A 115,343-nucleotide genomic window follows, 5' to 3' on the forward strand; every position below is an offset into this window, starting at 1 on the left:
AGCATTGCGAGCTGATGGCCAAGCGCTGGAACATCTCGCGCGAGGCGCAGGACGTGCTCGCGTACGAGAGCCATCGCAAGCTCGCCGATGCGTACGCGCGCGGCTTCGTCAACGATCTGATGACGCCGTACAAAGGCCTCGCGCGCGACAACAACCTGCGCGCCGACCTGTCGCTCGAAAGGCTTGCGAACCTGAAGCCCGTGTTCGACCGCGACGCGGGCACGCTGACCGCCGGCAACTCGACGCCGCTGACCGACGGCGCATCCGCGGTACTGCTCGCGAGCGAAGCGTGGGCGGCCGAGCGTGGCTTGCCCGTGCTCGCGTATCTGAGCTGGTCGGAAACCGCGGCGGTCGACTTTTTCGACCAGCAGGAAGGCCTTCTGATGGCGCCCGCCTACGCGGTGCCGCGCATGCTCGCGCGCGCCGGCCTCACGCTGCAGGACTTCGATTTCTACGAAATCCACGAAGCGTTCGCGGCCCAGGTGTTGTGCACGCTCGCGGCATGGCAGGATGACGAATATTGCCGCACGCAGCTTGGCCTCGCCGGCGCGCTCGGTGCGATCGACCGCACCAGGCTCAACGTGAACGGCGGTTCGCTCGCGACCGGCCATCCGTTTGCGGCGACGGGCGGACGTATCGTCGCCGCGCTCGCGAAGATGCTGGCGCAACTCGACAAACCGGGCGGCAGCGCACGCGGGCTGATCTCGATCTGCGCGGCTGGCGGCCAGGGGGTCGTCGCGATTCTGGAACGCTAGTGCTGCAGCGCATACCAACATTGTCAGGAGGCAACCGATGACCGAGCCCACCCAAGCCCCGCTTCACGTGCCGGACGCAGGCGGCACGCCTCGTCAAAACCCGGTGCCTCACCCCGCTCCGAACACCGACGGCATCTGGTACGCGTCCTATCCGGACGACGTGCCGCGCGACATCGACGTCACGCAATACGAGTCGATCGACCAGTTCTTCGACGAATGCATCGCACAGTTCCGCGAGCGCGTCGCGTACGTGAGCGTCGGCGCGAACCTGACGTACGGTGAACTGGGCCGCAAGGCGAGCGCGTTCGCGGCGTACCTGCAAAGCATCGGCGTGGAGCCGGGCGAGCGCGTCGCGATCATGCTGCCGAACACGTTCCAGTATCCGGTCGCGCTGTTCGGCACGATCAAGGCGGGCGCGGTGGTCGTCAACGTGAATCCGCTCTACACGGTGCGCGAACTCGCGCACCAGCTAAAGGACAGCGGCGCGCAGACGATCGTCGTGTTCGAGAACTTCGCGAAGACGCTCGAAGATGCATTGCCCGGCACCAAGGTGCGCAACGTGATCGTGACCGGGCTCGGCGATCTGCTCGCCGACGGCGCGAACCTGAAGGGACACCTGCTCAATTTCATGCTGCGTCACGTGAAAAAGATGGTGCCCCCTTACAAGCTGCCGCAGGCGGTGCCGCTCCTGAAAGCGCTTTCGGCCGCTTATGCGCGGCCGCACACACCGGTGCGCGCGACCCACGAAGACATCGCGTTCCTGCAATACACGGGCGGCACGACCGGCGTCGCGAAAGGCGCGATGCTCACGCACCGGAACATCATCGCCAATCTGTTGCAGGCGAAGGCGTGGGCCGCGGGGCAGCTGTCCGGCGAGGGCGAAACGGTGCTCACGCCGCTGCCGCTTTATCACATCTACTCGCTGACCGTGAATGCGCTGATCTTCATGGGGCTCGGCGGGCGCAACATCCTGATCGCGAATCCGCGCGACATGAAGCGCGTGATGATGATCATCCGTCACGAAAAATTCACCGGCATGACCGCGGTCAACACGCTCTATAACGCGTTCCTCGACAACGAGGAATTCTGTCGGCGCGACTTCTCGGACCTGAAGCTCGCGATGGCGGGCGGCATGGCGACGCAGAAAGCCGTCGCCGAGCGCTTCAAGGCGGTGACGGGCAAGCCGATCATCGAGGGCTACGGACTCACCGAGTGCTCGCCGATCGTCTCGATGAATCCGGTCGATCTGACCAATCTGCGCGACTTCGAGGGCTCGATCGGCTTGCCCGCGCCGTCCACCCAGGTGCGCTTCAGGAAAGACGACGGCAGCTGGGCCAATATCGGCGAGGCGGGCGAGCTGTGCGTGAAGGGCCCGCAGGTCATGAAGGGCTACTGGAACCGCCCCGACGAAACCGCGAAGGTGATCGACGACGACGGCTGGCTCGCGACCGGCGACATCGGCGTGATGGACTCGCGCGGCTTTATCCGTCTGATCGATCGCAAGAAGGACATGATCCTCGTGTCGGGCTTCAACGTGTATCCGAACGAAATCGAGGACGTGATCGCCGCGCATCCGGACGTGCGCGAAGTCGCCGCGATCGGCGTGTCCGACCCCGCGCAGGGCGAGCGCGTGAAGGTGTTCATCGTGCGGCGCACGCCGACACTGACCGCCGAGCAGGTGATTGCGTACTGCCGCAAGAATCTGACTGGCTACAAGGTGCCGAAGCTCGTCGAGTTCCGCGACGAGCTGCCGCAAACCAACGTCGGCAAAATTCTGCGCCGTGCGTTGCGCGACGAGGAACTCGCGAAACAGAAGTCTACCTGACGGGAATAAGCGTTGCTTCAAAGCGTTATTGTTTTGTTGCTTCGCGTGATTGCCTTGCAGGTTGCATGAGCGGCCGCGTCACTTTCTGGAGAAATTCATGAAGCACCGCATGTCCGCCCGTTCGCATCGCCGGCGACAGCGCTTGCTGGGTGCGCTGCTCGTCGCGCTCGGCCTGCTGTCGGTGCCGACGGCCTTCGCGCAGAACGACGATCGCCCGCCCCCGCTCAACACCGCGAGCGCCGTCAAGCCGCCCACCACGCCGGCCGCGCAGGTCGGCATGCTGACGCTCGACCAGCAGGTCAAATGGCTGCGCGCCGCGCAGCAAAGCGGCACGCTCGAACAGCTCGACGACGCGCAACTGGTCGCGCTGTTCCAGTCGCTCGATCCGCTCGCGCTACCGCGCTATATCAAGGAATGGCCGAACGACTACCCGTCGTACGAGTTCACGATGTCGCGCTTCGAACGCATTCGCGGCATATGGCCCGACAAGCCCGATCACATGCTGGTGCGCGTCGCGCACGACCCGCTGCGCATCTATGCGAAGTGGCTGCCCGACGGCGCGCACGCGGGCCAGGAAATCATCTACGACGAATCGAAACGTAGCGACGAAACCTACGGCCACCTCGGCGGCATCATGAACGTGATGCCGTTGTGGACGTCGCTGACCGGCGCGCTCGCACGCTCGCAATCGAATCACAGCGTGCGCGATCTCGGCACCGAGTACGTTGCCGATCAATACCTGAGTGAAGGAAAAAAATACACCGAGGCCGGCTTGCCGCGTTCGGTGCAGATCGCAGTGAAGACCATCGACGGTGTGCGCGTCGTCGCGTTCACGTTCGAAACACCGGTCGGCCAGCCACAGTTCTACGCGAAAAAGGAAACGCTCGGGCTCGATCTGCGTCATCCGTTCTTTCGCAGCGTCCAGTCTTACGACAACGACGGCAAGATTTTCGAGCAGATCGTATTCGAGAGCATCACGCCGAGGACATTCGACGATTCGACCTTCGATCCGAAGAACAAGGACTACAAGTTCTAGCGCGCGCTGCGCGGCGTCAGCGCGAAGGCCACGTGGGCGGGTTGCGCATCCAGACCCTCGCGCGCTTCGTGACGATGCTCGACGAAGCGTCCCGTGCGAAGCGCGAGGTGTTGCAGGACGAAGTAATCGGACGCGCGCGTGAAGCCGATCAGCGCGGGCATCGCGTGCGGGGTCCGCCCAACGTCGAGCAGTGGCGCAAGTGTCGTGAACCAGAGCGCGCCCGCATCGTCGCCGGTTTCGAAGGTCGGCAAGCGAAGATGCGCGGCATAGCGTGCAAACGACGCGCCGCATTCGAGCGTCGAGTCGACGATCGCGAACGCGCGCGCATCGTCAGCGCACGCGGCGGCTTGCGCGAGCCACGGCCATGCGCCGCCCGCGGCCGTCGCGAGGCATGCACCGGTGAGCATGAAAGTGCGTCGATCCATTGGCGTGTACGTTCCGTTCTGTTTGCGCTTCGGTCTGCCGTGCGTGTCCGCACGCGTCGTTCACGTGTACCCCCGCCGGTCGCGCCACGCCGCCGGCCAGATGCCCTGCTTGCCCGGCGCGAGAATGCCGTTCGGGTCGAGCGCATCCTTCAGCGTTTCGGCGAAGCGCAGCGACGCACCGTCGTTGAAGCTGTATTGCGCGGCCGCGAAATCCATGTACGCGAGATGCGCGCGATATTCGCCGTAGCCGGCCGCGCGCGCGTCGCTCATCAGCGAGCGCAGCAGCGCGCCGGCCTGCTCCACCTGGTTCGCGTCGTCGCGATCGAAAATCGCCGCGAAAATATGATGCAGATGCCGCGCGCCCGCGGTAAAGCCACCGTAGTAGTCGAAGCCGTATTCGGCGGCGCGCGCTTTCACCATCGTGTACTGGCGCATCGCGTCGCGCCCGGTCGCCGGACAGATCGGCGCGAAGTCGACGTGCGCGCCCGCGCCGCCGCGCCAGTCGAGCATGCGAAACGCGGTCATCGCGGGAATGCCGGCCATGTTGCGATCGCCGCCGCCAGTCGGCTGAGCATCGCCCGCATAGCGCGCCGCCGTGAGCCGCGCCTCCGGCACCCGCGCGAACGCGCGCTCGATCAGCGCGTAGCGCGCATCGATCAACTCGGGCGTGCCGTACAGCGCGAAATGCAGGTTCCAGCGCCCGACGCCGAGTTTGTCGAGCATCGCCTGCACCGCGCTCCCGGGCATCGCGCCCGCGCCGTCGTACCACTGCCGGCGTGGCGACAGGCTCGCTGCGCGCCGCAATCCGCCCTCGATCACCGCGTGATTGCGGATCGTGCCGTCGAGCCGCAACGGCCGCAGAATCTCGACGATCTCCTCCAGATCGGCCTCGCGACGAAACTGGATTTCGCCGAGCAGATACGCGGGCGGCGCGGGCATCAGCCACACGCCGAGCTTCGTCACGATGCCGTAGTTCGACTGCATGAACATCGCATCGAACGACGGCCCGTAGCCCGGCTGATACAGCTGCCACGCAGTGCCGATCTCGACGCCGCCCATGCCGGTGCGCAGCACGTCGCCGTTGGCGAGCACGACCTCCATCCCGCATTGGGCCGCCGCGTGATCGCCGTAGTCGGTATAGCCGAAGCCGCGCTCCAGCGTGTTGCCGACCACGCTGCCCCAGCCGGCAGCCGGTGGATCGACCCACAGCTTGTAGCCCTTGTCGCGCAGATGCGCGTACAGATCGAAATAGCTGACGCCCGGTTCGACCAGCGCATAGGCGAGCATTTCGTTGACTTCGAGGATGCGGTTCATGCGCTGCAAGTCGAGCACGACCGAGCCGCTGAGACGCGGCGCCGCGCCGCCGTACGCGAAGTTGCGCCCGGTCGAGACGGTCCACAGAGGAATCCGGTACTGATTGGCGATGCGCAGCACCGCGCGGATTTCATCGACCGACGCGGGCAGCAGCGCGGCGCTCGCGACAAACGCCCCCGGCTCGCCAGGAGCGAACGGATCGCCATAGGCGGCGAGGCCGGCGTCGGAACGCAGCACGTGCGCTTCACCGACGATCGCGCGCCAGCCGGCGAGCGCCCGGTCGAACTGCGCGGCGGACAGGTTGGGCGGCAGCGTCTGGGGCAAGGCGTCTCCTTGTCGGTCGGGTAACCCGCGGGTGCAGTCGCGCGGGCAAGCTATGCGTGCGTCGCCGCTGACGGCCTTGACGACACGCTACCGCCCGCTACTGCTGCCACGTCTCGGGCTTACCACCGAGCTCGCTGCACACGTCGATCGCGATCTCGCGCAGCTTGCCTTCCGCGATCGCGCCAGACAGCGCGTAGCCCATGCCGTCGCTGATCCAGTAGAAGGTGCGGCGGTTGCCGTCGCGGAACAGGCGGAACGCGGTTTCGTCGCGTGTGACGCCGGTCACGTACAGCGTCAGGCGCGCGCCGGCCTGGTTCTCGTACATGAACTGCGCAGCCGGCCCGGCCTCGCCGGGCAACAGGCGGCCGCCCACCAGCGAATAACCATACTCCTGCAGCGACGGCACCGACAGCGGACGATTCAGCCGCTTCGACAGCCAGGTGATCAGATGCTCCTCTTCGCTCGCGGCGACTTCGACCGGATGACGCCGCTCCGGCGAGTACACCGCGTACGCGACATCCGCGCGCTGCGCAAAACCGGCCGGCTGTCCGCCGAAGCCGCTCCACGCGCCGCCGGTCAGCCGCGGGGCGAGCGGACCGAGGGCCAGCGCGAGCCCGGCGCCGGCCGCGAGCCAGCAGGCGGCGAGACCCGCGCGCTGCCACCACGGCCGCGTCCGACGCACGACGATAAAAGCCGGCTCCTCCGCCTCCGTGGGCTGGCTGCCTGCATAGCTTCGCTCGCCGGCTTCAGCGGCTTGCTGCCGATCGTCGGCCCGCTGCCCTGCTTGCGCTTGCCGCGCATCGCTGTCCGGCGCGCCGCACAGCGCCCGCAGCGCCGTCTTCTGCGCGCGCCACGCGGCCACGCGCGCGGTGGCCTGCGGATGCTGGCGAAGCTGCGTTTCGATCGCGGCGCGCTGCTCTTCCGGCAATTCGCCATCGACATAGGCCGACAGCGCGCGCAGATCGAGCTCGTCATGCAAGCCGGAATCGGAGTCATCGTGGTTCATTATCGGTTTCTCACCACTTTCAGCGGCGCGACTTCATGCGCCGCCCGCGGCGCACGGGGCTGCGGTCCGTGCATCGGCCCTGGCGGCTCCTCGCACAGCAACGCGCGCATATGCTCGCGCGCGCGCGACAGCCGCGACATCACCGTACCGATCGGCACCCCCAGCGCGCTCGATGCCTCCTGGTACGACAGCTCCTCGACGCACACCAGCAGCAGCACCTCACGCTGCTCGAGTGGCAGGCAGTACAGCGCGCGCTGCACGTCGCGCAGCACCAGACCGTCGACCTCGCCGTGCGGCGCCTCGAGATTGCGCCACGGCGCGCTTTCGTCGTCGACGGCGATCTCGCGGCGCCCGCGCAGCTGGTCGATGTACAGATGCCGCAGGATCGTCAGCAGCCACGCGCGCAGGTTGCTGTTCGGCCGGAATGCCGACCAGCGCGCAAGCGCACGCTCCGCCGTATCCTGCACGAGATCGTCGGCCCAGGCGCGGTCGCCCGTCAGTGCGCGCGCATAGCGGCGCAGCTGGGGCAGCCACGCGATCACTTCCGCTTCGAATGTCACCCGGCGTGCCAGGCCCGGTCGCGGCGGTTAGTAGCCGCCGCCGCTGCTGTTGCTGTTGCTGCTCGAACCCGACGCGGCGTTGTCGGGATCGGCCGCGTGCGCGAGGGAGCCGCACGCGAGCGCGAGCAGGACGAAGAGCGCTGACAGAATACGGGATGCTTTCATGGTGAGCCTCCTGGCAGATGCCCGGCACGCGATCGACCGACCGGCGCGGCGGGCGGCAGGCCGCGGGATGCGGTGCTGCCATACTGGACTTAACGCCGCGATCGCGTGGTTTATTCCATCGCCGTCGTGGCGCTGTTTCGCTGCGCTGTTTCTCCGGGCTTTTTCGCGGCGCTTCGACGCCGCCGCCGTGATGGCGCAACATGCCCCTATGTTCTTCTTTTTCCGCCAACCATGCCGGCAATGCCTGGAGAGACCGGAAGTAGACGACATTGCCCAGCAGATTCGTAACTCAACGTTACAGTCCCGCGTTATCGGATGCTTATGTGCTCACAAGTCGTTATAGTGGACAAAGTTCGCCCCCGTCGACGCGTTCTGCCCCCGCATAGGGTAGAAAGGGTAAAATCGCGGCGAACCACCGTCTATCTAACCTGAATTGTCCATGGCTTCCGCAGAATCGCATCCGCAAAACGACTTCATGAACGCTGCGCGCAAGGAACGAAAGCGCGTCGAAATCTATCTGGTCAACGGCATCCGCCTGACCGGATGCATCGAGTCGTTCGATCAGTACCTGGTGATGCTGCGCACGCCGGTTGGCCTGCAAGGCATCTACAAGCGCGCGATCTCCACGATCCAGCTCGACACCGGCACGCGGCCGGCGCCGCGCACCGGCCGAACGTCGCATGGCGAACATGGCGCGCGCGGTCCCCATGGTTCGCGCGAACATCGCGAGCCGCGCGAAGGGCGTGAATCGTACGGCACGCCGTCGGCGGAACGCGCGCCGAGCGAGCGCAGCGGCAACTCCGAAGGTCCGGTGGTCGTCACGCGGCGGCGGCGTCTGTTCGGCACCGGCGGCGAAAGCGGCAATCATGGCGGCAACCACGGCGGCGGCAGCTCCGGCGGCAATCAGGAATAAATACGAAGAAGCTGTAGCGGCCGCGCCTCGCTACTCCGCGGACGAACCGAGGCGCCGCAGAATTTTCTCCAGTTGGGTCAGCTGACGCTCGGTCAGCTCGAATCTCCCCTTGACCGCCAGCACGCGGCGGCGCCAGTAGCCGGCGTCGAACAGGTGCAGCGCCGGTTGCCGCGTCGCCCAATCCAGGTGTTCCAGTTCGGCTTCCACGACGTGGGCTGCGAGCACTCGTCGCGAGCCCGCCGGCTTTTTCCCGTTCATCTGGTTCGCTGTGTGATGGATCGATGGAGGTGTCGTTCGCGGCTCGAGCGCGGCCGGGACACCACTCGGAGAACGAATCGATGCCGGCCGGCTTTAAACGACGCGCCTGCGCCATCTGGCGGTCGTTCGCCGATAGCCGCGATGCGCTATGCTGAATGATTGACTCTCTACCGATGGAGCGCGCCATGACCAGCAAAAACCAGCATGCCTCCCGACCGGCGCGCACGCGCCGGACGCCCCCGACGTCCGCCGATACGCGCCTCGACGAAGCGCTGATGGAGAGCTTTCCCGCCAGCGATCCGATCGCCGTCGACGTGACGCAGCCGCCTCGCGAACGGATGCGCAAAACGCAAGCGGATACGCGCAAGCGGCATTGAAGTCGCGCCGTCTTGCGTCGTACGACGGCGCACAACGACGCGGCAACGAGCCGTCAGGGCTCGCGAAAAATGCCGAGTGCAAATGCCGAAAAGCCCGGCGGTAAAAGTACGATGCGCGGGCTGGCGGGGTGCGGAAAGCACCGATCAAACATAACGACGGTAACGCCCGCGGACGAGCCGGACGGCGCACCGATTTCCGCGCCGTCCCGCCAACTCCACCCAGGCTCACACCGTCGTGCTCAATGCACCGGCAAGCCGTTATTGAGCTGACGCTGCAGGTCGCGCACCTGGCGCTGCGCGACGCGCAACTGATCCTGCGCGGCGGCCTTCTGCTGCGCCAGTTCGGTCGCCTCGGCGCGCTTCTGCTCCTGCTGGCTCGCGACGATGCTTTGCTGCTGACGCGCGACGTCGAGGTCGGCCTGCAGCCGGCTTGCGCGTTCCTGCGACAGCGCGACCATGCGCTGCGTGAACGCCTTCTGCGCTTCGAGTTGCGTACGGCGGATCTCGATGTCCGACAGTTGCATCGTCTGCCGCGCGAAATCCTTGTAGATCAGCTCGGCGCGCGCGGCGTCCTGCGACTTGATCACGCGCCAGAAGTTTTTCTGCTGGAACAGCGCGACGTAGTAGGTCATCTCCTTGCCGTAGAACAGCAGGCTCGCGCCATAGCTGCCGTTATACGTGGTGCGCAATTCGCTCAGATCCGGGCCGTGGATCATCTGCTGCAATTCAGCCACGTTCCCGGTGGCGGATTGCCGGTTTTCATCCGGCGTCAGTGCAGTGGTCTCCGCCTGGCCGGCCTGCGAGGTGTCGGGCAACGCACTCGTCGTACCCGGCTGGGACACGACCGTACCGCTCGCACCACTGTTCTGCAGAGCCTGTGCATTCGCGCCCTGAAGGGCCCCCAATACGATGCATGCGGCCAGAGCAATCTCTCGTAGCTTCGACTTTCGGTCCATGTGATACCTGTTGAACAGATTTTGTTTTAGTAGAAAACGGGGAATTATTACTCACTTTGGCGGATTTCGGGATCTTCGTCGGAAATATGGTACTTGCGCGTTTGCTTCTATAACAGGCACAAGCGTAGTCCCGCCTCACCGGCGCAGCGGTAGACGACGATCCGTTCGATTCCCTGCCGCTGATCGAGGCGCCCCACCGCGGTCCGAACCTGACCGCGCAGGTCGACGGCGGGAAGTTGATTTCGTTCGACGAAGTCGCGCAACGCTTCACACACCGCTCGTCGGCGAGGACATGCCATGAGCCGGGCGATGCGTCGGGCGATTCCGGCTGGGGCGCGACGGTCGAGGCCAACCGGCCGGTCACGCTCGGCTTCACATATGCGCACTGCGACAGCCTCGATGTGTCCGTCGGAAAAGCGGTCGGTGATGCGCCGGTGGAGAGCGCATCGCACAGTCCGCGCATCAACGCGAGGTTCTGCTACCAGCTGAATTGACACGCTTCAGAAGTGCCGCGAGCGGATTAGAAGCTCCACTATCAAACGACGCATGCACTTTCGCGTATTCTGCGCCGACGATGCAAACGGCACACCGCTGGCACCGTTGCGCATCGCGAGGGCTAGTACCGAACATCCGACCACGATGCCCATAACGCCGCGCGACCATGATCGCGCTGTCTCATATCAAGGAGGAAGGCAATGACGCAATTGACTCGACGTGCCGGCGCGCTTGCGCTGCGCACCGCCCGTCACGCCGCGCTCGCCGGCGCCCTGCTCGCCAGCGCCGTGACCGCGATGGCGCAGACCAATACACCGATCGGCACGTGGCAAACCATCGACGATCACACGGGCCAGCCGAAGGCGCTCGTGCAGATCACTCAAGACGGCAATGGCGAACTGAACGGCAAGGTTATCAAGGGTCTCGGCGCGAACGACCAGCCGGATCGCCGTTGCACCGAATGCACCGACGCGCGCAAGGATCAACCGGTCCTCGGCATGACCATCATCAACAGCATGAAGAAGGATGGCGACGCATGGGATCACGGCCAGATTCTCGATCCTGAAAACGGCAAGGTCTACAAATGCAAGATGCATCTCGAGGACGGCGGCAACAAGCTCGTGGTGCGTGGCTACATTGGGGTCGCGCTGCTTGGCCGCTCGCAAACGTGGATACGGCAGCAATGAGGGTCGACGTGCGGCGCATGCGTGGCGCCTGGCACGTCGCCTGAATGTGCGCATGATGCTGCAACGATGCGCCCTCTGCGCCAGGAGGTGCAACATAAAAAACGGCCGGCGATCAAGAATCGCGCGGCCGTTTTCATTGGGGCAAGCTGTTTGCGATGCTCATGCTGCCTGCTTGAGCGGTGCAGCGTAAGCGATCGGCGACGCCGGCACCGACGTGGCCGGTACCGGATTGTATCCGGCGGCCGGAACACGAAACGCCGCGGGCACGCGCTTGGACGCGGCGCGCTTGTGCTGCACGCTCGCGTGCGTGCGCATACGCGCTTCCATCAATCTGCAGAAATCTTCGCTCGCGGTGTCGAGCAGTTGCTCCGTGACGTGCTTGAGCACGCCCGATTCGTACCACGACTTGAAGCGGCGATGACAGGTCTGATATGACGGGTAGCGGCGCGGCATTTTGGACCAGGCGGCGCCGCTATACATGACCCAAAGCACGCCGTTGAGCACCGAGCGGGTATCGGCAAGTGGACGGCCACGCATTTCGGTACGCGGCCGGAGTTCGGGCAGCAGTGGCGCAACGCGCTGCCATTCTTCATCGGTGATTTCGCGATACGGGTTCATGCTTCCTCCTTTGTCAGAACAACGACAAAAGATAGCCAGTCATCCGTGCGCGGAATATCAGACCACTCCGAAACCTGAAAATGTGTCGTGCGCGGTAGCTCAGGTTAGGGACGTGTCGACGATCCGGCGCGGCGTGTCGAGATACTCCTTCGACTGCATCTCGACGATGCGCGACACCGTACGCGTGAATTCATTAGCCATCGGACCGTCGACGTACAACTGCTCCGGCGGCACCGCAGCCGACATCAACAGCTTGACCTTGTGGTCGTAGAACACGTCGATGAGCCACGTGAAGCGGCGCGCTTCCGACGCCATGCGCACCGACATCTGCGGCACGTCCGACAGGATCACCGCGTGAAAGCGGGTCGCGAGTTCGAGGTAGTCGTTCTGCGAGCGCGGGCCACCGCACAGCGTCGCGAAGTCGAACCAGACCACGCCGTCCGCGCGGCGCAGCGCCTTCAGCTCGCGCTTCTCGATATGCAGCAGCGGGCTTTCGTCGGGCACCGCGGCGAGGCGCGCGAAGGCGTCGCGCAGCGCCTTGCCGGCGGCGGCGTCCAGTGGCGTGTGATAGACCTCCACCTGCGCGAGCGTGCGCTGGCGATAATCGATCCCCGCGTCGACGTTGATCACGTCGAGCTTCTGCTTGATCAGTTCGATCGCGGGCAGCATGCGGTCGCGATGCAGGCCGTCGGGGTACAGCGTGTCGGGCGCGTAGTTTGACGTCATCACGAACTGCACGCCGTTCTCGAACAGCTTGTCGAGCAGGCGATACAGGATCATCGCGTCGGCGATATCCGACACGTGGAATTCGTCGAAACAGATCAGCCGATAGCGCTTCGCAATGCGCCGCGCGAGTTCGTCGAGCGGATCGGCCCGGCCTTTGAGTTCTTCGAGTTCGCGATGCACTTCGCGCATGAACTCGTGGAAGTGCAGACGGGTTTTGCGATGCAACGGCGCGATCATGTAGAAGCTGTCCATCAGGAAGCTCTTGCCGCGGCCCACGCCGCCCCACATGTACACGCCACGCGGCAGATCGGGGTGAATGATCAGCTTCCTGAACGCGTTCGAGCGGCGCGACTTGTATGCGACCCACTCTTCATAGCACCGCTGCAGGCGGTCGACCGCCGCGCGCTGCGCCGGATCGGATTGATAACCGCGCGTCTGCAGTTCTTTTTCGTAGTATTCGGTGACGTTCATCGTGTTGCTGCAAAAAGAAAGGCGGGAGGGATTGAACCCCGCCCGCCTTTGGTGATGCCAAGGTTGCGTTTCGGTCAGGCGTGCGTGCTTACATGTTCAGCGCGCGCTTGTCGACGGCGAGTGCCGCTTCGCGCATGACTTCCGACAGCGACGGGTGCGGATGGCAAATACGGCCGATGTCTTCCGACGCCGCCTTGAACTCCATCGCCACCACTGCTTCCGCGATCAGGTCCGATGCGTTCGCCGAGATGATGTGCACGCCGAGCAGTTCGTCGGTCTTCGCGTCGGCGATCATCTTGACGAATCCGTCCGCCTTGTTGATGCCGAGCGCGCGGCCGTTAGCCATGAACGGGAACTGGCCGGTCTTGATCTCGCGGCCTTCCGCCTTCAGTTGCTGCTCCGTCTTGCCGACCCATGCGATTTCCGGTTCGGTGTAGATCACCCACGGAATGCAGTTGTAGTCGATGTGCGGCTTCTGACCGTCGATCACTTCGGCAACCAGCACGCCTTCGTCCTCAGCCTTGTGCGCGAGCATCGGGCCACGCACCACGTCGCCGATCGCGTACACGTTCGGCACGGCCGTCGCGCAGTGGTCGTCCACGTCGATGAAGCCGCGCTCGTTGGCCTTCAGGCCGATCGCTTCGAGGCCGAGGTTGTCGGTGTTCGGCACGCGGCCGACCGACACGACCAGGCGGTCGGCTTCGAGCGTCTGCGCGTTGCCGTCCTTGTCCGTGTAGGCGATCGTCACGCCGTTCGCGCTCGTCTTCACTTCGCCGACCTTCACGCCGACGTGGATGTCGAGACCTTGCTTCTTGAACTGCTTGGCCGCTTCCTTCGACAGCGCCTGGTCAGCCACGCCGAGGAATTCCGGCAGCGCTTCGAGCACGGTCACGTCCGCGCCGAGGCGGCGCCACACCGAGCCGAGTTCCAGACCGATCACGCCTGCGCCGATCACGGCGAGCTTCTTCGGTGCCGTGTCGAACGAGAGTGCGCCTTCGTTGTCGGCGATCAGCTTGTTGTCGACCGGAATGCCCGGCAGATGACGCGCCTTCGAACCCGTTGCGATGATCACGTTCTTCGCCGTGACGACTTCGCTGCTTGCACCATCTTCGCCTTCGCCGCTCACTTCGATCTGCACGCCGGCGTCCGTCTTGCCGGTGAACTTGCCATGGCCCTTGAGCCACGTGATCTTGTTCTTGCGGAACAGGAATTCGATGCCCTTGGTCATCTTCTCGACGATGCCGTCCTTGCGGCCCATCATCTTCGAGATATCGACCGAAACGTTTTCCACCGAGATGCCGTGGTCGGCAAGGTGATGCGACGCGTTCTCGAACTCTTCCGACGAAGCGAGCAGCGCCTTCGACGGAATGCAGCCGACGTTCAGGCAGGTGCCGCCGAGCTTCAGCGTGCCGGCCGGGTTCTTCCACTTTTCGATACATGCGACGGTCTTGCCGAGCTGCGCTGCGCGAATGGCGGCGATATAACCGCCTGGGCCCGCGCCGATCACGACGACGTCAAATTCTTTGGACATGACAATCCCTTTGATGGCGGAACGGCGCCGGGCCACTCGAGGTGGCGCGCGCCGTTCCTGTACTGCGGAATGCTAAAGACGTGCTACGGATGACGCCGGCCCGCGCAAACCACGGGCCGGCGTCGGTGGAACGTGCGCTTAGAGGTCGAGCAGCAGGCGAGCCGGATCTTCCAGCGCATCCTTCATCGCGACCAGCGACAGCACTGCTTCGCGGCCGTCGATGATACGGTGGTCGTACGACAGCGCGAGGTAGTTCATCGGGCGGATCACGATCTGGCCGTTTTCGACCACTGCGCGTTCCTTGGTGGCGTGCACGCCGAGAATCGCGGACTGCGGCGGATTGATGATCGGGGTGGACAGCATCGAGCCGAACACGCCGCCGTTCGAGATCGAGAACGTACCGCCGGTCATTTCTTCGATGGACAGCTTGCCGTCCTTCGCCTTCTGGCCAAATTCGGCGATCTTCTTCTCGATGTCGGCGAGGCTCAGCTGATCTGCATTGCGCAGGATCGGCACCACCAGACCGCGCGGCGAACCGACAGCGATACCGATGTCGAAGTAGCCGTGATAGACGATGTCGTTACCGTCGATCGACGCGTTCACGAGCGGGAACTTCTTCAGCGCGTGAACAGCCGCCTTCACGAAGAACGACATGAAGCCGAGCTTCACGCCGTGTTCCTTCTCGAACTTGTCCTTGTACTTGTTGCGCAGTTCCATGACCGGCGCCATGTTCACTTCGTTGAACGTCGTGAGGATGGCGTTGGTTTGCTGCGACTCGAGCAGACGCTCGGCGATACGAGCACGCAGACGCGACATCGGCACGCGCTGTTCCGGACGGTCCTTCAGCCATTGATCGGCCGATGCCGGGGCCTTGACGTCCGGCAGCGACGGCTTCGCAGCCTTCGGTGCGGCAGCCGGAGCCGGTGCGGCCTTGGCAGCCGGAGCAGCCTGGCCGGCGACGAGCACGTCGCCCTTCGTGATACGGCCGTCGCGGCCGGTGCCGGCGACGTCGCCCGCAGCCAGACCCTTCTCTGCCATCAGCTTGCCGGCAGCCGGCGAAGCAGCGGTGTTCGACCCCGTCGCGACAGCGGCCTGAGCCGCCGGTGCGGGAGCCGCGGCAGCGACCGGAGCCGGCTTCACTTCGGCTTCGACAGCGGCGGCGCCTGCGGTGCCTTCCGTGTCGATCTTCGCGATCACCTGCTCAGCCGTGACCGTGTCGCCGTCGTTCGAAATGACTTGCGCGAGCACGCCTGCTGCCGGTGCCGGCACTTCGAGCACGACCTTGTCGGTCTCGATTTCGATGAGGATTTCGTCCTGAGCGACAGCCTCGCCCGGCTTCTTCTTCCACTGCAGCATGGTCGCTTCCGAGACCGACTCGGAGAGCTGGGGAACCTTGACTTCAACAATAGCCATTATGAGTATCCTGAATACGTATCGGGTGACGGCGCTTCTTCACGACCGCCTGCGAACCGTGAACGCCGCGCCTGAACCTCATGGGAAACGTTCGGCGCGGCGCGGGAAAGCGCACTGCGCTTTCCCGGCTCGTCTGTTTCTTTATTTAGCGATCGACGCGCTCTTGAGACGGCCGAAAGCGCCTTCGATCAGCGCCTTCTGCTGCTCGTAGTGCTTCGCGTAGTAGCCGACTGCCGGCGAAGCCGAAGCCGGACGGCCGCTGTACGCCAGCTTCTGCCCTTCCTTCATGCCTTCCTTCAGATGGTGCTCGATGTAGAACCACGGGCCCTGATTCTGCGGCTCGTCCTGCACCCACACCACTTCGGTTGCGTTGTCGTACTTCTTCATTTCCGCTTCGAACTGCTTGTGCGCGAACGGATAGAGCTGTTCGATACGGATGATAGCGACGTCGTTCACCTTCGCTTCGCGGCGATGCGCGACCAGGTCGTAGTACACGCGGCCCGAGCAGGCCAGCACGCGCTTGACCTTCTTCGCGTCGATGGTTTCGTCCACTTCGCCGATGACCGGCTGGAACGAACCCTTCGCGAGTTCCGACAGATCCGACACGGCTTCCTTGTGACGCAGCAACGACTTCGGCGTCGCGACGATCAGCGGCTTGCGGAACAGGCGGATCATCTGGCGACGCAGCAGGTGGAAGACCTGCGCCGGCGTGGTCGGCTGAACGACCTGCATGTTGTGGTCTGCGCACAGTTGCAGGAAACGCTCGATACGCGCCGACGAGTGCTCCGGACCCTGGCCTTCGTAGCCGTGCGGCAGCAGCATGGTCAGGCCCGATACGCGGCCCCACTTCACTTCGCCCGACGAGATGAACTGGTCGATCACGACTTGCGCGCCATTCACGAAGTCGCCGAACTGCGCTTCCCACGCGACGAACGTGTTCGGTTCAGCGGTCGAGTAACCGTATTCGAAGCCGAGCACCGCTTCTTCCGACAGCACCGAGTCGATCACCGTGAACTTCGCCTGACCTTCGGCGATGTTCTGCAGCGGCACGTAGGTGCCGTCGTTCCAGCGCTCGCGGTTCTGGTCGTGCAGCACTGCGTGACGGTGCGTGAACGTGCCGCGGCCCGAATCCTGACCGGTCAGGCGCACGGCATAACCGGATGCGACCAGCGATGCGAACGCGAGGTGCTCGCCCATGCCCCAGTCGAGCTTCGCTTCGCCGCGGCCCATGGCGCGACGGTCGTTGATCACGCGCTCGACGAGCGGGTGAACCTTGAAGTTTTCCGGAATCGTGGTGATGCGTTCGGCGAGGCGCTTCAGTTCCGCGAGCGGCACGGCCGTGTCGGCCGCGTCGGTCCACTTGCGGTTCAGGAACGGCACCCAGTCCACCGCGTACTTGCTCTTGTAGTTCGAGAGCACCGGATCGACCGTGTGGTGGCCCTCGTCCATCGCCCTGCGATAAGCCTTGACGAATTCCTCGCCATCCTCGGCCTTGATGACGCCCTGCTGAACGAGCTTTTCAGCGTACAACGCACGCGTGCCGGGGTGCTTCGAAATCGTCTTGTACATCAGCGGCTGCGTGACCGCCGGGGTGTCCTGCTCGTTGTGGCCCAGCTTGCGGAAGCAGACGATGTCGACGACGACGTCCTTGTGGAACTGCATGCGGAAGTCGATCGCCATCTGGGTGGCCAGCACGACCGCTTCGGGATCGTCACCGTTCACGTGCAGCACCGGCGCTTCGATCATCTTGACGACGTCCGAGCAGTACAACGTGGAGCGCGAGTCGCGCGGGTCCGACGTCGTGAAGCCGATCTGGTTGTTGATGACGATGTGCAGCGTGCCGTGCGTGCCGTAACCGCGCGTTTGCGCGAGGTTCAGCGTTTCCATCACGACGCCCTGGCCGGCGAAAGCCGCGTCGCCGTGGATCTGCACCGGCAGCACCTGAACGCCGTTTTCGTCGCCGCGACGGTCCATACGCGCCTTCGCCGAGCCCTCGACCACCGGGTTGACGATTTCGAGGTGCGACGGGTTGAACGCGAGTGACAGGTGAACCGGGCCGCCTTCCGTCGCGACGTCCGACGAGAAGCCCTTGTGGTACTTCACGTCGCCAGCCGGCAGATCATCGACGTGCTTGCCTTCGAATTCGGCGAACAGGTCTGCCGGCATCTTGCCGAGCGTATTGACCAGCACGTTCAAACGGCCACGGTGTGCCATCGCGATGACGATTTCCTGAACGCCGCGCAGACCGCCGTGACGCACGACTTCGTCCATCGCCGCGATGAAGCTCTCGCCGCCTTCGAGCGAGAAGCGCTTCTGGCCGACGTACTTGGTGTGCAGGAAACGCTCGAGGCCTTCGGCGGCCGTCAGGCGATTCAGGATGTGCTTCTTCTTGTCGTTGTTGAAGCTCGGCGTCGAACGGATCGATTCGAGGCGTTCCTTCCACCAGCGCTTCTGCTCCGGATCGCTGATGTACATGTACTCGGCGCCGATCGTGCCGCAGTACGTGTCGCGCAGGGCTTTGACGATCTCGCGCAGCGTCGCGCGCTCGAACCCGAAGTACAGATTCGTTGCGCTGAACTCCTGGTCCATGTCGGCTTCGGTGAAGTCGTAGAACGCGGGTTCAAGTTCGGGGATCGCGGGACGCTCGCGGCGCTTCAGAGGATCGAGATTGGCCCATTGCGAGCCGAGGAAGCGATATGCGCCGATGAGGGACTGGACGTAAACCTGTTTGCGGGCGGTTGCGAGATCTTCGCCGCCGGTCGTTGCGCGCGGCAGGAAGGCATTGGCCTTGGCGCGCTGGGCAAACGATTCGACGATCGGGCCGTGGGCCACGTCGTTGGCGTTGCTGCCGTCCGATGCGGGCACGTTCTGCAACGCATCGAAATAGCTGCGCCAGGTCTCGGGCACTGACGCCGGATTATCGAGATACGCTTCGTACATTTCTTCAACGTACGGAGCATTGCCGCCGAACAGATAAGAGTTCGACTGGAATTGCTTCATCATTTTTACGCTCACCTTTCTTCGAGTTTCTCGAGAAATAGCGGGTTACCGAACCTTCCGCGACACGGCCTGACCGTTTAGCGGATTGCGCGAATCAAGTCTTGCTTGGAAGGACCTAAAACTTTGCACCCGGGAGCATAGCACAGAACGAATAGCCCAGATAGCGAACGGCACAGGCGCAAAGCCTGTGATGGCGGGCGTTTCGCGGGCGACGGGGTGCCTTTTCCAGCGCGCAACAGTGTTCTGTGAGAAATGAAGGCGAACGGCGCAATGGGTGTCTACATGTGTGCCGCCCCGGAAAGTGGCAGGCATGATGCAGCGCCAAACGTTTTGATGCGCCAAAAACAAGGAAGCCACCCGAAGGTGGCTTCCGCTTCCTGCTATCCAGACGGATATTCGAGTCCGGCTTATTCGCCGGCAACCTTGTTGCGGCTCGCGCTGCGGCGCTCGTGTTCCTTCAGGTAGCGCTTGCGCAGACGGATCGACTTTGGCGTGACTTCGACCAGCTCGTCGTCGTCGATGAACTCGACCGCGTATTCGAGCGACAGCTGAACCGGCGGCACGAGACGCACGGCTTCGTCGGTGCCAGACGCGCGCACGTTGGTAAGCTGCTTGCCCTTGATCGGGTTCACGACGAGATCGTTGTCGCGGCTGTGGATGCCGATGATCATGCCTTCATACAGCGCTTCTCCCGGCGCCACGAACATGCGGCCGCGGTCCTGCAGCTTCCACAATGCGTATGCGACTGCCGCGCCGTCGTCCTGCGAGATCAGCACGCCGTTGCGACGTTCGCCGACCGCGCCTTCCTTGACCGGCTGGTAAGAATCGAACGTGTGGCTCATCAGACCCGTACCGCGCGTGAGTGTGAGGAATTCCGACTGGAAGCCGATCAGACCACGCGCCGAAATACGGTACTCGAGACGCGTGCGGCCACGGCCGTCCGATGCCATGTCGAGCATTTCGCCCTTGCGGCGGCCAAGTTCTTCCATCACCCCGCCCTGGTGGGGGTCTTCCATGTCGACGGTCAGATTTTCGTACGGCTCGTGCTTCTCGCCGTCGATTTCCTGCATCACGACGCGCGGACGCGACACGGCCAGCTCGTAGCCTTCGCGGCGCATGTTTTCGACCAGAATGGTCAGGTGCAGCTCACCGCGGCCGGCCACTTCGAACGTCGTTTCGTCGCCGGTATCGCGCACGCGCAGCGCGACGTTGTGATTCAGTTCCTTCATCAGGCGGTCGCGAATCTGGCGGCTCGTGACGAACTTGCCTTCACGGCCCGCGAGCGGCGAGGAGTTGACGAGGAAGTTCATCGTCAGCGTGGGTTCGTCGACGGTGATCATCGGCAGCGCTTCCGGCTGTTCCGGCGAGCAGATCGTCACGCCGATGCCCACTTCCTCGATACCGTTGATCAGCACGATGTCGCCCGCCTCGGCCGAGTCGACCTGCACGCGATCGAGACCCTTGAACGACAGCACCTGGTTGATCTTGCGATTGAGGATTTCGCCTTCCGGGCCCGACCGCACCGCGACGGCCATGCCCGGCTTGATGCGGCCGCGCGTGATACGGCCAATGCCGATACGACCAACGTACGACGAGTAGTCGAGCGACGTGATTTGCAGTTGCAGCGGACCTTCCGGGTCGGCCGGGCGCACCGGCACGTGCTGCAGGATTGCCTCGAACAAAGGACGCATGTCGCCGTCGCGTACATCAGGCGTGAGACCCGCGTAGCCGTTCAGGCCCGATGCGTAGACGATCGGAAAGTCGAGCTGCTCTTCGCTGGCGCCGAGCTTGTCGAACAGGTCGAAGGTCTGGTTGATCACCCAGTCGATCCGCGCGCCCGGACGGTCGACCTTGTTGACCACGACGATCGGCTTCAAACCCAGTGCGAGCGCCTTCTTCGTGACGAAGCGGGTTTGCGGCATCGGGCCTTCCACCGCGTCGACGAGCAGCAGCACCGAGTCGACCATCGACAGCACGCGCTCCACTTCGCCGCCGAAGTCGGCGTGCCCCGGCGTGTCGACGATATTGATGTGCGTGCCCTCGTACTCCACCGCGCAGTTCTTCGACAGGATCGTGATGCCGCGCTCTTTTTCGATGTCGTTCGAGTCCATGACGCGCTCGGCGATCTGCTGGTTCTCGCGGAACGTGGCGGTCTGACGGAGGAGCTGGTCGACGAGCGTGGTCTTGCCGTGGTCGACGTGAGCAATGATGGCGATGTTGCGTAGGGCGCGGGTCATAGGAAACCTGAAGACGGTTGAGTGCGCCGCTTGCTTATGCTGCTGGTTGAGGAGCCAAACCACGACAACAAGCCCAAAGCGCACTTTTGGGAACCCGAAATTATAGCACGCACGGATGATCCTTTTCTGGTATTCCCCGATAGACCGTCCGCTCCCCGCGCCTGCGCGAGTTGCGCGAATCGCACCTTGCCCCGCCCTACGTCATTCCGTACGGTTTGTTGCTTGAGCGCGAAATAATCCTTGCCTAAGCTGTATTAACGCTTGTCGCGTCAATCAACAGCCAGCTATACTAATGCCTAGTCAACCATTGCATTCGCACGAGAATCATGACGGAGCCGTCCAACGAATCCACGCCGGATCTCAGCGAGTACCAGCTCGGCGAAAGTGTCGGCTATCTCATCTCGCGGGTGAAATCGACCCTATCAAACCTGATCACGCAGCGCAGCATGGCCGAACTCGGCATCACCAGCCAGCAAGGCAGCATCCTGTTCATGGTGGCGAGCGGCAAATGCCTGCTCGCGGCTGAGTTGGCGCGTGAATACGGTATCGACGCAAGCGCCGTCACGCGCCTGATCGATCGGCTCGAGAAGCGCGGCCTGCTCACGCGGGTGCGCAGTAACGAAGACCGGCGCGTCGTGCGCCTCGCGTTGACGCCGGAAGGCCATGCGATCGCGGCTCGCATGCCGGCCATTTTCAATGGCGTGCTCGATAACCTGCTGAACGGGTTCACCCCGGAAGAAGTGGGCTTCCTGAAGAGCATGCTGCGTCGCGTGCTCGTTAATTCCGGCGAACACACGGGACTTTCCCGCGACGCCGCAAGCCATCCCGATAGCAAATCGTAATAGCTTGCTTGCTGCGTCCATCAATACATTCCACTCAAAGAAGAGTCGAGCGATGAAATCCCTTTCCCTGTCCGCGCCCGCGCTGTCGAGCCGCGCCGCAGTCGCCGCCGCGGTGACGGCGCTCGCCCTCACGGGGTGCGCGAACTACTTCGGCGTCAAAAGCGACAAGCAGATCGCGTCGCCGACGCAGTACGAGTCGACGCAGAGTCTGCCCAACGAGGGCGGGCAGTGGCCATCGTTCGACTGGGCCAACCAGTTCGGCGACCCGCAACTGCCGAAGCTGATCGCGGAAGCGCTCGAGGGCAGCCCGTCGATCGCCCAGGCGCAAGCGCGGCTCGCAAAGGCTTCGTCGTATATCGAAAGCTCGCGCGCAGCGCTGTTCCCGAAGGTCAGCGCGAGCTATTCGTGGACCCGCGAGCTGTACTCGGCAAACTCCCTTTACCCGCCTCCGTTCGGCGGCACCTGGTATAGCGAGAACAACGTGCTCGCGAGCGCGTCGTGGGATCTCGACCTGTGGGGCAAGAACCGTCAGCGGCTCGGCCAGGCCGTGTCGCAGCAGAAAGCCGCCGAGGCCGATATGCAGCAGGCGCGCGTGACGCTCGCCGCGTCGGTCGCGAGCACCTACAACCAGCTCTCGCAGCTGTATGCGTTCCGCGACATCGCCGCGCGTGAAATCGCGAACCGCCAGGACGTCGGCCGTATCACGAATGACCGCGTGACGGCCGGCCTCGACACCAACGTCGAGAAGCAGACCGCCGCCGGCAACGTCGCGACGAGCCAGTCGAACCTGACCGACCTCGACGGCCAGATCACCGTCGTGCGCTACCAGTTGGGCGCGCTGCTCGGCAAAGGCCCGGACCGTGGCCTGCAGATCGACAAGCCGGTGCTCACCGGCGGCGACATGGTCGCTCTGCCGGACAACATCCCGGCCGACCTCGTGGCGCGTCGCGCGGACATCGTCGCCGCGCGCTGGCAGGTCGAAGCCGCGATGCATGACGTGAAGGAAGCGAAAGCCGAGTTCTACCCGGACGTGAATCTCGCGGCCGGCTTCGGCTTCGACGCGTTCGGCTGGGGCCGTTTCCTGACCGCGTCGAGCCGTCAGATCCAGTTCGGCCCGGCGATCCATCTGCCGATCTTCGACGCCGGCGCGTTGCGCGCGCAGTTGAAGGGCCGCTACGCCGACTTCGAGGGCGACGTCGCGAACTACAACCAGACGCTGATCAACGCGCTGCAGGACGTCTCGACGCAGGTGTCGTCGATCCGCTCGATCGACCGCCAGGAGGGTGACGCCCAGCGCGCGCTCGACGCGTCGAGCAAGGCGTACCAGCTCGCCGTGATCCGCTACAAGGCCGGCCTGTCGCCGCAGCTGCAGGTGCTCACCGCCGACGAAAACCGCCTTGCCGCCGAGCAGACGGTCACGGGCCTGCAGATGCGCCGCCGTAGTCTGCAGATCGGTCTGATCAAGGCGCTGGGCGGCGGCTTCGACGCAACCCAGACCGGTCTCGTCGTGCCGACCGATGCTCCCGCATCGGCCAACGCCACGAACCACGCCGCGAGCCACGCCACGAGCACCGCCGCGAACTGAGCGAGCCCGCCCGCGCCGACGCACACGCATACACACGAACACCCGAATAAACGACGACGTTCAAAAGAACCCGGAGCACATCAATGAGCACCCCCCAGCAGCCCGCCACTCCACCGCAAGCGGCGAACAACGGCAAACGCAAGCGCATGATGACGCTGCTCGTCATCGTGATCCTGATTGCCGCGGTCGCGTACGGCCTGTACTACTTCCTCGTCGCGCGCTTCCATGAAGACACCGACGATGCCTACGTGAGCGGCAACGTCGTGCAGATCACCCCGCAGGTCACGGGCACCGTGATCGCGGTCAACGCGGACGACACCCAGGTCGTCAAGGCCGGCGACCCGCTCGTCGTGCTCGACCCGGCCGACGCGCGCGTCGCACTCGAACAGGCCGAGGCCAATCTTGCGCAGGTGGTACGCCAGGTGCGCGGTCTGTTCGCCGACGACAGCCAGTACGAAGCGCGGGTCGCGGCGAGCCAGGCCGATCTGTCGCGCGCCCAGGACGACTTGAAGCGCCGTATGACGGTCGCGCAGACCGGCGCGGTATCGCAGGAAGAAATTTCGCACGCACGCGACTCCGTGAAGAGCGCGCAAGCCGCGCTCGACGCCGCCAAACAGCAACTCGCGGCAAACCGCGCGCTGACCGCGAACACCACGATCGCCGATCACCCGAACGTGCAGGCCGCCGCCGCGAAGCTGCGCGACGCATACCTGAACCACGCTCGCAATACTCTGCCGGCGCCGGTCACAGGCTATGTCGCAAAACGCTCCGTGCAGGTCGGCCAGCGCGTATCGCCCGGCTCGCCGCTGATGGCGATCGTGCCGCTGCATGACGTGTGGGTCGAGGCGAACTTCAAGGAAGTGCAACTGAAGCACATGCGCATCGGCCAGCCGGTCGAACTGACGGCCGACGTCTACGGCTCGTCGGTGCCGTATCACGGCAAGGTGGTCGGCTTCTCGGCCGGCACGGGTTCGGCGTTCTCGCTGCTGCCCGCGCAGAACGCGACCGGCAACTGGATCAAGGTCGTGCAGCGCCTGCCGGTGCGTATTTCGCTCGATCCGCAGGAACTGGAGAAGCATCCGCTGCGTATCGGTCTGTCGATGCAAGCTGACGTGAACATCAAGGACGACACCGGCGGCCAGCTCGGTCAGGCGCCGTCCACGACTTACCAGACCAACGTCTTCGACAAGTACGGCGCGGAAGCCGATGCGGAAATCGCGCGCATCATCTCGGAAAACGCCGGCACGAACTCGAACGGCGGCGCGCAGAAGTCGACCGCGGCCAGCGCCGCGGCCGCCGCGAAACCGGCGGCCCATAAGAGCTGATGGTCCGCCCGATGATTCATGGAAGGCTCTTTTAATGGCTCAGGCTCAGGCGCAAGTCCCTCACCCGCCGCTCGAGGGCGCGCAACTGGTGATCGGCACCATCGCGGTATCACTCGCCGTGTTCATGAACGTGCTCGACACGTCGATCGCGAACGTGTCGATCCCGTCGATTTCCGGCGACCTCGGCGTATCGTCCGACCAGGGCACATGGGTGATTACGTCGTTCGCGGTGGCCAACGCGATCTCGGTGCCGCTGACCGGCTGGCTCACCGACCGCATCGGCCAGGTGCGGCTGTTCATGGCGTCGATCGTGCTGTTCGTGCTGTCGTCATGGATGTGCGGGCTGTCGCCGAACCTGCCGTTCCTGCTTGCGTCGCGCGTGCTGCAAGGCGCGGTGGCCGGCCCGATGATCCCGCTGTCGCAGACGCTGCTGCTCGCGAGCTATCCGCGCGCGAAGGCGCCGATGGCGCTATCGATGTGGGCGATGACCACGCTGATCGCACCGGTTGCCGGTCCGATCCTCGGCGGCTGGATTTCCGACAACATCTCGTGGCCGTGGATCTTCTACGTCAACATTCCCGTCGGCGCGGTCGCGGCCGCCGCGACGTGGATGATCTTCCGTAACCGCGATTCGCTCATCAGGAAGGCGCCAATCGACGGCGTCGGCCTCGGTCTTCTGATCGTCTGGGTCGGCTCGCTCCAGGTGATGCTCGACAAGGGCAAGAACCTCGACTGGTTCTCGTCGACGACGGTCGTCGTGCTCGCGCTCCTCGCGGTGATCGCGCTCGCGTTTTTTATCGTGTGGGAGTTGACGGCCGAGCATCCGGTGGTTGATCTGTCGCTGTTCAGCCGGCGCAATTTCACCGGCGGCACGATCGCGCTGTCGATCGGCTATGGGCTTTACTTCGGCAATCTCGTGCTGTTGCCGCTGTGGCTCCAGACCGATATCGGCTACACGGCGACCGAAGCCGGACTCGTGATGGCACCCGTCGGTGTGTTCGCGATCCTGTTGTCGCCGCTGACCGGCAAGGTGCTGCCGCGTACCGATCCGCGCTATATCGCGACGCTGTCGTTCCTGATTTTCGCGCTGTGTTTCTGGATGCGCTCGCGTTATACGACGGGCGTCGATACGTACTCGCTGATGCTGCCCACGCTGATTCAAGGTATCGGTATGGCCGGCTTCTTTATTCCGCTCGTGTCGATCACGCTGTCGGGCTTGCCGGGCCATCGGATTCCGGCGGCCTCGGGACTGTCGAACTTCGTGCGGATCATGTGCGGCGGTATCGGCACGTCGATCTTCCAGACCGCCTGGGATCACCGCACGATCATGCATCACGCGCAACTGACCGAACAGGCGAATGCTTACAACCCGGCGTTCGGTCAATCGATTCATCAGATGGGCGCGGCGGGCCTGGATCAGCAGCAGACCTATGGTCTCTTCAACACCATGGTCACGCAGCAGGCCGCGCAGCTCGGCGTAAACGATCTGTTCTTCATTTCGGCCGGTATTTTTGTCGCGCTGATCGCGCTGATCTGGATCACGCGGCCGGAACGGGCAGGCGGCGATGCGGGAGCGGCGGCGGCCGCGGCGCATTGAGGGGGGTGTTCGTGGTGTTGCTTTAGTTCGACACCGCTCCACCGGAGGGCATGATCAAAACGGGATCGCTCGATGGCGATCCCGTTTTTTTATTGTCCGCGCCGGGCTGGCAAAACGGCGACCTCTAGCTCTCCGTCGTCACGATCAGACGGTCGGGTGCGAGCACGCCTTCGCCCGGCTTCGCGACCCCCAGAAGCCGCCCCTGCGCCGAGTACACCCTCACGCGCGGGGCATTCGCCGCGTCGGCGGCGATCGTCAGCGACGACAGCTTCAGGCGCTGGCCGTGAAGGAAGCGGCGCGTGTCATCGTCGTTCAGACAGACCTGCGGGAACGTGGACAGCAGCGCGTCGACCGGCTGCAGCCATGCGTCGCGTTCGAGTTCGGTCGCGTAGGACAACGCGTCGAGCGTGACCGAATGCTCGAGCGTCAGCGCGCCGACGCCCGTGCGCCGCAGCGCGACCAGATGCGCGCCGCAGCCGAGCGCTTCGCCGATATCCTCGGCAAGCGTGCGCACATAGGTGCCCTTGCTGCACGTCACACGAAACGTCACATCCGGCAACGCGCACGCAATCAGCTCGAGCGCGCGAATCGTCACCTGCCGCCCTTCCCGTTCGACCGTCTGGCCGGCGCGCGCGTACTCGTACAGCGGCTTGCCATCGCGCTTGAGCGCCGAGTACATCGGCGGAATCTGAACGATCTCGCCGATGAATTTCGGCAAAGCCGCCCGCACCGCCGCTTCGTCGCAGTCGACGGCGCGGATGTCGAACGCCTCGCCTTCGGCGTCGCCGGTGGTCGTGCGGATACCGAGGCGCATCGTCGCCTCGTAGCTCTTGTCGGCTTCGAGCAAGTCTTGCGAAAACTTGGTGGCCTCGCCGAAACACAGCGGCAGCAGGCCGGTTGCCAGCGGATCGAGCGTGCCGGTGTGGCCCGCCTTTTTCGCCAAATAAAGACGTTTCGCGCGAACCAGCGCGTCGTTGCTCGACAGGCCGAGCGGCTTGTCGAGCAGCAGCACGCCATCGAGCGCGCGACGCGGCACGCGGGGGCGTTGAGGTGCGGTCATGTCGAGGGAGGCAGAACGTTCGGGAAATGCGAAAAACGGCGCCGCGCGCTACATGGAACGCCACGGCATGGCAGACGCTCAGTCGTCTTTCGCACGCGTGGAATTTGCCTCGTCGATCAGACGCGACATCTCCACGGCGCGCTCGATCGTCTTGTCGTAGTGGAAATGCAGCGTCGGCACCGTGTGGATATGCAGGCGCTTGAACAGCAGATTGCGCAGATGGCCGGCAGCGTGCGTCAGCGCTTCGAGCGTTTGCTGCGGGTCGCCCGTCAGCGTCGTGAAGTAGACCTTTGCGTGCGCGTAGTCGGGCGTTAGCTCGACGCTCTGAAATGTGACGATGCCGATGCGCGGATCCTTGACCTCGCGCAGAAGCTCAGCCAGGTCGCGCTGGATCTGATCGGCGATCTGCACGTTGCGATTGGGAGTAGTACGTTTCTTAGGCATGGTGTTGTGTGCTCCGCTAACACGGATGCAAAAAATTGGTTCGCGCGAGCCGTGTTCGATATTCGTTCGATACGACGGCGTCGCGGTCGCCGCGGCGGGGTGAGAGTCCATTTGCGACGAACGCGGCAACCAAGCCAGCAACAAACTCGACAATGCGAGCTCAAAAACAACGGGCGGAGCGGGCGTCAAGCCCGTTCCGCCCGTTGTGCCGTGCCGCGCGAATTACAGCGTACGCGCGACTTCGGTGACCTCGAAGACTTCGAACTGATCGCCTTCGACGATATCGTTGAAGTTCTTGATCGACATACCGCACTCGAAGCCCTGACGGACTTCTTTCACATCGTCCTTGAACCGCTTGAGCGAATCGAGTTCGCCCGTGAAGATGACGACGTTGTTGCGCAGCACGCGCACCGACGACGAGCGCTTGACGAAACCGTCCGTGACCATACAGCCGGCCACCGTGCCGACCTTCGGCACCTTGAATACCTGGCGTACTTCCACCGTGCCCGTCACGACTTCGCGCTTCTCCGGCGCCAGCATGCCCGACATTGCCGCCTTCACGTCATCCACGGCGTCGTAGATGATGTTGTAGTAGCGGATGTCGACGCCATTAGCTTCCGCGAGCTTGCGAGCCTGCGCATCCGCGCGGGTGTTGAAGCCGATGATGACCGCCTTCGACGCCGTCGCGAGATTGACGTCCGACTCGCTGATGCCGCCGACCGCTCCGTGCACGATCTGCACGCGTACTTCGTCGGTGGAGAGCTTCTGCAGCGACTGCACCAGCGCTTCCTGCGAACCCTGCACGTCGGCCTTGACGATGAGCGGCAGGTACTGCACTTCGCCCTCGCCCATCTGCTCGAGCATGTTCTCGAGCTTCGCGGCCTGCTGCTTTGCGAGCTTGACGTCGCGGAACTTGCCCTGACGGAACAGCGCAACTTCACGCGCCTTGCGCTCGTCCGGCATCACGATTACTTCTTCGCCAGCCTGCGGCACTTCCGACAGACCCTGGATTTCGACCGGGATCGACGGACCCGCGGACTTGGTCGGCTTGCCGGTTTCGTCGAGCATGGCACGCACGCGACCGTAGGCGCTGCCTGCCAGCACGACGTCGCCGCGGTTCAGCGTACCTGACTGGACGAGGATCGTTGCGACCGGACCCTTACCCTTGTCAAGCTTCGCTTCGATGACGAGACCCTTGGCCGGCGATTCGACCGGTGCCTTCAGCTCCAGCACCTCGGCCTGCAGCAGCACGTTTTCGAGCAGATCGTCGATGCCCGCGCCGGTCTTCGCCGACACCGGCACGAACGGCGAGTCGCCGCCGTACTCTTCCGGCACGACGCCTTCCGTGACGAGCTCCTGCTTCACGCGCTCCGGATTCGCTTCCGGCTTGTCAATCTTGTTGATCGCGACGACGAGCGGCACGCCGCCAGCCTTCGCGTGGGAGATCGCTTCCTTCGTCTGCGGCATCACGCCGTCGTCGGCGGCCACCACCAGGATCACGATGTCGGTCGCCTTCGCACCGCGGGCACGCATTGCCGTAAAGGCTTCGTGACCCGGCGTGTCGAGGAACGTGATCACGCCGCGCGGGGTTTCGACGTGGTAGGCGCCGATGTGCTGCGTAATACCGCCCGCTTCGCCTGCCGCAACCTTCGCGCGGCGGATGTAGTCGAGCAGCGAGGTCTTGCCGTGGTCGACGTGGCCCATCACCGTGACGACCGGCGGACGTGGCAGCGCTTCGGCGTCGCTCGCTTCGCCTTCGACCAGCATGGCTTCCGGATCGTCCAGCTTCGCCGCGAGCGCATGGTGGCCCAGTTCCTCGACGATGATCATCGCCGTTTCCTGGTCCAGCATCTGGTTGATCGTGACCATCTGGCCGAGCTTCATCATCACCTTGATGACTTCCGAAGCCTTCACCGCCATCTTGTGCGCGAGATCCGCGACCGTGACGGTTTCCGGCACATGCACTTCACGCACGATCGGTTCGGTCGGCGCCTGGAACGTGGTGCTCTGCTCCTGATGCTTGCCACGCCCCTTCGGACCGCCGCGCCAGCCACGATCGACGCCGCCGCTCGAATCGCCGCGCGTCTTGATGCCGCGGCGCTTCGCTGCGTCGTCCTGCCAGCCGCTCTTACCTCCGCCCGGCTTCTTCTTGTCGCCCGCCGACGGTGCGCTCGCGGGCGCCGGAGTCGCGGCGGTTGCCGGCTTTCTCGCTGCCGGGCGCGCCGGTGCTTCACCAGCCGGACGCGCCGGCTTATGCAGCGTGCCCTTGGCTTCGGCCGCCTTGGCCGGCTCGGCGGGCTTCGGTGCCGGTTCCGGCGCCTTCACCTGCGCCTTGCGCGGCGTGTTCATCATTTCGCGAATCGCGCGCGCTTCGGCTTCGGCCGCCGCGCGGCGCTTGGCGATTTCTTCCTGTTCGGCGCGCGCCTTTTCGGCGGCCACGCGCGCGGCGTCTTCCGCTTTCTTCGCGGCTTCGCGTTGCGCGGCGCGTTCCGCTGCCGCGCGTTCGTCGTCCTGCTCGTTTGCCTTCTCGGCAACCGGTGCAGCGGCTTTCGCCGCCGCCTGCTGGGCCTTCTCGCGAGCCGCCGCCTCGGCCGTAGCCGCTGCGCGCTTCTTTGCATCTTCTTCCGCGCGCTGACGCTCGGCTTCCGCGGCCTGCTCGCGCGCCTGACGGTCGGCTTCTTCGCGCTCGAGCTGTTCCTGGCGCGCCTTCAGCTCCTGCGCCTGCTTTTCGAGCAGCTCAGCTTCGTGACGTGCTTCTTCCTCACGACGCTGCAGTTCGAGATCTTCTGCGTCCGCATTCTCGGCCACATGATTCGATGCATCCCCGCCTTCCGCGACAGTCTCGTCGCGGCGGACGAACGTGCGCTTCTTGCGCACCTCGACCTGAATGGTGCGAGCTTTGCCCGTCGCATCGGACTGCTTGATCTCCGACGTATGCCGTTTCGTCAGCGTGATCTTGCGCTTGTCTGCATCAGTCGAGCCGTGAGACTTGCGCAAGTGGTCGAGCAGACGCGCCTTGTCCGTTTCGGACAAGGAGTCGGCTTCGCTCGCTTTTGTGACGCCAGCTGCCTGCAGCTGCTCAAGCAGCACGCCTGCAGGCATTTTCAGTTCCGCGGCAAATTGGGCTACGTTGTTACTCGCCATTCATTCCTCTTAATGCAAGGACCGATTCCTTGCGGTTAGCATCGGGTCATGCGGCCTGACGGCCGCGTTCAATTCAGTGCGCCATGGTCATTTCTCACTGGAACCAGTGTTCACGTGCTTTCATGATCAACGCCTTAGCGGCATCCTCTCCCATCCCAGTCATCTCGACCAGTTCATCCACGGCCAGCTCGGCGAGTTCGTCGCGCGTCTGGATCTGATGTTCGGCCAGTTTCGCGAGCAGGTCGGCGTCCATGCCGTCCAGGCTCTTCAGGTCGAGCGCTACATTCTCGACCTTTTCTTCGTTCGCGATCGCCATCGTCAACAGCGCGTCGCGCGAGCGGTTGCGCAGTTCGTGAACGGTGTCTTCGTCGAATGCCTCGATTTCGAGCATTTCGTTGAGCGGCACGTAGGCGATCTCTTCGAGGCTCGTGAAGCCTTCGTCGATCAGGATGTCGGCGACTTCCTCGTCGACATCGAGACGCGCCATGAACAGGTCGCGCAGGACGCCGCGCTCCTGATTCTGCTTCTGCGCAGATTCGTCCGGCGTCATGATGTTGATCTGCCAGCCGGTGAGCTCGCTGGCAAGCCTCACGTTCTGACCACTGCGGCCGATCGCGACCGCGAGTTCGTTCTCGTCGACGACGACGTCCATCGAATGCTTTTCTTCATCGACGACGATCGACTGCACGGCTGCCGGCGCGAGCGCGCCGATCACAAACTGGGCGGGGTCTTCCGACCATAGCACGATGTCGACGTTTTCGCCACCGAGCTCGTTGCGTACGGCCTGCACGCGCGAGCCGCGAATACCGACGCAGGTGCCGATCGGATCGATGCGCTTGTCATAAGCCACCACGCCGATCTTCGCGCGCACGCCCGGATCGCGAGCCGCCGCCTTGATCTCGAGCAGGCCCTGCTCGATTTCCGGCACTTCCATCTCGAACAGCTTCATCAGGAATTCCGGCGCCGTACGCGACAGCTCGATCTGCGGACCACGCGCGGTGCGGTCGACCTTTGCGATATACGCGCGCACGCGGTCGCCCACCCGAAGGTTTTCCTTCGGGATCAGCTGGTCGCGGCGCAGCAACGCTTCGACGCGGCCCGATTCGACGATGAAGTTGCCCTTGTCGAGGCGCTTCACCGAGCCGGTCATGATGTGTTCGCCGCGCTCGAGGAAGTCGTTCAGGATCTGCTCGCGCTCGGCGTCGCGCACCTTCTGCAGGATCACCTGCTTGGCGGCCTGCGCGCCGATACGGCCGAATTCGATCGACGGCACCGGCTCCTCGATGAACTCGTCGAGCTGAATATCGGGCTGCTGCTCGCGCGCCTCGAACAGCAGAATTTCCTGATCCGGTTCCTGCAGACCTGCTTCGTCCGGCACCACCTTCCAGCGGCGAAACGTTTCGTGCTCGCCGCTTTCACGGTCGATGTGGACGCGGATATCCGCATCTTCTTCGAAGAGTTTCTTGGAGGCCGAAGCGAGAGCCGCTTCGAGCGCGGCAAATACCACGTCCTTATCGACATTCTTCTCGCGTGCCAGCGCATCCACCAGCATCAACACTTCGCGACTCATTGTTTGCGGCTCCTAAAGTCAACTTTCGGAACAAGGCGCGCCTTGTCCATGTCCGCGAGCGTGAAATCGAGCATCGCGGCCCCTTCTTTTCCTTCAAATTCCAGACCGATCGTCTCGCCTTGCGGAGCATGCAAAATGCCCCGGTACGATTTCCGACCGTCCAATGGCTTTTTCAGTGTGATAACCGCTTCGCTGCCCGCGAAACGTTCAAAATCCGCCAGTTTCTTCAGCGGGCGATCGAGACCGGGTGACGATACTTCGAGCCGCTCGTAATCGATATTTTCGACCGTCAGAACGTGCTGGAGCTGACGCGTGACTTTCTCGCAGTCTTCGATTGCGATGCCGGCTGGCTGGTCGATATAGATACACAACATGCCGCGCCCGGTGCGCTCGAGATCGACGAGCTCGTAGCCGAGTCCCACGACCGTGGTTTCAATCAGTTCCGTCAGTTGCACAGTGCCCTCTTAGATGTTCGCGCAGCGAGCCTCGCCTCTTCTGCAAACAACCAATGCGGGCCGCGCGCCAAGCCGGCGCACGTTCGTGCGAACCCGAGATGCCGAACCACGATGAACTGAACGGCAAAAAAAAATGGGCTCAACGCCCATCATCTTATTGCCGGTGGTCGCACCTGAGCCGCACATGAAACCGTACGCCCAGCGACTTCGCGATTGTAGCCATTTTCCGGCCCAAACGCAATCCGCGGAACGCCGGGCGATGCGCATTTCCGTTTGATTTGATAGGAATCTTTCGACAATGTGGCGGCAAATCCGGGCTTTTGCAAGGTCGCCCGAGCCGTCGGGAAGGGGAGCCGGACGGGCTACGCCAACTCTTTGCGGCGATGCGTCCTGTCGGTCTTCAGCGCAGGTTCGCACAGCGTTTGACGCATCGGAACGCCGTTCGAACGCGGCAAACAAGAGGCGGCATGAAATCGCCAAAAACGATTAACGGCTCGGCCGGGAAGCACTCGACATTGCTAGTCAGTATGCAGTATGACTCCCGTGAGGCAATGGCTGGCCCGCCGTAAGGAATCAAGCGCGGGTTAGCATTGCAGCCAGAGCAGCACAGTGCGGACACGGCCGCTCCCGGCGATTTCCGACACGGGAGGCCAGCATGGAAGACGATAGCTCGCTGTGCGTCGGTCTCGATGTACACAAGGACTCGATCAAAGTCGCGTATGCGCCGGGCTCGGGCGAAGTCGAACTGCTGGGCAAGATCGGTATGACGCAGGCTGATATCGACCACCTGTGCAGGCGCCTGCAGTCGAAAGTGCGGCACATCTGCGTTGTCTGCGAGGCCGGTCCATGCGGCTACGGACTTTACCGGCAGTTCGTGCAGAAGGGATTCGGGTGCATCGTGTGCGCCCGATCGCTGATTCCGAAAAAACCGGGTGAACGGGTCAAGACTGAGCGGCGTGATGCGATCAAGCTTGTGCGGTCTTTGCGCGCCGGTGACCTCTCCGCAGTGTACGTGCCGAGCGACGACGACGAAGCGTTCCGCGATCCGGCACGGACGTGGGTGGCGCCAAAGACGACCTGAAGCGCGCACGGCAACGCGTGAAGGCCGTTCTACTCTCGCCTGGGACGAGTAACCCGCGACCAGGCTACGCAACGGACTACTGCATCCGACTTGCGGTTCCAGATAGCGGCAGGCTCATTGGGCGGACATCTGTAGTGCGGTACCCAACCCGCGGATATCAGCTTGATCCACCGCCGAAATGTACTGCTACGCCGCCCTGAGGAAATTCCGGCAACATGAATTCGAGAAACTAAAAACCCGATCCCGATTGACACCGGGAGTCATATCAGCCTGGCAGGTCATGCGAACTGCACCAAAGGGTATGGCCGTTCAACGGCCACTTCTCAAACGCGGTACAGCGCACCGCTCAACGGCCGCGCGAGCGACCGCGCGCCGTGCCGCCGCCACGATTCGCGCCGCCCGAACCCGCGTTGCCGCCGGCACGGTTGGCGTTGCCGCCACGATTGCCGCCCGGCCCGCGATTGCCGCCGCTGTCGCCGGACGCGCCGGCACGCTTGCCGCCAGTGCGCGCACGGTTCGCGTTGGGCGACGACGCGCGATTGCCGTCGACGTCGCGGCCGCGCTGCCCCCCGGTGCCGCGATTGCCCACACCGACACCAGAACCAGTGCCGCCCCCCATGCCCGCGCCGAAGCCACCGCCCGCCGCGCCACGGCGACCCTGTCCGCGCGGCTGCTGCTCGAAGCGGCTGTGCGACATCAACACCGGCTCGCGGTTGATAAAGCCCATCGACGTCTGCATCGGATCCGGCTGACGACGCTCCGGCGCCGCATTGCGGCTACCGCGCTCCTCAGTCGGCGCCTTCAGGCCGACCGATGCCATCAGTGCGCGCACCTGATTGTCCTCGAGTTCTTCCCAGCGGCCGCGCTTCAGACCACGCGGCAGGGAGATCGGGCCGTGGCGCGTACGGATCAGCCGGCTGACCATCAGGCCGGCCGCTTCGAACATGCGGCGTACTTCGCGATTCCGCCCTTCGGCGAGCGCGACGTGGTACCAGTGATTCGTGCCTTCGCCGCCGCCGTCGCGAATGCGCAAGAAGTTCGCCGGGCCGTCCTCGAGTTCGACGCCGTTTAGCAGCTTCTGACGCATACCCTCGGCGAGTTCGCCGACGACACGCACCGCGTATTCGCGCTCGACGCTATAACGCGGATGCATGAACCGGTTCGCGAGATCGCCCGAGGTGGTCAGCATCAGAAGACCTTCGGTGTTGAAGTCGAGACGCCCGACCGCGACCCACTTGGCGGTTTTCATCGGTGGCAGCTTGTCGAACACCGATGGACGGCCTTCCGGGTCCGCGTGGCTGACGATTTCGCCGGTCGGTTTGTGGTACAGCAGCACGCGCGGCGGCTTGCTGGCGAGCCTGCGCTTGACCGGCTTGCCGTTGATGCGGACCTGGTCGGTCGGCATGATGCGCTGGCCGATGTGCGCCGGTTCGCCGTTCACCGACACGCGGCCGGCGATGATCAGCTCTTCCATATCGCGGCGCGAGCCCATGCCCGCCTCGGCGAGCACCTTGTGCAGCTTCGGCGCGTCGTCATCGGGCGACAGCACGCGCTTCGGGCCCGCTGCCTTGCCACCGCGCAGCATCGGCGCGCGTACGCCGCCAGTCGTGGTGTTGTCGGCATCGAATGCGGGCGACGTCACGTATGAGAACAGATCGTCCTGAGCTGACTCCGCAGCCGCATCGGCGCCGCGGCGATTCTGGCGCTGGCCCTCACGTTGACCTTCGCGCGGCTGACGTTCGCGCTGGTCTTCGCGTGATGCGCCCTCGCGCTTCGCACCGCCAGCGTTACGACGCCCGCCATGTTTCGCGCCCGCGTCCTTGCGCGGCGTGCGCACCTGGGCGACGACCTCGCCGTCCGGCGGCGTTTCGGCGACGACCGGCGCGCCTTGCGCGGGCGCGCCCTCGGCTGCCTTCGTCTTCGCGCCGGCGCGGCGTCGCGCGATCAGGCTGCGCGGCCCGCGACGCAGACCGCGGCGGGGGCGCTCTTCGCCCTCTGCTTCCGCGCCATGAGCCGGGCGCTCGCTCTCGCCTGTCGCCGCTTGCGTAGTGCGTTCGTCGGTCCGCGCCGACGGCACGGGGCGCTCGGATTCGGACGAATCGGTGTCGTGGGTATGTGTCAAAACAACCTCAAAATGTCAGGTCGCGCGCGCCCGTTGCGGGCGCGGCAAAAAAGTACGGTTACGTCAGGCGCTGCGCGACTCGGTTTCGTCGTCGGTCAGAAAACCTGCGTCCTGCGCGGCATCACGGCGATCCTCGGGATCGTCGTGCGCCGCCTCGATCGGGTTCGGCTCGGCAGCGTGCTCCGTATTGCGAGCTACGCCCGAGCCGTGCGCGGGTGTTGCCGGATCGGTCTGGGCGACCGGATCGTAATGCTGTGCCGAGCCGGCGACGCTGGTCTGCGCTGCCGCGGGTGCCGGTTCGGGCTGTTGTTGCGTGTCGTGCAGCGCGCTCGACGCGCCTGACGCACTCGTCGTGCCGGCCTGCCCGGTCGCTTCCGCACGGGGCTGCGGTTCGAGCGTCGACTCGGCTACCGTCTCGGGCGGCGCTGCTTCAAATCCCGACGCGGCATGCTGCACCGCTTCCGGCGGAGCCGGCTCGCCAGCCTCACCCGCGATGTCGTGCCCGGCATCCTGCACCGGCTGCTGCATGCTTTGCGCGTCGCCCTCGGCAAACTCGATCGCGTGCTGACCCAGCAGATCCGCGTTCAGTTGTGCGGACGGATCGGCAAGCGGAGGCAACTCGTCAAGCGCCGTTAGACCAAGGTCATCGAGGAACTGGCGCGTGGTCGCATACAGCGCCGGACGCCCCGGCACGTCGCGATGACCGATCACCTCGATCCAGCCGCGATCCTCGAGCTGCTTGACGACCTGCGTATTCACCGTCACACCGCGAATTTCTTCGATATCGCCCCGTGTCACCGGTTGCCGGTAGGCAATGATCGCGAGCGTTTCGAGCACCGCGCGCGAATATTTCGGCGGTTTTTCCGGATGCAGCCGATCCAGGTACGAACGCATCGCGGGCTTGCTTTGAAACCGCCAGCCCGACGCCAGCCCGACCAGCTCCACACCGCGCCCAGACCAGTCCCGCTTCAGGTCTTCGAGCAAGGTCCGAACAGTGTCCGCCGACACGCCGTCGGCAAAGAGCTTGCGCAATTCGCCGAGCTTTAACGGCTCCTGCGCGCAGATCAAGGCAGTCTCGAGGACGATCTTCGCCTCTTGGGTATTCATGCAGCTAGGTCAGACCCTGTGGTCAAAGAACCGGATCAAACAGACGATGTGGAACTGAAGACGCGCTCGCCCGATTCTGATCGGTCATATTGATGGGAGCACGCACCGGGGGGTGGCGAACAGACTTATCGAGCCAGACCCAGCCGGACGGAGCGGCGATATTCCTGAAAGGAATCGCGTGACTGAGCGCCATATTACGCAAAAACGACCGGGGCGTAAAGCCGCGATCTGCCGTGCATCTTCTGCTGCGGCGCCAACCGGGGTAGCCGCGCCCGCCCGGGTCGAGTCGACAGCAAGAAGATTCTCACGATTCGCGGCTTTTCGCCGCTCGCGGTGCGTCAACACGAAGCGCGGGGGGCGTACGAGCCCGCATGATCAGGCCCCGGCGTGGCGCGCCAGAAACCGCGTCAAGCGCTCGACGCCGGCATCGAGCCGCACCGTATCGCACGCATAGCACCAGCGCACGAACCCCTCGCCCTGCGGCCCGAACGCGCTGCCCGGTGCCACGCCGAGCCCGACCTCCCGCACCATCGCCTTGCACAAATCGAGACTGCGCGTCGAGCCCGGCATCGAGAAGAACAGATACATCGCGCCCAGCGGGGCCTTCACGTCGACGCCGGGAACCGCCGACAGCGCGCGCACCAGATGATCGCGCGACGTCCTCAGGTCGCGCACCAGTTGCTGCGTAAAACGCTCGCCCTGCTCGAGCGCCGCGATGCCCGCCTGCTGCACGAACGACGGCGCGCACGACGTGTTGTACTCGACCAGCTTCGCCAGGTCGTCCATCAACGCGGTCGGCGCGACGATCCAGCCGAGCCGCCACCCCGTCATCAGCCAGGCTTTCGAGAACGAATTCACACAGATCACGCGTTCGTCGCGTGTCGCGAGGTCGAGAAACGATGGCGCGGTGCGCACACCGGCCGCCTGGGTGGCGTCATCGCCGGGATAGTAGAGCCGCTCATAGACCTCGTCCGCGACGATCCAGATGCCGTGCCGCCGGCAGTGTTCGAGCACGCTGCGCTGGTCGTCGCGATTCATCACCCAGCCGGTCGGGTTGTTCGGCGAGTTGATCATCAGCATCTTCGTGTCAGGCGTCAGCGCGGTCAGCAATCGCCCGACGTCGAGCGCCCACCCGCGTTCGCCGTAGCCGAGCGCGACGGTTTCGACATGCGCGCCGAGAATCTTCGGGATTTCGACCAGATTCGGCCATAGCGGCGTCACCGCGACGACGCGGTCGCCGCCGCCGACCACCAGCTGCGCGGCGAGCATCAGCGCGTTGACGCCCGCGCTCGTGACCGCGACGTGCTCGGGCGACGTCGCCCCGTGCAACTCGCTGACGTAGCCCGCAAGTGCCGCGCGCAATGGCGCGATGCCGAGATTGTGCGTGTAAAACGTCGCGCCGGCGGCGAGCGCGGCGCTCGCGGCGTCGCGAATGAATGCGGGTGTGACGCGATCGGACTCGCCGAACCAGAACGGCAGCACGTCGTCGACGCCGAAACCGGCGTTCGCGACTTCACGGATTTGCGATGGACGCAGCGCGCGTACGGCGTCGCGCGCATTCGGGATGGAGGGCACGGGCAGGTCCAATTCGCTCATCGAGGCTTCCGGGTGGGTGAAGGATAAGAGGCGCGAAGCGCAACCGCGAAGGCGTGCGCGATGAAGATGGCAGTTTAGCGCGCCGGGTAACCGGACAGCGGCGCAGCGCGTAGAGGTAGGCGGCGAGTGGGCGGCGGGCCGCGCCCGGCGCCAATCCACCAGTCGAACGGATCGCACGCGATCCCGCCCGTTAATTCAACTCCTCGGCCCGGCCCGGCAACTGGCGGATCAGATTCCACACCGCCTCGGCCGCGGGCGACAGCGACCGGTCGCGCCGCCGCACCAGTTCGACGAGGCGTTCCGCGCGCGGCACCAGCGGACGCGCGACCAGCGACGCCCCCGCCGGCAGCGGCAGCGCGAGCCACGGCAGCACGCTGATCCCGACGCCCGCCTCGACGAGCCCGAACACGGTCGCCGAATGGCCGAGTTCCTGCACCACGGTGGCGTTCACGCTCTGCGCCTGCATCACGGCATCAATGATGGGGCGGCTGCCGGACGCATAATCGAGCATCACGAGTTGCTCGCCGTCGAGGTCCTTCCACGTAACCTGCTCGCGAGCGGCGAGCCGGTGATCGTCACGCGACACGATGCAGAACGAGTCCGTCATCAGCGTCTCGCTGAGCAGATCGTCGTCGGAGAACGGGCCGATGATCACGCCGAAGTCCACTTCACCCGACTTCACCTTGCGCACTACGTCGCTTTGCACGTCGTCGCGCAGCCCAAGCGTCACATAAGGAAACTGCTGTCCGCACGACGCGACTACGCGCGGCATCAGCCGGCACGCGACGGTCGGGCTCGCCGCGACCACCACGCGTCCGCGGCGCTGCTCGCCGATTTCGCGGATCTCGCGCAACGCGTCGTCGAGATCCCCCAGCAGTCGCGACACACTCGCCACGAGGTTGCCGCCTACGTCGGTTAGTTGCACTTCGCGCGTCGTGCGATCGATGAGCTTCATGCCGATCTCGCTTTCGAGTTCGCGCACGCAGCGACTGACCGCCGACTGCGTGAGGCCGATTTCGGCGCCGGCCCGACTGAAGCTTTGCAAGCGCGCCACCTCGATGAAAACCCTGAGCTGTCGCAGCGTCACATTCATTTGTTCACCTCATTAATAGCGCAGATTGATGCGCATTGTACGACCAAATACGTGCGGCAAAGCACCGTCCACGTGGCCGCTGCAATGCAGCAAAAAAGCGCGAACGCACGCCAGCCGGGCTTTTCTGCCCCAGATTGGTGATTGTCCCGATTTGCGAGATGGGTTTTTTGGATTCTTATACGGCCCTGGCTGGCGCCCGCGTTGGCCCGCCGCCACGGGGCTTTCAGGCAATCGGCAGCAGATTGGCACACTTCGTGCGTTGTGAAACGCACAGGGAGGGCGCCATGATTTCCGATGGCAATCCGTGGCAAGCCCGTCCCCTTTGGCACTCGCCTATCGAGTGCGTGAAGAGTGCGCGGCGCGGGGCAGCGCACCGGAGTTAGCTTCGCTGAGGTGAAACATGATGCTGTTCGACGATTTGAGAGATAACGAATGGGCGCTGGTCGAGGCTTTGTTCTGCGCCGAGCCGGCGCGCAGCGAACGGCGCGGTCGACCGCGCGTGGAAGCTCGGGCGGTGGTCAACGCCGTGCTTTGGGTGTTGTCGACAGGCGAAGGCTGGTCCAAGTTGCCGGGCCGCTACCCGTCCCCCCCGACTTGCCGCCGGCGCTTCGACGAGTGGCAAGCCGATGGCACGCTCGCTGAAATTGTGAAACGGCTTGGCACGAGCGGCCGCGAAATCTCGCTGCGCGGCCGGATCGGCGCAACGGCCGCGAAACCGCCGGCACCGCCGAGCCGCGACCGCCTACGCGGCGCGTTCTGGACCAATCCGGAATCGTGGCGCGCGCCGGTCAAGATGGCCTGATGCGAAACTACGCGGTCACCGGGCGCCTGTAGGCGCCCGGTTTTTTATCCAGCCGACTTTTCCACGATTGCGTGCGCGCCCACGACCCGCCAGCATTTGACGGTCGCCGCGAGACGCTGTCTTCTCCGCTTTGCGCGCCCCTTTCGTCGCGCCTCCCGCACGACCGCCACAGCGCTCCTTGCGCGCTGCCTCAGACCGCCAAACTACCCGATAGCTCCGGGTGAAACATCCATTTACTATTAATTACAGCGTGCTTTCGTCCCCCGGCATACGTTAATACTTATGCAAACAGGCCTTGAGTCGAGGCGCTCGAGGTTGAGGGGGATTTCGGAATGAAACCAATGTCACTGGTGTTGTGCGGCATTGTGATTTCATCGATGGCCGCGCCCGCAATTGCGCAACAACGCCCGCAAGGGTGGAACTGGCGCCCGGACCGCCAAGCCACGCTGGAAGCGTGGCAGCAGAGCGAGGCCCATAATCGCGACTTCACGCCGCCGACGCCGCGTGGCGATCTGCGCGGCGATATCGCCAGCAATGTGCGGGCACGGCCCAATGCGCCGCGTGAGGATCAGCGGCGGCGTTGATTTGCCAAGTCGCCGCTCGGACGGCGCGTCGCGCGGCGCGGTGCCCAGTATCTTGCATTGCGCACTTACGATCGGGGAACCACCGGACGCGGCACCAGTCTGACTCAACGCCATTAGCACAGCGTGGCAGTAGTAATTCCGGTATGCCCGTATCTTCGCGATACGGGCTTTTTTTCGCCGTCGAGGCGTTGATGGCATGGAAGGCGCGCAACGGCATCGACCTGCGCGGATCGCGTCGCCGCCTTGTCGATGGGAAGCCGAGATTCGCCCCCGGACGTGCACGGCGACGGGTCGACCTCAGCGACGGCCCGCCGAGGGGGCGACAGGCCCGGGCGGACAGTGACTCAGTTCAGGTAAGCGATGAACCTTGAGCTAAGATCTGACTTCGGCTGTCGCGGCGGACTGCGGTTCGGCCGCGCCGAGAACATAATCGTGCATGCGTTGCGCTGTCCATGTGAGCAGACGCTCGTCGTGCTCGAGCCGCGCAAACTCCGCTTTGCCGCGTTCGGTGAGCACCGCGATGTCGACGGGAGCATGAAAGCCTGGCGCCGGTGCGACGGTTCGCTGACGAACGGTGTCCATCAGCCCCAGCGCGCGAAGATATTGGAAGACACCCGGCCTTCTGGCCCAGGGAACCTGACGATATTGCGCTCGCCGCAGCGCTTCAAGTACCGCTTCGTTGGAATACGTGGTCATCTCACTTCTTTCTTAAAGTGCAGCTATGACACATTCATGCCCACGCGTCACTGCGCCACCGGCGACGCGCGTAGCACCCGCTCCTGGTCGGAAGCTCGCCGCCTGTCTGACGGCGGATTTCCGCCAGGTGCTGCCTGGTCTCGTTTTCGGAACCCCCGTCAGAACGGCATGTTAGCGTTCTCTCCATGAACCGACGATGCAACCGCCGCGGCGCGATGGCAGGCCCGTGGATTTGTCCCGAAAGACATACGTTACCCCATTTAAATTGATTCTATTCACTTTATTAGCGCTTTTTTTTGCAGCAATCGTGCTATGGAAACGTGCGCGCCGGCCGCTCATCGTCTGCATGATGGCGCTGTTCTGGCTGCTCGCGGCCGGCTGGCTAACCGCGCCACTGCTCGATCTGGCGCAGCCCCAACGACAGAGCGCCACGGCCGCCACCTTCGCGCCACGCACCGCGATCATCCTGCTCGGCGGCGGCACGGTCTACGACCACGACCACGTGCTGGTGCCACCGCGCGACGTACTCTCGCGCATCGAGGTCAGCGCGCAGAACTACGCGGCCTGCAAGCGCACGACGAGCACGTGCCGGGTGATCGTCAGCGGCGGCAATCCGCAGCGGCATAGCGCGACCGAAGCCGACACCTACCTGCCCTATCTGCTGCGTCAGCAGGTGGCGCGCTCGGACATCGTGCTCGAGCAAAGCAGCCGCACGACCTATGAGAACGCGCGCAACGTCTCGGCTATTGTCGGTCAATCACATTACGACACGTTGATACTCGTCACCTCCGCGTATCAGATGCCGCGTGCGCTGCTCGATTTTCAGCGCTTCGGCGTCGAGCCGCAGCCGCAGATTTCGAGCGCGCGGCGCGCGCGGATCGGCGTGCTGCCGCGCTTCGCCAATCTCGTGGCCGCGGAGATAGCGTTGCATGAACTGATCGGCCTCGCGCAATTTCACCTGTATCGCGCGATCGGCTGGTTCTGACGAACGATGTAGGCCGCTGCGCTCTCGCACTCGAGGACGTCGCGGTTTATTCAACCAGCGTCCAGCTATTACAAAACGTAACAAGTGTTGAGCGCGGTTACAAAGCCATCGGCTGGAGAAGAGTTTGCTCGATAGAATGCATTGTCTTTCCCACTGGACAGGCAATACTCGGGTCCACCACCATTCTACGGAGGTAACGATGAAGAAAGTGTCCTTGGCGATCCTGGTTTCCTTGTGTGCCGCAGCCAGCGCGGCTCACGCGCAGGACAACGGCATCACGACGAGCACCGATCCGGCGAAGGCCGCCGACGTCGAGCAGCGTGCGCAAGATTTGCAAAACCGCGAGCAGTCGATGGGAAGCGCACCGGCCGCGCCGGCCAAGCATCACAAGATGGCTCCGCATCATCCGAAGAAGGGTGCCGACGCGTCGGGCACCTGAGCGACTTCGCGGATCTCGCCTCGCGGCCTCGTCGTGAAGGTGAAAAAGCCGAAGCTGGCAGCGCCGGTTTCGGCTTTTTTTATTTGTGCGACCCGCTCGCTGCTGGCAAGGTACTCCGGGCGCGCACCGGCCTGGCAAGCAGCCGGCGCTCTGCTCTTCGTATGCTAAAGTCGCGCACCGACCGGCGAGCCGCCGGCATCCCCTAACCCGTGCGCACCCTGGTGCGGAGGACAGCATGAGCAACATCCAGCTTGATATCGAATGGACCGAAGCAGCATCTCGCAAGATCGAAAAACTGATGCCGCGTGGCGGTCAGGAAGCGTACCTCGCGCTGCCGCCCGTCGAATGCCTGCCGATGGAAGGCGACGTGCTGTTTCTCGGCCCGGCTGGCAAGCAGCAGCCGTTCATTGTCGCGGAGCGCCAGTATCACCATGACGGCGACGCCGACTGGACCATCATCCTGATTCTCGATGTCCCGCAAGCAACCCACTGATCGCTGACGGCGCGCCGGCGGCCTCAGGGCCGCCCCACCCCTGTCCAGCGTGTCCGCGCGCCGCTGACGCCCGCGCCCGAATTCAGGCGATCTTCGACACCACGCGAATCTCCGCGTGCTCGATCCGATCCGCGGCCGCCTTCTTATAAGCCTGGATATGTGCGGATTTCGCATGCGCCGCGAGCGCATCCTGGCTTTCCCACCGCTCGATGAACACGAACCGGCGCGGCTCCTGCACGTCGCGCGAGAATCCGCCCGGCAGAGCAGTGCCAAGCCCGCCGCCTGAAAGGCCGCATCAGCGCCTACAGCGGCACCAGCATGTGAGCACCGTCGGCCTGGAGTTTGGCGGGCGACCACTGGGCGCCCTGCTACCCTCGGCGTGGTACGGTAACTCATTGCGATTGAGAATCGGTGTCGCGCGTGGCAAGCGCGCGGGACGCTCCGGCGCATTACCGCAACGGATTGTCGCGCGGCCGTAGTCAGCCGTTTTGCAGACAATTTTCGCGCCCATGCGTTTGTGATAACCCGCACATTGTCGCGCGCTGCAAACTGCTAGACTCATTTTGACCAATTCGCCGGAGTCCAGCGTGGCTGGCACCGCCCTCCGTGTTCGCGGGACGCATTCGTTTCGTTCCGGCGGCGCTTCGGGTGTGCGAGCGCTACGCGCCGAATGGGTTTGCGTGCCCCTTCATTCCCTTGCCGCAACGATCCCATGTCAGCTTTCATGCCCGCTTCTATGCCATCCGTCAGCGAATTGACCGTGAGCGGCCTGCTCCCGCACCTGGTCCGCGGCGAGTCGGGCTGGACCGTGACCTGGCGCGCGTTGACATTGCACAGCGTGTTCCAGCCGGTGCTGTCGGTCACGCATCAGTGCGTGGTCGGCTACGAGGGGCTGTTGCGCGCGTTCGATCCGGTCGGTCTGCCCGTCTCGCCCGAAGTATTGTTCTCCGGCACGCGCTCGGCCGCCGAAGCGCGCGAACTCGATCGCATCGCGCGCTGCCTGCATGTGGCGAACTTCATGGAGCAAGGCATCAGCACCGGGTGGCTGTTTCTGAACACGCGCCCGCAGGTGTTCGAAACCGGCTGGCCGCAGCGCGCTTTCATCGACGAGTTGTCCGCGCATTTCGGGCTGCCGCAGGAGCGCATCGTGATCGAAGTGCTCGAGCAACCCGCCGACGATGAATCCGCCGTCGCCAGCATGCTCGCCGCCTCGCAGCCGCGCGATTTTCTGATCGCGATCGACGACTTCGGCACCGGCTTCTCGAACTTCGATCGCGTGTGGCGCTTCCGCCCCGACATCGTCAAACTCGACCGCTCGCTCGTCGCGCGCGCGGGCAAGCGCGAGGGCGACGAATCGATGATCAGCCATTTGATCGCGATGCTCCATCAGTCGGGCACGCTCGTGCTCGCCGAAGGCGTCGAAACCGATGAAGAGCTGATGATCCTGATGCAGGCCGACGTCGATTTCGTGCAGGGGTTCTGGTTCGGTCAGCCAAAGAGCAGCGTGCTGGCCGCCTGCACGAAGGTGCCCGAGCTCGTCGCGTCGATCTGGAGCAAGTTCGCCGAATACGAGCGTGCGCACGCCGGCCACCAGCGGCTCGGGTTCGAGGGCTTCGCGGAAGCGGTGCTGGCCGCCGCCGACGCCTACAAGGCGACCGGTGACCTCGAACAGGCCGCGCAAAAGGTCTGGCATCTGCCCGAAGCGCGCCGCGTGTTCCTCACCGACGGCCTGGGCGAGCAGACCCAGCCTTCGGTGACGGCGGCGTCGGTCCCGCCGCCTCCGAAGCGGCTCGCGCCGCTGTATACGGAGACGCGCAGCAACTGGTCGCGTCGCGCGTATTTCCGGCACGCGCTCGCGGCGCCGGGCCGCGTCGCGATGATGGGGCCACATTATTCGCTCGCCGATGGTCAGGACTGCTACACCGCGGCGATCGCGTTCGAGCGCGACGGCACGCACGTGCTGTGCGTCGACTTCGTGGCGGAGGCGTCGCCGCCGGATGGGCGCACCAGCAGACGCGGCGCGAGACGTTAGCGACCCACGCCGCTACTCGTGCACGCGGCCGCGCCCCGACTTGACCTCGCTACGCTTGGCCTTGCTGTCGAGCCGCCGCAGGTTCGACGCGCGGGTCGGCCGCGTCGCGACCCGATGCTTGCGGGTCACGCTGACGCTTTCGATCAGTTCATCGAGCCGCGCGAGCGCCGCCGCGCGGTTCATCTCCTGGGTCCGATGCTCCTGCGCCTTGATGATCACGACGCCGTCGCGCGTGAGCCGGTGGTCGGACAGCGCGAGCAGACGCATCTTCAGCACTTCCGGCAGCGACGAGGCACGCACGTCGAAACGCAGATGGATCGCGCTCGACACCTTGTTGACGTTCTGACCACCCGCCCCCTGCGCGCGCACGGCGGTCAATTCGATTTCGTTGGGCGGGACCGGATAGCGGGATGTCATGGGTGGTCGGCAAGGAAGATGCGTCAGTGTACAAGCGCTCGACGCGAAATGCCCGAACTCGCGGGAAGGCGGCGCAGCGCCCGGTGCGGCGCCCGGCGGCACCGGCTCGCGAACGCTACGAAAAAAACCATTTGCGTCGGCCCGACCGGTTCATCGATACTGGTTCTTTCGCTTACGGCGTAAATTCATATGAAAATCCGTCCCGGTTTCGTGCTCGAACTGGCCGTCAACTTTCTGCTGCCGTGGCTTGCTTACCGGCTCGCGTTGCCGAGGGTCGGCGAGACCGGCGCGCTGATCGCGTCCGCCGTGCCGCCGCTCGTGTGGAGCGCGATCGAGCTCGCGCGCTTCAGGCGCGTCGATGCGCTCAGCGTGATGGTGGTGGCGGGCATCGTGCTGTCGGTCGCGGCCATGGCGCTCGGGGGCAGTCCGCGCATGCTGCTGTTGCGCGAGTCGCTGGTGTCCGGCGCGGTCGGCGTCGTGTTCCTGCTGTCGCTGCCGATGCGTCGTCCTCTGATCTTCTACCTCGCGCGCGCGACGGTCGCGCGCGAAATGGAAGGCGGCGCCGCGCATTTCGAGGCGCTATGGCGCGAGCGCCCCGGTCTCGCCACCGCGATGCGAACCATGACGCTCGTGTGGGGCATCGGGCTGACCGCCGAAACCGCGCTACGCGCGTGGATGGCGCTGACGTGGCCGATCGAACGCTTCCTCGTCGTGTCGCCCTTGATCGGCTACGGCATCTACGCGGGACTCGCGCTGTGGACACTGTGGTATCGCAGGACGATGCGCAGCCGCGTCGAGGCCATCGAGCGGGCGAGCGGGGTTGCCGGTTGAGCGCCGCTCGCACCACAAGTCCGCCACTTCGCTTTTTCTGCCTGCTGCCGCGCGATCAACGCGATGCTTCGGCAATCCGCGCGGCCAGCCCCGAATCACGCTGCGTCGGCGTCGCGATCGCCTGCGCGAGCACGGCCCGCGCGCCGATCACCTCGACGCGTTCGCGCGCGCGAGTAATCGCCGTATACACGAGCTCACGCGACAACACACGGCTGAACGCCGACGGCAGCACCAGCACCGCTTGCTCGAACTCCGAACCTTGCGACTTGTGGACCGTCAGCGCGAACGCGGTGTCGTGCGGCGGCAGCGCGGCCGGCGACACCGCGCGCACACCGCCGTCGCCGGTGCGGAAGTACACGCGCAGCGCGCCACCCGCGCCCGGCAGCGCAATGCCGATGTCGCCATTGAACAGACCCAGCGCGTAATCGTTGCGCGTCACCATCACCGGACGTCCGGCAAACCACTGCGCGCCGACCGCGAGCGTGACGCCCGCGGCGCGGCGCACCTCAGCCGCCATCGCCGCGTTGACCCGATCGACGCCGCGAGGTCCGAGCCGCGTCGCACAGAGGATGCGGAAGCGGTTGAGCGCGTCGAAGAGCGGCACTGGATCGGGCGTATCGACGGCGAGCGCCCTGGCAAGCGCGTCGGCGTACGGCGCGAAGCCACCGGCAAGTCTTGCGGTGGTGCGCTCGGCCAGCGTCGTGTGAGCGTCCTCGTGCAGCGCCGCGGCGCAGACCTCGGTCGGGTCGATCTGCAATACGTCGAGCGCCGCGCTCGGTGAGCCGTTGCGAATCGCGACGGACAAACGGCCGATCGGCGACTCGAGACCGAACCGGTAGTTGCGCTCGAGCCAGACGACGCAGTCCGCGAGCGGGTTGCGGTCGATCGCCGATCGCTTATCGCGATCCGCCTGCTCGCCAGTCGCCGATGTCACGCCGTCACCGAACAGATCGCCCGACGCGGGTGGCTCGAAGGTTTGCGGCGTCTCGGGCGGCGCAAATAAATCGTCCAACGGTGCTTCATCGACTTCACGCAACGCGCGCGGCAAAGCCCGCGCGAGCCGCCCCTCGTCGATGTCGAGCGCCTGCGCGACCCATTGCAATCCGCGCGCGCTCAACGCCGGCCGCGCGCTGAGTTCGGCGAACACTGCGCCGGCTTCGACCGCGGCGAGCTGGTCCTTGTCACCGAGCATCACGAGCCGCGTTTGCGGCCCGATCGCGTCGAGCAGATGCGTGGCCATCGCCACGTCGATCATCGACGCCTCGTCGATCACGACCACGTCATACGGCAACGGATTATCGCGATGATGCCGGAAGCGCCCGCCCGGCCCCGACCCCAGCAAGCGATGCAGCGTGTACGACGCCTGCGGCAAACGCGCGGCGAGTTCGGGCGGCAGCTCGCCCGCGCGCGCGAGCAACGCTTCCTGCATCCGTTGCGCCGCCTTGCCGGTCGGCGCCGCCAGCGCGATGCGCAAATCGGCCCGCGCATCGAGCAGACACGCAAGCACGCCGACCACGGTCGTGGTCTTGCCGGTTCCCGGGCCGCCGCTGACGATCGTCAGCCGCCCCGACAGCGCCATCACGGCCGCGACGCGTTGCCAGTCGACGTCGTCGTCTCGCGGCGGACCGAAGTAGCGCAGCAGGCGTTCGCGCAAAGCGGCGGGGGCGGTGTCCGCGTCGGCCTTCGCGGTGCTCGCCTCGCCCGTCGCATGCGCGACCAGGGCGTGGGCCAGGCGCCGCTCGTAGTCGTAGTAGCGCGCGAGATAGAGACGCCCCTGCGCGTCGATCACGAGCGGGCGCAACGCCGCTGCGTCCGCTGCGCCATCGCTTGCCATGCCGCTCGCGAGCAGCGCCGCGCGCACTTCGGCGCTCGACGCGTCGAAGCGGCGCGCGAGCGTCGCGAGCGGCACGCACACGTGCCCTTCGGCGGTCGCGCGGCTCGCGGCGAACGCGCCGCGCGCGGCCCACTTCACCACCTCGGTCGATGCGCCACCGCGCCGCGCGAGCATGCCGATACGGCGCGCGAACCCTTCGGCCAGCGCGATGCTGAAATCGGCCGGCGCGGGCAGGTTGACGCCGATGTCTTCGAGCCCGAGCGGCGCGGCCGCGCGCTCGTCAAGCGTGCCGGGCGTACTCATGCGCCACCTCCGATCATCGCCGCGTCGAGCAGCGCCACCAGTTCGAACGGCGCACGCCGCCCGTGCACACCGGCGGCGCCGTCGACATCGCGCCAGTCGGGCCGCACGCCGCGCACGAACAGATACAGGTAGCCGCCGATATGCGTGTCGTATGCATAGTCGCGCACGCGCGTCTTCAGATAGCGATGCAGCGCGACCGTATAAAGCAACGCCTGCAGGTGGTACGCGTGACTCGCCATCGCCGCTTCGAGCGGCGCGGCCGCGTAGTCGGCGGCGGTGTCGCCGAGATGGTTCGACTTCCAGTCGACGATCCAGAAGCGGCCGTCGTGCTCGACGATCATGTCGATAAATCCTTTGACGAACCCGCGCAGCACGCCGGGCTCCAGCGCGACGTCGGGATAGCCGTATTCGATCAGCAGCTCGCGCAGCGCCGGAAAATCCAGCGACGGGGCCGCGAACAGAAACTCGAGTTCGTTCAGGCGCCGACGCGGATCGAGCCGCGCGAGCGTCATGCCCGGCACGAGTTCGGTCGAGACGACGTCGGCGATCAGCCGATGCATCATCGCGGGCAAGCGCGCGGCGAGCTCGGGCGCGGCCGGCGCCGGACGCTCGCGCAGCGCGCCGCGAATCGCGTCGGGCCAGGTGCGCGCCTCGGTAAAATCGGCGAGTTCGAACATCCGATGCAGGCAATCGCCGGCCGCCGCGCCGCGCGGGAACCCGAGGATGTCGTCGTCGGCATGCGCCGGGGCGCTCGCCGCGGCGAGCGGCGTGAGCAGCGGCGCGGCGGGTAGCGCATCGGCGATTTCATCGTGGTCGGGCCGCACGTCTTCCTGCGGCGCGTGCGTGTGGGCATCCGCGCTCCTGCCGCCGGCCGCGATCAGGCCGCTGAAGCTTGCCATGCGCCACTGATCTCGCAACGGCCGCCGATTCGCGCGCGCGTGCAGATGCGCGCCCTGATCCCGCAGACTTTCGAGCGGCACGCGGCGCGTCACTTCGGGCAGCGCCCGCAACGTGACCGGTCCGCCCGCGAGCGCCTGCCAGCTCGCCGCGAGCGCGGCTTCGTCGGGCGGCTCGGCGAGCCAGGCGTCGAACGTGTGGCCGCTGCCGCCGACGAGCCAGTTCAGTACGCTGCGCCGCGACTCCTTCGTCGAGCGCGACGACAGATACGTGCCCGCCACCAGGTAGCAGCGATACACCGCGCGCGTGAGCGCCACATAGACGAGCCGCGCGCGTTCCGCCGCCTGCTCGCGCACCGCGTAACGCGAAGCGCGCTCGGCTTCCTCTTCGTCGCAACCGTAGTGCAGCACCGCGTCGCCGCTGTCGTCGTGATACTCGCGCGCATCGGGCAAGCCCGACGAGGGCGGCTCGCGCAAGCCGCCATCGTTCAGAAACGGACAGAACACGACCGCGTATTCGAGTCCCTTCGATTTATGGACCGTGACAATCTGCACGAGATTGCGATCCGACTCGAGCCGCAGTTGGGCCTCGTCACCGCCGCCCTGCTCGCGCTGCGCGGCGAGCCAGCGCAAGGTAGGCGCGATGCCGGGCTGGGTGGCCGCGCGCGCCTGTATGAGCTCGGCGAGATGGTTCACGTTGGTCAGCCGACGCTCGCCGTCGACACCCGCGACGAGCCGCTGCGCGACGCGCAGCTCGCGCACCAGCGTGCGCCACATCACCGCGAAGCCGCGTTCGTGCCACAGCATCCGGTAGCGCGAAAAACGCTCGACCCAGCCCATCGCGTCGGCGGCGTCGAGCGCTGGCGCGGGGTCGTCAACGGCCGCGGCCGCGGGCGCATCGGCGACCTGCGTGAGACGCCACAGCGCGGCGGCATCGAGCCCGAGCCAGTCGGTGGCGAGCGCGGCGCGCAGGCGACGCAGATCGCCGGGCGTGTCGATGGCGGCCAGCACGCGCTCGATCTGCTCGGCGTCGAGCGTCGCGAACACCGACGCCTGCGCAAGCTCCACGCTGCCGACGCCCCACGCCGCGAGCACGCGTTTGACGAGGCTGCCCTGCTTGTGCGTCTGCACGAGCACGGCGATATCGCCCGGTGCGAGCGGCTTGTCGCCGATCGTCACGACACCTTCGCGCGCCCCTCGCAAAAGCCGCACGATCTCGGCCGCGCACGCTTCGCTCGCGGCGCGCTGCGCGCTGCGTTTGTCCAGCGGGGTTTCACCGCGCCGCAACGTCCAGATGCGGAAATCGCCGCCGCTCGCGTCGGGATCGGTAAACGGCGCGCGGCGCCGCTCGCCCGCACGCACTGGCTGATAGTCGAGCCCGTCGAGCACGAACGCCTGGCGGTTCGCTTCGAAGATGCGGTTGCACGCCTCGACGATCGGTGCGGTCGAACGCTGGTTGACCGCGAGCGTGTAGCACGCGGACGCCGACTCGCGCGCCGCGAGATACGTATGCAGATCCGCCGCGCGAAAACTGTAGATCGCCTGCTTCGGATCGCCGACGAGGAACAGCGGTCCCGCCGGCGCGAAGATGCGGCTGAAGATCGCGAATTGCAGCGGATCGGTGTCCTGGAACTCGTCGATCAGCGCGGCCGGATAGCGGCTACGCAATGCATCGGCGAGCCAGGCATGCGCGGCCAGTGCGCGATACAGATTCGCGAGCAGATCGTCGAACGATACAACGCGACGCGTGCGCTTGCGCGCCACCAACTCGGCCGGCGCGTAGTCGAGCCATGTCTGCACCAGCGCGAGCCAGCGCGCGCGCTGCGCGGCCTCGGCGGCGACCACGGCCGCGGCCAGCGCATCGGCATGCTCGAAGAACGGATGTGCGGGCGGCTCGAACTTGACCTTGGTTGCCTTCTTCAACGCCGACGCCGTCAGCTTCAGCGCGGCGCGCGGCGGCGGCGCATGGCAATCGCCCTGCGCGAAGTAGTCGGTCCACGCGGCGATCGCGGCGCTCACGTGATCGGGCTTGTGCGTAGTCTTGCTCAGGCGCTCCTGTGCCTCGGCCAGTAGCGCGACGATCGCGTCGCGTTCGGCCCGCCAGATCGCGCACGCGACATCGAAGCCGGCCTGCGGATCGGCGCTTGCGCCGGCCGCGTCGACGCTGCCCCAGCGCAATTGCGCGAGCGGCTTTTTCAGGCGTCGGGCCAGCTGCTCGTCGAGCGACGCGGGACCGGCGCGCTTGGCCACCAGCCACGCGGCGAACGCCGGATGCGCATGCGCGACCGGCTCGACCTGCTCGCGCCAGAAATCGGCGGCGAGTTCGAAACGCAGCGCCGCGTCGTCGGCTTCCATCTCGAACGCGAATGGCATCGCGGCCGCGAACGGCGCTTCCTGCAAGGCGCGCTGACAGAACGCGTGGATCGTGTGGATCGCGGCCTGATCGAACGTGCGCAGCGCGCGGCGCACGACCTTCAACGCGGCCTCGCGCTCGATACCGCGCTCCGGCGCGAGCGTCGTTTCGAACAGCCGGCGGATGAACGGATCGTCGCCGTCGTCGTCCATCTCGATCGCGCGGTGCAGTTCCGCGAGACGGCCGCGTATGCGCTCGTGCAGCTCCGCGGTCGCGGCCTTCGTGAACGTGACGACGAGAATCTGATCCGCGTTCAGGTTCTTTTCGAGCAGCAGCCGCACGTACAGCGCGCAGATGTTCCACGTCTTGCCGGTGCCCGCCGACGCTTCGATCTGGTTCACGCCGTCGAGTGGACATGCGAACACGTCGAGTTCGTCGGCGGCGATGGTTTGATGGCGCAGCGCGTCGCTCATGAGGCGCTCCGCAAATGCTGGATCAGTGGCTTGAAGACGATCGCGGCGAGGCTGCCGAACGGTTCGTCGAGCGTGAGCGGTGTGCCGCGCAGCGCGATGCGCAACGCGGGGTCGTCGGATTCGCCGCGCACGCGGTCGTTGACCCATACGCCTTGCGCCGCCGATTCGCTTTCGCTGACCCGCGCCCATGCGCTTTTCGGGAAAAAGCGCAGCGGCAGCCGGCGGCCGGCATTGAAGAGCGCAGCCAACGGCGCGAGTTCGTCGAGCGGAGCCGCGACGGGCGCCAGCTCGAAGCTCTCGCCGCTGCCGTGCCATACGGTACGGCGCGGGCCGTCCGGCTGCGCCGCGCAATAGACCAGATGCGCGAGCCACGCGGACAGATAGTCGCGCGCGCTGGCTTTGGCATAACGAAAGATCACTTGTCCCGTTCCGGTCAGCAGGTTCAACGTGCCGCGCAAATGCAGCGGCGTTTCGGCGGATTCGCGCAGCAGCGCGTCGTAGTCGCCAAACAGGGACACGGCGCTGTCGGTGCCAGCGCCGCCTTGCGGCCAGCGCGGCGAGACGTCGAGCACGAACGGCAAACGCTCGACGCCCGCGGCCACTTCGCGCCGCACGCTTTGCGCCAACTGCCGCAGCGCGGACAGCTCGCGCGCGCGCCAGACCGCGCCGGTCGCGCCGCCGGGCAACTCGGGGCTCGCCTCGGCGACGCGCTGCACGCGGCTATAGATCACCTCGTCGTCGGTGCCGGCGTCTAGCAGCACCGGCAGCAGGCGCTCGGCGAGCGCGTCGCGGCCCGCATAGTCGAGATCGAACGGCTCGGTGTCGAGCAATTCGCCCTGCGCATCCGACAACGCGATACCGAGCCGGTCGCGCAGCAGTGCGCGCGCCGGATGACGCCAGAAGCGCACGAAGTCGTCGAACTCCACCTCGTGCATAGCTTCCGGCGGCAGCGGTTGATCGAAGAACGGCGTGGCGGCGGCATGCTGCGGTTCGGCAAGCAGCGTGGCCAGCTCGGCGCGATCGGCGTCGTAGGTGAACAGGTCGGGCTTCGCCGCGAAGTAGTCCGACGCGAACGCCTGCAACGGATGCTCGACGATGAACTCGCGCCGCGCGCTGTCGACCTCGGCCGGACTCGCGTCCTCGCCCGCCGACACCTGCGCGAGATGATCGAGCAGTTCATCGACGAGCGCGGCCGGCGGCAGCGGCGCGTTATCGCGAATGCTGCGGCCCGTGTAGGCGATGAAGAGCCGCTCGCGCGCGGCGAGCAGCAGATCGAGGAACAGATTGCGCTCGTCGTCGCGGCGCTGACGGTCGCCGGCCTTACCGAACGCGGCCATCAGATCGAACTCGTCGGCACGCGCGAGCGACGGCAGCACGCCGTCGTCCATGCCGAGCAGGCAGACCACGCGGAACGGCAAACCGCGCAAGCTCGTCAGCGAAGAAAACGTCACGCTGCCCCACGGCACGCCGCCGCGTGCGGGGTCGTCGAGCGCTTCGGTGAGCGCGGTGCGCACCACCGACGCCGGCAGCAACACATCATGCGCGCCGGCCTGCATCGCGGCGCTCATCGCATCGAGCGCGTCGCGCACGGCCGCGAGCGAATCGGCGAACTCGACGCCGCCGTCGAAGCACTGCCCGAGCGTTTCGAGCAGCAGTTGCGACCAGTCGGACGGCGTGCGCTCGATCGCGCAGCTCGCCGCGAAGCTGTCGATGTCGTCGACGAAACGCGACAGACGGCCGAGCAGTTCAGCATCCGAACCGCCCGCGCCTTCGACCGGCAGCCACGCATCGACCGGTTCGCCGCCTGCCGGCATCGCGTAGCCGAGGTACAGGCGCGTCAGCGCATCGGCGAACGTATGACGCGCGACCGGCACGTGTTCACCCAACGGTTCGAGCGGCGCGAGCCCGCGCCGCGCGCCGGCGGCCGCGAGCCATTCCTGCGCGGCCTCGAGCGAATTCGCATCGATGCCGTAGCGCACCGCGACCGCATCGACGCGCAGCCATTCGATCAGATCCGGCGCGCCGACGCTGCGCTCGGGCAGCGCGAGCCAGTCGAGCAACAGACGCGCGACCGGATTGGCCTGCGACGGCGGCAGGCCGGTAATGCGGTACGGAATGCGGCGCGTGTCGCCGGCAGGCGTGGTGCCGAACACCGCATCGATCAGCGGACCGGCCGCCGCGAGATCGGACACCGCGACCAGCACGTCGGACGGCTGTAGATCGTCGAATTCGTCGAACCAGCCGAGCAGGCGATCGTGCAGCACTTCGAGCTGCCGGGACAGGCTATGACAGACGTGCACCTCGATACCGCGCTCGATAGGCAACTCGTCGGCATCGGCCTCATTGCGCAAAGCGAGGATGCCGTTCTGCACGGCGGCGAGCCAGCTCGGCTGCGGGTTTTCGGTGAAGTCGCCGGTCTCGGCCGATGCGGCGCTTTCGGTCAGCTCGTGCAGCATATGCAGCTGCGCCTGAGTCTGGCGGCCCCATTCGGCGAGCAGCGGATGACCGACTTCCTGATAGTCGAGCTGCCCCGCCGCGTCGAGTGCCTGCACGCGCCCTTCGCTGACCACGTCGAACCAGAACTCGCGGCACGGGTTCATCACGTACAGACGCACGTCGATCCAGCGCGACAGCGCGCGCAGCAACGCGATATGCAGCGGCGGCATGGTCGGCAGCGCGAACACGCTGACCGCCTCGGGCCATCGCGCGTTCGAGATCGCCTCGAGATCGAGCGCCGCGATTTCATCGAGGAACCGGTACGCGGGCGGCAGCGCGGCCGCGGATGTTTGCGCATGACCGCCGGCTTGCGCGAGCTCGGCGAGCACCGCGCGCCACAGCGCCGCCTGCCAGCGCTCGTCCTCGCGCGCCGCGTCGCTCGCGCCGGTCAGACGCGGACCGGTGTCGTCAGCCGCGCCGCTCGCGAAGATCGAGCCGCCCTTGTGCCACTGCAGCAGCCATTCGGGGCGATAGGTCAGATAGTGATCGAGCACGGTCGCGACGCGCCGCGCGAGTTCGTAGCGCATCGACGCGTCGGCCGCATCGAGATAGGTGCGCAGACGCGGCGACGCGTTCCACGGCAGCGCTTCGTCTGAGTCGTCGAGCAGCCGGTAGCAGCGCCACACGAGCCGGTCCGGCGCGAACGGCGAATGCTTCGGCACCTCGATCACGCCGCCGATCTGCGCCCACAGCCATTGCGCGAGATAACCAAAGTTAACGTTCGCGCAGATGCCCTGGCGCGCGGCGATATCGAGCTCGAGCCGCCGGCGCACGGCCGCGCTCGGCACGATCACGGGCCGCGCGGTCCACGGGTCGGACGGCGCTTGCGCGAGGTCGCCGAGCAGCGCGCCCACCAGCGTTTCGTAGCGGTTCGAGTAGAAGAGCTGAAGCATGGATTCCAGATCACATTTGGCACGCTGATGGCCCGCGAGCGATGCGCGCGAGCCACGGCGGACATTGAAGCGACAGCATAACAAACCCATCCCCAGGGCATAACCTGGCCGAATGGACGAGGTCAGAACGCGCGCAAAATCAGTTAGACTCGACGGCAGTTTCGCGCTGTCTTTCCAACTGCGGTTTTCTCGGTGAATGGATTCAGGTAGTCGATGCGCTATTCGGTCGAAATAAGAAAATTCCTTTATAGCCAGTACTTTTATGGCGGCCTGCGCATCGCGGTCGGCGTGTCGTTACCGGCCATCCTGTGCCTGATCGTGTTTCACAATCGTGACCTCGGCTTCACGATCGCGACCGGCGCGCTCGGCGCCTGCGTCGTCGACATGCCGGGCCCGCTCAAGTACAAGCACAACGAGATGCTGGCCTGCTCGGTGATCGGCTTTCTGTCCGCGCTCGCCACCGGCCTCGCCACCGTCAATCCGCTCGCGCTGTGGTGTACGGTCGTGCCGCTCACGTTCGTGCTGTCGCTAATCGTCGTGTACGGCAATCGCTGGCCGCAGATCAGCTTCGCGACGCTGTTCATGATGATCATGACGCTGGAGGAGCACTTCACGCCCTTGCAGGCGCTCGTCAACGCGTCGTGGATCCTGCTCGGCGGTCTCTGGTACACGTACTGGTCGACCTTCGTGAGCCGCTGGATGATGCATCGGATCGAGCAGCAGGCGCTCGCCGAAAGCGTGTTCGCGTGCGCGGACTATCTGCTCGCGCGCGCCGCCTTTTACGATCTCGACAACGATCTCGACGAGTGCTATCGCAACCTCGTCGACAAGCAGATCTCCGCGGTCGATCGCCAGGACGCCGCGCGCGACATCGTGCTGCGCAATCTGCCCAAGTTGAAGCGCGGCAAGCTCCAACCACGCCGCGCGATGCTCTACAACCTGTTCATCAATACCGTCGATCTGCACGAGCTGTTCGTCGGCGCGCAAACCGATTACACGCTCGTGCGCAGCACGTTCGGCGGCTCCGATCTGCTGGTGTTCTATCGCGATCTGATCCGCAAGGCGGCCGAAGATCTCGAGGAGATCGGCCTCGCGGTGCTGCAGAACCAGGCGCCGCGCATGCGCGTGAACGTGAAGGCGGAATTGCGCGCGATCGAGTATGAAATCGAACTGATGCGCAAGCAGGAGCTGCCGACGCAGAACCCGGAGGCGTATTCGGCCGTGTCGTCGAATTTCCGCCGCATCTGGAGCGCCACGCGGCTGATCGACAAGATGCGCCGAAGCCTTACCGCCGAGCCGAGCCCGACCGAAACCGAACTTCGCATCGACCAGGCGCTGAGCCGTTTCGTGTCGAGCCGGCGCGTGCCGTTCGGGCAGATCCTGTCGAATCTGACAATGGCCTCGCCGAGCTTTCGACACGCGTTGCGCGTGACGATCGCGGTCGCCGTGGGCTTCTGGCTCGGCCGCCTGCTGCCGCTCACGAACGCGTACTGGATCGTGATGACCACCGTGATCATTCTGAAGCCCGGCTACTCGCTGACCAAGCAGCGCAACGGGCAGCGGATCATCGGCACGCTGATCGGCTGCGCGGCGAGCATCGCGCTGATCATCTTCGTGAAGGAGCCGCACATCCTGATGGTCGTGATGTTCGCGTCGATGGTGATGAGCTACAGCCTGCTGCTGTTCAACTACACGGCGAGCGTCGTGTTTACGTCATCGTATGTGCTGCTGCTGTTCCATCTGCTCGCGCCGGGCAGCATGCGCATCATCGGCGAGCGCGCGATCGACACCGTAGTCGGCTGCGCGATCGCGATCGCGGCGAGCCACCTGTTCCCGTACTGGGAGTACCGCTTGATGGGCAAGCTCGTCAACAACATGATCAGCGCGACGCGGCAGTATCTCGAAGCGAGCTGGTGGTGGAGCGGCAAACCGGCCGCGGCGGTGGTCGCGGCCGTGACCGAAGCGGGCGCGCGCGCGCCGGCGGCGGCGATGGCGGATCCGGCGATCGGCTTTGGCGGCCCGGCGCTCGCCGTCGCCGGCGCCGTCGCCGGCGCCGGCGCCGGCGCCGGAGCCGGTGCCGAAGTGGCGGGTGGCGTCGGTGCGCGCGGCGCTGGGCGCGCCGGCGTGGCACAGCCGGTCGCCGACGCCAATGCCGAGGCGAACGCGGGCGAGGCCAGCCATGACACCACCACGATTCGCAACGCGACCGCGCGCCCGGCAAGCGGTGCATCGGCCGCCGCTGCCGCCGCGGCGACCGCGCTCGACCGCGATTACCGTTATCGGCTCGCGCGCAAGAACGTTCACGTTGCGTTCGCGAATCTCGGTCAGGCGTTCCAGCGGATGATGCTCGAACCGAAGTCCGCGCAGAAGTTCGTGCCGGAGTTGAACGGTCTGCTGGTGCGCAGCCATGTGCTGGCGTCGCAGATCACGGCCGCCGCGCCACTGTTGCGCACTTCCGCGCAACAGCAGCACCAGGTCGAGGATATCTCGCTACAGCCGCTGCAGCGCGCTTTGAGCCTCGTGCGCGATAACCTGAGCGCCGCCGAAGCCGGCACCGCGTTGCCCGCCGAGCAGGGCGAGCAGATCAAACTGATGAGTCGCGAGCTCGATGCGATGGTCGTCGAAACGGAGAAATCGCCGGACTATACGGCCGATGCCGTGCATGACACGAAGCTGCTCGCGCATCAATGCAAGCAGATGCTCGCGGCGTCCGCGCAGATTCGCAAAGACGCGAGCATGATCCGGCTACCGGAGGAGTGAAGCAGGAAGCGCGCGGGCGTTATTGCGCGGCGCCGCTCGCCGGTTTCATCGCGGTGGCCGCCGCGGCTGCCTGCGAAGCCACTGGCGGCACCTGCGTGGGCTGGCTGTCGAACTCGTGCTTTTCGCGGATCGCGTTATAGAACAGCGTGGCAATCACCAGCAGGATCGCCACCACGATAAAGACGGAGATGCCAAAGGTCGGATTCTTCTTGCGCGGCGGTCTGGTCATGAAGCGGGCTCGGTTCGCGAAGCAGTCGCGGATGGGTCGGAGAAGGCGGCATTCTACGCCCAGTGGGCTTGCACGCGGCTTGCAGCCGAGGCGACCGGTATGGATGCGCTGTGGCGCGTTTATTTACTGTCGAGGCAGCAAGCGGCGCTCCTGACGGCACGCGGTCTGCCTCGTATTGCTGCGGGTGATTTTGGTCTGTGCTCTCCCCTCCCCTTAAATGCATCGACCACGTCGCCATCGTAGCGAACCCGTGTTCCGTTCGTTCGTCACCGCCCCATCGCATGTCGCGCGTCAGCCGTTATTTGTGACAGTCACAACCGGCCGCACCGGCAATGCCGTCGAATACTTGATCTGCTCCATCGCAAAGCTCGAACTCACGTCGTACAGCGGCACGGCCGTGATCAACTGTTTGTAGATCCGGTCGTAGTCGTCGATATCGGAGACCACCACGCGCAGCAGATAGTCGGTCTCGCCGCTCATCCGGTAGACCTCGACCACTTCGGGAATATCGCGCACCGCCTGCGTAAATGCGGCGGCCCATGTCTCCGTGTGCTGATTCGTCCGCACCGCCACGAACACTGTGGTTCCGACCCCGAGCTTGCGCGCGTCGCACAGCGCCACCTGCGCGCGAATCACGCCCGCCTCCTTCAGGCGCTGCAGCCGCTTCCAGCAAGGCGTCTGTGACAGGTTCACGCGCTGCGCGAGTTCGGCGATCGGCATCGTCGCGTCTGCCTGCAGCAATTCGAGCAGCTTCCGATCGATGATATCCATACTCATACCACCACCCCTCATAGGAAATTATTCTACTTTTCTGACGGTCGAGGGAATTATATGGAAACTCTTTCTCCGGGCAAACCGGTATAAATATCGATACCGAAAATTGCCGAACTGCAGCGCCCGCGCTGCAATAAAACCATGAGCGACGACCTTCGCGCCACCGCTTTCGAGCACCTTCCCGACTACCTGAAGTCGCTGCCGGACCCGGCCCGACTTGAAGCGGCCGCGTTACCGACACAAACGCTGGGCGAGATCGGGCGCACACCGCTCGAGCGCCTGTGCGACACGCTCGACGCGATGTTCGAAGCCTGCGCGAAATTTCCGGAGCCGTCGCAGTCGACGTTCTTCGCGCGCACCATGCGGCTCGCGCTCGCCGAGGCGGCCGCCGACCCGGCGCTGCTCGCACCGATGCAACGCGAAGGTTCCGCCGACACCTATCGGCGCCATCTGCTCATCGCCGACCCGCAAGGCCGCTATGCGATTGCCGCGCTGGTCTGGCAGCCCGGCCAGGCGAGCCCCGTGCACGCGCATCACACCTGGTGCGGTTACGCGGTGGTCGAGGGCAAGCTGAGCGAAACGGTCTTCGAATGGGACGACGCGCATCAATGCGCGAGCGCGCTGCGCGCTCAGACGCGCAAACGCGGCGCGGTGTCGTTCGTGCGCGGCGGCCGTGCTGCGATTCATCGGCTTGGCAACGGCAGTGATGCGCCGGCGGTGTCGCTGCATATCTATGGCGTCGAAGGCGCCCGGATCGGCACGCACGTGAACGACATCGTGCGCATGGCCGACGCGGCGGAGATGGTTTGACGGTTGCACGGCCCCCAAACACACCCCCGCCTCAATTCTTCCCACCCACATCACCCGCCGTCGGAATCTGCGGCGGAATCGGCGCGGTCTGTCCGGTCGTCGGCGGCGCCGGACGCGGTTCGTGCGACACGTCACGCGCGGGCGCAAGCGGCACCTGTGTCGACGCGCGCGCCGACGGGCCAACGACGCCCACCCCATACTCAGCTTCGCGCAGATACTCGTGCGCCGCTTCGCGGTCTCTTTCGCGCGTGGGTTCATGCGCCCTTTGATGGGTTTTGCCGCGCTCGCCGTCCCGCGCCGGCTGCTGCGCTTCGCCATGCGCATGCCAACTGTCATCGGCGCCGGCATTCACAGGCGCGACGAACCCGGTCATCTCATCGTCGCGCAGCGGCTCGCCCTCGCTATCCTTCGACGATGTGTAGACCCGCATCTGCGCGACAGGAATCTCGATGCCCGCCTCGTCCATCTTGCGCTTGAGCCGCAAATTGAACGCGCGCGCGACGCTCCATTGCTGCAGCGGCCGCGTCTTGATCTGCCCTTTGACGACCATCCAGTTCGGATCGAAGCGGTCGAGGCCCCACACCTCGATCGGCCCGAGCATCTCGCGCCGGTAGCGGAAGTCGGCCATCAGCTCCGCGCCGACTTCGCGAATCAGCTGCGTGATCTCGTCGACATCGGTCGAGAACGACATGCGCACCTCGAACACCGCGTACGCGAAATCGCGCGACAGGTTCTTCACGATCTTGATCTGCGAGAACGGAATCGCGTGGATCGCGCCCTGCCCGTCGCGCAGCCGCACGGTGCGGATCGACAGATGCTCGACCGTGCCCGCATGCCCGCCATCGACGTCGATCCAGTCGCCGACCGAGATCGTGTCCTCGATGATGATGAAGAGGCCGGTGATCAGGTCGGTCACCAGCGACTGCGCGCCGAAACCGATCGCCAGACCGATCACGCCCGCACCCGCGAGCAGCGGCGTCACGTTGATGCCGAGGTTCGCGGCGGTGACGATCCCACCGATCGTCATGATCGTGACGAGCAACACGTTGCGCACCAGCGGCAACATCGTGCGGGCGCGCATGCTCGGGCTGCGCGCCTTGTTGCGCGGGCTGCCCGGATTGAGCGTCTCGGTGATCGCGGTGTCGACCAGAATCCACAGCAGCCACGCGATGAACACGGTGGCGACGATCGCCGTCATCGCATGCGCGACGCCGCGCGCCGCCACGTTCCTCTCGATCACCGCGGCCAGCGACACGCCCCACAGACGCGCCGCGGATTCGAAGAAAAACAGCCAGATGAACAATGTCAGCAAGGTGCCGCAAAAGCGCAGCAGCCGCGTCAGATACGGCGAGCGGCGCCGCGCGCGGGCGCTGCGCGGCCGCGTCATGCGCAGCACGATCGCCGACAGGAAGAACGCCAGCACCAGCAGCAGCGCGGTGACGATCGAGATCTGCAGCACGTTTTCACTGGAGCCGGAGCCGCCGAGCGTCGCGACCACCGACGCGGCCGCGAGCACCAGCACCGGCACGTGCCACAGCGCGGCGAGCACCTCGAACGCATCGGTCGCGGCCTTGTGGTCGTTGCGCTGTTCGTACGGCCGGTTGCGGATCAGATGCGCGACCGGCCGGCGAAACGCGAGCGCGAAATAGCCGGTCAGCACGGCGGCCGTCATGTTGGCCGCGGTCGAAATCAGCGCGGCGAGGTTGGTGCCGAGCTGATGCTCGACGTCGTAATTGACGGCTGCGTCGCCGAGCGCGCCGCACACGCCGATCACGAACAGCACGCGGCGCGCGTGATCGATCAGGAGGCGCACCGCGACGCGGCGGTGGCCCGAGCCGAACAGCGAAAACATGATCAGACAGATCGCGGAAAACACCGCGCCCGCGACGATCGCATACGCGACCACCATGCCGAGCGTGCGGCCGAGCGCATCGGGCATCGCGCGCATGAACAGCAGCGCCGCGATGAACGCGATGATCCACGGACCGACGCGGCGCAACGCGAAGATCAGCAGCTCGCGCGTGGTGGGATTGGGCCGCAGCACCAGTTCGACACCGAAGCGCCGGTGCAGCCGTTGCTGCAGATAGATCAGCGCGCCGGCACAGGCGCCCCAGCCGGCCAGCATCCCCAGCATCGCCAACAGGATCGTGCCGAGACCCTCGTGTCCCTGGCCCGAGACGATCGTGTACAGCTCGTTGCCGGCCGCGGTCACGCGCCCGCTCCAGTAGCGCACCGGCGTGCGGCCCTGATGCACGTCGGATTCGAACGACGCGATGCCCGAGGCGATCGCGCCGAGCAGGCCCGGGCTAGGTTGCGCGGACGCGGGCGCGGGTGGCCCGACGGTTTGCGCGGCGCTTTGCGATACGTCGCGCAGCTTTTTCAGCTGGGCAACGAGCGCGCTGCGCTGGCGGTCGTTGTCGAGCGTGGCGATCACGCTGTCGAGCGAGCGCGCCAGTTCCGCCTGGCTCGCGGGCGACGGCGCCGACGCCGCCTCGGGCGCCGACGCCCCCGATGCCGCGGACGCAGGCGTCGCGTTCACCGTCGCGCTGTTGATCAGGCTCTGCAATGCCGGGATCACCGGCGTGCCGCCGCCGACCGCGGGGCCCGCGGCTTGCGCCATGCGCGGCAGCGCGCCGAGGCACAGAATCAGCGCGGCGCACAGCAGCGCGGCAAACCAACCGACGGCATCTGTGCTCGCGCGCGGGCGGGCGTCGCCGCTGGCCGTGTCGCGAGCGGTGTGAGCGGAGGAGAGATGGGGGGCGCTGAGAATCGCCGGCTGCTGCCCGCCGCCAGACGGCGCAGCCTCGGACTCACGCTGCGACGGGCATGACTGCATGGCAATCCGTGAGAAAACGGCAGACGCCAGTGTAGCCGCAGTTTCGCCCGGCGCGGCCGAACATGCGTAACCGAATGTTAGTACGCTTGCGCGGCCGGCGAATTCGAACCGCCGCTCGTCAGTACGCGACCGTCGCGATCTGGCGGATGAAGCGGCCCTGCTCCAGTTCGTCGACGAACGCGATCGCGTAGTCTTCGGCCGAAATGCGGCTGTTGCCGTCCGCGTCCGCAATCAGCGTGTTCGCGCCCGTGCGGAACTTGCCGGTGCGCTCGCCCGGCGCGATCAGCGCGGCTGGCGCGTAGAACGTCCAGTCGAGATCGGTCACGCCGCGGTAGTACTCGAAGGCGTCGCGGTGCGCGAGTGCAATACCCCTGTACGCGTCCGGAAAGCTGTCGGTATCGACCAGTTGTTTGCCCGGTGCGACTTCGAGCGAGCCCGCGCCGCCTACCACGACGACGCGCTTCAGCCCCGCCGCGCGCACCCCCTCGACCAGCGCGCGTGTCGCTTGCGTCAGCGTGGCGAGATCGCCCTGCGGCGGCGCATACGCGCTTGCGACCACGTCCTGACCGCGCACCGCCGCGCCGACGCTCGCGGCGTCGAGCAGATCGGCCTGCGCCGCATGCAGATTCGCGACGCCGGCCGGCACGCGCGCAGGATCGCGCACCAGCGCCGTCACCTGATGCCCACGACGCGCGGCTTCCGCGGCAATCCGCGAACCGATCATGCCAGTCGCGCCAAACAGGGCGATCTTCAGTTGCCTACTCATATCAGCGTACTCCTCAGGTTGTCTTATATGTAACTTTTATAGTTACATATAACGAGAAAAAAAGCGGGGCGCTCACCCCGTTCCTCTGTTTGGCACGCGTGCCGGAATAGTTCGACCCGCGCCCTACGACACTGCGCTTCTATCGTTCACCGCCGACGCGTCTTGCGCGCGAAGACACGCTCAAGCACGGCGCTTGCGCTCGCGCTGCTTCTCCGAGCGGACCACGTCGGCGGTCGCGTCGGCGAGCGTGCGCGCGGCCAGCGCCGCTTCCATTGCCTGCTGCGCTTCGTCGATGATCCCGCTCAACACGCTCTGGATATTGCGCCCCACCATGCACGCCGGATTTGGCTCCTCGCGATGCAACGCGAACAACTGCGCGTCTTCCACCGCGCGATAGACCTCGAGCAACGTGATCCGTTCCGGCCGCCGCGCAAGCAACGCGCCGCCACCGGCGCCCATCTGCGAGGTGGTGAGGCCGGCGTCGGAGAGCATGGTCAGAAGCCGGCGAATGAGCGCGGGATTGGTGTTCACGCTGCCCGCGATCATCTCCGACGACAACGGCACGCCGCCCTGTAGCGACAACAGCGCGAGCACATGCACGGCAAAGGCAAACCGGCTACTCGTGTTCACGGCAGATCCGTCCCGAAACGACAATGTGTAACCATCGTAATTACATATAACGCTAATGTCAAACGGCGAAACCGGATCGAACGGCGCGGGTCATTTATCCATCTGCTTCTGCGCGTCGGCGGAATCGGTCGATGCAGTCGACGAAGCCGACGCGCCCGCATTCTGCGCCGACCACGCCTGCAGCTTGCGCCCCGCCGTTTCGAGGCCCTGGCCCGTGATCGACGCGGCCTTGCCGAGTTGCGCGTTGGCCGCGCTCGCCGCGTTCTGCAGGTTGGCCTGCGCGCTCGACGCGAGCGCGGCCGGGTCGATCTTGAGCGACGGCGCGGAGGCCGAGTCGAGGTTCTGTTGCGCGGCGTCCTTGGTCGCGTCGACCTGTTGGCCGACGTAGCTCGCGGCCTGATCGAGCTTCTGACCGGCAAGCTGCGCGGCGTCGTTCAGCTTGCCCGCGACCTGGCCGGCCGACGCGTCGTTCTTCTGACACGCGGCCAGCGCGCCGAACACGAGGACCACGACCGCCGCGCGGTGCAATAACGATGGGGAAAGAGATGAAATCATGATCTGGAAGGAGCCGCGTCGAGCGGCTCGCACATGCGAAGACGTGCCCATGATACCGCCGTTGCGCCGCGCGGCCGCTTCGGATCGCCCCGGGCGAGTCCGGATCGCCCCGGGCGAGTCGGATCATGTTCGTCGCGCTCCTTCTGCTCCGGCAGTATTGCGAAGCCCCCGATTAGCAAATAAAAGTTGATTATGTCGCCCGCTGCCTGAGTGAGGAAAGCGGCGGTTCGGCATGGGTTGAGCCGCTGTTCCGGCGTTGCGCCCGAACCCTGCGAGGATTGATGCAATCTGGCGAGCACATCGATGTACTCGCAGCTGGTCGGCACGCGGATCGCGCACCGAGCCCCGAGACCACGTGCAGCAACGAGCGTCGACTTGCAGCGGCGCTCGCCTCAACATCGCTCAACAGCGCCCCACAATTCAGAATCTTCCGACAGTTGCAGGCGAAACACCTCCCTATAGTGTCGCGGCTGCTTTTGGGGAGTGCTGTTTCGATGAAACTGATCGACTGGATCGTCACCCTCGTCATCATGCTGATGGCGATCGTTTTTTTCTGCGCGCGCCGGCTGCCCACCTGGTCGCACGACACCCGCGCTCGGCATATGAAAGGGACCCGTTTGCTGATGCAGGCCGCGTGTGCACTGTGGGCGGCGCTGCTGGGTGTCACGCACGGCCTGTTTGCCGTCGAGGGTCTTGCCGGCATTCGGCCAACACCGGCCGAAACGTTCGCCGGCATCGTCGTGCTGCTGGCATGCGGTTGCTACTGGTCGGTGCGCGGCAGAAGACTGCTGAAGCCGCGGCGGATTTTCGCCGGTTGATGCGCGGGCGAGCGCCATCCGCGCCGCACGATCGAGCGCCCCCTACCGCGTGCTGATTCCTCGCACCGCGTCGATCGAACGCGCGGACGACCCGCTGCCTGCGCCCAAGCCTGGTCCCGCAGCGCCCGGCACACTCTGACGCGCACCACGCGCCGCCGGAGCCGGAGCCGGAGCCGGACCCGCCGCGGCGAGCGCAGCCGCGCCAGCCGCGGCCGGTTTCGCGCCCGCGGCACCCGCCTCTGGCAGCGACAGATAGAACGTCGTGCCTACCCCCTCCTTCGATTCCGCCCACACCCGGCCGCCATGTCGCTCGACCATCCGCCGCACGAGCGCGAGGCCGATGCCCTCGCCGGCCGCGGCATTGCCGTGCAGCCGCTGGAACGCGGTGAACAGGCGCGGCAGCGCGATCGCCGGGATACCGAGGCCGTTGTCGCGCACGTAGAAGATCCGCAGCGAATGCACGCCCGGCGGCGGCGCCGTCGTGCCGATTTCGACGCTGCCCTCGCGCGCCGGGTCCAGATAGTTGACCGCGTTGCCAATCAGGTTTGCGAAGATCTGTTCGAGCGCGGTCGGATCGCCCCATACCGCGGGCAGTTCGCCGACCGTCACGCGCGCGCGCCGCGCACGGATCGAGCCCTGCATCGCATCGACGACACGTTGCACGATGTCGCGCACATCGACATTCTGGCGCCGGTACTCGACCCGCCCGACCCGCGACAGCCGCAGCAGCGCGTCGATGATGTGCGACGCGCGCAGCACCGCGGTCTGCAGATAATGCAGCGCCTCGCCGATGTCCTCGTCGACGATGCGCTCGATCCGCTCGCGCGTGCTGATCGCGAGCGACGAACCGCGCACCGCGTCGCGCAACTCGTCGCTTGCGCGAATCAGCTCCCTGGAAAATCCCTGCAGGTTCACGAGCGGCGCGCGCAGGTCGTGCGACACGCTGTAGATGAACATTTCGTTTTCCTGGGTCTGCTGGCGCAGCGTCTCGTTGCTGCGCGCGAGCTCGGCGGCGCGCCGCTCGAGGTCCGCGTGAAAGCGAGCTTCGATGCGCTCGGCTTCGAGCAGTCGGCGGCTCGTCTCGTGCAAGGTCAGATCGAGCCGCGCGATTTCATCGCTACCCGCGCCGAGCGGCGCGAGCGGCTCGTTGCCGGCGAGCCGGCCCGCGTTGTCGGACAGCAGCGCGAGCCGGCCGCGCACACCGCGCGTGAACATCCAGACGGCGAGCGCGACGAACAGCAGCGAGCCCAACGCGGCCGCGACGATCAGCGTCTGTTCCCGTTCGCGCACGGCGGCGACGGCATTCGAGCGCGAGCTATCGAGACGGCGCTCCTCGGCCTCGAACGCGGTCACCTCCACACGGAAATGATCGAGCACGTCGGCCTGGGCGAGAGCGTGGAAGCGCGCGAGAATCTCGCCGGTCCGCCCGGCGTGCAGCATGTCCTGGATCCGGTCGGACCACTGGCGGTACGCCTGCACCGCCTGGCGCACCTCGACCACGCGCTCGACCTGCGCCGGATCGTCCGCGACGAGTTCGGCGAGCTCGTCGATGCGCCGGTCGACGTCCATCCATACCGCGATCGGGGTGGTGAAATGCGCGTCGTTGGCGAGCACCGCGCCCCGCAGCGCGACCGATTCGGCCAGCACCGGATCGAGAATCTCCGTGGTCTGGCGCAACACCTCCTCGCTATGCATCGTCCAGCGCTCCGCCATCGTCGCATCGGTCTGGGCCTTCACGACACCGGTGAGCAGCGCGAGTTCGAAAACGGCCGGGATCGCGATCAGAAGCAGGCCTTTTGTGGTCAGTCTCATGCGTGCCCATGGGAGGGGTTGGCTGGCGGATCGTGCACGGAGTCGGCACATTATGTCGACGTTTGCGCGGGAAAAGAAAGAGGGGCACGAACGCGTCGACGGCAGCTTCTGCCGTTCGCGCACAGTGCGCCAGAAATGGGCATCGGCGCGCCGGCCAGCGTCTCGCTGCGTCAGGATTCCGAATGAAAATGTAATTTAAATCGAATATTTCGCCCTCGTCTGGGTCAATCTGCGCAAGGGCGTCGATGTATGCACTTTTTTTGTGCTATTCATCTCTGTTCAGGTGCATGACGCGCTCGGGCGGCGCATGGCTCAAAACCCACCGGATCCCCATCCCGGTGCCCGATTGCACCGTGTCGACGCGGCCAGCACAGCTTTGGCCCGCTTCTTGCTCACATAGCGCACTTTTTTGGCATAAGCGGGACATATCGATGGAAAGTCTGAAATACGGCGCCGATACCGAGTTTCTTTTGATCGGCGCCGCCATGGTGCTGGCGATGCACGCGGGATTCGCCTTCCTGGAGCTTGGCACCGTGCGCAAGAAGAATCAGGTGAATGCGCTGGTCAAAATTCTGGTGGACTTCGCGGTCTCGACGATCGCGTACTTCTTCATCGGCTACACGATCGCATACGGCGTGCAGTTTTTCGACAGCGCGGCGACGCTCGCCCAGCACAACGGCTATGCGCTCGTGCGCTTTTTCTTCCTGCTGACGTTCGCCGCCGCGATCCCCGCGATCGTGTCAGGTGGCATCGCCGAGCGCTCCAAGTTCAATCCGCAGCTGTTCGCGACGTTCGTGCTGGTCGGTTTCATCTATCCGTTCTTCGAAGGCATCGCGTGGAATGACCGCTTCGGCATCCAGGACTGGCTCACGCAGGCTTTCGGCGCGCCGTTCCATGACTTCGCGGGCTCCGTGGTGGTGCACGCGTTCGGCGGCTGGGTCGCGCTGCCGGCCGTGCTACTGCTCGGCGCGCGCCACGGTCGCTATCACCGCGACGGCGGTATCGCCGCGCATCCGCCGTCGAACATTCCGTTTCTCGCGCTCGGCGCATGGGTGCTGACGGTCGGCTGGTTCGGCTTCAACGTGATGAGCTCGCAGACGCTCGACAAGATCAGCGGCCTCGTCGCGGTCAATTCGCTGATGGCGATGGTCGGCGGCACGCTGAGCGCGTGGTTCGCGGGCCGCAACGACCCGGGCTTCACGTACAACGGCCCGCTCGCCGGGCTCGTCGCGGTGTGCGCGGGCTCGGACATCATGCATCCGCTCGGCGCGCTGGTCACGGGCGGTATCGCCGGCGTGCTGTTCGTCTACATGTTCACCTGCGTGCAGAACCGCTGGCGCATCGACGACGTGCTCGGCGTGTGGCCGCTGCACGGGCTGTGCGGCGCATGGGGCGGCATCGCGGCCGGGATCTTCGGCATCCATGCGCTTGGCGGGCTGGGCGGCGTGTCGTTCGCCTCGCAGGTCATCGGCACGCTCGGCGGAATCGTCGTGTCGGGGCTCGGCGGCACCGTCGTGTACGGCGTGATCCGCATGACGGTCGGTCTGCGCCTCGACCAGGAAGAGGAATACAACGGCGCCGATCTGTCGATTCACAAGATTTCGGCAACGCCGGAGTGAACGAAGGCGGCGCTCGCGGGAAACGGGAGAGGCGCGAATCACGCGCCTGTCCCCAAATGCGCGCGCCGATGTTAGACTCCGCGGCTGGAGATGGCATTCTCCATTAACCGCCCTTGGGGCTGATGATGCCTGCTACGCCCGGTTATGCGGACGCGGCATCAACTCGCCCGCATCGACCGGTCTGTCGACATTCCGGTTTCGATCCTCTTCCATGTATTGGTCTTTTCTCGCTGTCGCGATTGGCGGCGCACTCGGCTCTCTGTTTCGCTGGTTCCTCGGCTTTCGACTTAACCCGGTCTTTAGCGATCTGCCACTCGGCACGCTCGCCGCCAACGTGATCGCCGGCTACCTCATCGGCGTGGCGGTCGCGGGCTTCGCGCGTGTGCCCCAGCTCACGCCGGAATGGCGGCTGTTCGTCATCACCGGTCTGATGGGCGGGCTGTCGACGTTCTCGACGTTCTCCGCGGAGGTCGTGCAGCGTCTGCAGGACGGCCGGTTCGGCTGGGCGGCGGGCGAAGTGGCGATTCACCTGAGCACTTCGCTGATCATGACGATGCTCGGCATCGCGACGGTTTCGTTGCTGGCGCGCTGAGGCGAACACGTTGACGAGGATTACGGACGCGGGCCCGAGCCGTCGGCAATCGGGCTCGCGCCTGTTTTCATCTGAGCTCGGTGCGAGCCAGCTCGACGATCTCGTCGCCGCGTCCGTTCAATATCGCACGCAGCATATAAAGGCTGAATCCCTTCGCATGGGCAAGTTCCACCTTCGCAGGCATGGCAAGCTCATGCTTCGATGTGAGCACATCGACGAGTGCGGGACCGGGATGCGCAAACGCCTGCACCTGGCCGGCAGCGCGTCTCAGTGTGTCGTCGGCACCGACGTCGCAGGCAGCGGCGCGGGCCGGGCTGCGTCCCAGCGGCTCTTCAGCACGCGGCGCAGCCTGGTCCTGAGCGGCACCACGACCCGCTCCTGAAACAGCACCGACGCCACCAGCACCAGGATCAGATAGACCGGATAGGCGGAAAAATGCACGGGCACCTGGCTTGCCGCCTCCCGGCAAACATGCGGTCGATGCACGCATGACAACAGCGAATACGGAATGCCAAGCAGCTTCTGCACTTTGAGAAAGCCGATAAATAGCGGGTATTGCAGCGCGAAGATCGACAACGAGGCGTTGCCGAGCCGTCTCGTCCAGGCGGCCACGCGCGGCGACGCGTTTTGCAGTACGCTCGCGCAAACAAAAATCACCGCGACTTGCGCGGGCAAGAGTGCGCCGTTGTGAAGAAGTACTTCCCACGAACGCATTCCCGCCGTAAACAGAAAAGTGGCGCCGATGAAAAGTGCCCCCGTAGCAGCGAATATGATCCACCGGCAACTCGCGATCATGCCGGTAATGCTTTCAACGTTCGCCTCGAATATCCCGTAAGCGAGAATGCCCGCCAGAAACTCCGGAAGCCGCACCAGCGGATTGGTATGCAACACACCGATCGGCCACACCTGATACCAGCCGCCTGCAACGACGATCACGGCCGGCAACAGGCTGGCGCCCCACATCGCCATCAGCATCGTGGACTTCCACCGCATCGACAGCAGGCGTGGCGCGAGCGCCGGAAACAATAAATAGAAAAAAAACAGCGTCGACAACGACCACGACGGAATGTTGAATGACAGATAAAAGGGATTCCAAGCCTGCAATAACAGGATCTGTAAAACCGCATTGACCGCCACTTCCACACCGCTCATGGTGTGCACAATCGGCGTTGCTGAATCGAGGTTGCTCAGTTCGGTGTCGAAGGGATGGGAATTCACAGCCATTAATGCAACGCTCAGCGCTAGCGTAACGATGTGAATGGGATAAATATTGCTAAAACGGTTGATAAAAAACTTCGATGCCGAAACCTTCATCGCTTCACCAGTTTTCTTTTCCACCGAAACGTGCGATAGAATGAATCCTGACAGAATAAAGAAGATACTCGTCGCGCAGCCGCCGAATTTGAAGAAGTCGGCCATTGGCATCGCCCTCGCCTCGGGGTAAATGACGAGCGTGTGGAAGACGACCAGATAGCAGGCCAGCAGGAACCGCAGGATGTCCAGCCCCGGGAGTATCGCCTTCATTTTGTTTTCCTTTTTCTTACGTGGAAATATCGCCTCATTGCGTTTCCTTTCATTTTTATATTCTTTAATTTTTAAATTGAAAGCATTTACGCGACTCGATATGCGGAGCATGATTCATGGAGGCGCGGCAACCGGTATGTGCGCTTCCGCACCAATTGCAGCTGCAAAAAAACACTGTGTGCGAAGATCGCCGGAAACCAGCACGCGCGTCTCTCCGCCCGCCATCCCGTCAATGAGAAAACAGTGACAAAATAAATGCGCAGAGCTGCGATGTAAAAAACGCAACCAATAGGCGACCAGCAGTTCTCGCGCGACGTCTTTTGCGCGAGGCGGCGGTTTCTTAAGATTTCACCTGAGTGCTGCTCAATGCGCTGTCACGTTGCTGACTCCATGACGAGATATCGGCAAGGACAGTCGTATCTCAGAACACGGTGGACGGAGCTTGGGCAATGCCGGTGAAGAGACGCCACGCGTCAAATCGCGCGGCGAGCTGTTTGCGATAGAGCGAGGCGCTCAGCAGATGACCGCGTGCGTTCGGGCAAGCGAAACCCTCGCATCCGGCGCTCGCGTTCACGCGTGGGTTGATGGCTGTTTTCAGCGCGGTTGTTCACGCGCGCGCAGGCCTTGACGAACACGTGCTTCACATTCGCCAGCTCAGGGATCTCTGTTTTCGCGGCCGGGTAGCTGCGAACCGCGTGGCTGATGACTGACGCCGGGAATCGATGGCCATGGTAGAACGATTTCGTCTTTTTCATCACGTCGTCATAGCTGACCAGCGCGCGAACGTGACAACGCCCGGCGAACCAATCCTCACGCCCCGTTCGGAATCCCTTCAATCGGGCACTCCGGCGTCCCTGGCGTCGGGCGCGTGAGTGCTTCGACGCGGCGGCGCGTGCCGTCGGGGTCTTCAATCCAGTCGCGATAGAACCCAAACGGACAGGCCGCCACGCCGTTCGCGCCGTCGCCCGAATTGATCGTGCCCGTGTACCCGCGGTGCAGAAGTTTGTATAGATGGTTCTGCGACTGCATCGTGCGCCGCGCGTCGCGGATCATGCTCAGCGAGAGTTCCGCGTACTGCACGCCCATCTCCTCCTCGCCGCACTCGCCGAGCGTGCGCCCGTCGAAACCCACGATCGCCGAGTGGCCAAAGTACGAATACACGCCGTCCCAGCCCGTGGCATTCGCCACGGCGACGTAAGTGTTATTCATCCACGCCATTGCCTTAGCCACCATCACCTGCTGCTCCTTGGCCGGATACATGTAGCCCTGGCAGCGCACGATCAATTCCGCGCCGTTCATCGCGCAGTCGCGCCAGATCTCGGGATAGTTGCCGTCATCGCAGATGATCAGGCTGATCTTCAGACCCTTCGGCCCATCCGTCACGTAGGTACGATCGCCCGGATACCAGCCTTCGATCGGCGTCCAAGGCATGATCTTGCGATACTTCTGCACGATCTCGCCGCGATTGTCGATCAGCACAAGCGTGTTGTACGGCACCTTACGCGGATGTTCTTCGTGACGCTCTCCCGTGATCGAGAACACCCCCCAGACGTTGGCCTGGCGGCACGCCGCCGCAAATATTTCCGTCTCCTCGCCCGGCACCGTCGACGCCGTATCGAACATCTCCTGCCGGTCGTACATGATGCCGTGCGTCGAATACTCGGGAAACACGACGAGATCCATGCCAGGCAATCCCTGCTTCATGCCGACCACCATGCCGGCGATGCGGCGCGCGTTGTCGAGCACCTCCGCCTTCGTATGCAGACGCGGCATCTTGTAGTTGACCACCGCGACGCCCACGCAATCGTTGCTGCTCGAAATATCGCCATGTCGCATGACATATCCTCCTTAAGTCCCTCAGATCGCAGGCGGACTTCGGGCCGCCCGCTCCGCTTCAGCACACACTCACTAGTGGCTGATCATCCATGGTCGTCCTGCCGGCCGTTTGAGTCCGTCCGAAGCCGATCCCGCGAGCTTCGCGCCGCCACCCGAGCAGCAACTGCATCCTGCCCGATGACGCAACGGCGCCCCGTCACCGGACTGGCGCGGCGCGTGCTGCGCGCGCTCGTTCGTTGCGTGCGCGGAGCGCCGTGTATTCGCCATCAAGGCTAGCGACGGCGCGCTGATCACCCGGCCGCTCTCCCCTCCGCACTCGGGACAGCGACAAGGCTTTTCGCGGTCCGCCATGCGCCGCATGACGGAAAAGGGACCGCAACTCACGCATTCGAAGTCGTAGATCGGCATGACAAGCTCTCCTGGTAGCGTTGGCTCAGACGTTCGCCAGATCCGGCGAGCATGGCAAATCCACACCGCCCTTGATGTGCTGGATGGGCCCATCGGCATTCGGGCGAATGTCGAAGTCGAAAATCTGTGTCGGCAGCCACAAGGTCGCGCACGCATTGGGAATATCGACCACGCCGCTGATATGCCCCTGCACCGGCGCACAACCGAGCAACGAATACGCCTGCGCGCCCGAATAGCCGAACTTCTTCAGATACTCGATCGCGTTCAGACAAGCCTGCCGATACGCGACCGTCACGTCGAGATAATGTTGAGCGCCCTGCTCGTCGACCGAAATGCCTTCGAAAATGAGGTAGTCGTTGTAATTCGGCGTGATAGGACTCGGCTGGAATACCGGATTGCGAATTCCGTATTTCGCCATGCCACCCTTGATCAGATTCACGCGCATGTGTACCCAGCCCGCCATTTCGATCGCGCCGCAAAACGAGATCTCGCCGTCGCCCTGGCTGAAGTGCAGATCGCCGACGGAAAGTCCTGCGCCATCCACGTAGACGGGGAAGAACACCTTCGAGCCGCGCGACAGATCCTTGATGTCGCAATTACCGCCGTGCTCACGCGGCGGCACGGTGCGCGCCCCTTGCGCCGCCGCCTTGTCACGCGCGTCGCCCGTGAGTTGCCCCATATGCGCGGTCGCTGCGAACGGCGGATTCGCCAGCGGCGGCACGCGCTCCGGCGCGGTCGCGATCAGGCCGGTTTCGCGTGCGTTCCAGGTTTCCAGCAGTTTCGGATCAGGCAGGCATCCGATCAGGCCGGGGTGAATCAGACCCGCGAAATTCACGCCTGGAATGTGGCGCGAGTTCGTGTAGACGCCGTGAAAATCCCAGATCGACTTCTGCGCGGCGGGAAAATGGTCGGTGAGAAAACCGCCGCCATTGGTCTTCGAGAAAAATCCGTTGAAGCCCCACTGGCTCTCGGACTTCGCACCGATGTCGAGCAGGTCCACGACCAGCAGATCGCCGGGTTCCGCGCCATGCACGCCGACCGGGCCGGACAGAAAATGGACGATCGACAGATCGATGTCGCGCACGTCGTCGGCGCTGTCATCGTTCTTGATGAAGCCGCCGGTCCAGTCGTAGGTTTCGAGGATGAAGTCGTCGCCGGGCTTGACCCAGCAAGCCATCGGAATATCCGGGTGCCAGCGGTTGTGCACCTGCGTGTTTTCGTAGGCCGGCTGGTTCAGATCCACCTTGATGAGAGTTTCGGGCATTGCGTTCGCTCCGTGGTTCGAGGGTCGGTAAATGCGGTTCGGTGCGCCGCACTCATACCGAGAGGTATTCGCGGATGCGGTCGGTGTCGCCTGCATCGCGGGTGCTTTGATGTACGAAGCGGCCGCCTTCGATCACGAAGAGCCGGTCGGCGACGTCGAGCGCGAAGCTCAACACCTGCTCGGACACCACGATGGCGATGTTGCGGGTCGTGCGAATCTGATTGAGCGCCTTCGCGATGTCCTTGATGACGGACGGCTGAATGCCCTCGGTAGGCTCGTCGAGCAGCAACACCTTCGGATCGGTCGCGAGCGCGCGCGCAATCGCGAGCTGCTGTTGCTGGCCGCCCGAGAGGTTGCCGCCCTTGCGCCGTCGCATGTCGAACAGCACGGGAAAGAGCGCGTAGAGATCGTCGGGCACGAGCTGGCTGCGCGCGTTTTCGAGGCCCGTCCGGATGTTCTCCTCGACGCTCAGCGACGCGAAGATCTGCCGGCCTTGCGGCACGTAGCCGATCCCTTTCGCCACGCGCCGGTAGCTCTCGTCTTTGGACACGTCGGCGCCGCCCACCCGCACCGTGCCGCGATTGGCGGGCAGCATGCCGATGAGCGCCTTGAAAAGCGTCGTCTTGCCCATGCCGTTGCGGCCCATCACCGCGACGCTTTCGCCGTTCGCCACGGAAAATCCGATGCCGTGCAGCACCTCGCTCTGGCCGTAGCTGACCACGAGATCGTCGACTTCCAGCATGATGTGTTCTCCGTGTAAATTCAGTGGCCGAGATAGACATCGATCACGCGAGGATCGGATTGCACCTGCGCCATCGGCCCTTCCGCGAGGATCTTGCCTTGATGCATGACCGTGACCTTGTGCGCGATCCGCTCGACGAAGGCCATGTCGTGCTCGATCACGATCATCGAGCGATTGCGGCAAATGTGATCGAGCAGTTCCGCTGTGACTTCCCGTTCGCGCGCGCTCATGCCTGCAATCGGTTCGTCCAGCATCAGAAGTTCGGGGTCCTGCATCAGTAACATGCCGATTTCCAGCCACTGCTTCTGGCCGTGCGACAGCAGCCCGGCTTCGAGATCGAGCGAAGCGGCAAGACCGATCTCATCGGCTACCGCACGCACCCGGTCGGCCACTTCGGCATCCTCGCGATAGGCGAGCGCGCCGAACACGCTGCGTCCGCGCGGAAACGACACTTCGAGGTTTTGCGCGACGCTCAGGTTTTCGTAGATCGACGGCGTCTGGAACTTGCGGCCGATGCCCTTGCGCACCCGCCGGAACTCGGCGAGATTCGTGATTTCCTCGTTGCGGAACTTGATGCTGCCGGCGGTTTCCCTGGTCTTGCCGCAAATCAGATCGAGCAGCGTCGTTTTGCCCGCACCGTTCGGGCCGATCACGACGCGCAATTCGCCGCGCTCGAGATAGAGGTTCAACGAATCGATCGCCTTGAAACCGTCGAACGACACGCTCAGATCTTCAATCGCAAGCAGAAAGTCAGTGTTGCTCATGCGTCAGATCTCCTTGTTCGCTGCGCCGAGCCACCGGCGGATACGCGGCCGGGCATGCTCTTCGTAGAGACCCGCGAGCCCGTTCGGAAAGGCCATCACCACGCCGATGAACATCGCCGCCATCAGATAGAGCCAGAGATTAGGCAGGCTCTCCGAGAACCAGCTTTTGCCGAGGTTGACGAGAATCGCGCCATACACCGCCCCCACCAGTGACATGCGCCCGCCGACTGCGGCATAGATCACCATCTCGATCGACGGCACGATGCCGACGAACGACGGTGACATGAAACCCACCTGCAACGTGAACATTGCCCCACCGACAGCCGCGAGCAGCGCCGCGAGGCAGAACGCGAACACCTTGAACATCGCGACGTCGTAACCGGAGAAGCGCACGCGGTCCTCCTTGTCGCGCATCGCGAGCAGCAGCGTGCCGAGCTTGCTGCGCTGGACCCAGCGACAGGCGAGCAGCGCGCCGATCAGCAGCACCGCATTGACGAAATAAAGAACCAGCTTCGCGTGGTCGGTGCGGATGTCCCAGCCGAGCAGCGTGCGCAGATCGGTGATCCCGTTCACGCCGCCCGTATATCCTTGCTGGCCGATGATCAGCACCGAAAGAATCAAGGCGACCGCCTGCGTGATGATCGCGAAGTACACGCCGCCCACCCGCCGCTTGAACATCGCGTAACCGACGACGAACGCGAGAGCCGTAGGCACCACGAGCACGGCGAGGATCGAGAACGGTAGAGAATGAAACGGCCTCCACCACGTAGGCAGCGCGGTGAGCTGATTCCAGTCCATGAAGTCGGGAATGCCGGGCGTGGTCTGCGTGTGGGTGGCGGCCGGGTCGGACGCCTCAAGCTTGAGGAACATCGCCATCGCATAACCGCCGAGGCCGAAGAACACGCCTTGTCCGAGGCTGAGCACGCCGCCGTAGCCCCACGCGATCACGAGGCCAATCGCCACGAAAGCGTAGGTGAGGTACTTGCCCATCAGGTTCAAGCGAAACGTATCCAGCACAAGCGGAAACACGACAACGATCAGCACCGCGAGTATCGCGATGCCCACGTAACCCGACGCGTCGAGCCGCATCGCGAGCGCGCGCCAGCCTCCCGGCGCGCTGGGACCGGATCGCGGGGAAACGCTCCCCGCCACGGCTTGGATGGGTTCCATGTCCATCTCCATACGAATTAATCAGTGAATGAGCCGTGCACGGCGCCCCGCACTCACACGCGCCGCACCTTCGACGCAAAGAGTCCCTGCGGACGCAGCATCAGGATCACGACGACCGTCAGCAGCGTAAGAACACGTGCAATCGAACCCGACAGGAAAAACTCGCTGATCGACTGCATCTGCGCGATGCCGAACGCCGAGGCCACGGTGCCGAGCAGGCTCGCCGCGCCGCCAAAGGTGACGACAAGAAACGAATCGACGATATAGAGAGAACCGCTGGTGGGTCCGGTCGAGCCGATCGCCGTGAACGCCGCGCCCGCCACCCCCGCAATACCGCAGCCGATCGCGAAGGTCATCCGGTCAGTGCGCCGCGTGTTGATGCCGGCAGCGTTGGCCATGGGCCGGTTGGCAACCGTGGCACGCACGCGCAGGCCCCAGCGCGAGCGGTAGAGCGCGAGCAGCAGTCCACCTGTCATGACCAGCGCGAGTCCCATCACGAACATGCCGCTGACTGGAATATCCAGGCCTGGCGCTGGCTCCCAGGAGCCCATCAGCCAGTCGGGCAGCGCAGGACTCACTTCCTTCGGCCCGAACGTCGAGCGAAACACTTGCTGCATGCCGAGACTCAGACCCCAGGTAGCGAGCAGCGTGTCGAGCGGACGGCGGTATAGATGGCGGATCAATGCCCATTCGGCGAGCCAGCCCGCCGCGAACGCAAGGCCGAATGCCGCGACGATCGCGAAGAAAAAGTACACCGGCGTGAACGCGTGCCAGACGTTCTGCGAGAACCACGAAAACATGTAGACGGTATAAGCGCCGATCGTCATGAATTCACCGTGCGCCATGTTGATCACGCCCATCTGGCCGAAGATCACGGCGAGCCCAAGCCCCATCAGGAGCAGAACGCTGAACAGGCTCAGACCGGCGAAGCCCTGCATCAGCGTGATGTTGAAAATGTCGGTGGCGGACATCGAGCGCTCCTCGCGCGGCGGCGCGTTGCGTCGCCGCGCAGCTGCGGTTGACGGATTACATGTAGCCCTTCGGGAACGGATTCGGCTGGATCGGCTGCTCGGACTGCGCGACGACCTTGAATTGGCCGTCTGCCTGGCCCTGGCCGATCAGCGAGCGGCTCCACAGGTGGTGATTCGCATCGACCTTCGCATAGCCCTGCGGCGCATTGGCCACGTCGATGCCCGCCGACGACGCCACCACCTTGTCCACGTCGAAGCTGCCCGCGCGTTCGCAGGCGGCCTTCCAGATCCATGGGCCGAGATACGCGGCCTGGGTCACGTCGCCGATCACGGACTTCTGGCCGTAGCGCGCCTTGAACGCAGCGACGAACTTCTTGTTGTTCTCGTTATCGAGTGACTCGAAGTATTTCATCGACGAATAGAAGCCCGCGAAGTTATCGCCGCCGATGCCGAGCACTTCGTCCTCGGTTACCGACAGCGTCAGCAGGAACTGCTTCTGCGGAGTGATACCGGCCGCCTTGAGCTGCTTGTAGAACGCAACGTTCGAGCCGCCCACCACGCTCGCGAAAATGCAGTCCGGCCGCGCGATCTTGATCTTGTTCATCAGCGACGCAAACTCGGTCGTGCCGAGCGGGTAATACTCCTCGCCGACGACCTTCGCGTGCAGATGCTGCTCGATATGGCGGCGCGCGATCTTGTTCGACGTACGCGGCCAGATATAGTCGGAACCAATCAGGAAAAACGTTTTGGCCTTCTTCGTGTTCGATGCCCAGTCGAGCGCCCAGAGAATCTGCTGGGTCGCTTCCTGGCCCGTGTAGAAGACGTTCTTCGACTGTTCGAGGCCTTCGTAGAAGGTCGGGTAATAGAGCAGGCCGTTGTCCTTCTCGAACACCGGCAGCACTGCCTTGCGCGAGGCCGAGGTCCAGCAGCCGAACACGGCCGCGACGTGGTCGTTCTCGAGCAGCTTCTTCGACTTCTCCGCGAAGGTCGGCCAGTCGGAGGCGCCGTCTTCCTGAATGATCTGGATCTTGCGCCCGAGCACGCCGCCCATTGCGTTGATCTGCTCGATCGCGAGGCGTTCGGCCTGGATCGAACCGGTTTCGGAGATCGCCATCGTGCCGGTCGCCGAATGCAACTGGCCGACTGTCACCGTGGTATCGGTCACCGCCAGTCCGGTGGTGTTCACCTTGGCGGTGGGCGGCGTTTGAGCAAACGAAGTACGTGGCAGCCCCAGCGCCATCAACGGCGCGGCGGCGAGGCCGCCGATCAGTTTCCGGCGCAACGGCGACGGTGTGCGAGCATCATCATCGATTCGATCGTCTGCGGACATCACATTCTCCTTATCGGTCGCCCTGCGCTTCTTGCGAGAGCTGGTTCGAGGTTGGACGCAATGTAGAAAGCCAAATTGGCAACCGGAATACGTCGATTGACGTATTCCCCGCAGTCGCACTGGAATGTAATTTGCATCAGACACCGATCCGATCGTTTCCGCACCAATCCAGATCATCTCCATGCCCCAGAGTCACCCGTCAGTGGGCACGCCCAGTACCCAACGCATCGTCAAGGTGCGGCGCGACTACAATGCGTGGGTCGGCGACGAAACGCTTGAGGATTACGCGTTGCGCTTCACGCCGCGTTCGTTTCGACGCTGGTCGGAACTGCGCGTCGCCAACACGGCAATCGGCGCCGTGTCTTTTCTGGTGCTCGAAGCGATCGGCGGCAGTCTCGTCGTCAACTATGGCTTTACGAACGCGGTCTGGGCGATCGCGGTCGTATCGGTGCTCATCTGGCTCACCAGTCTGCCGATCAGCTTTTACGCCGCGCGCCATGGCGTCGACATGGATCTGCTTACGCGCGGCGCGGGCTTCGGCTATATCGGCTCGACGCTCACGTCGCTGCTCTATGCCGTCTTCACGTTTATTTTCTTCGCGCTCGAAGCGGCCATCATGTCGCTCGCGTTGCAACTCTATTTTCATATCTCGCTGGCGATCGCCTATGTACTGAGCTCGCTCGTCGTGATTCCGATCGTGATGTTCGGCATCACGCTGATCAATCGGCTGCAAAGCTGGACTCAGCCGCTGTGGCTGGTACTGTTCGCGCTGCCCTATGCGGCTGTGCTGTGGCACCATCCGGGTCTGGTGCACGAATGGACGACCTTTGCCGGCTTCGCTGCGCAAGGCCGCGCGTTCAGCGTGATCGCGTTCGGGCAGGCCTCGACCGTGGTGTTTGCATTGATCGTGCAGGTCGGCGAGCAGGTGGATTACTTGCGCTTCCTGCCGCCCCTGACTGCAAAGAACCACACGCGCTGGTGGCTCGCGCTGCTGTCGGCGGGACCAGGCTGGATCGTGCCCGGCGCGCTCAAGATGCTCGGCGGCGCATTCCTCGCCTTCGTCGCGATCCAGTACGAAGTCAGTCCGGCGGAGGCCACGCAGCCCACCCAGATGTACCTCGTCGCCTATCACTTGCTGCTCGATCCGTTTGGGCTCGCGAGCTGGGCGCTGCCCGCGATGACGCTGTTCGTGATCGTTTCGCAGTTGAAGATCAACGTGACGAATGCGTACGCGGGCTCGCTCGCGTGGTCGAATTTTTTTGCCCGTCTGACGCATAGCCATCCGGGGCGGGTGGTGTGGCTCGTGTTCAATGTGATGATCGCGCTGCTGCTCGTGGAAATGGGGGTATTCGAGGCGATCGCCAGGGTGCTGTCGCTCTACGCAAACATCGCGATCGCGTGGATCGGCGCACTGTTCGCCGATCTCGTCATCAACAAGCCGCTTGGGCTTAGCCCGCGTCATATCGAATTCAAACGCGCACACCTGTACGACGTGAATCCCGTCGGCGTAGGCGCGATGCTGATCGCCGCCGCCGCCGCGATGCTCGCGCGAAGCGGCATGTTCGGCTTGCTGGCACAAGCCATGTCGTCGTTCATCGCGTTCGGCATGGCAGTCGCCTGTGCTCCGGTGCTCGCGATCGTCACGCGCGGACGCTACTACATCGCGCGCGCCGCCCAACCCACGGGCAACGCCACTTCGCTTCGCTGCGCGATCTGCGAGAACGCGTTCGAACCGGAAGACACAGCCTTCTGCCCTGCCTACGGCGGCACGATCTGCTCGCTGTGCTGTTCGCTCGATTCGCGCTGCCACGATCGCTGCAAGCCGCACGCACGCTTCGCGTCGCAAGCCGATCACGCGCTACATCGCGTCTTTCCCCGCGTGCGGCTCGGTCCAGCCGCGCTGCGTCTCATGCACTATGCCAGCCTCATGTGCGCGATACTCGCGGTGCTCGCGAGCGTGCTCTATCTGATCTGGTCACAGAGTGTGACTTCGCTCGCCGTCGACGGATCGTCGATCGACAGCGCGATCGGCCACAGTTTTCTGAAGATATTCTTCGCGCTTTCTCTCGTCGGCTGCATAGCGGCGTGGTGGTTCGTGCTGGAGCGCGAAAGCCGCCGCGTCACGCAGGAAGAATCGCAACGGCAAAACGAATTGCTGATGCAGGAAATCGACGCGCACCAGAAAACCGACGCCGCGCTCAAGCGCGCGACGGCCGCCGCCGAATCGGCGAATCAGGCGAAAAGCCGCTACGTGTCCGGTTTGAGCCACGAGTTGCGCACACCGCTGAACAGCATTCTCGGCTATGCACAGTTGCTTTTGCAGGCGAAAGAGGAGTTTTCGCCGACGCGCTACAGCGCCGTGCGAACGATTCACCGCAGCGGCGAACATCTGCTTGCGCTCGTCGATGGCCTGCTCGACGTCGCGCGTATCGAGGCGGGCAAGCTGGAACTGAACATCGCACGCGTGTCGCTGGTGGATTTCGTCGCGCACGTCACCTCAATGCTGCGCCCGCAGGCGCTCGAGAAAGCGCTCGCTTTCGACGTGCAGACCGTAGGCCGCCTGCCCGCCACCGTGCGTACCGACCAGAAATGCATGGGTCAGATTTTGACCAACCTGATCGGCAACGCGATTCGCTTCACGTCCACGGGTACTGTGACGCTGCGTGTGAGCCACGTGCTCGACACGTTGAAGTTCGAAGTAGTCGACACCGGCCCCGGAATTCCTCCGGCCGAGATGGAGCGCCTGTTCCTGCCGTTCGAGCGAGGCGAAGCGGCGCATGCGCACGATCACGGCGCGGGACTGGGGCTCACGATCTGCCGGCTTCTCACGCAGGCACTCGGTGGCAGTCTGGAAGTGGACAGCGAGGTCGGGCGCGGCACGCGCTTCATCGTGCGACTGTTCGCGCCAGCAGTGAACAGCGCAGCCGACGCGCGCACTGAACTCGCGGCGATCCGCGGCTATACCGGGCCGAAGCGCGCGATTCTCGTCGTCGACGATCTCGCGGATCAGCGCGGCATCGTCGTGCAACTGCTGACGCCGCTCGGCTTCGACGTCGCCGAGGCGGAGAGCGGCCCCGACGCGTTGCGCCGGCTGGCGACACACAGCGTCGACGTGATCATCATGGACATCTCGATGCCGCTGATGGACGGCTACGAAGCAAGCCGGCTGATCCGCGAAAACCAGTTGTCGAACGCCCCGATCGTGCTGCTTTCGGCTAATGCATTTGCCGACGATCGGGAACGCGCGAGCGCGACCGGATGCGCCGGATATCTCGTGAAGCCGCTCCAGATCAATTCGTTGCTCGACAAACTCGCGCAGTTACTCGTGCTCGACTGGATCGCATCCGAGCCCTCCACGTCCGCGCAAGCCACGCCGCCCGTCAGGCACGCGTCACTGGACGTCGCGTGGCCGAAAGCGGTGCTCGAACGCCTGCGCGCACATCTCGAAGTCGGCTACCTGCAAGGCGTGGTCGAACAACTCGACTCCGCGCGCGCGGCATGGCCCGCGCTAAAGGAGCAGATCGACGTCTTGCGCGCTTTGGCGGAACGCTTTCAGCTAAGGGAGCTTGAGCATGAACTCGACCGACTGTCTCGCGCCGCGGACGTCTGACGCGCGCGCGATGAACTCCACCGATGCGTCGCCCGAGTGGCTGCGCGAGCGTCCCGTCGTGTTGATTGTCGACGACACGCCGGACAACCTCGCATTTCTCTCCGATACGCTTCAGGCACATGGTTACGCGGTGCTGGTCGCGCTCTCGGGCGAAGATGCGCTCAAGCGCCTCGCACGCGTGACGCCCGACGTCGTGTTGCTCGACGCGATGATGCCTGGCATGGATGGCTTCGAGACCTGCAGCCACCTGAAGCAGGACGTTCGCCACGAACATCTGCCCGTGATCTTCATGACGGCACTGACGGAAAGCGAGCATGTGGTGCGCGCGTTTCGCGTCGGTGGCATCGACTATGTGACGAAACCCGTGCGGCCTGAGGAGGTTTGCGCGCGCATTGGCGCACACGTGCAGCGCTCACGTGCGCAACTCTATGCGCACGCGGCACTGTCGCTCGATGCGCGGGCGGCGCTGATCGTCGGCGCCGATGGCGCGATCCGCTGGCAGAGTCCGCAAGCGGCACGGCAAATTTCTGCCTACCGGGCCAGCCACGCCGATGACCTCGTGCAAGCGGTTGCGCACCCCATGTTGCCGCCGCTGTTGCGCGGCTGGTTTGCGGACTGGCTCGGGCGCGGGAGTCCGACCGGCGCCGTCCTCGAATTCACCGCAGGACACGTGCGGCGTTCTGCGAGCGCAACCTCCGCTCCCGATCCTGGAGAGTGGATCCTCACCCTCAAGGAGACCGATGACACTGTGCACAGCAGCGCACTCGCGGCGCGCTTCAATTTGACGGCGCGCGAGGCCGAAGTGCTGCTCTGGGTCTCTCGCGGCAAGACGAATCGCGATATCGGCGATATTCTCGGCATGGCGCCGCGCACGGTGAACAAGCACCTCGAACATCTGTTCCGTAAGCTGCACGTCGAGACGCGCGCGGCTGGCGCTGCGCTTGCGATCAAGGCGCTGGACCGGGCCTGAAATAGCTGAACGGTCGCGCAAGCGATGACGGAAACTACCCTGCCTCGTTGTTTTACCCGAGCAGCCGCGGCACGCTCGACGCTTTGTACGTTTGGCGCATGCAGCGCGCCGGGCTCAGCTATCCGCTGCCCACGACGCTGTCTGACGACGAACTCGAAGCGCTGCTGCAAAAGCGGCGCGACAAGACACCCCGGAAATGGACGCACCGACTACGCTTGAACCGCCTTCCGCGGCTTGACAGAAGCGGCGGGCTATAACCCGGCCCATGCGAACACGAGCGAATATCCGGCGGACATCCAGGCCGCTGAAGCCAAGGTTGCTGCCCACCACGGGGTCCCGTCCGGAGTAAGCGGCAGTCACCCGGTGACCGTCGTGGCAGTCAGTGAAGAAGTGATTGAGATCGATAGCGCTGGCAACACATGCCTGACGTTCGCCAGTTCAGGGATCTTGGCCTTCGCCGCCGGATAGCTGCCATGAACACGGCTAGCGGAATTTACGAACATCAACACCGGCCGATGGGAAAGGCCAGCTCACCGGCCCCTCGGCGTTATGCGGTTTTCGATTGCCCCCAGCCTTGCCTCTGCGCTCAGCCGTGCTGCTGAGCCACCGTCGCTTGCCAGCCAGTGCGCGCTTCCACCCACTCCGCCAACATCAGCAAATCCAGGTCGCCGTGAGCGGCGCCCACCAGTTGTGCGCCAAGCGGCAAGCCCGCCGGCCCGAATCCCACCGGAACGGTCACGGCCGGTACACCGAGGAACGTCCACGGTGCGCAGAACGATGCGTCGCCCGTATAGTCGAGTCCGCGCGGCGGCTCGCCCGTGGCCGGCGCGACCAGCAGCGCATCGAGCGCCATCGTGCGCGTCAGCCAGTCGTGAAAGCGATGCGCCATCGGCATCTGCGCCGCCTTGATCCTGGCGTAGGCGGTGACGGGCAGCTTGCGTCCCTCGTCGACGAGACCGCGCATTGCCTGGCTCACGAGCTCGGGCGTGCGATCGACCAGTTCGCCGTGCGTGATGGCCGCTTCCACGGACATCAGTTTCAACGCATGCGCGGGCGTTTCGAAGATCTCGACAGGCAGATCGACTGAGACTATCTCGGCACCGTCTCGCGCGAGCTGGGCCGCGAGCCTGTCCAGCGCGGCCTGCTGCGCCGGCTCGACTTCGCCGCCGACCTGTTTCGACAGCACGCCGATGCGCCGCGTCCCAGTGCCGCGCGTCGTCGCGGCAGTGTGCGGAACGTGCGAGACGTGCGGATCGGCTGCATCGGCCCCAGTGACGAGCGCCAGTGTGTAAGCCACATCGGCGACGCGCGTCGCGAACATGCCGACGTGATCGAGCGACCACGCCAGCGGCAACACGCCCGTGCGCGCGATCGCGCCATAAGTCGGCTTGAACCCGACGATGCCGCAGTACGCCGCGGGCCGGATCACCGAGCCCTGGGTCTGCGTGCCGAGTGCGAGCGGCACGATGCCCGCCGCCACCGCCGCCGCGGAGCCACTCGACGAACCACCCGGTGTGAACCCGCCATTCCACGGGTTGACGGTCGCGCCCGGCTGACGCCAGGCGAATTCGGTGGTCACGGTCTTGCCGATAATCGACGCGCCCGCCGCACGCAGACGCGCCACCACCCACGCATCGTGCTCAGGGCGTCGGCCCTTGTAGGCGGGTGAGTTGAATTCGGTCGGCATGTCGGCGGTATCCAGAACGTCCTTCACCGCGACAGGCACGCCCGCCAACGGCGCCGTCGCATCGGCGGCATTGACCGGCGCGATCCCCGGCAAATAGCAGAACGCATGCAATGACGCCTGCGATTCGCACGCGGCATCGTAGGCGCGCACGACGTACTGCGCGACGTCTGCATTGCCCGAGGCGACCTCGGCGCGAATCCGGGCGATCGTGGGAATCGGGGCGACGGTGGAACAAACAGGGAACGTAGTCATGGAAGCGTCGGCAAACGGTGTCATTTCGCGGCAAGCGCCGGCTGAATGTAACTCTGAACGATGAACCTATCGTAGCTGGGTTGCTGCTTCAGGTTGCCGAGCGCGATCTGCGTGTCCATCGCGACGGTCAGCGCTTTCGGCGTGATGCCGACGTTCTTCGGATACACGCCTTCGTCCAGCATGCGCTTGACGGCTGCATCGACCACCACGGGATCGAGCGTCGGGAATTCCTTGCGAGCGATCGCCGCGGTTTCCGCAGGATGGCCCTGCATGAAAACCAGCGCGTTTTGCAGCCCCTTCACGAACCTCGCGGCCGCATCAGGATCAACGCTGCGTTTGGCGGAGATCGACGAGAACGCGTATTCGCCATAGAGCTTCGGAAAGCCGAGCACGACTTTCATACCCTTCGCGACGGCCTGATCGAGACCCGGCTCATACATCACCGCGATCTTCGACTGACCGGCGACCAGCGGTCCGATCTCCGAGCCGAGCGGCACCTGAACCAGCTTGATGTCACTCTGGGACATGCCGTTCTCCTTCAACAGCTTGAAGAGCAGCGACGTGCTCGTAGTCGGCATCTGTCCCGACACGACAACCTGATCCTTCACATCCTTGATGCCGCTGAACTTCACGTCCGGCGCAACCGCGATCCACACCGCCGCACCGTTCACGACGTTGGCGATCACGTCGACATCCGCGCCCTTCTCGGCGGCCACGGCCGTCCACTCCGGCCCGTGCAGCGAGAAATCGGCGCTGCCCGACAGCACGGCGGAGAGCGCCGCGCTCGGGCTACCCGCCGTCTGCTTGCTAACGTCGAGTCCCTGCTTCTCGAAGAAGCCACCGTCGATCGCTACATAGAGCGGCAAATACAGCATCGACTGGAACGCCTGCGAAATAGTCACTTTCTTGCCTGCGGCAAGCGCCGGCGTCGAAACAGCTGCAACGCTCACTGTTAAAGCGATGCTCAGCGCGGTCAGCGCCTTTCTTGCGGTGAGTGCCATCGTCTGTCCTGAGATGAAGTGGTTGGATTGCCGGAAATGGGTTAAACCTTGAGCGTGGTGGTATTCGACGCCTGCCGCCACGGCAGCAGCTTGCGCTCGAGCAGGTCGATCAAAAAGTACAGAACGAAGCCGATCGCCATCAGTACGAACAGGCCCGCCCACACGGTGTTGAGGTCATACAGGCTCGATGCTGTGAAGATCATGTGCCCGAGGCCCTTCTCTGACGAGATGAATTCGCCCACCACCGCGCCAACCAGACCGAAGCCGACGTTGATGCGAAAGGTGGAGATCACATAGGGTAGGGTGAACGGCACCACCACTTTCATGAAGACATCGTTCTTGTTCGCGCCGAGCGTGACAAGCAGCGCCTGCAAATCGGGATCGGCGTCTTTGGCCGCTTCATACGCGGCGATCAGCGCGACGATCGCGGTCAGCGAAATGGCCAGCGCGACCTTCGAGATCAACCCGGTGCCGAACCACAAGATCACGATCGGTGCGAAAGCGATCTTCGGCACACTGTTGATCGCGACGATGAATGGCTCGATCAGCCGCGCAACGAACGGCGAATACCACAGCGCGAGCCCGCACACCGATCCGACCGCCGTGCCGAACACGAAACCGAGAATGGCTTCGAAAAGCGTATAGCCGGTGTCGATAAAAAGCTGATGCGATTGCATGTCGCGCACGAGCGCCGCGAGAATTTTCGACGGCGAGCCGACGAGGAAATTCGATACCCAGCCCAGGCGCGCCGCCCCTTCCCAGATGGCGAAGAACGCAATCACGGCCGCCAGTTGCAGCAGCGAGCGGCCCCAGCCGCTGTCAAGTGCGTACCGCACGCGAGCCTTCGGTGCACGCCGTGCCGGTGCCGATTTATCGATAGAAATGGACTGCGTCATGCTGCCTTTACCTCCGTCTGAATATCGAGCTCGCCGCACAATGCATGAAAGTAACCCGCGAAGTTGGGGTCGCTGCGCGCACCGATCGGCGAGCGCGCGGCGATGTCGATGTCATAGATCTTCTTCACCTGCGAAGGCCGGCCGCCGAGCACAACCACGCGCCTGGACAACGCGACCGCTTCGTCGATGTCGTGGGTGACGAGCACCACTGTCTTATGGAACGTTTCGACAGCTTCCATCAACACGCCTTCCAGGTACAGGCGCGTCTGGTAGTCGAGCGCCGAGAACGGCTCGTCCAGCAAGATGATGTCGGGATCGTTGATCAGCGTGCGGATGAGCGCGACGCGCTGACGCATGCCGCCCGACAGCATGCGGGGATAGGCATGTTCGAAGCCCGCGAGGCCATACGTGTTGAGGTATTCCATCGCCATGTCGTGCGCCTGAGCGGCCGGCATATTCGACAGTTCCGGTCCGATCAGCACGTTTTGCAGCACGGTACGCCACGGCAGCAGCAGGTCGCGCTGCATCATGTAGCCGACCTTGCCGCGTAAGCCGTCGACGCTTTGCCCGCGATAGACGATATCGCCGCTATCCGCCTCGAGCAGGCCGGCGATCACGTTGAACACGGTCGTTTTCCCGCAGCCCGAAGGCCCGATGATGCTGACGAAATCACGTTCGTGAATATCGAAGGTCAGACCGCCGAGGACGTCGACCGAGCCGAGTTTGTTCGAAAACGATTTGCGGATATTGCGTAAGGCAAGCTGAACGGGCATGTTTGTTCCTCGACGACGGTTCGGTGTGCATTGCGGCAGACGGCGGGCGGAGTCAAACGCCCCGCTGTGCGGCGAGAAAGCGGCGGCGCATCGGCTTAAGCACGGCAATGGCCAGCAGTGCGGTGGCGATGTCGAGCGTGATCGCGGTGGAGAACACCGGCTCCCAACTGCCCGCGTGCTGATGCAGCAATGCGGCGAGCGGGCCGCCGAAGATCGAGCCGATCCCTTGCGAGATGTAGAGCCAGCCGTAGTTCTCGGTGGCGTGACGCGTGCCGAAGGTGTCCGTCAGCGTCGCCGGGAACAACGAGAAGATTTCGCCCCAGCCGAAGAACACCACGCCCGACAGCAGTACGAATAGCACGGCGTTATCGCGCGTGAGCAGCCACAGCGCCATTGCTACGCCTTCGAGCGCGAACGCGAAGAACATCGTGTTCTCGCGCCCCACCTTGTCCGACACCCAGCCGAACAGCGGCCGCGTGAGTCCGTTCGTGAAGCGGTCGATTGTCAACGCCAGCGGTAGCGCAGCCATGCCGAACACGAGCACCTTGGTCACGCCGAAGTCGGCGGCGAAGGTGGCCATCTGCGAGGTGACCATCAGACCCGACGTGGACATCATGGTCATCATCGCGAACATCAGCCAGAAGAGCGGCGTCTTCAATGTCTGCGACGGGCGAAAACTCGCGACCGTCGGCGCGGAAATGGAATCCGCGGAACCCGCGGAACCGGCGGCATCGTCGTGCGAAGGCGGCACGCGCAAACCCTGCGAAGCCAGCAGACCGACCACGGCGAACGCAATGCCGAACATCCACAGCGTGGCTTCGATGCCGCGTGTCTGCAGCGACGTGGCGATCGGGAACGTCGTGACGATCGCGCCCATGCCATAGCCGGCAGCCACCGCGCCCGCCGCGAAGCCGCGCCTGGTCGGGAACCAGCGCACCATCAGCCCCACCACGCCGACATACACAATGCCCGTTCCCAGCCCGCCGATCACACCGTAGCTCAGATAGAGCATCGCCGCGCTATGCACCTGCGAGGCCAGAATCCAGCTCAGGCCCGCCATCGCGGTGCCGATCGAGATCGGCATGCGCGGTCCGAAGCGGTCGATCAGCTTGCCCTGAAACGCCGAGAAAAACGTCTGCAATATGATCAGCAGCGAAAACGTGACTTGCAGTTCAGGTAGCGCTACGCCGAGTTTCGCGGCGAGCGGTTTGGTCATCAGCGTCCATACATATTGCGGACTCGAGATCGCCATCATGCAGACGAGACCCAGCCCCAACTGAAGCCAACGGTTGTCTGTCACGGTGGTCGAAGTGCTGCGGAGGTCCGCCGACGCTATGGATTGCGAGCGTGTGGGTGTGGTCATCGTAACTCCATTTACCGAGCAAATGCCTGCCGGCGCCGGCAGACGTGCAGCGTCCTCCGGGCCTCAAAGGCCGGACCTGCAATCCGATTGAAAAAAAGCGCGCGTGTGCGTCTACCAGCCCGCGGCTGCCCCGTCACTGCGCGGATCGTAGCCCGCTTCAATCAATCCGTCTGGATACCGAACGATTGCGCCGGCGTGTCCCATTGCCTCGTCGTAGGCCTGCATCGTCTCGACCTGGTGGCCGAGCGCTTCGAGCCGGGCCACTGTGCCGGGCGCGAAGCGCGCTTCGAGCTTGAGCGAGTCGGTCGACTGGCCCCAGGTCCGGCCCAGCAGCCAACGCGGCGCATCGATCGCGGCTTGCGGATTCCAGCCGAATTTCGCGATGCGTGAGAAAACCGCGCTCTGCGATTGCGGCTGGCCGTCGCCGCCCATGTTGCCGTAGACCATCGTACGGCCGTCGGCAAAACGTGCGAGCGCCGGGTTCAGCGTATGAAAAGGCCGGCGCAACGGCATCAGCGGATTGCGTGCGCGCTCGTCGAGCGAAAAACTGCAGCCGCGGTTCTGCCAGTTGATGCCCGACTCCGCCAGCACGATGCCGCTGCCGAACTCGTGATAGATGCTCTGGATGAAGCTCACCGCGACGCCGTTGCTGTCTGTCACGCCAAGCCACACCGTATCGCCCGGCCCGCGACCGGCGCCCCACGGCGCGGCCTGGGTGATCGAGACTTGCGCGGCCATCGCGTCGAGCGCGGCCGGCTGCAGCAACTCACGCGGATCGACGCGCATGTAATCCGGGTCGGTAATCTCGGCGTCGCGCACGGCGAACGCCAGCTTGGTCGCTTCGACGCACGCATGCACGAACTCGGGACCAAGCGGGTCCATGTCCTTCGTCAGCACCCGATCGAGGATGCCCAGAATCAGCAGCGACACCAGCCCCTGGGTCGGCGGGGGCATGTTATAGATCGTGCCCAGCGAGTGCTTGAGCGCGAGCGGCGTTCGCAGGCGCGCCTCGTGCCGTTCGAGATCCGCAAGGCTCAGCAGGGAGCCCGCCGACTGCAGATCGCTGGCAATGCTGCGTGCGAGGTCGCCCCGATAGAAGTCGTCGAAGCCCGCGTCGGCCAGACGTTCGAGCGTAGCGGCAAGACGTGGTGCGACGAAGCGCTCGCCGGTAACGGGCGCGGAACCGCCGTGTAGAAAGGTTTCGGTGAAACTCGCGAGCGGGCGCAATTCGGCAAGGCGGCTCTCCACACACTGCGCCTGGCTGCACGTGACCGGCACGCCGTGCTTCGCGTAGTGGATCGCGTCTTCCAGCAGGCGTTTGACCGGCAGCCTGCCCCCGAGCGTTTCAGCCGACCAGCGCTGCGCCCGCTGCCAGCCCGATACCGTGCCGGCCACGGTATTGGCTGCGAGCGGGCCGCGCACGGGAATCGCCGACAGTCCGCGCGCGCGGTATTCGTCGATTGTTGCGGCCAGCGCCGCCGCGCCACATGCTTCGATGCCGACCGGCTCGGCGCCGGGACGGGAGATCAGCCAGAAGCCGTCCCCGCCTATGCTGTTCATGTGCGGATAGACGACCGCGATGGTCGCGGCGGCGGAAATCATCGCTTCGACGGCGTTGCCGCCTTCACGCAGGATCGCGAGAGCGCTCTGCGCGGCGAGCGCGTGAGGCGCAACCGCCATGCCGCGGCTTCCGCGGCCCGGATTCAGGAATTTGGATGCCATGGGAGCAATAGATGTTTGCTTGTATACATACCCATGTCTACGCGAAAACCGTGCCATCAGCCAGAATTCCCGCAGAGGCCGACTGCAGAAGGAGCTTAAAAGCTCGAGCCGCTCCAACGTATGTTGCTAGATGGTGCCGCGCAACCTTGGTGGTGCATAGGGAGCGCTGTGGGGCTCCAATGCGGTGCGGGCGCGTTGCAGGCGCTCGGTCGTCAGCGTGCGCACCTCCGCCCGGCTCCCTTCTATGTGCCGTCCCAGCAACTCGACGGCACTGTCCGCCGCAAGATTGCGGATGGCCGCGAGAATTGCAATGTGTTCGTCGTAAGTGTCATCGATGCAGTCACCATAGACGAGATCGAGCCGCCGCACCACGCGGATGCGGTCGGTCACGCGCTGCATGGCCGCGCTCAACTCGGCGTTGCCGGCGGCGACGACCAACGCCTCGTGAAAGGCTTCGTCGAGTGCCACCATCTCGCGGCCATCGCGAACGCGCTGTGCGTGAGGAACGTTCCAGATGCGCTCGAGCCGCTCGAGCATCTGCAAGGCGGTCGCGGATAAGGCGCCGTCGACCCCAAAGAACCGGCTGACCGAAAACGTCTCGATCAGCTTGCGCATTTCGTATAGATCTTCGAAGCGCTTGAAATCGATCGGCACGACTTCCCAGCCGCCGCGCACATAGCCGCGCATCAACCCGTCGCTTTGGAGGCGCTGCAGCGCCTCACGCGCCGGTGTGCGGGAAACGCCGAAGCGATCCGCGATACTGCCTTCGGTCATACGATCGCCGGGCAGCAGGCGCATGTCGAAGATATCGTCGCGCACGCTGAAATAAACATGGTCAGCGCGCGATGAAGGAGATTGGGTTGTGTCTTTCACGCATGAGCCTGGAATTAACGGGTCATTTCGGCAGTGACTATCGGTTAGCCTCAAAACATCCGTCAACAGAAATTTAATCTGCCGGCGGCTCGGGCGGGCGCCGCCATTGTAGGCGCCAGTAACAAACTCAAGTCGGACAGGTGCCGTATGTCGAGATCCCACGCGCCCGTGCGCACTAGCTCATGCTTGCCGCTACATCAACCATGCAGCTTTTCAACCGTTGCCACCCGGTTCCTACCATGCGCCTTTGCTTCATACAGTGCGGCGTCGGCAGCCCGAACGACGGACGCTACATCGTCATCTTCGTCTGGCCTACAGCTAGTCGCCCCAATGCTCACTGTAACGCACCCGTGTTCGCTGCCAACGTGGGCGATATTCAGAGCATTGACTGCTGCGCTGATTTTCTCTGCGACGGCTTGGGCACCGGATGCGTTCGTATCTGGCAATACGACGACAAATTCCTCGCCACCGTATCGGGCTGCGGTATCTCTGGGTCGCCTGATGCTGTGCGCGATGCATCTGGCGACGCTTGCCAAAGCATCGTCGCCCGCCTGATGACCGTACGTGTCGTTATAGGCCTTGAACCGGTCAAGATCTACGAACAGCAAGGAGAACTCCGAGCCATTTCGCTTCACCGTGCTCCATTCCTTCGCCAGGATTTCGTCAAGAGTGCGTCGGTTGTTCAAGCCAGTCAGCACATCCGTACGTGCAATCAGACGCAGTTCATCCTCTGCCTGTATCCGGCGACGAAGCTGAGCCGCAAGTGAAAACGAAAGCGCAATAAACACAGCCCCAAAGATGCACATGAGCGATCCGATTGTGATTGCACGTGTGCGCCAGAGCGCGTACATATCGCGCTCGGCCGCGGCGACCATTATGATCAGAGGTAACCCCGGAAAATTCTTGAACCAATAAAGGCGGCGCACACCATCAATCGATGCGATTTCACTAAAACTTCCCTCGGGTGCCGAGATGAATCGCCGAAATGTATGGGACTGGCTGATGTCCTTCCCAAGGATCCCATTACCGAGAGGTTGACGCATGATCGTGACGCCATCCTTCCCGATCAGCGAAACAGACCCGTGCGGCCCCAGCGACAGAACGCCAAACAAGGCGCGAAAGTAGTCGAGACTGATGACCAGGACGACGATTCCACCGAACGATCCGTCTGACTCGGATATCCGCTTGCTCAGGGCTATGCTGGGCGTGCCGAAACGCAATGGGGAAGAATAGGGATCACTGATATAAAAGCCCGCGTGCGGATCGTCTCGTTGAACGATGAAATATTTTTGACTCGCCACACTTACCTGGTCAGGCGTCGCATCATCCGAGTCGAGCAATACGCGACCCGAGCGATCGACGACCAGGACGGTTCCAAGCGATCCCGCGGTTGCCATGCGATCGAAAAGAACCTGCCGCCGTACCGCCAGCGGCAAAGTCATGATGCGAGGTTGCCGCAGCCGCTCGATGAGTGTTTGCAACGACAATTGATACAGTGCAAAATTTCTCTCGATGTCCCGCTCTGCAATCAGGGCGATATTGCGAAGGTTGATTCGAGTATATTCTGCGGCATCTTGACGGCTCTGATACAGCACGAAAGCGGATAGCGCAATCATGACGATTGCCACCAACATCCCGCAGCCAGCTACAGGCTGCAGCAACGCCTGCAGGATGTACTTCGCCGTGGCGCCTCGATAGGAATGGAAAGTGTTTTTCTTGCTCAATTCCTGTCCCACCCACTCACCGGCCCTGGCCTTGAGCCTTTTTCCAGCCCATTCGTCGGACTGCGCAAGTTCAGAGCCCCAGACTTCGTCTTGACAGTGCGTCTGTCAAGACCATTCGGCACCTGTCACGAAACTGCTGAGTACCCCTCACACGACCTTTTTTTACTAGAATTCGCCGTTTGCCAAGCGTGAACTTCGCGGCTTTGAATGGCGCTAACACTACTGTGTTACGATTGCTTACACACTGTAGTAAAGAACGGACGCTTGGTAAAGGCGGTTTTGTCCTCGCGACAAGCGGTAGCGCTGGGCAAATCGGACCGGCTGATAACACGCTCACGCCCTTGCCTTGCGCTGTGGTATCCAACCGGGGGATTGAGTGAGCCGTCTTGTTGTTGTTTCGAATCGCACTGCTGACCTCCGGAAGGCCGCAGCGGGAGGTCTCGCTGTTGCGGTAAAAGAGAGTCTGCAGCAGACAGGTGGGATGTGGTTTGGCTGGAGCGGCAAGATTCGCGACGCGGCACCCGAATCTAACAGCGAGACCAACGTCAAACTGCAAACAGTCGGGAACATACAACTGGCGACGCTTGACCTGAACCAGCAGGATTACGATAGCTACTATCTGGGATACGCGAACGATGTTTTATGGCCAGTATTCCACTACCGGCTGGACCTTGCGAATTTTGACGTACGATTCGCGGCAGGGTACCGGCGGGTCAACCAGCTGTTCGCGCGAAAGCTGCTACCGTTGCTCAGGCCCGACGACATCATCTGGGTCCATGACTATCACCTGATCCCCCTTGCTGCCGAACTCAGAGCGATGGGGTGCGGCAACCGGATCGGATTCTTTCTGCATGTCCCGATGCCACCGCCTCTCATCATGGCGGCCATTCCAGAGCACGAATGGCTCATGCGTTCACTATTCGCCTACGATCTGGCCGGCTTCCAGAGCGAAGCGGATGTAACGCATTTTACGCACTACGTAGAGTCCGAAGCCGGCGCTGACGCGCTACCCGGCGCACAGCTTCGGGCCTTCAATCGCACGTTGCGGGTCGGGGCGTATCCGATAGGAATCGACGTCGATGAGTTCGCCGCTCTCGCGCAGGACCGGGAGGGTGTCGAAATGTTCGATCGTATGCGACAGGAGTACTCCCGACGCCGCCTGCTTCTCGGCGTCGACAGGCTGGATTACTCAAAGGGTCTGCCGCAGCGCGTGCACGCGTTTCGTGAGCTTCTCGCGAACTACCCCGAGAACCGCAACAGTGCAACACTCATCCAGATCGCGTCCCCGAGCCGGGAAGACGTGGGTGCCTATGACGATCTGCGCCGCGAGATGGACAGCCTCTGCGGCGCGATAAACGGTGACTTCGGCGAACTTGACTGGATGCCGGTTCGTTATATTCATCGCAACGTCGCCCGTAGGCGGCTACCGGGACTATATCGCGCAAGCCGCGTCGCGCTTGTCACGCCACTGCGCGATGGGATGAACCTGGTCGCCAAGGAGTTTATCGCCGCGCAGGACCCAGGCGATCCCGGCGTGCTGGTTCTCTCCCGATTTGCCGGCGCAGCGGAACAATTGAAAGAAGCTCTTCTTGTGAATCCGTACGATACGCACGGGACAGCGCACGTCATTCAGCGTGCGCTGACGATGTCAATCGAAGAACGGATCAGTCGTCACGCAGCATTGATGGGGCGGATTCGCCAGTTCGATGTGCACTGGTGGAGTTCGAGTTTTCTGAGGGATCTCTCGGCTGCTGAGCGCAGTGACGACAGTGAACCGGTGCTGGGACATTCAGCCGATCGCGCGAGCTAACCGACGGCGATTGGCGCATCGTGCCGCCCTACGCCGACGACGCAATCGGCTCGAGTACCCACGCGACATCGCGTTGCAGCCCCTCTGAAGAGCACATGCAGACTGATTGCGTGACAACTGATGTAACAAACGAATGTTGAGGTGCCGCGATGCAGTACGAATATGGAACATTTCACATCGATTGCCGGGCGCACCGCGCTAACGATGGTCGTTACGTTGCGAGAGCCAGAATCAGTCGCGGACCGGGCGACGCGGAAGACCGCGTCGAAACGCATGATTCAGGTGATATCGATTCGTTCGCCGACGAGGCCGATGCCATATCTTGCGCGAAAGCGTGGGCTATCAAATGGTGCGACGAAAACTGGGACTGAGCCGCGCTCGGCGGTTCCGCATACTTGACGATGGAGACCGACATGGCTGAGCGGCGAGAGCAGCTTGACGAATACAACGGCTTCGTCGTGCCGGCCAAACCAGCCTGAATGCATCGAGTTTCTCAGGAAATGCACGACACTGGATTTCTGAAGAGGTGAGCCGGACGAGCGCCCGGGCCGCGCCAGATCGAGTCAACGGGGAATGTGCATCCACGCCACCGACTCGAGCTGATTGGGGAACTATCTTCCTGGAGGCCTGACAGACTGGTACGAGCGCTTACACCGCTCACGTCTATAAGTTCCGTCACGCGGAATCAATTGGGGAGGAAAATCGATGAAAAAGTGGCTCGACCTGAACGCGTTTCTAGGTATCCCTGCCAGCGAGTGGGTCTATGCGGCGATCGCGACCATCGTCAGCTACCTGGCGTTGATCTATCTGCTGAAGTTCGCCATCACGCGACTTTCGATGCTGTCCCAACGAACGTCGACCCGTCTCGACGATATGCTGGTTCAGGTCATTGAAGGCACGCACCGGCTTACGCTACTCGCGGCAGCAGCGCTGGTCGGCACGAAGTTTCTGACATTGCCGGACAGCTGGGACGCCCGTCTTGGCCATCTGTGGTTTCTCATCATCGGTTTTCAGCTGGCCCTGTGGATAAACCGTGGCGTGACGCTATGGACCGAGAGACGGCTGAAAGCGACAGAGACGCTCGCCCACAATCCGGTCATCACGACCATGCTGTCGTGGACGTTGCGCGCGCTGCTGTGGTCCGTTCTTATGCTGGCGGTGCTCGCCAACATGGGCGTGAACATCACCGCGTTTGTCGCGAGCCTGGGTGTGGGTGGTGTTGCCGTCGCACTCGCGGTACAAAGCATTCTGAGTGATCTTTTCGCATCGCTGGCCATCGGACTCGACAAGCCATTCGAGATTGGCGACTTCATCGTCTTCGGTGAGATTGCCGGGAGCATCGAGCACATCGGACTCAAGACCACGCGCATCCGGAGTCTGAGTGGAGAACAGATCGTTTGCAGCAATACCGAACTGCTGAAAAACACGATTCACAACTACAAGCGAATGGCCGAGCGGCGCATTCTGTTCAATTTCAGGGTGACATACGATGCGAGTCCCGAGCAATTGCGCGCCGTTCCTGCCATGGTACAGAAGGCAGTCGAATCCGCCGGAAAGACCCGCTTTGATCGTGCGCATTTCAAGGGGTTCGGCGACAGCTCGCTCGATTTCGAAGTCGTGTATTACGTCACCGATCCCGCCTACAACCTGTACATGGACATACAGCAGGGCATCAATCTCGAGTTGATGACGCAATTTGGTAGACGGGGTATTGAATTCGCTTTCCCGACGCGCACGCTCCACGTCGTGAGCAAGCAACAGGCGGAGGACGGTGCAAAGAGGTCATCGTTCGCACCGCAAGCGGAATTGGCTACTCGAGTGGCACAATAAACGCTTCCGAATACCGCCCGGGCCGTTCATGAGCGTGTTCGGGTTAATGCCTGGGACAGGATTTCAGGCGTCTGGCTGCCCCACGCGTCTGCCGGATGACCTGTTTGGCAACCGCGCAAACTCCCGTTTCCCAAGGCACGGCTGAAGTCCGGATGCAGAAAATTCAACATAGATTTCCCTTCCGAATCCGATCACATGATCCAGCGCCCCTGGTCCGCTCAACCCAGCCCAGAACCTTCATCCCCCACCACGCCGCATGCTCGACATCATTGCCATCTGTCTGGTCGTCACCGCGCTACTGGCGTATGTGAATCACCGCTTTCTGAGGCTTCCGACGACGATCGGCGTCATGGTAACGGCGCTCGGACTCTCGCTGGCGATCGTTGGACTGGACGCGCTTGGCGTCGCGCACGGTCTGCGCGTTGCAGAAGAGCATCTCGTCAACTCGATCAATTTCAGTGAGGTGCTTCTGCAAGGCATGCTGTCGCTTTTGCTGTTCGCCGGCGCGATGCATGTGGATTTACGCAAGCTGAAGGCTTTCCGGAACCAGATCATCAGTCTGGCTGTGCTCAGTACGGCGACCTCCACTCTGCTGATCGGATTCGCGATGTGGAAACTGCTCCCCCTTTGCGGAGTCGAACTCGCGCTGCCCTTCTGCCTGCTGTTCGGCGCCCTGATTTCGCCGACGGACCCCGTCGCGGTGATGGGCATCCTGAAGTCCGCAGGCGCGCCCGAAGGCCTGAAGGTGGTCATTACTGGAGAGTCGCTCTTCAACGACGGCGTCGGGGTCGTGCTTTTCTCTCTGCTGCTCACGATGGCCAGCACGGGCGTCACTCCATCCGTCCAGACGGGGTTGGCTGCATTTATCCTGGAAGCCGGCGGCGGCCTGCTATTCGGCGGGGTCGTAGGCTATCTGACATATCGGCTGCTCAAAAGCGTCGACCATTACCAGGTCGAAGTCCTGATGACGCTCGCATCGGTGATCGGCGGCTACGCGCTCGCTAATCATCTGCATGTCTCCGGGCCACTCGCCATGGTGGTTGCGGGCGTGATGATCGGCAACCGCGGCCGCGCCGACGCGATGTCCGAGACGACCCGGCGATACGTGGACATGTTCTGGGAGTTGATCGACGAGATTCTGAATGCCGTTCTTTTTGTATTGATCGGCATGGAGGTTCTGCTCGTCGAGTTCCCCGGCAGGATACTACTCGCTGGCGCCGGTGCGGCACTTGTCGCACTGCTCGCGCGACTGGTGTCGGTGGGACTGCCTGTCATGCTGCTTGGGCGGGCGTCCCGGCTACCGAGAGGAGCGTGGAGCGTGCTTACATGGGGCGGGCTGCGTGGTGGCATTTCCGTTGCGCTGGCACTATCGATTCAGCCTGGACCGGGGCGCGACATCGTCCTCGCGTTGACGTACTGTGTGGTCGTTTCGTCGATCCTGGGTCAGGGGCTCACGGTTGGCTGGATTATCCGTCGGGCAGCAGGCGTCAAGGAAGAATGAAAACGGTCGGTATGCGGTGGCCAGTTACGACAAAAGGATTGCCAGGCGTCGACCGCTAACGACAGCGCGTGAGACGCGATCTCGAGCATATCGTCTATGTGACCGGCCCTGGCTTGTCCTGCACAAATTGTGCGCCAGGATCATCAGGCGTCACGCCCAGAAGATTCATGGTCTTCGCCGCGATATCCGAGAAGGCAGGTCCTGCGACTGCGCCGCCGAAATGCGAGCCCACGTGGGGCCGGTCGATCGACACCGCGATGATCACCCTCGGATGTTGTGCCGGGACAATCCCAACGAACGACGCCCGATACTGACTGCGGTCGTAGCCGCGCGCGGTCCAACGGTATGCGGTTCCGGTCTTGCCTGCGGCCGTATAGCCCGGTACGGCTGCCTGTGGTGCTGTACCGCCCTCGGACACCACGGACTCAAGCATGGTGAGCACTTCCGCCGCGACGCGTGGCGAATAAACGCGTCGACCATGCACCGGCATACCATGTCGCGGATGAATCGTAGCGGGTACAAACAGACCTTCATTGCCGAATACCGTGTACATCTGCGCCAGTTGCAGCAACGATGCGGACAGACCGTAGCCGTACGACATCGTTGCCTGCTCGATCCGCCGCCAGTTCTGGTAAGGACGCAGCGTGCCGGTTGCCGCGCCCGGCAACCCCGCGCGCGGCGCCCGACCCAGCCCGACAGCATGGAAGTTGTTCCACATGTCGTGTGGCTTCATCAGCAGCGCGATTTTTGTCGTGCCCACGTTGCTTGACTTCTGCACGACGCCGCTAACCGTCAAAGTGCCGAAGTTCTTGTCGTCGTGAATCACGGCCCCGTCGAGTCGCAGCCTTCCACCGTTGGTCGGTACCACGGAGCGAGGCGATACCTCATTGCGTTGCAACGCCAGTGCGATCGTCAGGGGCTTCATGACCGAGCCCGGCTCGAACACATCGGTGACAGCGTGGTTGCGGACAGCCTCGCCCGCTCTGCCGCGGCGGGTATTCGGATCGAAACTCGGCCAGTTTGCCATTGCGAGAATCTCGCCAGTATGTGCATCCAGAACGATCGCCGAGCCTGAGTGCGCATCGGTGCGCTCAACGGCGTCGCCCAGCGCCTTGAACGTCGCATACTGGATCGGCTGATCAATGGTGAGCTGCACGTCCTCGCCAGCAACGGGTGGTTGCAACGCAAGTGTTTCGATGACCTGCCCTCTGGCGTTTCGCAGAACGCGGCGACTTCCATTGCGACCGGTCAGGAGGCGATTATCGACTTTTTCAATGCCCTCCAGACCATTACCGTCGACGCCAGCGAAACCGGTGACATGCGCCACAATGCTGCCTTCCGGATAGTAGCGACGGTAATCTGGTTGGGCATAAACGCCCGGCACATCGAGAAGCATCGCCCGCTGCGCAACATCTAGGGGCACCTGCCGCTTGAGGTAGACAAATGATTTGTGGGACGCCGCCATTGCGCCGATCCGGTCCGCGTCAATGTCGAGCAACTTACCCAGTGCAGATGCCTGGTCGGACGAGACCGTGTCCGCACCGTCCGCATCCAGCCATAACGTGCGCGTCGGAAGGCTGACCGCCAGCGCTCTCCCGTCGCGGTCGAGAATGCGTCCACGCATCGCATGAATGCTGAACTCGCGCACCTGTCGAAGTTCCCCCTGCTTCTGATAAAACCTATCGTTGATCCCCTGCACCCACGCCGCTCGCGCAGCGAGGACGACAAACCCCAATGAGAAAGCCGCTCCCAGCGCGTGCGAACGCCAACGCGGCAGCACATGTGGTCTGGTCGAAATTGGCGAAAAATTGATGGACTTGGAGCGGAAACGCATTGAGTGATTTCAGAGGAGATGACCTTCGCCGCCTGGACGGGAACGACCGCCAACATGGGCAGTACGAGGAAGCATCGGAGCCTAGGATCTCCGAAATACTAGCACGAGCCCCTCTGCGCTCGATCTCTACCGCACACAGCCTTTCACAAACGACATATAGATGTGATCTGTCGAGCGCTCCTGAAAGAACTGCACGCGAGTGCGCCCCATTGCGCGAGCTACCGTCACGCCAACGGGTACGCCACGAAAGAAAGTCTTACCTTGCAATCGCACACCGTCTCCGGAGCGCGAACGGTGCAATTTGCGCGTGCTACGCTTCCAGCGTTCGGTGATGCATTCGACCACGGATGACACGTCCAGCTCAGTCGCGCCCGAGTAAATGGGTGCACCTTCAAACACATCATGCGTTCGTGAACACGATATGAGCATGGCGCATCCCAATGCCGCGGCAAGCATCCAGTTCCTTCTCGTTCGGCGGTGATGCGAGTATCGCTCCGCTCCGGCAATCCCGACTCGCAGCACTGCTGCGCAATTGTCATGGGCATCCCCGCTTCGGGCAAAGCGTGCAGAAAGCCGGTTTAAGGCTGCGTGTATACTCACGGTTTGTTGCCCTATGGATAAGTGCCCCCTGCGGGCTTGCTACCGAATGAAGGTTATCACTAGTCTTTTTTTTCTGGTCGTATGTTGCTGGACCTATCACCTGGCTCATGCGCAACCGAAACCCTCACCACTAGCCGACTACGCCTTTCTCAGACGCATCCATGTTCGCGAAGCGGTCGTAAATTGCATCGCGGCGTTCGACCAATGGGTTCGAACCGGGCAGCGCTACGATTCAATTATCGTCTCGGCGGGCAATGCGTTACACGCAAAAGTATTGCCCGGGAGAGGCGCGCAAGAATCAGGGCAATCGGCAACACTCGATGCAACGGTAGATATGCCTGCAGTCGCCAAGCTTCGACAAAAGTATGTGTGGATTCCCGTCACGGCTTCCTGTGGTGTCTGGAAGAAGCACGTCGTTTCCTTTTCACTTAGGCCTAGAGAGCGACGCCAATAAAAGCGCACGCTGGCTGCCGTTGCACTTCGCTGCGCCGAATTTGACCTTGATGAACAAAGACGCGCCGCAGCGGCGATACGAACTACGCGAGATGTTCAACGCGCTTCGCTGGATCGCGCGCGCGTGTTCGATGGCGTCTGTTGCCCAAATGACTTCCCGCCGTGGGAGATGGTCTATCAGCAAACGCCACGCTGGATTCGGGCGGGGTTGTTTCGAGGCCATAGTCAGCGACCAGCGTTCGATCCGTCAACAACATCGCAATCCGGGCGTGCGGCAAAATCTACCTGCCGTCGCTAGCTCGCGAAACTTGTTTCATTGACACACCGCTGGAATAACAGTTCGATCGCCGACCCGAACTGTGAGGCCGTCGCGCAAAACCGCGCAAATCAGTCAACGGTGGGCGTTGCGAAACGTAACCTCGGCGACGGACGTAACGCCCCAGCGCGTTGCGCGCTCAGCGGTGGCGCATGGTTCGGATCCAGCGCCGCAGCTCGACCGCGTCCTGAAAGTGCGCGTGCGGATTCGGAGCGCCGAGCAGCACGATCACCATCATGTGTCCACTCACCGGCGTCATCACGATCAGGCAATGACCGGCCTCGTTCGTAAAGCCTGTTTTTTGCAGCGCAACGTGCCATGACGCGCGATGCACGAGCGGATCGGTGTTGTGATACATCAGCGGACCGTCGCCGCCAAGAACGACTTGCCTATGGGACGTCGAATACGATTGTATCTTCGGATACCGGTACGCGGCGCTTGCGAGTTTCACCAGATCGCGCGCGCTCGATACGTTCTGCGGCGACAGTCCGGTCGGATCGACGAAATGGCTGTGAGTCATATGCAGACGCCGCGCCTTGCGATTCATCGCTTTGACAAAGCCGGCACGTCCGCCCGAATAATCACGGCTCAGCGCAAATGCCGCGCGATTCTCCGACGACATCAGCGCGATATGCAGCATCGTTCGACGCAGCAGCAGCGAGCCGACCGGCAGGCGCGAGCGCGACCACTTCAAGCGGTCGACATCGGCGTCCGTGATGCGTGACGGTTTGACCAGCGAGCGTTTCGAGTCGATCACCACCATTGCGGTCAGAAGTTTGGTCAACGACGCAATCGGGAGGCGCTGATCCGCATGCTTCATATACAGCGCGCGCCCGGTCGTCAGATCGACGACCATCGCAGCGCGCGCGAGCACCGCGGGTTTCGCCACGACGCGTTTGATATGACGGGCGCGCGCCATCGCGGGACCGGCGAATAAGGAGAACAGAACCAGGATCAGGACGCACGCACGCATGTCCCGACGCTCACGAAACATCTGCGGGACGTATTGCCTGCTGCGCGAGCCGGGCGCTCCCGGTCCGTGGCCGCGCGAGTGGCGGCGAGCAAAGCGCCGGCGCATCCGTCGCGTGGACGCAAGAGGTCGAACGGAAAAACAGAAGTTTGCCGGTGCGTGCTGCCGGCACTTCGAATGTGGGAAAACTCATGAAGGAACGGCGGGAAGCGGTGATATTGAACGACGGCGACTCGGCTCGCGTGCCGTCACGAATGAAGAGAGGCCGGACCCGATGCCAACTTTGCATGGCGACGCCCGCCACGCTCATTCGCTACGCACGCGTCGCGAAGCTCGGGCTTGTTCGGATACCGCTGTCGGTGCGCTTGCCTAACATCTGTCCGCGCATGCCTTCGGGGCGACCGTGTCTTCGGAGGCGTAACCGTAGAGATCGAAACTTAAGCGAAACTTAAAACGTCAATCGATTCACAGGGTCGGCACCGCGAAAGCGAAGCCCGGGGTCAAGCGTGAGAACTCAGTAATGGTCAGCGTGCGCGTTCCGCAACCGGCCCGGACGGCCCGCCGCGGCAGCGAGCTTGGTGATCGGGATCACCTGCCGCGAATATAGGACATTCCGAAAACAAAAGGATGCCCACTCGAGACCGGCGTGATCGGCGGGATCATCGTGGCTGGCTGAGACCCCCTTCCAAGGTCGAGCGCGCCGTGCCAATCGTGGCTTGAGCAGTTTCCTCTAGTGTGCGTTCACGACGAGCGTCCGTTCGGTGCTGTTATGAGGTGAGTAGACCCGGGGAGTTGCACCCCGAGTCTCTCGCAGAACCGAACGTGAGCCTCTTAACTCATTCGGCTCCCGTTATCCGACCGATACGCCGACGACACGCCAGTGGACAAACAACCTGGGGTGGGTGAACTTCATCTTGCGTAGCCATTCTGCACTACGTCGCTTGCGCTGCCGCAGCCTCCTGTACTTTCGTCGAGTCCACCGCATAAGCCGTAGGTCGATGTAGCCGAAGAGGCTGTGCATCGCCGCCCGGTAGAACGCCCCATGGTAGTTCCGCCACCCTTGTATCGTCGTGTTGCATTGCTGCGCAAGTTCATCCAGCGTCGCCGATGTTCGTCGGTGTATTCGCCAACTTCGCACGTGCTGTCTCATCCGCTTTAAGGCTTCGCTGCTCACCGCTGGCAGAAAGCCAGTAAATCGCCGCTGGTGTTTGCTCAATGCCCCTCCCGGTCTAAACGTAAAACCGAGGAACGTAAACTGCACGTTCGGATAAGTGCCAGTGCGATTGCTGTCCTTGCAATACACGATCTTCGACTTCTCCAGATGCATCATCAACCCAATCCAGATTGGGGAGTTGAGTGCGCTGCTGACGCTTGCGTGACATCACATCAGTATGAACTGGCAGCCTTGGGTTATTACAAGCTCGATGCAGCTGAGCCGAGAATCGCATCGAAGGTAGCGTACTGTGAATGGATGCTTGGCCACGACGAAGAGGCATTCAATCGCCTCACGTCGCTTGGCGAAGAACTTGACGCAGATGGTGAGGCCTTCTGAGCGAGTTGATCCGTACTCGCTATGGCGACAAAAATCGTAGTGCACACATGGAGGCGAGTTGGCCGTGCCTTAAGGCCGTTACGACGGCTGATTTTGTACCGCTTTTGGCTGCCGAGGCACGCGCACGTGGTTGGTGGCCTGGAGACGCTGAAAATCGCGACAGAGGCGCCGAGAAATCGAGAGGCTGCTTTCTCTTCATCCGACCAGTCAGCGCATTCGCCTAGAAGTTTTTAACGAGTTGCGATGCTCCGACTCTCCGGCTGAGGAACGATACGCATTGTTGCGCGGTTGGAACAGTAGCGACCTAATCCCGAGGTTCCAATGGGAATCTGCTTGTGTGGCTGCTGAAGTGCGAAAATTCGACGAGGCAATCGATTACCTCCGCCAACTGGAAAAGAGAGAGCGTCAAAGCGCACGCCCCTCACAGAACCTACTTCTGAATATCGACCTCGCGCGGTGCGATATCACAGTTCGCTCTGCTGACGCTCCCGATTTATCTGGCTACGATGCAATTCTGAGCGGCACTACGCTCGACGGGGAAAATAGCGCGCGCGTTGTCCGTGCAGCACTTGCGGCCGCCTGCAGTTTCACCCCGGAACGGGTTGCCGAGCTGTGCGATGGTTTGCTCAATGCACTCAAATCGACCGAGTATGGATTCCCGATCGATGCTTCAGCGCTGTTCAACGAGCCGTATCCCGTCAGTGGTCAAGAAGGGGACGACTATGCCCATACCTGGCCGTTCGGCAACCTCTTTCCCCCATCGAGATATTCTTCTCGCAACTACACAAGGCCACGCGATCGCGTTCCTCCGCGCCGCTTTCGCCGCGTCAAAAATTAATGAAAACCATATGGACGACGATGTAGAACCGGAACTCCCAGCGGGATTCTGGGATGACATCGAAGCGCTTATTGGAAATAGTACAGGAGATGATTCTGAGCTCGGTGGCAAACTTTTGTCACTCCAAAATGCCGCTCGCGCGCATCGCCACAGTCCCAACTGGACTGCGTTAGGGCAGTCTTGGATAAAATCCGAGATACTTCGCAGCCCCGATGACTATGCCGTCACTTACGGATGGCTGACCCTGAAGGCAGCGGCACGAACCGCCACCTCTGCACGAACCTTTACCTCTGGAGTTCTCAAGCAATTGCGCGATAGCGCAATTGAGGCGCCCCAAGCGTATGACTTGGTTGAACCACTCGTGGAAATCCGCATTCGCGCTCGTGATCTCGGCGTTGAGACAAAGTGCTCCGGTTTGCATCGCCGAGGCAGAGCAGCAATCTGTCACCATTATTGGCGCATTGCACAATAAAAATACGCGTCGCCGCAGACTTTGTTGAATCTGAACCGCTCTCCCTCACTTCCCGCAAACTTTGTTGTGCACCCATAACAAAAAAAAAAGCGTCACGTTGCCGTGACGCCTTAAAAAGTTCTAGCCATTCCGAGGGCCGTGCTAGAACCTGAGAGAAGGTCATTCGAAAGGCGTAAGCGCATTGGACGGGCAATCGATCCTGGATTTTGGGATTTTTCCGCTCCCGAGCACCAAAATGCAGCGGAGACAAGCGACTTTCGAAATGCGGTTCCATTTTTTATGGTTATGCTGACTAAGTCAAGCAAAAAGATGTAGTCGACCATCGATCGGCAATTTCTTCCGATACAATGACTTTTCTTAAAAATGTATGAATGGGTGCCCCGGTTTGGAGATGTCCCTGCCTCCGTGAGCGGCCGTCAACAGGTTATCGCACGAACAATTTGAAATGCTGTTCCATAAAAACGCATGAACCGATCCACTCCCAACCAACCCATCGCCGCCAAGGTCCCCGCCAGCAAAGACCGAGACGGTCCAGGCGATGAAGTCACCGCGCTCGCGCGCGGCCTGACCGTACTGCGCGCCGTCGCCGCCGCGCATGCACCACTCAGCAATCGCGAACTCGCCGAGTTGACCGGCATCCCGAAGCCCACCGTGTCGCGCATCACCGCGACGCTCGTGGGCACCGGTTTTCTGCTGCGACTACCCGACAGCGAGCGCTTCGTGCTGACCTCGTCGGTGCTCGAACTGAGCAACGGCTTTCTGCGCAACTTCGACATCCGCTCGCGCGCGCGGCCGTTTCTGATCGAACTCGCGGAACGCACCGCGTTGTCGGTGCATCTGGCGGTGCGCGACCGCTACGACATGGTCGTCATCGACGCGATCCGGCCGCGTTCGGCGGTGCTCGTGTCGCGACTCGAAATCGGCTCGCGCATGAGCCTGACGCGCACCGCCGTCGGCCGGGCGTACCTCGCGGCGCTCGCGCAACCGGACCGCGACCGTCTACTGGTCGGCCTGCAGACGGCCGAAGGTGACGATTGGGGCTATATCGGCAGCCGTCTCGCAAGCGCGATCCAGGACACCCTCGAGCGCGGCTTCGCAATCGCCACCGGCGAGTGGTACAACGGGCTGAACGCGATCGCGCTCGGCTTCGTCGGGCCGTCGGGCGAGCGCTACGCGGTCAATTGCGGCGGCTCGGCCGACCAATGTCCGCGCGACTGGCTGATCGCGCACGCCGCGCCCGCGCTGCTCGAATGCATCGACAAGATCGTCCTGGAGATCGGCGGCACGCCGGGGCGCCGGCTCGACGAATAAGCCGTCGGCGGCAACGGGCGCCAAACGGCGCCCCGCGCGGAGCGAACGCGGCGCCAGCCGCCCGTGATCTGCGAGAGTGGCGACGGCGGCCCGCCCTCGCCCGACGATGCGCCGACATGCTGTAACCTTCGTAATCAACCGAAAAATACGCGGCTGGACTGTTACAGACGCCGCAACGTACGATCACGCATCCCGTCGCGGGACCGCGCGCCGCGAGCCGCGAGCGTCGTCGAAACGACCGCGTCCAGCCGTGATGATTCCGCATTGCGTTAACATCCCTGTCCCGCGCCTCGGGTAGCATCGCGCTGAACATTGCGCGGCGCCCGCCGCCACGACCGCCTGACATGCCGCCCATGTGCCGGCCCACCGCCTTCGAATGGCGGCGAGCGCATCGGCGGCTCACATCATCAAGCCAGCCACCCGACCGAACCGATGGACGAACAACAAAAGCACCCGGAAACTCAACGCCCTGCCGCTTCCCAGCCGTCCGCGAACGGCGCGCAATCGAGCGCGCCCGGCGCGGTGAAACGCCACCGCGGCCGCACTGTCGCGCTGATCGTCGCGGCGCTGGTCGTGCTCGGCGTCGTGCTGTGGCGCTGGCATCCGTGGGGCGGCCCCGGCAGCGGCGCGAGCGCGCCGGGGGCGGCGAGCGGCGCGCGCAGCGGCCGCTTCGGCCGTGGCGGTCAGAACGCGATGGCCAACATGGCGCAGCCGGTGCACGTCGCCGCCGCGACGCAGGGCGAGATGCCGGTCGTGCTGACCGCGCTCGGCACGGTCACGCCGCTCGCCACCGTCACCGTGCTGCCGCAACTGAGCGGCGTGCTGCAGGACGTCTATTTCAAGGAAGGCCAGATGGTCAGGAAGGGCGACGTACTGGCCCAGATCGACCCGCGCCCGTACGAAATTTCGCTGCGCAACGCGGAGGGCACGCTGGTGCGCGACGAGGCGCTGCTCGCCACCGCGCGTCTCGATCTGAAGCGCTATCAGACGCTGCTCGCGCAGGACTCGATCGCGAGTCAGCAGGTCGACACGCAGGCGTCGCTGGTACGGCAATACGAAGGCACGGTGAAGTCCGATCAGGCGAACATCGACAGCTTCAAGCTCGACCTCGTGTACGCGCGCATCACCGCGCCGGTGTCGGGGCGCGTCGGTCTGCGCCAGGTCGACCCGGGCAACTACGTGACCTCGGGCCTCACCAACGGCATCGTCGTGATTACGCAGCTCGATCCGATCAGCGTGCTGTTCACGACCTCCGAAGACAATCTGCAGCAGATCATCCAGCACACGCAGAACGGCGAGTCGCTGTCGGCCACCGCGTACGACCGCAGCAACACGCATCCGCTCGAAGTCGGCTCGCTAAAGACGATGGACAATCAGATCGACACGACCACCGGCACGATCAAACTGCGCGCGATCTTCGAGAACAAGGACAACGGCCTGTTCCCGAACCAGTTCGTCAACACTCGCCTGCTCGTCGATACGATCAGGAACGCGGTGATCGTGCCGACCTCGGCGGTGCTCAACGGCTCGATGGGTAGCTTCGTGTACGTCGTGAAGCCCGACAACACGGTCACCGTGCGCCAGGTCAAGGTCGGCCCGGTCGACGGCGAGCGCACCAGCATCCAGTCGGGCCTCGCGGTCGGCGAGCGCGTCGTGATCGACGGTTCGGACCGGCTGCGCGAAGGCGCGAAGATCACGATTCCGGCCGAGCGGCCGCGTGGCGCGTCCGGCGCATCGGCCGCATCCGGCGCGCACGGCGCGAGCGCTCCGGCGAGCGCCTCGGCCGCGCACGCGCATCGCGGCCGGCACGCGGCGCAAGCATCGCAATAAAGTAAAGGCACGGCACATACCGCATGAATCCATCCCGCGCTTTTATTCTGCGTCCTGTCGGCACCGCGCTGCTGATGGCGGCGATCATGCTGGTCGGCCTCGTCGCGCTGCGCTTTCTACCGCTGTCCGCGCTGCCCGAGGTCGACTATCCGACGATCCAGGTGCAGACCTTCTATCCGGGCGCGAGCCCGGACGTGATGACGTCGTCCGTGACGGCGCCGCTCGAGAGGCAGTTCGGGCAGATGCCGTCGCTGAACCAGATGTCGTCGCAAAGCTCGGCCGGCTCGTCGATCATCACGCTGCAGTTCAGCCTCGACCTGCCGCTCGACATCGCCGAGCAGGAGGTCCAGGCGGCGATCAACGCGGCGGGCAACCTGCTGCCGTCCGACCTGCCCGCGCCGCCGATCTACGCGAAGGTCAACCCGGCCGACGCGCCGATCATCACGCTCGCGATCACGTCGAAGACACTGCCGCTCACGCAGGTGCAGGATCTCGCCGACACGCGTCTCGCGCAGAAGATTTCGCAGGTCGCCGGGGTGGGTCTCGTGAGCCTGTCGGGCGGCCAGCGCCCGGCGATCCGCATTCAGGCGAACCCGCGCGCGCTCGCCGCGTACGGCCTGAATCTCGACGACCTGCGCACCACGATCTCGAACCTGAACGTCAACACGCCGAAGGGCAATTTCGACGGTCCGACGCGCAACTACACGATCAACTCGAACGACCAGTTGACCGACGCCGACGAATACAAGAGCGCCGTGGTCGCGTACAAGAGCGGCCGTCCGGTGATGCTGACCGACGTCGCGAGCATCGTGGCGGGACCGGAGAATACGAAGCTCGGCGCGTGGGTCGACAACACGCCCGCGATCATTCTGAACGTGCAGCGCCAGCCAGGCGCGAACGTGATCCAGGTGGTCGACAGCATCAAGGCGCTGCTGCCGCAGCTGCAGCAGTCGCTGCCCGCCGCGCTCGACGTCGAGGTCGTCACCGACCGCACCACGACGATCCGCGCGTCGGTGCGCGACGTGCAGTTCGAACTGGCGATGTCGGTCGTGCTGGTCGTGCTGGTGATGTACCTGTTCCTCGCCAACATCTACGCGACGATCATTCCGAGCCTGTCGGTGCCGCTGTCGCTGATCGGCACGCTCGCGGTGATGTACCTGTGCGGCTTCTCGCTCGACAACCTGTCGCTGATGGCACTGACCATCGCCACCGGCTTCGTCGTCGACGACGCGATCGTGATGATCGAGAACATCGCGCGCTACGTCGAGCAAGGCGACACGGCGCTCGAAGCCGCGCTGAAGGGCTCGAAGCAGATCGGCTTCACGATCATTTCGCTGACGGTCTCGCTGATCGCGGTGCTGATTCCGCTGCTCTTCATGGGCGACGTGGTCGGGCGCCTGTTCCACGAATTCGCGATCACGCTCGCGGTGACGATCGTCATCTCGGCGGTCGTGTCGCTGACGCTCGTGCCGATGATGTGCGCGAAGCTGTTGCGCCACACGCCGCCGCACGACAGTCACCGTTTCGAGGCGAAGGCGCACCGCTTCATCGACTGGGTGATCGCGCGCTACGCGGTCGCGCTCACGTGGGTGCTGAACCGTCAGCGCTCCACGCTGGTCGTCGCGGTGCTCACGCTGGTACTGACCGGCCTGCTGTACGTGTTCGTGCCGAAGGGCTTCTTCCCGGTGCAGGACACCGGCGTGATCCAGGCGATCACGCAGATGCCGCAGTCGGTGTCGTTCGCATCGATGGCCGAGCGTCAGCAGGCGCTCGCCGACCAGATCCTGAAGAACCCGGACGTCGAAAGCCTGACCTCGTTCATCGGCGTGGACGGCAGCAACATCACGCTGAACAGCGGCCGCATGCTGATCAACCTGAAGCCGCGCGACGACCGCAGCAATACCGCGAGCGAGGTGATCCGCCAGTTGCAGAAAGACGTCGCGCATATTCCGGGCGCGTCGCTGTACATGCAGCCGGTGCAGGATCTGACGATCGACTCGACCGTCAGCCCGACGCAGTATCACTTCATGCTGACCGATCCGAACATCAGCGAATTCACCACGTGGGTGCCCAAGCTGGTCGACCGGTTGAAGCAGTCGCCCGAGCTCGCGGACGTCGCGACCGATCTGCAGGACAACGGCCGCTCGGTATTCATCGAGATCGACCGCGCGACCGCCGCGCGCTTCGGCATCACACCGGCCACGATCGACAACGCGTTGTACGACGCGTTCGGCCAGCGCATCATTTCGACGATCTTCACGCAGTCGAACCAGTACCGCGTGATTCTCGAAGCGCAGCCGACGATGCAGCACTACACCACGTCGCTGAACTCGATCTACCTGCCCTCTTCCACGTCGACGGGCGGCCAGGTGCCGCTGTCGTCGATCGCGAAGTTCATCGAGCAACCCGCGCCGCTGCTCGTCACGCACCTGAGCCAGTTCCCGGCCACCACGGTGTCGTTCAACCTCGCGCCGGGTTCGTCGCTCGGTGCGGCCGTCAAGGCGATCCAGCAGGCCGAGAAGGACGTCGGTCTGCCCGCGTCGTTCCAGACGCGCTTCCAGGGCGCGGCGCTCGCGTTCCAGGCGTCGCTCGCCAACGAGCTGTTCCTGATCCTCGCGGCGATCGTCACGATGTACATCGTGCTCGGCGTGCTGTACGAGAGCTTCATCCATCCGATCACGATTCTGTCGACGCTGCCGTCGGCCGGCGTCGGCGCGCTGCTGGCGCTGCTGATCACCGGCCACGATCTCGACATCATCGGCATCATCGGCATCGTACTGCTGATCGGTATCGTGAAGAAGAACGCGATCATGATGATCGACTTCGCGCTCTACGCCGAACGCGAGGAAGGCAAGCCGCCGCGCGAGGCGATCTACCAGGCGTGTCTGCTGCGCTTCCGGCCGATCCTGATGACCACGCTCGCCGCGCTGCTCGGCGCGCTGCCGCTGATGCTCGGCACCGGCGCGGGCTCGGAGCTGCGCCGGCCGCTCGGTATCGCGATCGCCGGCGGCCTGATCGTGAGCCAGTTGCTGACGCTGTTCACGACGCCGGTGATCTACCTCGCGTTCGATTCGCTCGGCCGCCGGCTGCGCGAGCGCTTTAACCGCGGCGATTCGTCCGGTAGCGCCACGCCGCCCGCCACCGATGCAGGGAACTGAGCGATGAACCTGTCGCGTCCGTTTATCTCCCGTCCGGTCGCCACCACGCTGCTGGCGATCGGCATCGCGCTGTCGGGGGTATTCGCGTTCACGAAGCTGCCGGTCGCGCCACTGCCGCAGGTCGACTTCCCGACCATCTCGGTGCAGGCGACGCTGCCGGGCGCGAGCCCGGAGACCGTCGCGACGAGCGTCGCGAGTCCGCTCGAGCGGCATCTCGGCTCGATCGCCGACGTCACCGAGATGACGTCGCAGAGCTCGGTCGGCTCGACGCGCATCACGCTGCAGTTCGGCCTGAACCGCAACATCGACGGCGCCGCGCGCGACGTGCAGGCGGCGATCAACGCGGCGCGCGCCGACCTGCCCGCGAGCCTGCGCAGCAACCCGACCTACCACAAGGTCAACCCGGCCGACGCGCCGATCCTGATTCTCGCCCTGACGTCGAGCACGCGGACGGCGGGCCAGCTCTACGATTCGGCTGCGACGGTGCTGCAGCAGTCGTTGTCACAGGTGCAGGGAGTTGGCGAAGTGGATGTCAGCGGTTCGGCGAATCCGGCCGTGCGCGTCGAGTTGCTGCCGCATGCGCTGTCGCATTACGGCATCGGCCTCGAGGACGTGCGCGCGGCGCTCGCCGCGGCCAACGCGAACAGCCCGAAGGGCTCGATCGAGTTCGGCGAGAACCGCGTACAGCTGTACACCAACGACCAGGCAAGCAAGGCGTCGCAGTACAAGGACCTCGTCATCGCCTATCGCAACGGCGCGCCGGTCAAACTCTCCGACATGGGCGAAGTCGTCGATTCGGTCGAAGATCTGCGCAATCTCGGTCTCTTCAACGGCAAGCGCTCGGTGCTCGTGATCCTGTACCGGCAGCCGGGCGCGAACATCATCGAGACCGTCGACCGCGTGAAGGCGATGCTGCCGCAACTGCACGCGTCGCTGCCCGCCGACGTCGACATCGCGCCGACCTCGGACCGCTCGACGACGATCCGCGCGTCGTTGAAGGACACCGGGCGCACGCTCGTGATCGCGATCGCGCTCGTCGTGATGGTGGTGTTCCTGTTCCTGCGCAACTGGCGCGCCACGCTGATTCCGAGCGTGGCCGTGCCGATCTCGATCGTCGGCACGTTCGGCGCGATGTACCTGATGGGCTT

89 protein-coding genes, 7 pseudogenes and 1 riboswitch (2 of these 97 running past the window's edge) are annotated in these 115,343 nt (G+C 64.0%); of the genes and pseudogenes, 39 read left to right on the forward strand and 57 right to left on the reverse strand.

Going from position 1 to position 115,343, the window contains the following annotated elements; translation table 11 throughout:
• The 3 genes from HDG37_RS02755 to HDG37_RS02765 form a co-directional block, all read left to right on the forward strand.
• Positions 1–755, forward strand: the 3' portion of a protein-coding gene (locus HDG37_RS02755; protein WP_184044083.1) for an acetyl-CoA C-acetyltransferase. The gene continues 547 nt to the left of window position 1, outside the view; the window shows 755 of its 1,302 coding nt (coding positions 548–1,302); its start codon lies off the left edge, out of view; its stop codon occupies positions 753–755.
• A 37-nt stretch (positions 756–792) separates the two neighbouring features.
• A complete protein-coding gene (locus HDG37_RS02760; RefSeq protein WP_184044085.1) occupies positions 793–2,580 on the forward strand; it encodes an AMP-binding protein in 1,788 nt (595 codons plus the stop codon).
• Between the two features lie 97 nt (positions 2,581–2,677).
• Complete coding sequence (locus tag HDG37_RS02765; protein WP_184044087.1) at positions 2,678–3,616, forward strand: DUF1571 domain-containing protein; 939 nt, start codon at positions 2,678–2,680, stop codon at positions 3,614–3,616.
• Here the strand turns inward: HDG37_RS02765 and HDG37_RS02770 are convergent.
• From HDG37_RS02770 to HDG37_RS02790, 5 genes are all read right to left on the reverse strand, one after another.
• Entirely contained in the window at positions 3,613–4,041 is a 429-nt protein-coding gene (locus HDG37_RS02770; protein WP_184029836.1) for a hypothetical protein, read from the reverse strand. The genes HDG37_RS02765 and HDG37_RS02770 overlap by 4 nt on opposite strands.
• A 60-nt stretch (positions 4,042–4,101) precedes the next feature.
• Positions 4,102–5,679 carry an FAD-binding oxidoreductase gene (locus tag HDG37_RS02775; protein WP_184044089.1) on the reverse strand — a complete coding sequence of 526 codons (1,578 nt, stop codon included), beginning with the start codon at positions 5,677–5,679 and terminating at the stop codon, positions 4,102–4,104.
• Between the two features lie 97 nt (positions 5,680–5,776).
• Entirely contained in the window at positions 5,777–6,685 is a 909-nt protein-coding gene (locus HDG37_RS02780; RefSeq protein ID WP_184044092.1) for an anti-sigma factor, read from the reverse strand.
• Positions 6,685–7,245, reverse strand: coding sequence for a sigma-70 family RNA polymerase sigma factor (locus HDG37_RS02785; RefSeq protein ID WP_184044094.1), 561 nt, complete (start codon positions 7,243–7,245; stop codon positions 6,685–6,687). The genes HDG37_RS02780 and HDG37_RS02785 overlap by 1 nt, the downstream gene beginning before the upstream one ends.
• A 27-nt stretch (positions 7,246–7,272) precedes the next feature.
• The gene (locus HDG37_RS02790; RefSeq protein ID WP_184044095.1) at positions 7,273–7,410 is read right to left on the reverse strand and encodes a hypothetical protein; all 138 of its coding nucleotides are present in this window, start codon (positions 7,408–7,410) and stop codon (positions 7,273–7,275) included.
• A gap of 439 nt (positions 7,411–7,849) precedes the next feature.
• On the opposite strand from HDG37_RS02790, the gene hfq reads away from it, so the two are divergent.
• Positions 7,850–8,323, forward strand: a complete 474-nt coding sequence (gene hfq, locus HDG37_RS02795; protein ID WP_184044097.1) for an RNA chaperone Hfq — start codon at positions 7,850–7,852, stop codon at positions 8,321–8,323.
• A 30-nt stretch (positions 8,324–8,353) separates the two neighbouring features.
• Here the strand turns inward: hfq and HDG37_RS02800 are convergent, their stop codons facing one another.
• Positions 8,354–8,581 (reverse strand): hypothetical protein, encoded by a 228-nt coding sequence (locus HDG37_RS02800; RefSeq protein ID WP_184044099.1) that lies wholly within the window; start codon positions 8,579–8,581, stop codon positions 8,354–8,356.
• A 185-nt stretch (positions 8,582–8,766) separates the two neighbouring features.
• On the opposite strand from HDG37_RS02800, the gene HDG37_RS02805 reads away from it, so the two are divergent.
• The gene (locus tag HDG37_RS02805) at positions 8,767–8,958 is read left to right on the forward strand and encodes a hypothetical protein (RefSeq protein ID WP_090805694.1); all 192 of its coding nucleotides are present in this window, start codon (positions 8,767–8,769) and stop codon (positions 8,956–8,958) included.
• Positions 8,959–9,197: 239 nt separating this feature from the next.
• Here the strand turns inward: HDG37_RS02805 and HDG37_RS02810 are convergent, their stop codons facing one another.
• A complete protein-coding gene (locus tag HDG37_RS02810; protein WP_184044101.1) occupies positions 9,198–9,914 on the reverse strand; it encodes a DUF2968 domain-containing protein in 717 nt (238 codons plus the stop codon).
• Positions 9,915–10,120: 206 nt separating this feature from the next.
• Between HDG37_RS02810 and HDG37_RS02815 the strand changes: the two are divergent.
• Positions 10,121–10,408, forward strand: a pseudogene (locus HDG37_RS02815) (ShlB/FhaC/HecB family hemolysin secretion/activation protein); the annotation flags it as partial.
• A 201-nt stretch (positions 10,409–10,609) separates the two neighbouring features.
• A complete protein-coding gene (locus HDG37_RS02820; RefSeq protein WP_184044105.1) occupies positions 10,610–11,095 on the forward strand; it encodes a DUF2147 domain-containing protein in 486 nt (161 codons plus the stop codon).
• 159 nt (positions 11,096–11,254) lie between these two features.
• Here the strand turns inward: HDG37_RS02820 and HDG37_RS02825 are convergent, their stop codons facing one another.
• The 6 genes from HDG37_RS02825 to typA all read right to left on the reverse strand — a co-directional run bounded on the left by HDG37_RS02825 (position 11,255) and on the right by typA (position 21,091).
• Positions 11,255–11,713: a transposase gene (locus tag HDG37_RS02825; protein ID WP_184044107.1), complete on the reverse strand. Its 459-nt coding sequence runs from the start codon at positions 11,711–11,713 to the stop codon at positions 11,255–11,257.
• Positions 11,714–11,812: 99 nt separating this feature from the next.
• Positions 11,813–12,910, reverse strand: coding sequence for a cell division protein ZapE (gene zapE, locus HDG37_RS02830; RefSeq protein WP_184044109.1), 1,098 nt, complete (start codon positions 12,908–12,910; stop codon positions 11,813–11,815).
• Between the two features lie 88 nt (positions 12,911–12,998).
• Positions 12,999–14,441 carry a dihydrolipoyl dehydrogenase gene (gene lpdA / locus HDG37_RS02835; protein ID WP_090804138.1) on the reverse strand — a complete coding sequence of 481 codons (1,443 nt, stop codon included), beginning with the start codon at positions 14,439–14,441 and terminating at the stop codon, positions 12,999–13,001.
• 138 nt (positions 14,442–14,579) lie between these two features.
• The gene (odhB, locus tag HDG37_RS02840) at positions 14,580–15,854 is read right to left on the reverse strand and encodes a 2-oxoglutarate dehydrogenase complex dihydrolipoyllysine-residue succinyltransferase (RefSeq protein ID WP_184029896.1); all 1,275 of its coding nucleotides are present in this window, start codon (positions 15,852–15,854) and stop codon (positions 14,580–14,582) included.
• A gap of 141 nt (positions 15,855–15,995) precedes the next feature.
• The gene (locus HDG37_RS02845) at positions 15,996–18,857 is read right to left on the reverse strand and encodes a 2-oxoglutarate dehydrogenase E1 component (RefSeq protein ID WP_184044111.1); all 2,862 of its coding nucleotides are present in this window, start codon (positions 18,855–18,857) and stop codon (positions 15,996–15,998) included.
• Between the two features lie 404 nt (positions 18,858–19,261).
• Positions 19,262–21,091: a translational GTPase TypA gene (typA, locus tag HDG37_RS02850; protein ID WP_090804133.1), complete on the reverse strand. Its 1,830-nt coding sequence runs from the start codon at positions 21,089–21,091 to the stop codon at positions 19,262–19,264.
• Between the two features lie 326 nt (positions 21,092–21,417).
• Between typA and HDG37_RS02855 the strand changes: the two genes are divergently transcribed.
• The 4 genes from HDG37_RS02855 to HDG37_RS02870 all read left to right on the forward strand — a co-directional run bounded on the left by HDG37_RS02855 (position 21,418) and on the right by HDG37_RS02870 (position 26,440).
• Positions 21,418–21,933 carry a MarR family winged helix-turn-helix transcriptional regulator gene (locus HDG37_RS02855; protein ID WP_184029907.1) on the forward strand — a complete coding sequence of 172 codons (516 nt, stop codon included), beginning with the start codon at positions 21,418–21,420 and terminating at the stop codon, positions 21,931–21,933.
• A 52-nt stretch (positions 21,934–21,985) separates the two neighbouring features.
• A complete protein-coding gene (locus tag HDG37_RS02860) occupies positions 21,986–23,518 on the forward strand; it encodes an efflux transporter outer membrane subunit (RefSeq protein ID WP_184044113.1) in 1,533 nt (510 codons plus the stop codon).
• Between the two features lie 83 nt (positions 23,519–23,601).
• Positions 23,602–24,843: an EmrA/EmrK family multidrug efflux transporter periplasmic adaptor subunit gene (locus tag HDG37_RS02865; protein WP_184044115.1), complete on the forward strand. Its 1,242-nt coding sequence runs from the start codon at positions 23,602–23,604 to the stop codon at positions 24,841–24,843.
• Positions 24,725–26,440 (forward strand): DHA2 family efflux MFS transporter permease subunit, encoded by a 1,716-nt coding sequence (locus HDG37_RS02870; RefSeq protein ID WP_260332718.1) that lies wholly within the window; start codon positions 24,725–24,727, stop codon positions 26,438–26,440. The genes HDG37_RS02865 and HDG37_RS02870 overlap by 119 nt, the downstream gene beginning before the upstream one ends.
• Positions 26,441–26,564: 124 nt before the next feature.
• Here the strand turns inward: HDG37_RS02870 and truB are convergent, their stop codons facing one another.
• The 5 genes from truB to rimP form a co-directional block, all read right to left on the reverse strand.
• A complete protein-coding gene (gene truB / locus HDG37_RS02875) occupies positions 26,565–27,500 on the reverse strand; it encodes a tRNA pseudouridine(55) synthase TruB (protein ID WP_184044119.1) in 936 nt (311 codons plus the stop codon).
• Between the two features lie 78 nt (positions 27,501–27,578).
• Positions 27,579–27,944 carry a 30S ribosome-binding factor RbfA gene (rbfA, locus tag HDG37_RS02880; protein ID WP_008922231.1) on the reverse strand — a complete coding sequence of 122 codons (366 nt, stop codon included), beginning with the start codon at positions 27,942–27,944 and terminating at the stop codon, positions 27,579–27,581.
• A gap of 222 nt (positions 27,945–28,166) precedes the next feature.
• Entirely contained in the window at positions 28,167–31,088 is a 2,922-nt protein-coding gene (infB, locus tag HDG37_RS02885) for a translation initiation factor IF-2 (RefSeq protein WP_184044121.1), read from the reverse strand.
• 94 nt (positions 31,089–31,182) lie between these two features.
• The gene (nusA, locus tag HDG37_RS02890; protein ID WP_176120042.1) at positions 31,183–32,658 is read right to left on the reverse strand and encodes a transcription termination factor NusA; all 1,476 of its coding nucleotides are present in this window, start codon (positions 32,656–32,658) and stop codon (positions 31,183–31,185) included.
• Positions 32,655–33,113, reverse strand: a complete 459-nt coding sequence (gene rimP, locus HDG37_RS02895) for a ribosome maturation factor RimP (RefSeq protein ID WP_006052964.1) — start codon at positions 33,111–33,113, stop codon at positions 32,655–32,657. Before rimP ends, nusA begins: the two co-directional genes overlap by 4 nt.
• Before the next feature lie 655 nt (positions 33,114–33,768).
• Between rimP and HDG37_RS02900 the strand changes: the two are divergent.
• Positions 33,769–34,238 (forward strand): annotated as a pseudogene (locus tag HDG37_RS02900) (transposase); the annotation flags it as partial.
• Between the two features lie 302 nt (positions 34,239–34,540).
• Here HDG37_RS02900 and rluB read toward each other — a convergent pair.
• The 4 genes from rluB to HDG37_RS02920 form a co-directional block, all read right to left on the reverse strand.
• Positions 34,541–36,316 carry a 23S rRNA pseudouridine(2605) synthase RluB gene (rluB, locus tag HDG37_RS02905; RefSeq protein ID WP_184044123.1) on the reverse strand — a complete coding sequence of 592 codons (1,776 nt, stop codon included), beginning with the start codon at positions 36,314–36,316 and terminating at the stop codon, positions 34,541–34,543.
• A 63-nt stretch (positions 36,317–36,379) separates the two neighbouring features.
• On the reverse strand, positions 36,380–37,423 hold the full coding sequence (gene scpB / locus HDG37_RS02910) for an SMC-Scp complex subunit ScpB (protein ID WP_184044125.1): 1,044 nt from the start codon (positions 37,421–37,423) through the stop codon (positions 36,380–36,382).
• Between the two features lie 375 nt (positions 37,424–37,798).
• Positions 37,799–39,019 carry a pyridoxal phosphate-dependent aminotransferase gene (locus HDG37_RS02915; protein WP_184044127.1) on the reverse strand — a complete coding sequence of 407 codons (1,221 nt, stop codon included), beginning with the start codon at positions 39,017–39,019 and terminating at the stop codon, positions 37,799–37,801.
• A gap of 190 nt (positions 39,020–39,209) precedes the next feature.
• Positions 39,210–40,112 carry a LysR family transcriptional regulator gene (locus HDG37_RS02920; RefSeq protein ID WP_184044129.1) on the reverse strand — a complete coding sequence of 301 codons (903 nt, stop codon included), beginning with the start codon at positions 40,110–40,112 and terminating at the stop codon, positions 39,210–39,212.
• A gap of 403 nt (positions 40,113–40,515) precedes the next feature.
• On the opposite strand from HDG37_RS02920, the pseudogene HDG37_RS02925 reads away from it, so the two are divergent.
• Positions 40,516–40,911, forward strand: a pseudogene (locus HDG37_RS02925) (transposase); the annotation flags it as partial.
• A gap of 335 nt (positions 40,912–41,246) precedes the next feature.
• Positions 41,247–41,498: a hypothetical protein gene (locus HDG37_RS02930; protein ID WP_184044131.1), complete on the forward strand. Its 252-nt coding sequence runs from the start codon at positions 41,247–41,249 to the stop codon at positions 41,496–41,498.
• A gap of 372 nt (positions 41,499–41,870) precedes the next feature.
• On the opposite strand, the gene HDG37_RS02935 is transcribed toward HDG37_RS02930, so the two are convergent.
• Positions 41,871–42,194 carry a hypothetical protein gene (locus HDG37_RS02935; RefSeq protein WP_184044133.1) on the reverse strand — a complete coding sequence of 108 codons (324 nt, stop codon included), beginning with the start codon at positions 42,192–42,194 and terminating at the stop codon, positions 41,871–41,873.
• A gap of 265 nt (positions 42,195–42,459) precedes the next feature.
• Between HDG37_RS02935 and HDG37_RS02940 the strand changes: the two genes are divergently transcribed.
• From HDG37_RS02940 to HDG37_RS02950, 3 genes are all read left to right on the forward strand, one after another.
• Positions 42,460–43,179, forward strand: a complete 720-nt coding sequence (locus tag HDG37_RS02940) for a YdcF family protein (protein WP_409259883.1) — start codon at positions 42,460–42,462, stop codon at positions 43,177–43,179.
• Positions 43,180–43,378: 199 nt separating this feature from the next.
• Positions 43,379–43,618 carry a hypothetical protein gene (locus HDG37_RS02945; protein WP_184044135.1) on the forward strand — a complete coding sequence of 80 codons (240 nt, stop codon included), beginning with the start codon at positions 43,379–43,381 and terminating at the stop codon, positions 43,616–43,618.
• A gap of 235 nt (positions 43,619–43,853) precedes the next feature.
• The gene (locus HDG37_RS02950; RefSeq protein WP_008923870.1) at positions 43,854–44,111 is read left to right on the forward strand and encodes a hypothetical protein; all 258 of its coding nucleotides are present in this window, start codon (positions 43,854–43,856) and stop codon (positions 44,109–44,111) included.
• 82 nt (positions 44,112–44,193) lie between these two features.
• On the opposite strand, the pseudogene HDG37_RS02955 reads toward HDG37_RS02950, so the two are convergent.
• Positions 44,194–44,355 (reverse strand): annotated as a pseudogene (locus HDG37_RS02955) (putative quinol monooxygenase); the annotation flags it as partial.
• Between the two features lie 492 nt (positions 44,356–44,847).
• Here HDG37_RS02955 and HDG37_RS02960 point away from each other — a divergent pair.
• Positions 44,848–46,143 carry an EAL domain-containing protein gene (locus HDG37_RS02960; RefSeq protein WP_184044492.1) on the forward strand — a complete coding sequence of 432 codons (1,296 nt, stop codon included), beginning with the start codon at positions 44,848–44,850 and terminating at the stop codon, positions 46,141–46,143.
• A 12-nt stretch (positions 46,144–46,155) separates the two neighbouring features.
• Here the strand turns inward: HDG37_RS02960 and arfB are convergent, their stop codons facing one another.
• A complete protein-coding gene (arfB, locus tag HDG37_RS02965; protein ID WP_184044137.1) occupies positions 46,156–46,560 on the reverse strand; it encodes an alternative ribosome rescue aminoacyl-tRNA hydrolase ArfB in 405 nt (134 codons plus the stop codon).
• A 189-nt stretch (positions 46,561–46,749) separates the two neighbouring features.
• On the opposite strand from arfB, the gene HDG37_RS02970 reads away from it, so the two are divergent.
• Positions 46,750–47,391, forward strand: coding sequence for a VC0807 family protein (locus HDG37_RS02970; protein WP_184029948.1), 642 nt, complete (start codon positions 46,750–46,752; stop codon positions 47,389–47,391).
• Positions 47,392–47,446: 55 nt separating this feature from the next.
• Here the strand turns inward: HDG37_RS02970 and HDG37_RS02975 are convergent, their stop codons facing one another.
• Genes HDG37_RS02975 through recC form a run of 3 tightly spaced genes read right to left on the reverse strand, consistent with a single transcriptional unit; the run spans position 47,447 to position 56,639 of the window.
• Positions 47,447–49,528: an AAA family ATPase gene (locus HDG37_RS02975; RefSeq protein ID WP_184044139.1), complete on the reverse strand. Its 2,082-nt coding sequence runs from the start codon at positions 49,526–49,528 to the stop codon at positions 47,447–47,449.
• Complete coding sequence (gene recB, locus HDG37_RS02980; RefSeq protein WP_184044141.1) at positions 49,525–53,250, reverse strand: exodeoxyribonuclease V subunit beta; 3,726 nt, start codon at positions 53,248–53,250, stop codon at positions 49,525–49,527. The genes HDG37_RS02975 and recB overlap by 4 nt, the downstream gene beginning before the upstream one ends.
• Positions 53,247–56,639, reverse strand: a complete 3,393-nt coding sequence (gene recC, locus HDG37_RS02985) for an exodeoxyribonuclease V subunit gamma (RefSeq protein WP_184044143.1) — start codon at positions 56,637–56,639, stop codon at positions 53,247–53,249. Before recC ends, recB begins: the two co-directional genes overlap by 4 nt.
• Before the next feature lie 213 nt (positions 56,640–56,852).
• Between recC and HDG37_RS02990 the strand changes: the two genes are divergently transcribed.
• Positions 56,853–59,399, forward strand: a complete 2,547-nt coding sequence (locus tag HDG37_RS02990) for an FUSC family membrane protein (protein ID WP_184044145.1) — start codon at positions 56,853–56,855, stop codon at positions 59,397–59,399.
• Positions 59,400–59,418: 19 nt separating this feature from the next.
• On the opposite strand, the gene HDG37_RS02995 is transcribed toward HDG37_RS02990, so the two are convergent.
• A complete protein-coding gene (locus tag HDG37_RS02995; protein WP_090804099.1) occupies positions 59,419–59,628 on the reverse strand; it encodes a hypothetical protein in 210 nt (69 codons plus the stop codon).
• A gap of 291 nt (positions 59,629–59,919) precedes the next feature.
• Positions 59,920–60,405: an Lrp/AsnC family transcriptional regulator gene (locus HDG37_RS03000; protein WP_184044147.1), complete on the reverse strand. Its 486-nt coding sequence runs from the start codon at positions 60,403–60,405 to the stop codon at positions 59,920–59,922.
• A 138-nt stretch (positions 60,406–60,543) separates the two neighbouring features.
• Between HDG37_RS03000 and HDG37_RS03005 the strand changes: the two genes are divergently transcribed.
• The gene (locus HDG37_RS03005) at positions 60,544–61,212 is read left to right on the forward strand and encodes a cysteine dioxygenase family protein (RefSeq protein WP_184044149.1); all 669 of its coding nucleotides are present in this window, start codon (positions 60,544–60,546) and stop codon (positions 61,210–61,212) included.
• 31 nt (positions 61,213–61,243) lie between these two features.
• Here HDG37_RS03005 and HDG37_RS03010 read toward each other — a convergent pair whose 3' ends face one another.
• The 4 genes from HDG37_RS03010 to HDG37_RS03025 all read right to left on the reverse strand — a co-directional run bounded on the left by HDG37_RS03010 (position 61,244) and on the right by HDG37_RS03025 (position 65,999).
• Entirely contained in the window at positions 61,244–64,048 is a 2,805-nt protein-coding gene (locus tag HDG37_RS03010; RefSeq protein WP_184044151.1) for a mechanosensitive ion channel family protein, read from the reverse strand.
• A 118-nt stretch (positions 64,049–64,166) separates the two neighbouring features.
• The gene (locus tag HDG37_RS03015) at positions 64,167–64,814 is read right to left on the reverse strand and encodes an NAD(P)-dependent oxidoreductase (protein WP_184044153.1); all 648 of its coding nucleotides are present in this window, start codon (positions 64,812–64,814) and stop codon (positions 64,167–64,169) included.
• A gap of 180 nt (positions 64,815–64,994) precedes the next feature.
• Positions 64,995–65,444 carry an Rrf2 family transcriptional regulator gene (locus HDG37_RS03020; RefSeq protein ID WP_090804091.1) on the reverse strand — a complete coding sequence of 150 codons (450 nt, stop codon included), beginning with the start codon at positions 65,442–65,444 and terminating at the stop codon, positions 64,995–64,997.
• A 90-nt stretch (positions 65,445–65,534) separates the two neighbouring features.
• Entirely contained in the window at positions 65,535–65,999 is a 465-nt protein-coding gene (locus HDG37_RS03025; RefSeq protein WP_184044494.1) for a hypothetical protein, read from the reverse strand.
• Positions 66,000–66,493: 494 nt separating this feature from the next.
• Here HDG37_RS03025 and HDG37_RS03030 point away from each other — a divergent pair, with 494 nt between their 5' ends.
• Complete coding sequence (locus HDG37_RS03030) at positions 66,494–66,817, forward strand: hypothetical protein (protein ID WP_184044155.1); 324 nt, start codon at positions 66,494–66,496, stop codon at positions 66,815–66,817.
• Between the two features lie 42 nt (positions 66,818–66,859).
• Here the strand turns inward: HDG37_RS03030 and HDG37_RS03035 are convergent, their stop codons facing one another.
• Positions 66,860–68,629 (reverse strand): ATP-binding protein, encoded by a 1,770-nt coding sequence (locus tag HDG37_RS03035; RefSeq protein ID WP_184044157.1) that lies wholly within the window; start codon positions 68,627–68,629, stop codon positions 66,860–66,862.
• 431 nt (positions 68,630–69,060) lie between these two features.
• Between HDG37_RS03035 and HDG37_RS03040 the strand changes: the two genes are divergently transcribed.
• Positions 69,061–70,248, forward strand: coding sequence for an ammonium transporter (locus HDG37_RS03040; RefSeq protein WP_184044159.1), 1,188 nt, complete (start codon positions 69,061–69,063; stop codon positions 70,246–70,248).
• 77 nt (positions 70,249–70,325) lie between these two features.
• A riboswitch (Fluoride riboswitch) is annotated at positions 70,326–70,387 on the forward strand.
• A 72-nt stretch (positions 70,388–70,459) separates the two neighbouring features.
• The gene (crcB, locus tag HDG37_RS03045) at positions 70,460–70,840 is read left to right on the forward strand and encodes a fluoride efflux transporter CrcB (RefSeq protein ID WP_184044161.1); all 381 of its coding nucleotides are present in this window, start codon (positions 70,460–70,462) and stop codon (positions 70,838–70,840) included.
• Positions 70,841–70,907: 67 nt separating this feature from the next.
• Here the strand turns inward: crcB and HDG37_RS03050 are convergent.
• The 11 genes and pseudogenes from HDG37_RS03050 to urtA form a co-directional block, all read right to left on the reverse strand.
• Positions 70,908–71,084, reverse strand: a pseudogene (locus HDG37_RS03050) (ubiquinone-dependent pyruvate dehydrogenase); the annotation flags it as partial.
• 23 nt (positions 71,085–71,107) lie between these two features.
• Positions 71,108–72,364 carry an acyltransferase gene (locus HDG37_RS03055; RefSeq protein ID WP_184044163.1) on the reverse strand — a complete coding sequence of 419 codons (1,257 nt, stop codon included), beginning with the start codon at positions 72,362–72,364 and terminating at the stop codon, positions 71,108–71,110.
• 421 nt (positions 72,365–72,785) lie between these two features.
• Positions 72,786–73,080 (reverse strand): annotated as a pseudogene (locus tag HDG37_RS03060) (IS6 family transposase); the annotation flags it as partial.
• 94 nt (positions 73,081–73,174) lie between these two features.
• On the reverse strand, positions 73,175–74,200 hold the full coding sequence (locus HDG37_RS03065; RefSeq protein ID WP_090804078.1) for an aliphatic amidase: 1,026 nt from the start codon (positions 74,198–74,200) through the stop codon (positions 73,175–73,177).
• 72 nt (positions 74,201–74,272) lie between these two features.
• On the reverse strand, positions 74,273–74,608 hold the full coding sequence (locus HDG37_RS03070; RefSeq protein ID WP_184044165.1) for an FmdB family zinc ribbon protein: 336 nt from the start codon (positions 74,606–74,608) through the stop codon (positions 74,273–74,275).
• 25 nt (positions 74,609–74,633) lie between these two features.
• A complete protein-coding gene (fmdA, locus tag HDG37_RS03075; RefSeq protein ID WP_184044167.1) occupies positions 74,634–75,872 on the reverse strand; it encodes a formamidase in 1,239 nt (412 codons plus the stop codon).
• A 52-nt stretch (positions 75,873–75,924) separates the two neighbouring features.
• Complete coding sequence (gene urtE, locus HDG37_RS03080; protein ID WP_184044169.1) at positions 75,925–76,614, reverse strand: urea ABC transporter ATP-binding subunit UrtE; 690 nt, start codon at positions 76,612–76,614, stop codon at positions 75,925–75,927.
• Between the two features lie 20 nt (positions 76,615–76,634).
• Positions 76,635–77,378, reverse strand: coding sequence for an urea ABC transporter ATP-binding protein UrtD (urtD, locus tag HDG37_RS03085; protein WP_090804072.1), 744 nt, complete (start codon positions 77,376–77,378; stop codon positions 76,635–76,637).
• Positions 77,379–77,381: 3 nt separating this feature from the next.
• On the reverse strand, positions 77,382–78,548 hold the full coding sequence (gene urtC / locus HDG37_RS03090; protein ID WP_184039859.1) for an urea ABC transporter permease subunit UrtC: 1,167 nt from the start codon (positions 78,546–78,548) through the stop codon (positions 77,382–77,384).
• 53 nt (positions 78,549–78,601) lie between these two features.
• Positions 78,602–79,519 (reverse strand): urea ABC transporter permease subunit UrtB, encoded by a 918-nt coding sequence (gene urtB, locus HDG37_RS03095; protein WP_090804070.1) that lies wholly within the window; start codon positions 79,517–79,519, stop codon positions 78,602–78,604.
• A 55-nt stretch (positions 79,520–79,574) separates the two neighbouring features.
• Positions 79,575–80,849 (reverse strand): urea ABC transporter substrate-binding protein, encoded by a 1,275-nt coding sequence (urtA, locus tag HDG37_RS03100; protein WP_184044171.1) that lies wholly within the window; start codon positions 80,847–80,849, stop codon positions 79,575–79,577.
• 181 nt (positions 80,850–81,030) lie between these two features.
• Between urtA and HDG37_RS03105 the strand changes: the two genes are divergently transcribed.
• On the forward strand, positions 81,031–84,459 hold the full coding sequence (locus HDG37_RS03105) for an ATP-binding protein (protein ID WP_184044173.1): 3,429 nt from the start codon (positions 81,031–81,033) through the stop codon (positions 84,457–84,459).
• A gap of 10 nt (positions 84,460–84,469) precedes the next feature.
• Positions 84,470–85,429 carry a response regulator transcription factor gene (locus HDG37_RS03110; RefSeq protein ID WP_311540956.1) on the forward strand — a complete coding sequence of 320 codons (960 nt, stop codon included), beginning with the start codon at positions 84,470–84,472 and terminating at the stop codon, positions 85,427–85,429.
• Positions 85,430–86,015: 586 nt separating this feature from the next.
• On the opposite strand, the gene HDG37_RS03115 is transcribed toward HDG37_RS03110, so the two are convergent.
• The 8 genes from HDG37_RS03115 to HDG37_RS03150 form a co-directional block, all read right to left on the reverse strand.
• A complete protein-coding gene (locus HDG37_RS03115; protein ID WP_260332719.1) occupies positions 86,016–87,368 on the reverse strand; it encodes an amidase in 1,353 nt (450 codons plus the stop codon).
• Between the two features lie 20 nt (positions 87,369–87,388).
• Positions 87,389–88,369: an ABC transporter substrate-binding protein gene (locus HDG37_RS03120; RefSeq protein WP_184044179.1), complete on the reverse strand. Its 981-nt coding sequence runs from the start codon at positions 88,367–88,369 to the stop codon at positions 87,389–87,391.
• Between the two features lie 41 nt (positions 88,370–88,410).
• Positions 88,411–89,265, reverse strand: a complete 855-nt coding sequence (locus HDG37_RS03125) for an ABC transporter permease (RefSeq protein WP_184039818.1) — start codon at positions 89,263–89,265, stop codon at positions 88,411–88,413.
• Positions 89,262–90,038, reverse strand: coding sequence for an ABC transporter ATP-binding protein (locus tag HDG37_RS03130; protein ID WP_184044181.1), 777 nt, complete (start codon positions 90,036–90,038; stop codon positions 89,262–89,264). The genes HDG37_RS03125 and HDG37_RS03130 overlap by 4 nt, the downstream gene beginning before the upstream one ends.
• Before the next feature lie 52 nt (positions 90,039–90,090).
• On the reverse strand, positions 90,091–91,401 hold the full coding sequence (oxlT, locus tag HDG37_RS03135) for an oxalate/formate MFS antiporter (RefSeq protein WP_184044182.1): 1,311 nt from the start codon (positions 91,399–91,401) through the stop codon (positions 90,091–90,093).
• A gap of 111 nt (positions 91,402–91,512) precedes the next feature.
• The gene (locus tag HDG37_RS03140) at positions 91,513–93,081 is read right to left on the reverse strand and encodes a gamma-glutamyltransferase family protein (RefSeq protein ID WP_311540904.1); all 1,569 of its coding nucleotides are present in this window, start codon (positions 93,079–93,081) and stop codon (positions 91,513–91,515) included.
• 168 nt (positions 93,082–93,249) lie between these two features.
• Entirely contained in the window at positions 93,250–93,996 is a 747-nt protein-coding gene (locus HDG37_RS03145; RefSeq protein WP_184044496.1) for a GntR family transcriptional regulator, read from the reverse strand.
• A gap of 197 nt (positions 93,997–94,193) precedes the next feature.
• A complete protein-coding gene (locus HDG37_RS03150; protein ID WP_260332738.1) occupies positions 94,194–95,630 on the reverse strand; it encodes a sensor domain-containing diguanylate cyclase in 1,437 nt (478 codons plus the stop codon).
• 466 nt (positions 95,631–96,096) lie between these two features.
• Between HDG37_RS03150 and otsA the strand changes: the two genes are divergently transcribed.
• The 4 genes from otsA (at position 96,097) to HDG37_RS03170 (ending at position 100,861) form a co-directional block, all read left to right on the forward strand.
• A complete protein-coding gene (gene otsA / locus HDG37_RS03155; protein WP_184044186.1) occupies positions 96,097–97,530 on the forward strand; it encodes an alpha,alpha-trehalose-phosphate synthase (UDP-forming) in 1,434 nt (477 codons plus the stop codon).
• Positions 97,531–97,679: 149 nt separating this feature from the next.
• A complete protein-coding gene (locus HDG37_RS03160; RefSeq protein WP_184044188.1) occupies positions 97,680–97,901 on the forward strand; it encodes a hypothetical protein in 222 nt (73 codons plus the stop codon).
• A gap of 334 nt (positions 97,902–98,235) precedes the next feature.
• Positions 98,236–99,360, forward strand: a complete 1,125-nt coding sequence (locus HDG37_RS03165; protein ID WP_184044190.1) for a mechanosensitive ion channel family protein — start codon at positions 98,236–98,238, stop codon at positions 99,358–99,360.
• Between the two features lie 256 nt (positions 99,361–99,616).
• Entirely contained in the window at positions 99,617–100,861 is a 1,245-nt protein-coding gene (locus HDG37_RS03170; RefSeq protein ID WP_184044192.1) for a sodium:proton antiporter, read from the forward strand.
• 94 nt (positions 100,862–100,955) lie between these two features.
• On the opposite strand, the gene HDG37_RS03175 is transcribed toward HDG37_RS03170, so the two are convergent.
• Positions 100,956–102,695 carry a penicillin-binding protein 2 gene (locus tag HDG37_RS03175; RefSeq protein WP_260332720.1) on the reverse strand — a complete coding sequence of 580 codons (1,740 nt, stop codon included), beginning with the start codon at positions 102,693–102,695 and terminating at the stop codon, positions 100,956–100,958.
• A 646-nt stretch (positions 102,696–103,341) separates the two neighbouring features.
• Here HDG37_RS03175 and HDG37_RS40235 point away from each other — a divergent pair.
• Both HDG37_RS40235 and HDG37_RS38985 read left to right on the forward strand, forming a co-directional pair.
• Complete coding sequence (locus HDG37_RS40235) at positions 103,342–103,749, forward strand: BspC domain-containing protein (protein WP_409259884.1); 408 nt, start codon at positions 103,342–103,344, stop codon at positions 103,747–103,749.
• Positions 103,750–103,798: 49 nt separating this feature from the next.
• Positions 103,799–103,993: pseudogene (locus HDG37_RS38985) on the forward strand (transposase); the annotation flags it as partial.
• Positions 103,994–104,203: 210 nt separating this feature from the next.
• On the opposite strand, the gene HDG37_RS03180 reads toward HDG37_RS38985, so the two are convergent.
• Together HDG37_RS03180 and HDG37_RS39960 are read right to left on the reverse strand one after the other, a co-directional pair.
• Complete coding sequence (locus tag HDG37_RS03180) at positions 104,204–105,037, reverse strand: serine hydrolase (RefSeq protein WP_184044194.1); 834 nt, start codon at positions 105,035–105,037, stop codon at positions 104,204–104,206.
• Positions 105,038–105,884: 847 nt separating this feature from the next.
• Positions 105,885–106,364: a group II intron maturase-specific domain-containing protein gene (locus HDG37_RS39960; protein ID WP_311540910.1), complete on the reverse strand. Its 480-nt coding sequence runs from the start codon at positions 106,362–106,364 to the stop codon at positions 105,885–105,887.
• On the opposite strand from HDG37_RS39960, the gene HDG37_RS03190 reads away from it, so the two are divergent.
• The 7 genes from HDG37_RS03190 to HDG37_RS03220 form a co-directional block, all read left to right on the forward strand.
• Positions 106,356–106,586 carry a hypothetical protein gene (locus HDG37_RS03190; RefSeq protein ID WP_184044196.1) on the forward strand — a complete coding sequence of 77 codons (231 nt, stop codon included), beginning with the start codon at positions 106,356–106,358 and terminating at the stop codon, positions 106,584–106,586. The two genes, HDG37_RS39960 and HDG37_RS03190, sit on opposite strands and share 9 nt — an antisense overlap.
• Positions 106,587–106,923: 337 nt before the next feature.
• Entirely contained in the window at positions 106,924–107,424 is a 501-nt protein-coding gene (locus tag HDG37_RS03195; RefSeq protein WP_184044198.1) for a hypothetical protein, read from the forward strand.
• Between the two features lie 10 nt (positions 107,425–107,434).
• Positions 107,435–107,896, forward strand: a complete 462-nt coding sequence (locus HDG37_RS03200) for a hypothetical protein (protein WP_184044200.1) — start codon at positions 107,435–107,437, stop codon at positions 107,894–107,896.
• Positions 107,897–108,361: 465 nt separating this feature from the next.
• Positions 108,362–109,207, forward strand: coding sequence for an IclR family transcriptional regulator (locus HDG37_RS03205; RefSeq protein ID WP_184044202.1), 846 nt, complete (start codon positions 108,362–108,364; stop codon positions 109,205–109,207).
• Positions 109,208–109,639: 432 nt separating this feature from the next.
• Entirely contained in the window at positions 109,640–111,037 is a 1,398-nt protein-coding gene (locus HDG37_RS03210; protein WP_184044204.1) for an MdtA/MuxA family multidrug efflux RND transporter periplasmic adaptor subunit, read from the forward strand.
• Between the two features lie 23 nt (positions 111,038–111,060).
• Positions 111,061–114,195: an MdtB/MuxB family multidrug efflux RND transporter permease subunit gene (locus tag HDG37_RS03215; protein ID WP_184044206.1), complete on the forward strand. Its 3,135-nt coding sequence runs from the start codon at positions 111,061–111,063 to the stop codon at positions 114,193–114,195.
• Between the two features lie 3 nt (positions 114,196–114,198).
• Positions 114,199–115,343, forward strand: partial view of an efflux RND transporter permease subunit gene (locus HDG37_RS03220; RefSeq protein ID WP_184044208.1) — the 5' portion only. 2,182 nt of this gene lie beyond the right edge of the window; only the first 1,145 of its 3,327 coding nucleotides appear in the window; it begins with the start codon at positions 114,199–114,201; its stop codon lies off the right edge, out of view.

Origin of the sequence: Paraburkholderia sp. MM5384-R2 (genome assembly GCF_014201025.1) — a bacterium.
Classification (GTDB): domain Bacteria; phylum Pseudomonadota; class Gammaproteobacteria; order Burkholderiales; family Burkholderiaceae; genus Paraburkholderia; species Paraburkholderia tuberum.

What these genes read in the sequence shown, in the direction of transcription:
- HDG37_RS03055 (WP_184044163.1), bottom strand. Translation starts at nt 72,364, where the DNA reads ATGAAGGCGATACTCCCGGGGCTGGACATCCTGCGGTTCCTGCTGGCC.
- HDG37_RS02865 (WP_184044115.1), top strand. Translation starts at nt 23,602, where the DNA reads ATGAGCACCCCCCAGCAGCCCGCCACTCCACCGCAAGCGGCGAACAAC.
- oxlT (WP_184044182.1), bottom strand. Translation starts at nt 91,401, where the DNA reads ATGACCACACCCACACGCTCGCAATCCATAGCGTCGGCGGACCTCCGC.
- hfq (WP_184044097.1), top strand. Translation starts at nt 7,850, where the DNA reads ATGGCTTCCGCAGAATCGCATCCGCAAAACGACTTCATGAACGCTGCG.
- HDG37_RS03150 (WP_260332738.1), bottom strand. Translation starts at nt 95,630, where the DNA reads ATGTTGGTGGCAATCGTCATGATTGCGCTATCCGCTTTCGTGCTGTAT.
- infB (WP_184044121.1), bottom strand. Translation starts at nt 31,088, where the DNA reads ATGGCGAGTAACAACGTAGCCCAATTTGCCGCGGAACTGAAAATGCCT.
- HDG37_RS02935 (WP_184044133.1), bottom strand. Translation starts at nt 42,194, where the DNA reads ATGACCACGTATTCCAACGAAGCGGTACTTGAAGCGCTGCGGCGAGCG.
- HDG37_RS03180 (WP_184044194.1), bottom strand. Translation starts at nt 105,037, where the DNA reads ATGCGTGCGTGCGTCCTGATCCTGGTTCTGTTCTCCTTATTCGCCGGT.
- HDG37_RS03010 (WP_184044151.1), bottom strand. Translation starts at nt 64,048, where the DNA reads ATGCAGTCATGCCCGTCGCAGCGTGAGTCCGAGGCTGCGCCGTCTGGC.
- rbfA (WP_008922231.1), bottom strand. Translation starts at nt 27,944, where the DNA reads ATGCCTAAGAAACGTACTACTCCCAATCGCAACGTGCAGATCGCCGAT.
- HDG37_RS02790 (WP_184044095.1), bottom strand. Translation starts at nt 7,410, where the DNA reads ATGAAAGCATCCCGTATTCTGTCAGCGCTCTTCGTCCTGCTCGCGCTC.
- HDG37_RS02915 (WP_184044127.1), bottom strand. Translation starts at nt 39,019, where the DNA reads ATGAGCGAATTGGACCTGCCCGTGCCCTCCATCCCGAATGCGCGCGAC.
- HDG37_RS03015 (WP_184044153.1), bottom strand. Translation starts at nt 64,814, where the DNA reads ATGAGTAGGCAACTGAAGATCGCCCTGTTTGGCGCGACTGGCATGATC.
- HDG37_RS02770 (WP_184029836.1), bottom strand. Translation starts at nt 4,041, where the DNA reads ATGGATCGACGCACTTTCATGCTCACCGGTGCATGCCTCGCGACGGCC.
- HDG37_RS02945 (WP_184044135.1), top strand. Translation starts at nt 43,379, where the DNA reads ATGAAGAAAGTGTCCTTGGCGATCCTGGTTTCCTTGTGTGCCGCAGCC.
- HDG37_RS03005 (WP_184044149.1), top strand. Translation starts at nt 60,544, where the DNA reads ATGAGCGACGACCTTCGCGCCACCGCTTTCGAGCACCTTCCCGACTAC.
- HDG37_RS03000 (WP_184044147.1), bottom strand. Translation starts at nt 60,405, where the DNA reads ATGAGTATGGATATCATCGATCGGAAGCTGCTCGAATTGCTGCAGGCA.
- HDG37_RS02825 (WP_184044107.1), bottom strand. Translation starts at nt 11,713, where the DNA reads ATGAACCCGTATCGCGAAATCACCGATGAAGAATGGCAGCGCGTTGCG.
- typA (WP_090804133.1), bottom strand. Translation starts at nt 21,091, where the DNA reads ATGACCCGCGCCCTACGCAACATCGCCATCATTGCTCACGTCGACCAC.
- HDG37_RS03070 (WP_184044165.1), bottom strand. Translation starts at nt 74,608, where the DNA reads ATGCCGATCTACGACTTCGAATGCGTGAGTTGCGGTCCCTTTTCCGTC.
- HDG37_RS02845 (WP_184044111.1), bottom strand. Translation starts at nt 18,857, where the DNA reads ATGATGAAGCAATTCCAGTCGAACTCTTATCTGTTCGGCGGCAATGCT.
- HDG37_RS02975 (WP_184044139.1), bottom strand. Translation starts at nt 49,528, where the DNA reads ATGAGTACGCCCGGCACGCTTGACGAGCGCGCGGCCGCGCCGCTCGGG.
- HDG37_RS03140 (WP_311540904.1), bottom strand. Translation starts at nt 93,081, where the DNA reads ATGGCGGTTGCGCCTCACGCGCTCGCCGCGCAGAGCGCTCTCGCGATC.
- HDG37_RS39960 (WP_311540910.1), bottom strand. Translation starts at nt 106,364, where the DNA reads ATGATGCATCTGGAGAAGTCGAAGATCGTGTATTGCAAGGACAGCAAT.
- crcB (WP_184044161.1), top strand. Translation starts at nt 70,460, where the DNA reads ATGTATTGGTCTTTTCTCGCTGTCGCGATTGGCGGCGCACTCGGCTCT.
- urtD (WP_090804072.1), bottom strand. Translation starts at nt 77,378, where the DNA reads ATGAGCAACACTGACTTTCTGCTTGCGATTGAAGATCTGAGCGTGTCG.
- HDG37_RS03210 (WP_184044204.1), top strand. Translation starts at nt 109,640, where the DNA reads ATGGACGAACAACAAAAGCACCCGGAAACTCAACGCCCTGCCGCTTCC.
- nusA (WP_176120042.1), bottom strand. Translation starts at nt 32,658, where the DNA reads ATGAGTCGCGAAGTGTTGATGCTGGTGGATGCGCTGGCACGCGAGAAG.
- HDG37_RS02920 (WP_184044129.1), bottom strand. Translation starts at nt 40,112, where the DNA reads ATGAATGTGACGCTGCGACAGCTCAGGGTTTTCATCGAGGTGGCGCGC.
- HDG37_RS02930 (WP_184044131.1), top strand. Translation starts at nt 41,247, where the DNA reads ATGAAACCAATGTCACTGGTGTTGTGCGGCATTGTGATTTCATCGATG.
- HDG37_RS02950 (WP_008923870.1), top strand. Translation starts at nt 43,854, where the DNA reads ATGAGCAACATCCAGCTTGATATCGAATGGACCGAAGCAGCATCTCGC.
- HDG37_RS02995 (WP_090804099.1), bottom strand. Translation starts at nt 59,628, where the DNA reads ATGACCAGACCGCCGCGCAAGAAGAATCCGACCTTTGGCATCTCCGTC.
- HDG37_RS03110 (WP_311540956.1), top strand. Translation starts at nt 84,470, where the DNA reads ATGAACTCCACCGATGCGTCGCCCGAGTGGCTGCGCGAGCGTCCCGTC.
- HDG37_RS02970 (WP_184029948.1), top strand. Translation starts at nt 46,750, where the DNA reads ATGAAAATCCGTCCCGGTTTCGTGCTCGAACTGGCCGTCAACTTTCTG.
- HDG37_RS03160 (WP_184044188.1), top strand. Translation starts at nt 97,680, where the DNA reads ATGCAGTACGAATATGGAACATTTCACATCGATTGCCGGGCGCACCGC.
- HDG37_RS03130 (WP_184044181.1), bottom strand. Translation starts at nt 90,038, where the DNA reads ATGCCCGTTCAGCTTGCCTTACGCAATATCCGCAAATCGTTTTCGAAC.
- HDG37_RS03170 (WP_184044192.1), top strand. Translation starts at nt 99,617, where the DNA reads ATGCTCGACATCATTGCCATCTGTCTGGTCGTCACCGCGCTACTGGCG.
- HDG37_RS03105 (WP_184044173.1), top strand. Translation starts at nt 81,031, where the DNA reads ATGCCCCAGAGTCACCCGTCAGTGGGCACGCCCAGTACCCAACGCATC.
- HDG37_RS03065 (WP_090804078.1), bottom strand. Translation starts at nt 74,200, where the DNA reads ATGCGACATGGCGATATTTCGAGCAGCAACGATTGCGTGGGCGTCGCG.
- arfB (WP_184044137.1), bottom strand. Translation starts at nt 46,560, where the DNA reads ATGACATCCCGCTATCCGGTCCCGCCCAACGAAATCGAATTGACCGCC.
- HDG37_RS40235 (WP_409259884.1), top strand. Translation starts at nt 103,342, where the DNA reads ATGAAGGTTATCACTAGTCTTTTTTTTCTGGTCGTATGTTGCTGGACC.
- scpB (WP_184044125.1), bottom strand. Translation starts at nt 37,423, where the DNA reads ATGAATACCCAAGAGGCGAAGATCGTCCTCGAGACTGCCTTGATCTGC.
- HDG37_RS03025 (WP_184044494.1), bottom strand. Translation starts at nt 65,999, where the DNA reads ATGATTTCATCTCTTTCCCCATCGTTATTGCACCGCGCGGCGGTCGTG.
- HDG37_RS02800 (WP_184044099.1), bottom strand. Translation starts at nt 8,581, where the DNA reads ATGAACGGGAAAAAGCCGGCGGGCTCGCGACGAGTGCTCGCAGCCCAC.
- HDG37_RS03115 (WP_260332719.1), bottom strand. Translation starts at nt 87,368, where the DNA reads ATGACTACGTTCCCTGTTTGTTCCACCGTCGCCCCGATTCCCACGATC.
- HDG37_RS03205 (WP_184044202.1), top strand. Translation starts at nt 108,362, where the DNA reads ATGAACCGATCCACTCCCAACCAACCCATCGCCGCCAAGGTCCCCGCC.
- HDG37_RS02765 (WP_184044087.1), top strand. Translation starts at nt 2,678, where the DNA reads ATGAAGCACCGCATGTCCGCCCGTTCGCATCGCCGGCGACAGCGCTTG.
- HDG37_RS03165 (WP_184044190.1), top strand. Translation starts at nt 98,236, where the DNA reads ATGAAAAAGTGGCTCGACCTGAACGCGTTTCTAGGTATCCCTGCCAGC.
- HDG37_RS03125 (WP_184039818.1), bottom strand. Translation starts at nt 89,265, where the DNA reads ATGACGCAGTCCATTTCTATCGATAAATCGGCACCGGCACGGCGTGCA.
- HDG37_RS02810 (WP_184044101.1), bottom strand. Translation starts at nt 9,914, where the DNA reads ATGGACCGAAAGTCGAAGCTACGAGAGATTGCTCTGGCCGCATGCATC.
- HDG37_RS02805 (WP_090805694.1), top strand. Translation starts at nt 8,767, where the DNA reads ATGACCAGCAAAAACCAGCATGCCTCCCGACCGGCGCGCACGCGCCGG.
- truB (WP_184044119.1), bottom strand. Translation starts at nt 27,500, where the DNA reads ATGACCGCACCTCAACGCCCCCGCGTGCCGCGTCGCGCGCTCGATGGC.
- HDG37_RS03030 (WP_184044155.1), top strand. Translation starts at nt 66,494, where the DNA reads ATGAAACTGATCGACTGGATCGTCACCCTCGTCATCATGCTGATGGCG.
- HDG37_RS02860 (WP_184044113.1), top strand. Translation starts at nt 21,986, where the DNA reads ATGAAATCCCTTTCCCTGTCCGCGCCCGCGCTGTCGAGCCGCGCCGCA.
- HDG37_RS03040 (WP_184044159.1), top strand. Translation starts at nt 69,061, where the DNA reads ATGGAAAGTCTGAAATACGGCGCCGATACCGAGTTTCTTTTGATCGGC.
- HDG37_RS02855 (WP_184029907.1), top strand. Translation starts at nt 21,418, where the DNA reads ATGACGGAGCCGTCCAACGAATCCACGCCGGATCTCAGCGAGTACCAG.
- HDG37_RS03215 (WP_184044206.1), top strand. Translation starts at nt 111,061, where the DNA reads ATGAATCCATCCCGCGCTTTTATTCTGCGTCCTGTCGGCACCGCGCTG.
- urtB (WP_090804070.1), bottom strand. Translation starts at nt 79,519, where the DNA reads ATGTCCGCCACCGACATTTTCAACATCACGCTGATGCAGGGCTTCGCC.
- HDG37_RS03035 (WP_184044157.1), bottom strand. Translation starts at nt 68,629, where the DNA reads ATGAGACTGACCACAAAAGGCCTGCTTCTGATCGCGATCCCGGCCGTT.
- HDG37_RS03120 (WP_184044179.1), bottom strand. Translation starts at nt 88,369, where the DNA reads ATGGCACTCACCGCAAGAAAGGCGCTGACCGCGCTGAGCATCGCTTTA.
- HDG37_RS02760 (WP_184044085.1), top strand. Translation starts at nt 793, where the DNA reads ATGACCGAGCCCACCCAAGCCCCGCTTCACGTGCCGGACGCAGGCGGC.
- HDG37_RS02780 (WP_184044092.1), bottom strand. Translation starts at nt 6,685, where the DNA reads ATGAACCACGATGACTCCGATTCCGGCTTGCATGACGAGCTCGATCTG.
- HDG37_RS03200 (WP_184044200.1), top strand. Translation starts at nt 107,435, where the DNA reads ATGGACGACGATGTAGAACCGGAACTCCCAGCGGGATTCTGGGATGAC.
- zapE (WP_184044109.1), bottom strand. Translation starts at nt 12,910, where the DNA reads ATGAACGTCACCGAATACTACGAAAAAGAACTGCAGACGCGCGGTTAT.
- lpdA (WP_090804138.1), bottom strand. Translation starts at nt 14,441, where the DNA reads ATGTCCAAAGAATTTGACGTCGTCGTGATCGGCGCGGGCCCAGGCGGT.
- urtC (WP_184039859.1), bottom strand. Translation starts at nt 78,548, where the DNA reads ATGGAACCCATCCAAGCCGTGGCGGGGAGCGTTTCCCCGCGATCCGGT.
- HDG37_RS02960 (WP_184044492.1), top strand. Translation starts at nt 44,848, where the DNA reads ATGCCATCCGTCAGCGAATTGACCGTGAGCGGCCTGCTCCCGCACCTG.
- urtA (WP_184044171.1), bottom strand. Translation starts at nt 80,849, where the DNA reads ATGTCCGCAGACGATCGAATCGATGATGATGCTCGCACACCGTCGCCG.
- HDG37_RS03190 (WP_184044196.1), top strand. Translation starts at nt 106,356, where the DNA reads ATGCATCATCAACCCAATCCAGATTGGGGAGTTGAGTGCGCTGCTGAC.
- HDG37_RS02870 (WP_260332718.1), top strand. Translation starts at nt 24,725, where the DNA reads ATGCGGAAATCGCGCGCATCATCTCGGAAAACGCCGGCACGAACTCGA.
- odhB (WP_184029896.1), bottom strand. Translation starts at nt 15,854, where the DNA reads ATGGCTATTGTTGAAGTCAAGGTTCCCCAGCTCTCCGAGTCGGTCTCG.
- fmdA (WP_184044167.1), bottom strand. Translation starts at nt 75,872, where the DNA reads ATGCCCGAAACTCTCATCAAGGTGGATCTGAACCAGCCGGCCTACGAA.
- HDG37_RS03175 (WP_260332720.1), bottom strand. Translation starts at nt 102,695, where the DNA reads ATGCGTTTCCGCTCCAAGTCCATCAATTTTTCGCCAATTTCGACCAGA.
- recB (WP_184044141.1), bottom strand. Translation starts at nt 53,250, where the DNA reads ATGAGCGACGCGCTGCGCCATCAAACCATCGCCGCCGACGAACTCGAC.
- HDG37_RS02990 (WP_184044145.1), top strand. Translation starts at nt 56,853, where the DNA reads ATGCGCTATTCGGTCGAAATAAGAAAATTCCTTTATAGCCAGTACTTT.
- urtE (WP_184044169.1), bottom strand. Translation starts at nt 76,614, where the DNA reads ATGCTGGAAGTCGACGATCTCGTGGTCAGCTACGGCCAGAGCGAGGTG.
- recC (WP_184044143.1), bottom strand. Translation starts at nt 56,639, where the DNA reads ATGCTTCAGCTCTTCTACTCGAACCGCTACGAAACGCTGGTGGGCGCG.
- HDG37_RS02820 (WP_184044105.1), top strand. Translation starts at nt 10,610, where the DNA reads ATGACGCAATTGACTCGACGTGCCGGCGCGCTTGCGCTGCGCACCGCC.